Source organism: Gloeobacter violaceus PCC 7421 (assembly GCF_000011385.1).
Classification (GTDB): domain Bacteria; phylum Cyanobacteriota; class Cyanobacteriia; order Gloeobacterales; family Gloeobacteraceae; genus Gloeobacter; species Gloeobacter violaceus.
In genome coordinates this window covers 510,740-624,507 of the sequence record NC_005125.1, presented here as the reverse complement: position 1 = coordinate 624,507, position 113,768 = coordinate 510,740, and the positions used below count along the sequence as shown (strand labels likewise).

Annotated in this window: 108 protein-coding genes, 1 tRNA gene and 1 pseudogene (2 of these 110 running past the window's edge); 62 read left to right on the top strand and 48 right to left on the bottom strand. The window is 63.2% G+C overall.

The features are described from left to right. Positions 1-2,397: the 3' portion of a hypothetical protein gene (locus GLL_RS03025; protein ID WP_011140586.1), read on the top strand. It extends 111 nt beyond the left edge of the window; only the last 2,397 of its 2,508 coding nucleotides appear in the window; its start codon lies off the left edge, out of view; the stop codon is at positions 2,395-2,397. Positions 2,398-2,435: 38 nt separating this feature from the next. On the opposite strand, the gene GLL_RS03020 is transcribed toward GLL_RS03025, so the two are convergent. Further along, positions 2,436-2,999, bottom strand: a complete 564-nt coding sequence (locus tag GLL_RS03020; RefSeq protein WP_011140585.1) for a Uma2 family endonuclease — start codon at positions 2,997-2,999, stop codon at positions 2,436-2,438. 96 nt (positions 3,000-3,095) lie between these two features. Beyond that, positions 3,096-5,102 carry a S9 family peptidase gene (locus tag GLL_RS03015; RefSeq protein ID WP_011140584.1) on the bottom strand — a complete coding sequence of 669 codons (2,007 nt, stop codon included), beginning with the start codon at positions 5,100-5,102 and terminating at the stop codon, positions 3,096-3,098. A 263-nt stretch (positions 5,103-5,365) separates the two neighbouring features. Here GLL_RS03015 and GLL_RS03010 point away from each other — a divergent pair, with 263 nt between their 5' ends. Genes GLL_RS03010 through GLL_RS03000 form a run of 3 tightly spaced genes read left to right on the top strand, consistent with a single transcriptional unit; the run spans position 5,366 to position 8,147 of the window. After that, positions 5,366-6,256 (top strand): heme/hemin ABC transporter substrate-binding protein, encoded by an 891-nt coding sequence (locus GLL_RS03010; RefSeq protein WP_011140583.1) that lies wholly within the window; start codon positions 5,366-5,368, stop codon positions 6,254-6,256. Continuing rightward, positions 6,253-7,320 (top strand): FecCD family ABC transporter permease, encoded by a 1,068-nt coding sequence (locus GLL_RS03005; protein WP_011140582.1) that lies wholly within the window; start codon positions 6,253-6,255, stop codon positions 7,318-7,320. Before GLL_RS03010 ends, GLL_RS03005 begins: the two co-directional genes overlap by 4 nt. Beyond that, positions 7,320-8,147, top strand: coding sequence for a heme ABC transporter ATP-binding protein (locus tag GLL_RS03000; RefSeq protein ID WP_011140581.1), 828 nt, complete (start codon positions 7,320-7,322; stop codon positions 8,145-8,147). Before GLL_RS03005 ends, GLL_RS03000 begins: the two co-directional genes overlap by 1 nt. On the opposite strand, the gene GLL_RS02995 is transcribed toward GLL_RS03000, so the two are convergent. Genes GLL_RS02995 through kdpF form a run of 6 tightly spaced genes read right to left on the bottom strand, consistent with a single transcriptional unit; the run spans position 8,106 to position 13,537 of the window. Further along, on the bottom strand, positions 8,106-8,669 hold the full coding sequence (locus GLL_RS02995; RefSeq protein WP_011140580.1) for a Uma2 family endonuclease: 564 nt from the start codon (positions 8,667-8,669) through the stop codon (positions 8,106-8,108). The two genes, GLL_RS03000 and GLL_RS02995, sit on opposite strands and share 42 nt — an antisense overlap. 38 nt (positions 8,670-8,707) lie before the next feature. Then, positions 8,708-9,034: a hypothetical protein gene (locus GLL_RS02990; protein WP_011140579.1), complete on the bottom strand. Its 327-nt coding sequence runs from the start codon at positions 9,032-9,034 to the stop codon at positions 8,708-8,710. Next, the gene (kdpC, locus tag GLL_RS02985; RefSeq protein WP_011140578.1) at positions 9,031-9,597 is read right to left on the bottom strand and encodes a K(+)-transporting ATPase subunit C; all 567 of its coding nucleotides are present in this window, start codon (positions 9,595-9,597) and stop codon (positions 9,031-9,033) included. Before kdpC ends, GLL_RS02990 begins: the two co-directional genes overlap by 4 nt. A gap of 14 nt (positions 9,598-9,611) precedes the next feature. Continuing rightward, a complete protein-coding gene (gene kdpB / locus GLL_RS02980) occupies positions 9,612-11,696 on the bottom strand; it encodes a potassium-transporting ATPase subunit KdpB (RefSeq protein WP_011140577.1) in 2,085 nt (694 codons plus the stop codon). A 12-nt stretch (positions 11,697-11,708) separates the two neighbouring features. Then, positions 11,709-13,436: a potassium-transporting ATPase subunit KdpA gene (gene kdpA / locus GLL_RS02975; RefSeq protein ID WP_011140576.1), complete on the bottom strand. Its 1,728-nt coding sequence runs from the start codon at positions 13,434-13,436 to the stop codon at positions 11,709-11,711. Between the two features lie 11 nt (positions 13,437-13,447). Continuing rightward, a complete protein-coding gene (gene kdpF, locus GLL_RS23600; RefSeq protein WP_164928545.1) occupies positions 13,448-13,537 on the bottom strand; it encodes a K(+)-transporting ATPase subunit F in 90 nt (29 codons plus the stop codon). Between the two features lie 338 nt (positions 13,538-13,875). Between kdpF and GLL_RS02965 the strand changes: the two genes are divergently transcribed. The 4 genes from GLL_RS02965 (at position 13,876) to GLL_RS02950 (ending at position 18,283) form a co-directional block, all read left to right on the top strand. Beyond that, positions 13,876-14,964, top strand: coding sequence for a sensor histidine kinase (locus GLL_RS02965; protein ID WP_164928544.1), 1,089 nt, complete (start codon positions 13,876-13,878; stop codon positions 14,962-14,964). A 14-nt stretch (positions 14,965-14,978) separates the two neighbouring features. Beyond that, positions 14,979-15,614 (top strand): response regulator, encoded by a 636-nt coding sequence (locus GLL_RS02960; RefSeq protein WP_231848356.1) that lies wholly within the window; start codon positions 14,979-14,981, stop codon positions 15,612-15,614. Positions 15,615-15,632: 18 nt separating this feature from the next. Continuing rightward, positions 15,633-17,897 (top strand): universal stress protein, encoded by a 2,265-nt coding sequence (locus GLL_RS02955; RefSeq protein ID WP_011140573.1) that lies wholly within the window; start codon positions 15,633-15,635, stop codon positions 17,895-17,897. 101 nt (positions 17,898-17,998) lie between these two features. After that, entirely contained in the window at positions 17,999-18,283 is a 285-nt protein-coding gene (locus tag GLL_RS02950) for a YkvA family protein (RefSeq protein WP_011140572.1), read from the top strand. 47 nt (positions 18,284-18,330) lie between these two features. On the opposite strand, the gene GLL_RS02945 is transcribed toward GLL_RS02950, so the two are convergent. Continuing rightward, entirely contained in the window at positions 18,331-19,122 is a 792-nt protein-coding gene (locus tag GLL_RS02945) for a dienelactone hydrolase family protein (RefSeq protein WP_164928543.1), read from the bottom strand. Between the two features lie 313 nt (positions 19,123-19,435). On the opposite strand from GLL_RS02945, the gene GLL_RS02940 reads away from it, so the two are divergent. From GLL_RS02940 to GLL_RS02925, 4 genes are read left to right on the top strand one after another with little or no spacing between them, the layout of a single operon-like run. Next, positions 19,436-21,796 (top strand): alkaline phosphatase, encoded by a 2,361-nt coding sequence (locus GLL_RS02940; RefSeq protein ID WP_011140570.1) that lies wholly within the window; start codon positions 19,436-19,438, stop codon positions 21,794-21,796. Positions 21,797-21,801: 5 nt separating this feature from the next. Further along, positions 21,802-22,140 carry a carboxypeptidase-like regulatory domain-containing protein gene (locus tag GLL_RS02935; RefSeq protein ID WP_011140569.1) on the top strand — a complete coding sequence of 113 codons (339 nt, stop codon included), beginning with the start codon at positions 21,802-21,804 and terminating at the stop codon, positions 22,138-22,140. Positions 22,141-22,150: 10 nt separating this feature from the next. Further along, on the top strand, positions 22,151-23,422 hold the full coding sequence (gene chrA, locus GLL_RS02930; protein WP_011140568.1) for a chromate efflux transporter: 1,272 nt from the start codon (positions 22,151-22,153) through the stop codon (positions 23,420-23,422). 44 nt (positions 23,423-23,466) lie between these two features. Continuing rightward, positions 23,467-24,990, top strand: a complete 1,524-nt coding sequence (locus tag GLL_RS02925; protein ID WP_011140567.1) for a mercuric reductase — start codon at positions 23,467-23,469, stop codon at positions 24,988-24,990. Here GLL_RS02925 and GLL_RS02920 read toward each other — a convergent pair. Continuing rightward, positions 24,987-25,199, bottom strand: a complete 213-nt coding sequence (locus GLL_RS02920) for a DUF2283 domain-containing protein (protein WP_011140566.1) — start codon at positions 25,197-25,199, stop codon at positions 24,987-24,989. The two genes, GLL_RS02925 and GLL_RS02920, sit on opposite strands and share 4 nt — an antisense overlap. Beyond that, positions 25,196-25,453, bottom strand: coding sequence for a DUF4258 domain-containing protein (locus tag GLL_RS02915; protein WP_164928542.1), 258 nt, complete (start codon positions 25,451-25,453; stop codon positions 25,196-25,198). Before GLL_RS02915 ends, GLL_RS02920 begins: the two co-directional genes overlap by 4 nt. Before the next feature lie 89 nt (positions 25,454-25,542). Here GLL_RS02915 and GLL_RS02910 point away from each other — a divergent pair, with 89 nt between their 5' ends. Together GLL_RS02910 and GLL_RS02905 are read left to right on the top strand one after the other, a co-directional pair. Next, a complete protein-coding gene (locus tag GLL_RS02910) occupies positions 25,543-27,642 on the top strand; it encodes a PhoX family protein (RefSeq protein ID WP_011140564.1) in 2,100 nt (699 codons plus the stop codon). A gap of 30 nt (positions 27,643-27,672) precedes the next feature. Then, positions 27,673-28,527, top strand: coding sequence for a hypothetical protein (locus GLL_RS02905; RefSeq protein WP_011140563.1), 855 nt, complete (start codon positions 27,673-27,675; stop codon positions 28,525-28,527). A gap of 3 nt (positions 28,528-28,530) precedes the next feature. On the opposite strand, the gene purH is transcribed toward GLL_RS02905, so the two are convergent. Beyond that, positions 28,531-30,030, bottom strand: a complete 1,500-nt coding sequence (gene purH, locus GLL_RS02900; protein ID WP_011140562.1) for a bifunctional phosphoribosylaminoimidazolecarboxamide formyltransferase/IMP cyclohydrolase — start codon at positions 30,028-30,030, stop codon at positions 28,531-28,533. A 96-nt stretch (positions 30,031-30,126) separates the two neighbouring features. Between purH and GLL_RS02895 the strand changes: the two genes are divergently transcribed. From GLL_RS02895 to GLL_RS02885, 3 genes are all read left to right on the top strand, one after another. Beyond that, positions 30,127-30,297: a hypothetical protein gene (locus tag GLL_RS02895; protein WP_011140561.1), complete on the top strand. Its 171-nt coding sequence runs from the start codon at positions 30,127-30,129 to the stop codon at positions 30,295-30,297. Further along, the gene (locus tag GLL_RS02890) at positions 30,294-31,322 is read left to right on the top strand and encodes a DUF3326 domain-containing protein (protein WP_011140560.1); all 1,029 of its coding nucleotides are present in this window, start codon (positions 30,294-30,296) and stop codon (positions 31,320-31,322) included. Before GLL_RS02895 ends, GLL_RS02890 begins: the two co-directional genes overlap by 4 nt. 499 nt (positions 31,323-31,821) lie before the next feature. Next, on the top strand, positions 31,822-35,181 hold the full coding sequence (locus GLL_RS02885; RefSeq protein ID WP_164928541.1) for a PQQ-dependent sugar dehydrogenase: 3,360 nt from the start codon (positions 31,822-31,824) through the stop codon (positions 35,179-35,181). 19 nt (positions 35,182-35,200) lie between these two features. On the opposite strand, the gene GLL_RS02880 is transcribed toward GLL_RS02885, so the two are convergent. Then, positions 35,201-35,803, bottom strand: coding sequence for a DedA family protein (locus GLL_RS02880; protein WP_011140558.1), 603 nt, complete (start codon positions 35,801-35,803; stop codon positions 35,201-35,203). Between the two features lie 96 nt (positions 35,804-35,899). Here GLL_RS02880 and GLL_RS02875 point away from each other — a divergent pair, with 96 nt between their 5' ends. From GLL_RS02875 to GLL_RS02855, 5 genes are all read left to right on the top strand, one after another. Beyond that, positions 35,900-36,697, top strand: a complete 798-nt coding sequence (locus tag GLL_RS02875; protein ID WP_011140557.1) for a TrmH family RNA methyltransferase — start codon at positions 35,900-35,902, stop codon at positions 36,695-36,697. Between the two features lie 65 nt (positions 36,698-36,762). Next, positions 36,763-37,146 (top strand): hypothetical protein, encoded by a 384-nt coding sequence (locus GLL_RS02870; protein ID WP_011140556.1) that lies wholly within the window; start codon positions 36,763-36,765, stop codon positions 37,144-37,146. 127 nt (positions 37,147-37,273) lie between these two features. After that, on the top strand, positions 37,274-38,002 hold the full coding sequence (locus tag GLL_RS02865) for an anti-sigma factor domain-containing protein (RefSeq protein ID WP_011140555.1): 729 nt from the start codon (positions 37,274-37,276) through the stop codon (positions 38,000-38,002). A 95-nt stretch (positions 38,003-38,097) separates the two neighbouring features. Next, positions 38,098-39,171, top strand: coding sequence for a tRNA 2-thiouridine(34) synthase MnmA (gene mnmA / locus GLL_RS02860; RefSeq protein ID WP_011140554.1), 1,074 nt, complete (start codon positions 38,098-38,100; stop codon positions 39,169-39,171). Positions 39,172-39,218: 47 nt separating this feature from the next. Next, positions 39,219-39,647, top strand: a complete 429-nt coding sequence (locus tag GLL_RS02855; RefSeq protein ID WP_011140553.1) for a DUF29 domain-containing protein — start codon at positions 39,219-39,221, stop codon at positions 39,645-39,647. 87 nt (positions 39,648-39,734) lie between these two features. Here the strand turns inward: GLL_RS02855 and GLL_RS02850 are convergent, their stop codons facing one another. The 3 genes from GLL_RS02850 to GLL_RS02840 form a co-directional block, all read right to left on the bottom strand. After that, positions 39,735-40,487: a dienelactone hydrolase family protein gene (locus GLL_RS02850; RefSeq protein WP_164928540.1), complete on the bottom strand. Its 753-nt coding sequence runs from the start codon at positions 40,485-40,487 to the stop codon at positions 39,735-39,737. A gap of 91 nt (positions 40,488-40,578) precedes the next feature. Continuing rightward, a complete protein-coding gene (locus GLL_RS02845) occupies positions 40,579-41,403 on the bottom strand; it encodes a helix-turn-helix domain-containing protein (RefSeq protein WP_011140551.1) in 825 nt (274 codons plus the stop codon). Between the two features lie 39 nt (positions 41,404-41,442). Then, positions 41,443-42,645: an acetylornithine transaminase gene (locus tag GLL_RS02840; RefSeq protein ID WP_164928539.1), complete on the bottom strand. Its 1,203-nt coding sequence runs from the start codon at positions 42,643-42,645 to the stop codon at positions 41,443-41,445. Between the two features lie 167 nt (positions 42,646-42,812). Here GLL_RS02840 and GLL_RS02835 point away from each other — a divergent pair, with 167 nt between their 5' ends. From GLL_RS02835 to GLL_RS02825, 3 genes are read left to right on the top strand one after another with little or no spacing between them, the layout of a single operon-like run. Next, the gene (locus GLL_RS02835; protein WP_011140549.1) at positions 42,813-43,817 is read left to right on the top strand and encodes a DUF1517 domain-containing protein; all 1,005 of its coding nucleotides are present in this window, start codon (positions 42,813-42,815) and stop codon (positions 43,815-43,817) included. A 40-nt stretch (positions 43,818-43,857) separates the two neighbouring features. Then, positions 43,858-44,490 (top strand): hypothetical protein, encoded by a 633-nt coding sequence (locus tag GLL_RS02830; protein ID WP_011140548.1) that lies wholly within the window; start codon positions 43,858-43,860, stop codon positions 44,488-44,490. A gap of 6 nt (positions 44,491-44,496) precedes the next feature. Continuing rightward, complete coding sequence (locus tag GLL_RS02825) at positions 44,497-45,030, top strand: TIGR04376 family protein (protein WP_011140547.1); 534 nt, start codon at positions 44,497-44,499, stop codon at positions 45,028-45,030. A gap of 3 nt (positions 45,031-45,033) precedes the next feature. On the opposite strand, the gene GLL_RS02820 is transcribed toward GLL_RS02825, so the two are convergent. Beyond that, a complete protein-coding gene (locus tag GLL_RS02820; RefSeq protein ID WP_011140546.1) occupies positions 45,034-45,429 on the bottom strand; it encodes a hypothetical protein in 396 nt (131 codons plus the stop codon). A 175-nt stretch (positions 45,430-45,604) separates the two neighbouring features. On the opposite strand from GLL_RS02820, the gene larC reads away from it, so the two are divergent. Beyond that, the gene (gene larC, locus GLL_RS02815; protein WP_011140545.1) at positions 45,605-46,870 is read left to right on the top strand and encodes a nickel pincer cofactor biosynthesis protein LarC; all 1,266 of its coding nucleotides are present in this window, start codon (positions 45,605-45,607) and stop codon (positions 46,868-46,870) included. Positions 46,871-47,006: 136 nt separating this feature from the next. Beyond that, on the top strand, positions 47,007-47,900 hold the full coding sequence (locus GLL_RS02810; protein ID WP_011140544.1) for a PRC-barrel domain-containing protein: 894 nt from the start codon (positions 47,007-47,009) through the stop codon (positions 47,898-47,900). 53 nt (positions 47,901-47,953) lie between these two features. Here GLL_RS02810 and folP read toward each other — a convergent pair whose 3' ends face one another. Both folP and GLL_RS02800 read right to left on the bottom strand, forming a co-directional pair. Next, positions 47,954-48,760 (bottom strand): dihydropteroate synthase, encoded by an 807-nt coding sequence (folP, locus tag GLL_RS02805; RefSeq protein WP_011140543.1) that lies wholly within the window; start codon positions 48,758-48,760, stop codon positions 47,954-47,956. Beyond that, positions 48,760-49,113 carry a hypothetical protein gene (locus GLL_RS02800; RefSeq protein ID WP_011140542.1) on the bottom strand — a complete coding sequence of 118 codons (354 nt, stop codon included), beginning with the start codon at positions 49,111-49,113 and terminating at the stop codon, positions 48,760-48,762. The genes folP and GLL_RS02800 overlap by 1 nt, the downstream gene beginning before the upstream one ends. 98 nt (positions 49,114-49,211) lie before the next feature. On the opposite strand from GLL_RS02800, the gene pth reads away from it, so the two are divergent. Beyond that, the gene (gene pth / locus GLL_RS02795) at positions 49,212-49,808 is read left to right on the top strand and encodes an aminoacyl-tRNA hydrolase (protein WP_011140541.1); all 597 of its coding nucleotides are present in this window, start codon (positions 49,212-49,214) and stop codon (positions 49,806-49,808) included. A gap of 332 nt (positions 49,809-50,140) precedes the next feature. Beyond that, positions 50,141-50,353 carry a hypothetical protein gene (locus GLL_RS02790; RefSeq protein WP_011140540.1) on the top strand — a complete coding sequence of 71 codons (213 nt, stop codon included), beginning with the start codon at positions 50,141-50,143 and terminating at the stop codon, positions 50,351-50,353. A gap of 51 nt (positions 50,354-50,404) precedes the next feature. On the opposite strand, the gene GLL_RS02785 is transcribed toward GLL_RS02790, so the two are convergent. The 5 genes from GLL_RS02785 to rdgB form a co-directional block, all read right to left on the bottom strand. Next, positions 50,405-51,112 (bottom strand): class I SAM-dependent methyltransferase, encoded by a 708-nt coding sequence (locus tag GLL_RS02785; RefSeq protein ID WP_011140539.1) that lies wholly within the window; start codon positions 51,110-51,112, stop codon positions 50,405-50,407. 49 nt (positions 51,113-51,161) lie between these two features. Beyond that, positions 51,162-52,226, bottom strand: coding sequence for a WD40 repeat domain-containing protein (locus tag GLL_RS02780; protein ID WP_011140538.1), 1,065 nt, complete (start codon positions 52,224-52,226; stop codon positions 51,162-51,164). Next, positions 52,214-53,563, bottom strand: coding sequence for a CobW family GTP-binding protein (locus GLL_RS02775; RefSeq protein WP_011140537.1), 1,350 nt, complete (start codon positions 53,561-53,563; stop codon positions 52,214-52,216). The genes GLL_RS02780 and GLL_RS02775 overlap by 13 nt, the downstream gene beginning before the upstream one ends. A 20-nt stretch (positions 53,564-53,583) precedes the next feature. Beyond that, a complete protein-coding gene (locus tag GLL_RS02770) occupies positions 53,584-54,258 on the bottom strand; it encodes a hypothetical protein (protein ID WP_011140536.1) in 675 nt (224 codons plus the stop codon). A gap of 281 nt (positions 54,259-54,539) precedes the next feature. Then, positions 54,540-55,127 (bottom strand): RdgB/HAM1 family non-canonical purine NTP pyrophosphatase, encoded by a 588-nt coding sequence (gene rdgB / locus GLL_RS02760; protein ID WP_011140535.1) that lies wholly within the window; start codon positions 55,125-55,127, stop codon positions 54,540-54,542. Positions 55,128-55,323: 196 nt separating this feature from the next. On the opposite strand from rdgB, the gene GLL_RS02755 reads away from it, so the two are divergent. Further along, entirely contained in the window at positions 55,324-55,683 is a 360-nt protein-coding gene (locus GLL_RS02755) for a hypothetical protein (protein ID WP_164928538.1), read from the top strand. Positions 55,684-55,737: 54 nt separating this feature from the next. On the opposite strand, the gene GLL_RS02750 is transcribed toward GLL_RS02755, so the two are convergent. After that, positions 55,738-56,754: a type I glyceraldehyde-3-phosphate dehydrogenase gene (locus tag GLL_RS02750; RefSeq protein ID WP_011140533.1), complete on the bottom strand. Its 1,017-nt coding sequence runs from the start codon at positions 56,752-56,754 to the stop codon at positions 55,738-55,740. Positions 56,755-56,912: 158 nt separating this feature from the next. Between GLL_RS02750 and GLL_RS02745 the strand changes: the two genes are divergently transcribed. The 4 genes from GLL_RS02745 (at position 56,913) to GLL_RS02730 (ending at position 58,960) form a co-directional block, all read left to right on the top strand. Next, complete coding sequence (locus tag GLL_RS02745) at positions 56,913-57,539, top strand: flavin prenyltransferase UbiX (RefSeq protein ID WP_011140532.1); 627 nt, start codon at positions 56,913-56,915, stop codon at positions 57,537-57,539. Positions 57,540-57,626: 87 nt separating this feature from the next. Then, positions 57,627-58,613, top strand: coding sequence for a (S)-8-amino-7-oxononanoate synthase BioU (locus tag GLL_RS02740; RefSeq protein WP_164928537.1), 987 nt, complete (start codon positions 57,627-57,629; stop codon positions 58,611-58,613). A gap of 7 nt (positions 58,614-58,620) precedes the next feature. Next, positions 58,621-58,845: a hypothetical protein gene (locus GLL_RS02735; protein ID WP_011140530.1), complete on the top strand. Its 225-nt coding sequence runs from the start codon at positions 58,621-58,623 to the stop codon at positions 58,843-58,845. A 43-nt stretch (positions 58,846-58,888) separates the two neighbouring features. Next, positions 58,889-58,960, top strand: a tRNA-Gly gene (locus tag GLL_RS02730). A gap of 156 nt (positions 58,961-59,116) precedes the next feature. On the opposite strand, the gene GLL_RS02725 is transcribed toward GLL_RS02730, so the two are convergent. Beyond that, positions 59,117-59,371, bottom strand: a complete 255-nt coding sequence (locus GLL_RS02725) for a hypothetical protein (RefSeq protein ID WP_164928536.1) — start codon at positions 59,369-59,371, stop codon at positions 59,117-59,119. A gap of 245 nt (positions 59,372-59,616) precedes the next feature. Between GLL_RS02725 and GLL_RS02720 the strand changes: the two genes are divergently transcribed. Continuing rightward, a complete protein-coding gene (locus GLL_RS02720; RefSeq protein WP_011140528.1) occupies positions 59,617-60,825 on the top strand; it encodes an NAD(P)/FAD-dependent oxidoreductase in 1,209 nt (402 codons plus the stop codon). Between the two features lie 9 nt (positions 60,826-60,834). Beyond that, positions 60,835-61,668, top strand: coding sequence for a prephenate dehydratase (pheA, locus tag GLL_RS02715; protein ID WP_011140527.1), 834 nt, complete (start codon positions 60,835-60,837; stop codon positions 61,666-61,668). A 6-nt stretch (positions 61,669-61,674) separates the two neighbouring features. On the opposite strand, the gene GLL_RS02710 is transcribed toward pheA, so the two are convergent. Beyond that, positions 61,675-62,016 carry a hypothetical protein gene (locus GLL_RS02710; RefSeq protein WP_011140526.1) on the bottom strand — a complete coding sequence of 114 codons (342 nt, stop codon included), beginning with the start codon at positions 62,014-62,016 and terminating at the stop codon, positions 61,675-61,677. A gap of 106 nt (positions 62,017-62,122) precedes the next feature. Between GLL_RS02710 and GLL_RS02705 the strand changes: the two genes are divergently transcribed. Beyond that, on the top strand, positions 62,123-63,883 hold the full coding sequence (locus GLL_RS02705) for an N-acetylmuramoyl-L-alanine amidase (protein WP_011140525.1): 1,761 nt from the start codon (positions 62,123-62,125) through the stop codon (positions 63,881-63,883). A 5-nt stretch (positions 63,884-63,888) separates the two neighbouring features. After that, positions 63,889-65,883 (top strand): transglycosylase SLT domain-containing protein, encoded by a 1,995-nt coding sequence (locus tag GLL_RS02700; protein WP_164928535.1) that lies wholly within the window; start codon positions 63,889-63,891, stop codon positions 65,881-65,883. On the opposite strand, the gene GLL_RS23595 is transcribed toward GLL_RS02700, so the two are convergent. After that, on the bottom strand, positions 65,864-66,040 hold the full coding sequence (locus GLL_RS23595) for a DUF6887 family protein (RefSeq protein ID WP_407920009.1): 177 nt from the start codon (positions 66,038-66,040) through the stop codon (positions 65,864-65,866). The two genes, GLL_RS02700 and GLL_RS23595, sit on opposite strands and share 20 nt — an antisense overlap. Before the next feature lie 20 nt (positions 66,041-66,060). Then, positions 66,061-66,261 carry a DUF6888 family protein gene (locus GLL_RS23590; protein ID WP_011140523.1) on the bottom strand — a complete coding sequence of 67 codons (201 nt, stop codon included), beginning with the start codon at positions 66,259-66,261 and terminating at the stop codon, positions 66,061-66,063. 101 nt (positions 66,262-66,362) lie between these two features. Between GLL_RS23590 and GLL_RS02695 the strand changes: the two are divergent. Beyond that, positions 66,363-67,653 (top strand): annotated as a pseudogene (locus tag GLL_RS02695) (IS256 family transposase). Between the two features lie 36 nt (positions 67,654-67,689). On the opposite strand, the gene GLL_RS02690 reads toward GLL_RS02695, so the two are convergent. The 5 genes from GLL_RS02690 to GLL_RS02670 form a co-directional block, all read right to left on the bottom strand. Continuing rightward, complete coding sequence (locus tag GLL_RS02690) at positions 67,690-68,421, bottom strand: Uma2 family endonuclease (RefSeq protein ID WP_011140520.1); 732 nt, start codon at positions 68,419-68,421, stop codon at positions 67,690-67,692. Between the two features lie 367 nt (positions 68,422-68,788). Continuing rightward, the gene (locus GLL_RS02685; protein WP_011140519.1) at positions 68,789-69,520 is read right to left on the bottom strand and encodes a potassium channel family protein; all 732 of its coding nucleotides are present in this window, start codon (positions 69,518-69,520) and stop codon (positions 68,789-68,791) included. A 4-nt stretch (positions 69,521-69,524) separates the two neighbouring features. Then, positions 69,525-70,886 carry a TrkH family potassium uptake protein gene (locus GLL_RS02680; protein WP_011140518.1) on the bottom strand — a complete coding sequence of 454 codons (1,362 nt, stop codon included), beginning with the start codon at positions 70,884-70,886 and terminating at the stop codon, positions 69,525-69,527. 24 nt (positions 70,887-70,910) lie between these two features. Next, entirely contained in the window at positions 70,911-72,137 is a 1,227-nt protein-coding gene (locus GLL_RS02675; RefSeq protein WP_197530104.1) for a cation:proton antiporter, read from the bottom strand. Positions 72,138-72,310: 173 nt separating this feature from the next. Next, positions 72,311-73,669 carry a metallophosphoesterase family protein gene (locus tag GLL_RS02670; protein WP_011140516.1) on the bottom strand — a complete coding sequence of 453 codons (1,359 nt, stop codon included), beginning with the start codon at positions 73,667-73,669 and terminating at the stop codon, positions 72,311-72,313. On the opposite strand from GLL_RS02670, the gene cysC reads away from it, so the two are divergent. The 5 genes from cysC to GLL_RS02645 all read left to right on the top strand — a co-directional run bounded on the left by cysC (position 73,608) and on the right by GLL_RS02645 (position 77,604). Next, a complete protein-coding gene (gene cysC, locus GLL_RS02665) occupies positions 73,608-74,345 on the top strand; it encodes an adenylyl-sulfate kinase (RefSeq protein WP_331429349.1) in 738 nt (245 codons plus the stop codon). The two genes, GLL_RS02670 and cysC, sit on opposite strands and share 62 nt — an antisense overlap. 96 nt (positions 74,346-74,441) lie before the next feature. Continuing rightward, the gene (gene petG, locus GLL_RS02660) at positions 74,442-74,564 is read left to right on the top strand and encodes a cytochrome b6-f complex subunit V (RefSeq protein ID WP_011140514.1); all 123 of its coding nucleotides are present in this window, start codon (positions 74,442-74,444) and stop codon (positions 74,562-74,564) included. Positions 74,565-74,700: 136 nt separating this feature from the next. Then, entirely contained in the window at positions 74,701-76,365 is a 1,665-nt protein-coding gene (locus GLL_RS02655) for a Ppx/GppA phosphatase family protein (RefSeq protein ID WP_011140513.1), read from the top strand. A gap of 76 nt (positions 76,366-76,441) precedes the next feature. Beyond that, positions 76,442-76,837, top strand: a complete 396-nt coding sequence (locus tag GLL_RS02650) for a hypothetical protein (RefSeq protein WP_164928534.1) — start codon at positions 76,442-76,444, stop codon at positions 76,835-76,837. Further along, positions 76,834-77,604 (top strand): hypothetical protein, encoded by a 771-nt coding sequence (locus GLL_RS02645; protein ID WP_011140511.1) that lies wholly within the window; start codon positions 76,834-76,836, stop codon positions 77,602-77,604. The genes GLL_RS02650 and GLL_RS02645 overlap by 4 nt, the downstream gene beginning before the upstream one ends. A 33-nt stretch (positions 77,605-77,637) precedes the next feature. On the opposite strand, the gene GLL_RS02640 is transcribed toward GLL_RS02645, so the two are convergent. Beyond that, entirely contained in the window at positions 77,638-77,892 is a 255-nt protein-coding gene (locus GLL_RS02640) for a hypothetical protein (RefSeq protein ID WP_164928533.1), read from the bottom strand. A 73-nt stretch (positions 77,893-77,965) separates the two neighbouring features. Here GLL_RS02640 and GLL_RS02635 point away from each other — a divergent pair, with 73 nt between their 5' ends. Then, on the top strand, positions 77,966-78,412 hold the full coding sequence (locus GLL_RS02635; protein WP_011140509.1) for a peroxiredoxin: 447 nt from the start codon (positions 77,966-77,968) through the stop codon (positions 78,410-78,412). 251 nt (positions 78,413-78,663) lie between these two features. On the opposite strand, the gene GLL_RS02630 is transcribed toward GLL_RS02635, so the two are convergent. From GLL_RS02630 to GLL_RS02620, 3 genes are all read right to left on the bottom strand, one after another. Beyond that, positions 78,664-79,338 (bottom strand): Uma2 family endonuclease, encoded by a 675-nt coding sequence (locus tag GLL_RS02630; RefSeq protein ID WP_011140508.1) that lies wholly within the window; start codon positions 79,336-79,338, stop codon positions 78,664-78,666. 74 nt (positions 79,339-79,412) lie between these two features. Then, positions 79,413-80,651, bottom strand: a complete 1,239-nt coding sequence (locus GLL_RS02625) for a DUF445 domain-containing protein (protein WP_164928532.1) — start codon at positions 80,649-80,651, stop codon at positions 79,413-79,415. A 97-nt stretch (positions 80,652-80,748) separates the two neighbouring features. Beyond that, a complete protein-coding gene (locus GLL_RS02620) occupies positions 80,749-81,573 on the bottom strand; it encodes a class I SAM-dependent methyltransferase (RefSeq protein WP_011140506.1) in 825 nt (274 codons plus the stop codon). Here GLL_RS02620 and GLL_RS02615 point away from each other — a divergent pair. Together GLL_RS02615 and GLL_RS02610 are read left to right on the top strand one after the other, a co-directional pair. Then, positions 81,572-82,534 (top strand): carbohydrate kinase family protein, encoded by a 963-nt coding sequence (locus GLL_RS02615; protein ID WP_011140505.1) that lies wholly within the window; start codon positions 81,572-81,574, stop codon positions 82,532-82,534. The two genes, GLL_RS02620 and GLL_RS02615, sit on opposite strands and share 2 nt — an antisense overlap. A gap of 6 nt (positions 82,535-82,540) precedes the next feature. Continuing rightward, on the top strand, positions 82,541-83,476 hold the full coding sequence (locus GLL_RS02610) for a carbohydrate kinase family protein (RefSeq protein ID WP_011140504.1): 936 nt from the start codon (positions 82,541-82,543) through the stop codon (positions 83,474-83,476). On the opposite strand, the gene GLL_RS02605 is transcribed toward GLL_RS02610, so the two are convergent. Further along, positions 83,466-86,402: an endonuclease/exonuclease/phosphatase family protein gene (locus GLL_RS02605; RefSeq protein WP_164928531.1), complete on the bottom strand. Its 2,937-nt coding sequence runs from the start codon at positions 86,400-86,402 to the stop codon at positions 83,466-83,468. The genes GLL_RS02610 and GLL_RS02605 overlap by 11 nt on opposite strands. A gap of 193 nt (positions 86,403-86,595) precedes the next feature. Between GLL_RS02605 and GLL_RS02600 the strand changes: the two genes are divergently transcribed. Next, positions 86,596-87,297 (top strand): hypothetical protein, encoded by a 702-nt coding sequence (locus GLL_RS02600; protein WP_011140502.1) that lies wholly within the window; start codon positions 86,596-86,598, stop codon positions 87,295-87,297. A gap of 126 nt (positions 87,298-87,423) precedes the next feature. Beyond that, positions 87,424-87,612, top strand: coding sequence for a hypothetical protein (locus GLL_RS02595; RefSeq protein WP_164928530.1), 189 nt, complete (start codon positions 87,424-87,426; stop codon positions 87,610-87,612). Between the two features lie 15 nt (positions 87,613-87,627). Here the strand turns inward: GLL_RS02595 and gntT are convergent, their stop codons facing one another. Continuing rightward, positions 87,628-88,950 carry a guanitoxin biosynthesis MATE family efflux transporter GntT gene (gene gntT / locus GLL_RS02590; protein ID WP_011140501.1) on the bottom strand — a complete coding sequence of 441 codons (1,323 nt, stop codon included), beginning with the start codon at positions 88,948-88,950 and terminating at the stop codon, positions 87,628-87,630. Next, on the bottom strand, positions 88,947-90,128 hold the full coding sequence (locus GLL_RS02585; protein WP_011140500.1) for an AAA family ATPase: 1,182 nt from the start codon (positions 90,126-90,128) through the stop codon (positions 88,947-88,949). The genes gntT and GLL_RS02585 overlap by 4 nt, the downstream gene beginning before the upstream one ends. 157 nt (positions 90,129-90,285) lie before the next feature. Between GLL_RS02585 and GLL_RS02580 the strand changes: the two genes are divergently transcribed. From GLL_RS02580 to GLL_RS02560, 5 genes are all read left to right on the top strand, one after another. Continuing rightward, positions 90,286-91,158 carry a class I SAM-dependent methyltransferase gene (locus GLL_RS02580; RefSeq protein ID WP_011140499.1) on the top strand — a complete coding sequence of 291 codons (873 nt, stop codon included), beginning with the start codon at positions 90,286-90,288 and terminating at the stop codon, positions 91,156-91,158. 307 nt (positions 91,159-91,465) lie between these two features. Next, on the top strand, positions 91,466-92,776 hold the full coding sequence (locus tag GLL_RS02575) for an efflux RND transporter periplasmic adaptor subunit (protein WP_011140498.1): 1,311 nt from the start codon (positions 91,466-91,468) through the stop codon (positions 92,774-92,776). 29 nt (positions 92,777-92,805) lie between these two features. Then, positions 92,806-94,005, top strand: a complete 1,200-nt coding sequence (locus GLL_RS02570; protein WP_164928529.1) for an ABC transporter permease — start codon at positions 92,806-92,808, stop codon at positions 94,003-94,005. A gap of 21 nt (positions 94,006-94,026) precedes the next feature. Continuing rightward, the gene (locus GLL_RS02565) at positions 94,027-95,259 is read left to right on the top strand and encodes an ABC transporter permease (RefSeq protein WP_011140496.1); all 1,233 of its coding nucleotides are present in this window, start codon (positions 94,027-94,029) and stop codon (positions 95,257-95,259) included. A gap of 5 nt (positions 95,260-95,264) precedes the next feature. Beyond that, positions 95,265-95,957: an ABC transporter ATP-binding protein gene (locus GLL_RS02560; RefSeq protein WP_011140495.1), complete on the top strand. Its 693-nt coding sequence runs from the start codon at positions 95,265-95,267 to the stop codon at positions 95,955-95,957. Here the strand turns inward: GLL_RS02560 and GLL_RS02555 are convergent. Further along, complete coding sequence (locus GLL_RS02555; RefSeq protein WP_011140494.1) at positions 95,951-96,307, bottom strand: Lin0512 family protein; 357 nt, start codon at positions 96,305-96,307, stop codon at positions 95,951-95,953. The two genes, GLL_RS02560 and GLL_RS02555, sit on opposite strands and share 7 nt — an antisense overlap. Positions 96,308-96,396: 89 nt before the next feature. Here GLL_RS02555 and GLL_RS02550 point away from each other — a divergent pair, with 89 nt between their 5' ends. Next, the gene (locus GLL_RS02550) at positions 96,397-97,998 is read left to right on the top strand and encodes an alkaline phosphatase D family protein (protein ID WP_011140493.1); all 1,602 of its coding nucleotides are present in this window, start codon (positions 96,397-96,399) and stop codon (positions 97,996-97,998) included. A gap of 436 nt (positions 97,999-98,434) precedes the next feature. On the opposite strand, the gene GLL_RS02545 is transcribed toward GLL_RS02550, so the two are convergent. Next, positions 98,435-99,079, bottom strand: a complete 645-nt coding sequence (locus tag GLL_RS02545) for a DUF1257 domain-containing protein (RefSeq protein ID WP_011140492.1) — start codon at positions 99,077-99,079, stop codon at positions 98,435-98,437. A 175-nt stretch (positions 99,080-99,254) separates the two neighbouring features. Then, the gene (locus GLL_RS02540; protein WP_011140491.1) at positions 99,255-99,452 is read right to left on the bottom strand and encodes a cold-shock protein; all 198 of its coding nucleotides are present in this window, start codon (positions 99,450-99,452) and stop codon (positions 99,255-99,257) included. 341 nt (positions 99,453-99,793) lie between these two features. On the opposite strand from GLL_RS02540, the gene GLL_RS02535 reads away from it, so the two are divergent. The 4 genes from GLL_RS02535 to aac(3) all read left to right on the top strand — a co-directional run bounded on the left by GLL_RS02535 (position 99,794) and on the right by aac(3) (position 103,380). Continuing rightward, positions 99,794-100,726, top strand: a complete 933-nt coding sequence (locus tag GLL_RS02535; protein WP_197530103.1) for an HlyD family efflux transporter periplasmic adaptor subunit — start codon at positions 99,794-99,796, stop codon at positions 100,724-100,726. Then, on the top strand, positions 100,719-101,879 hold the full coding sequence (devC, locus tag GLL_RS02530; protein WP_011140489.1) for an ABC transporter permease DevC: 1,161 nt from the start codon (positions 100,719-100,721) through the stop codon (positions 101,877-101,879). The genes GLL_RS02535 and devC overlap by 8 nt, the downstream gene beginning before the upstream one ends. An 11-nt stretch (positions 101,880-101,890) precedes the next feature. Continuing rightward, entirely contained in the window at positions 101,891-102,547 is a 657-nt protein-coding gene (locus tag GLL_RS02525) for a TetR/AcrR family transcriptional regulator (protein WP_011140488.1), read from the top strand. A 65-nt stretch (positions 102,548-102,612) separates the two neighbouring features. After that, entirely contained in the window at positions 102,613-103,380 is a 768-nt protein-coding gene (gene aac(3), locus GLL_RS02520) for an aminoglycoside 3-N-acetyltransferase (RefSeq protein ID WP_011140487.1), read from the top strand. Positions 103,381-103,793: 413 nt separating this feature from the next. Here the strand turns inward: aac(3) and GLL_RS02515 are convergent, their stop codons facing one another. The 4 genes from GLL_RS02515 to GLL_RS02500 form a co-directional block, all read right to left on the bottom strand. Then, complete coding sequence (locus GLL_RS02515) at positions 103,794-104,264, bottom strand: DUF1772 domain-containing protein (protein ID WP_011140486.1); 471 nt, start codon at positions 104,262-104,264, stop codon at positions 103,794-103,796. Between the two features lie 31 nt (positions 104,265-104,295). Further along, a complete protein-coding gene (locus GLL_RS02510; RefSeq protein WP_011140485.1) occupies positions 104,296-105,168 on the bottom strand; it encodes an NAD-dependent epimerase/dehydratase family protein in 873 nt (290 codons plus the stop codon). Positions 105,169-105,260: 92 nt separating this feature from the next. Continuing rightward, complete coding sequence (locus GLL_RS02505) at positions 105,261-105,842, bottom strand: TetR/AcrR family transcriptional regulator (protein WP_011140484.1); 582 nt, start codon at positions 105,840-105,842, stop codon at positions 105,261-105,263. Between the two features lie 95 nt (positions 105,843-105,937). Continuing rightward, a complete protein-coding gene (locus tag GLL_RS02500; protein WP_011140483.1) occupies positions 105,938-107,605 on the bottom strand; it encodes an FAD-dependent oxidoreductase in 1,668 nt (555 codons plus the stop codon). A gap of 742 nt (positions 107,606-108,347) precedes the next feature. On the opposite strand from GLL_RS02500, the gene GLL_RS02495 reads away from it, so the two are divergent. The 3 genes from GLL_RS02495 to metH all read left to right on the top strand — a co-directional run. Further along, on the top strand, positions 108,348-109,436 hold the full coding sequence (locus GLL_RS02495) for an adenylate/guanylate cyclase domain-containing protein (protein ID WP_164928527.1): 1,089 nt from the start codon (positions 108,348-108,350) through the stop codon (positions 109,434-109,436). A gap of 34 nt (positions 109,437-109,470) precedes the next feature. Further along, complete coding sequence (locus tag GLL_RS02490; RefSeq protein ID WP_011140481.1) at positions 109,471-110,316, top strand: Rpn family recombination-promoting nuclease/putative transposase; 846 nt, start codon at positions 109,471-109,473, stop codon at positions 110,314-110,316. A gap of 183 nt (positions 110,317-110,499) precedes the next feature. Continuing rightward, on the top strand, positions 110,500-113,768 hold the 5' portion of the coding sequence (gene metH, locus GLL_RS02485; protein WP_011140480.1) for a methionine synthase. 322 nt of this gene lie beyond the right edge of the window; only the first 3,269 of its 3,591 coding nucleotides appear in the window; the start codon lies at positions 110,500-110,502; its stop codon lies off the right edge, out of view.

Genomic DNA, 113,768 nt, shown 5'->3' with positions numbered 1-113,768 from the left:
GTCGGGTTGATTGCAGGGGGCGTCCTGCTGGTGCTGCCTTTTTTTGTCGAGGACAAAAGCTTCGACGCGCTGGTGCAAAAGGAACTGTCCACCTGGACGCGGCGGGAGGCGATCCTCAGCCGGGTGCGGCTGCGCACCCTTGGCGGCTTCGGCGTCGTGGTGGACAATTTGCAACTGTTGGGCAGCGACGGCAATGTCGATCTCAAGGCCCGCCAGGCGTTTATCGAACTGGACTTTTTCGCGCTGATTCTGCAGGATCTCAAAGTTCGGCTTGTCGAACTCGACGAAGCGCGCATCGACCTCAAACGCAATCGGGACGGCCGCTGGAACTGGGCGGATCTGCAGCCGCCAGACAGGCCAAGCGGCACCTTGAAGGCGGATCTGACCCGCACGGGACTGCGGCTTATCGGGGCGAGTGTGGCGATAACCGACGCCCAACCGCGACCGGCCCAGCAATTTTTGATTGCGCCCTTGAGCCTCAAGCTCGACGACCTCGACGAGCGGACCTTGCTGGTGAGCGTGCAGGGGGCGGCAGCCGACTACCGGAGTAAGCGCATCGCGGATCTGAGCGCCGACGGCCGGCTGCTGCGGCCCGTCGATGGCGATTGGTTTTCTTCGCAAGGAGAATTAAAAATACTTTGTCGCAAGTTCCGTCCGCGTCTGTTGCGCGACTACACCCGGCAAATTGCGGGACTTTCGGGGCTGGCGGGCGTCTACGACTTCGACGGCGACTGGCGGCGGGATTCCGACAATCGGGTGTCCCTGAAGGGCAAGCTCTTCTCGCGGTTGCTCCACTGGCGGTGGCCCGAGGTGCTGGGCAAAAAAATCTGGCAGGTGCGCAACCTGGGCTTTGAAGGGGCCGTTTCGCTCACGGGTTCCACCGTGGCCGTTGAGCGGCTGCGGGTCAGCACCGAGGGCATCGACGTGCAGTTGGCGGGCAAAGTCGTCACTCCGGGCAACCCAAAGGGCAAAGCCGCGGTCGACTTAAAGCTCAACAGCGCCTATTTCGATCCATTTTCTATGCGCGACAAGTTGCCTGTGACTTTATTGCCTTACGAAGTGCGCGACTGGCTGCCCGGCAGCAGAGGGTCCGGCAAACTGCGGGCGGAAATACAGCTGAACGGCCCCTTCGATCGCTACCTGACCACCGGCACGATCGAGGCGGCCAACTTTGCCGTTTCCCACCCGAAGTTGCGCAGTGCCGTCGAGCGGCTCGACGGCAAATTGCTGCTGGCAAAGACGGCCATTTCGATGGGGGGCCTGCGGGTGGGAGCACCCGGTCTGGAGGCGACGCTCAGCGGCACGGTCAGCCGGCGGGCGGGCGGGCCGGTCAGGCTCAAGATCGTCTCCGGGCGCACCGAACTGGCGCCCTTTTCGGCCTTGCTCAGCGAACGGCTGGGGCTGGTGCGGGGTCGCGCCGGGCTGGATCTCGAAATCGCCGGTACGCTCAAAGCGCCCGAGTTGCGAGGGTGGGCCGAACTGGCGGGGGTTTCGATCAAGCAGTGGGGTTGGCCGCGGGCGATCGAAGGGCTGCGCGGCCGGTTGCTCTTTGAACCGGCCCGCCTCACCCTGGCCGGGTTGAGCGCCCGGGTGGGCGATTCGACCGTCGGCGTCGACGGGGTGCTCAACAGCTACAGCTTCGGCGATACTTTTTCCCGGTTCACCGCGCGCAGCCGCGATCTCGATTTGCGCGCCGCCGGTCCGATCCTTGCCTCCAACCTGTTGGGCGAAACCTTTGGCCGCAACTTTGCGGCGCGCTTTGGGGATTTGGGAGGCCGCGCCGGCATCGATCTTGAGGTCAGCGGCGGGACGACCAAGGGGCGCATTGCCCTGAAAGGGGCGCGCTTCGTGCTTGCGGAACTGGGTGCGCAGGTGGCTGACATGCGGGGGATGCTGATTTTGAGAAATGGGGATCTTACGACGGAGGATGGAATTGCAGCCCTGGTCAATGGCTCACCGGTCGGCTTTTTTGGCGAGTCCTCGATGCCCCTCAGCCGGGTGGGCGGCCCGAACTGCACCGAGCGCACCGTCGAACTCGAACGCGCTCAGAACCGGGAGCGCCGCCAGTGTCGAGCGTTCGCAGAGCAAAAGACCGAAACTTCCGGCGAAGAGGCGCTTACCCCGCGGCGCAGCGACTGCCCCTGCAGCCGCGGGGGTGGCTTGTCGTCCCGCTGCCGCACGCGCGCCGAAAACAACCTGCGCGACAGTTTGCAACTGGTCTTCACCGGCCGTCTGCCCGACAATATCTGCTCCCGGCGCGTGCCGCTGCGCGAGCGGCGCCCCGTGCCCACCCGGCGCCCGCCCCGCCCGGAGGTGCTTTTGCCCGCCGAGGCTCCCGTCGTCCCGGAACCGATCGACAACCCGGCCCCGGAAAGTCCCGCTTCTGTACCGCCGTAAATTCCCTTGACAAAGTTGTTTTTTCGAAGGTTTACCCTTCAATCGGAAAACAGCTCATGGAGGGGAATACTTCCACCGAGCAAAGGCAGGACATCCGTCTGCGAGTGCACCGAGGTGTCGGCGTAATTGCTTTCGATGGGTTCTGTGTGTCGGTGAACGCGGCGACCGCGCACATCCACCACCCAGTACTCGCCGATGCCGGCACGGGCGTAAGCCCCACGCTTTTCACCCAGATCGTAATCCAGGGTCGAATCGGAAACTTCAATCACCAGCAGGACGCGGTTTGCGCCCGGATGGCCACCGGCATAGAACCGATTTTCGGGGTCCGGCTCGACGACGGTAATGTCCGGGACGGGTTCGCCATTTTCGCCGAGGGTAATCGGCTGCTCGATGAGCAGGCGATCCATGCGCAATCCCAGGGCGAGCAGGGCATTCAGCAACCGGCGCACTGTGGAGGCGTGCAGTGGCCCTTGGGGAGGCATAGCAATGATCCGGCCTTCGAGCAATTCGACGTTTTCTTCCGGAGCGAACACACCGGCTTCGGCCATGCGGTGGTACTCGCCGACTGTAAACGGCCTCGGACCGACAGACACACCGGCCACGGCGGGTACCTCCGCAGAGTGACGGCTCCATTTTATCGAGAGTAAGGCGACCTGCTGCAGACAGGCAAGCGTGCCGGACTGTTGGTCCGGTCCGCTTTAGGGAGCGGCAGAAGAAGCTTTGGGGCCGATCTGCTTGACCACGGCGGTGGCTCCGGCGATTGGGTCGCTGGGCATCGGTTCGGAGCGGCCCCCCAAACAATCGGCCAGGAACTTCTCGGCGCGGGCGTTGAAGTCGATGCGGTTCTCGGGCCGGGCGAAACCGTGGCCCTCGTCGGGGTAGACGACGTAGGTGACCTGGCCGCCGTTTTTCTCGATCGCCTCGACGATCTGCTCCGATTCGGCCTGTTTGACGCGCGGGTCGTTGGCGCCCTGGCCAATCAACAGCGGCTTGCGGATTCGATCGGCTTTAAAGAGCGGCGAGGCGTTTTTGATCAGTTCCGCGTCTTTGGGATCGTCGATGTTGCCGACGCGCAGGTCAAATTCCGATCGAAACGGTTTCCAGTAGGGCGGAATCGAATTGATCAGGGTCTTGATATTGGAAGGACCGACGATATCGACGCCGCAGGCGAAGACTTCCGGGGTAAAAGCCAGACCCGCCAGGGCGGCGTAGCCGCCGTAGGAGCCGCCGTAGATCGCCACTTTTTTGGGGTCGGCGAGCCCCAGGGTACCGGCCGCCCAGTTGACCGCGTCGATCAGATCCTCGTGCATCTTCAGGCCCCACTGGCGGTTGCCGGCGTTGAGGAAGTTCTTGCCGTAGCCGGTGGAGCCGCGGAAGTTGACCTGCAGCACGGCGTAGCCCCGGTTGGCGAACCACTGCGCGTAAGGGTCGTACCCCCAGTCGTCGCGACTCCAGGGACCGCCGTGGACGAACAGCACCATCGGCAGTTTGCGCGCCGGCACGCCGACCGGGGTAGTGAGATAGGCGTTCAGTTTGAGGCCGTCGCGGGCGGTAATGGTCACCGGCTCCATCTTCGCCAGCGGCAATCCTTCGAGTTTGGGCTGCTGCACGAGCAGCAACGCCGCTTTTTGGGTCCTGCGGTTCCAGGTGTAGTAGCGCACCGAGCCCCGATCGGAGGTGTAGGCCACCAGCCACGTGCTGTCGTCGGCGCTGCGGTTGACGACGGTGAAGTCGCCGTCGAAGACTTTTTCGAGGGCGGCGAAATCGGCCTCGACCGACGGGGAAACCACCTTCCATTCGGTGCGGCCGGGGGCAAAGGAGACCGCCTGCACCAGGCGCGTCCTGGGCTGGATGAGCACACTCTCGGCATCGACGCGGGCATCGGCGGCGAGCACCTTGTCGTTTTTCTTGTTGATGCCTTTGAGTACAACGCGGACCGTGTCCGAACCCAGGGAAGAGCGCAAGACGGCAGATTCACCGTCGGCGGTGAAATCGACAAATTCGAGAATTTCTGTCGGCCCGGCTTTGAGCCGGCTTTTCCAGGGGGCTTTGGCACTGTCGCGGATGCGAATCTCGTTGCTGCCGTCCGCGTTCTTGACCTGGGCGGCGCGGACGGCCAGTTTCGCATCGGCGCCCCAGCCCAATACATCGCCGGGATTCTCGGTGTCGAGTTTCAACTCGCCGGTCTTCAGATCAAGGCGGTAGATGTCGAAAAGCTGCGGATTGCGCTTGTTGAGCGAGACGAGCACCCCATCCGGGTAGGCGGGATCAATCGCTGCAATCCCGGCGCGCACCCCCTTAAAAGGCGTAAAGTCGCGCACCTGAGCGGTGGGCAGGTCGACGCCGTAGAGGTGAAAATTCTCGTCGCCGTCGAGATCTTGCTGGTAGATGAGGGTGCGATTGTTGTAAGCCCAGGTGAAAAAGCGGATGCCGCGCTTTTTGTCGGCGGTGACCACTTTGTCGTCGTTCTGGCCGATGGTTTTGACCCACACCTGCAGAACGTTGTTCTTGTCGGGAGCCAACCAGGCGAGGCGCTTGCCGTCGGGGGAGAGTCTGGGACTGGTGCGCTCGGGGTTTCCAAAGAGCACCTCGCGCGGGATGAGCGGCGGCAATTCGGCCATCGCCGGGACAGCAAGCAGAGTGCCGGCGGCGGCAAAACCGCTCACAGCAGCGCACAGAAGGGACAGACCCCGCAAATGTTTCATGGCCCCTGGAACCTCGACGACAAAAGTAATTTTGCCCCAGGGTACCAAAATTCAAGGGGCGATTCCCAGGACCGCGCAAGGCAAGCAAATCGGAACGGTTGCAACGGTTTTCAGCTGTACAGCGGATCGTGCCGATTCTTCCTGGAAGTGCCCGCGCCTAAGCAAGGTGGTAAGGTCGCCCCCTAGTTGACATTGATTCCTGATAGGTTACGCTGCACGATAGCGACCCCTCGAAGCGGGTCGGCGCGGGTGGAGGTTACTCGATGGGGAAAATGCCGGCCTGGAAGGGGTTGAGCTTCGCGTTGCTGGCCCTGCTGGCTGTGGTTTGTGCTGGTCGGGCGGCTGAGAAGCCTTCCGCATCCCGGATCGTGGCCCTGGGTGGATCGATCACCGAGATCGTCTACGCGCTCGATGCCGGTGCACAGCTGGTGGGCGTGGACGCTTCGAGCACCTATCCTGCGGCGGCGGCCCGTTTGCCCCAGGTGGGCTATCAGCGCCAGGTGTCCGCCGAAGGGGTGCTTTCGCTCAAACCCACGCTGATTTTAGCGACTGAAGAAGCAGGCCCGCCCGCTGCCCTCGACCAGCTCAAAGCGGCGGGGGTCAAGCTTGCCGTCGTTCCCAGCAGTGAGCACACCCCGGCGGGTGTAGAGGCAAAGATTCGGGCGGTCGCAAAGGCGGTGGGCCGCACCGAGCGCGGCGAAGCGCTGGTTGCCGGATTGCGCAAAGACCTGGCTGCTGCCCGGGGTGAGGTCGCCCGGCAGCGCGTCCGGCCCAGAGTGCTCTTTTTGTACGCACGAGGGGCGAACACGCTGATGGTGGCCGGACAGGATAACGCTGCCGATGCGATGCTCAACCTGGCGGGGGCCACCAATGCTGTGGACGGCTACGAAGGCTACAAGCCCCTCACCGCCGAGGCGGCGGTGGCGGCGGCTCCCGATGTCGTGCTGGTCCCTGCGGCGGGATTGGCGAGCGTCGGGGGCATCGATGGTCTTGCCCAACTGCCGGGACTGGCGCTCACCCCTGCGCTCAAAAACAAGCGGGTGGTAGCGATGGACGATCTGTACCTATTGGGCTTCGGGCCGCGCCTCGCTCAGGCCGTGCGCGATCTGAGCCGACAGCTGCGATCCCCGGCCCCGGCGGGGGCGAAGGTGTGAGCAAGGCCGGGTTTTTGCCTGCCAAGGGCACCGGCCGGGCACTGCGCGTCGCTGCGCCGCGCCTGGGTCTGGTGGGGCTGCTCGTCGCTCTGGTGCTCTTTGCCGTCGGCAATGGGGCGGTAGCCATCGCCCCCACCCAGGTGGCGGCGATCCTGGCAGGGCAAATCGGTGTGGCACTGCCCTGGGCGTTCGAACCGCAGCAGGAGGCGGTGCTGCTCGCCGTGCGGCTGCCGCGGGTGTTGCTCGGGGCACTGGTGGGGGCGGCACTGGCCACGGCCGGGGCGGCGATGCAGGGCTTGTTTCGCAACCCCCTCGCCGATCCGGGCCTCATTGGCGTCTCGAGCGGTGCGGCGCTCGCGGCGGTGGGGGCGATTGTCCTGGGAACCGGAAGCCTTGCGGGGCCGTTTACCCTGCCGGTCGCCGCCTTCGCGGGGGGACTGGTCACGACGCTGCTGGTCTACCGGCTCGCGAGTGCAGAGGGGCGCACCAGCGTGGCCACGATGCTGCTGGCCGGGATTGCCGTCAACGCACTGGCGGGGGCGGGCACGGGGCTGTTGACCTTCGCGGCCACCGACGCCCAATTGCGCAGTATTACTTTCTGGAGCCTGGGCAGCCTCGGGGGGGCCACCTGGGAGGCACTGGCTGGGGTAGCCCCGCCGCTACTTGCCGCCATCGTGCTGCTGCCGACCCTCGCCCGGCCGCTCAACGCCTTTTTGCTCGGCGAAGCGGAAGCGGTTCACCTCGGAGTTGACATCGAGCGGGTGAAGGCGGCGGCGATCGTGCTTGCGGCCCTCGCGGTCGGCGCGGCGGTCTCTATCTCGGGGATCATCGGCTTTGTCGGTCTGGCCGTGCCGCATCTGCTGAGATTCTGGTCGGGACCGGACCACCGCCATTTGCTGATCGATGCGAGCTTGCTGGGGGCGGCGCTGCTCATCGCCGCGGACTGGTTGTGCCGGACCGTCGTCGCCCCGGCGGAGTTGCCCATCGGCATTCTGACTGCCGCTCTCGGAGCGCCCTTCTTTTTGTGGTTGCTGCTGCGGGAGCGCTCGCAGGGGTGGGGCTGATGCTCAAGGCCGCGGGAATCGGTGTGCGCCTCGCGGGGCGGTGGCTTCTTGAGCAGGTGAACCTGGAAGCTCTCCCCGGCGAGGTGCTCGCCGTCGTCGGTCCCAACGGCGCCGGCAAATCGACGTTGCTCAAGACCCTCGCGGGCGAAATCCGGCCCACCCGGGGCAGCGTCTCCATGGCGGGCAAAGCTCTCGCGGATTGGCCCGCCCGCGAGCGGGCCTGCGTGCGCGCCGTTTTGCCCCAGAATTCCACATTGGCTTTTGCCTTTCGGGTGTTCGAGGTGGTGCTGATGGGCCGCACACCCCACAGCCGCGGCCTCGAAGGGGAGCGCGACCGTCAAATCGCCCGCGAGGCGATGGCGGCGGCCGGGGTGGCTCACCTGGCCGAACGGCTTTACCCGACGCTCTCGGGCGGCGAAAAGCAACGGGTGCAACTGGCCCGCGTCCTGGCCCAGATCTGGGAAGCGCCCCCCGATTCGCCCCGCTACCTGCTGCTCGACGAACCGACCGCGAGCCTCGATCTCACTCACCAACACAGCACTCTGGCCGTGGCGCGCAACTTTGCCCACCGGGGAGCGGCCGTCGTGACCGTCCTCCACGATCTCAACCTGGCGGCCCAATACGCGGATCGCCTTGCGCTTCTAAAAGACGGAAAATTGCTCGTAGTCGGCGTGCCCGACATCGTCCTCACCCCAGAATGGATCGAGACGGGTTTCGGCTTGCAGACGCTGGTCATGCGCCACCCCCGGTTGGGTTGCCCACTGGTGATACCGCTTGGAAGCGCTTCAGTCTTGCAGCCAGGCGAACAGCTCGCCCACGGTAAGTGAAAGTTGCTCGGCAAAATCGGGCATGGGCAGACGCGCCTCGGGCTCCTCGAACGCCTCCGGCAGTTGACCCGGCCTGTAAACAAACACCGTTTGCTCGTCGGGGTCGATGAGCCAGCCCATCTGGGTGCCGTATTTCAGGCAATGCAGTATATTTTTCACCACCCGGGTCTGGCTTTGATCGGGAGAAAGGATCTCGACAGTCCAGTCGGGAGCACTCTGGAACAGGTTGGCAACGGCACCCTGGGTGTCGCGCGAAATGCGATCCCAGACATAAACCGCTACATCCGGTACAACGGACCGGCCGCCGAAGGTGCACCGCAGTTCCGGGAAAGCGCGCGCGATCCGTCTATGCCTGAAGACGGCGTTCACCGCGGCTGGCAGTTCGCCCTGGATGGCGCTGTGCTTGCCTTGAGGCATCGGTTTTTGGAAGATATGCCCGTCGATAAATTCACTGGCAGGTTCGGTTTCCGGCAACTGCAGAAACTCTTCCAATGTCAACGGGCGGGATGGTAGGCGAACCATGGAAACTCCTCCCGGACAGACGTTCCAGGAACTTGCCGCTATTCTAACGAGCATCTGCGGCGCTTCCGCCGCGACCAATCGCCCAGCGCAGCCTCCAGCATCGGCCCGTAGGCCGGCAAAGCAGCAACAGCCACTATCCAGTCTCCCGGTTCAAGCGGCAGCGACGATTCCGCTTCGATCACCTGCTGTTGGCGCAACACACATAACACCCGGCAGGTGGGAGGTAAAGGCAGAGTCTGCCAATCTGCAGCGCAAACAGGATGGAGAACCGAGACGCGCACCAGTGCCGGAGCCGGCTGCCGAAGGTTCAGCTCTCGCCGCAGGCTGTCAAAATCAGCGGTGGCATGCATTTCAAGGGATTTCATCGCCGAATTCCGTCGAGGGCGAGATTGAGGGCCAGCACGTTGACGCGCGGCTCGCCGAAGATGCCGAGGAAGCGGCCCTCCGTGTACTGCGACACGAGCTTTCGAACCTGCTCGGGAGCAAGGTTGCGGGCTCTGGAGACCCGTGCAGTCTGCACGGCCGCCCCGGCCGGGGTAATGTGCGGATCGAGACCGGAACCGGGAGTGGTCACCAGATCGATGGTTGGTTTGGTGCCGTTTTGGGCCTCAAACGCTGCGGCATCGGCCTTGACCCGCTCGATGAGGACTTTGTTGGTGGGAGCGAGTTGGCTCGCACCGCTCGCCTCCGCTTTGTAGTCGATACTGCTGGGCCGACCGTGGAAGTAGCGCTCGGAGGTGAACTTCTGGCCGATGAGCGACGAGCCGATCACCTGGTTCTGGGCGTTGCGCACCAGCGACCCGTTGGCCTGATCGGGAAAGGCCACCTGGGCGAAGCCCGTGAAGATGAGCGGGTAGGCCAGGCCGCAACCGATCCAGAAAATCGCCGTCATGCGCACGGCGGTGCCGATTTCTTGCAATGGGGACATGTGAGAACTCCCTGTTAAGCGAGCCCGACGGCGGTGATGACGACGTCGATGAGCTTGATGCCGATAAAGGGCACCACCAGCCCGCCCAGGCCGTAGATGAGCATATTGCGGGTGAGCAGCTGATCGGCGCTGAGCGGTTGAAACTGGACGCCCCGAAGGGCCAGGGGAATGAGCGCCGGAATGATCAGAGCGTTGAAGACGAGTGCCGAGAGGATGGCCGAGGTCGGGCTGGTGAGGGCCATGACGTTGAGAACGCCGATGCCCGCCGCGCTGAACATCGCCGGGATGATTGCGAAGTACTTGGCGACGTCGTTGGCGATGCTGAAGGTCGTGAGCGCCCCGCGGGTAATCAACAGCTGCTTGCCGATGGTCACCACGTCGATGAGCTTGGTGGGGTCCGAGTCAAGGTCCACCATGTTCGCCGCTTCCTTGGCGGCCTGGGTGCCCGAGTTCATGGCGACGCCCACGTCCGCCTGGGCGAGGGCCGGTGCGTCGTTGGTGCCGTCGCCGGTCATGGCGACGAGTTTGCCCTGCGCCTGATTCTCGCGGATCACCCGGATTTTGTCCTCGGGGGTCGCCTCGGCGATAAAATCGTCCACCCCGGCCTCGGCGGCGATTACCGAGGCGGTGATCCGGTTGTCGCCGGTGAGCATGACGGTCTTGATGCCCATGCGGCGCAGTTGCTCGAAGCGCTCGCGCATGCCGGGCTTGACGATGTCCTTGAGGTAGATGACTCCGTAGACGATGTTGCCCGCGCAGACGGCGAGCGGCGTGCCCCCCAGCCGGGAAATGCGCTCGGTGGCCGCGTCGAGATCTGCGGGAATCTGGCCGCCGTCCGCCTGTACGTAGCGCTTGATGGCATCGACGGCCCCCTTGCGCACGGCGCGGCCGTCGGCAAAATCGGTGCCGCTCATGCGCGTCTGGGCCGTAAATTCGATGCCCGTCGCCCCCTCCGGATCGTAACCGGCCGCCGCTCCCTGGCTCGCGGCCAGCTTCACCACCGACTTGCCCTCCGGGGTGGTGTCGAATACCGAGGCGGCCCAGGCGGCGGTAGCCACTTCCCGAACGCTATAGCCGCCCACCGGGATAAATTCGTCGGCCAGGCGGTTGCCCAGGGTGATGGTACCGGTCTTGTCGAGAATAAGCGTGCCGACATCCCCGGCCGCCTCCACGGCCTTGCCGCTGGTGGCGATCACGTTGAACTGTGCCACCCGGTCCATCCCGGCGATGCCGATGGCCGAGAGCAGACCGCCGATGGTGGTGGGGATCAAGGCGACCAGGAGCGAGACCAAAAGTGCAATGCTCACCGGCGCGCCGACGAAGGCGGCAATCGGAGGCAGTGTGGCCACGACAATCAAAAAGATGAGGGTGAGGACGGCCAGCAATACTGTGAGGGCGATTTCGTTGGGAGTTTTCTGCCGCTTTGCACCTTCGATCAGGGCAATCATCCGGTCGATGAAGCCCTCGCCGGGGTTCGAGCCGATGCGCAGCACCAGCGAATCCGAGAGGATGCGGGTGCCGCCGGTGACGGTGCTCGCCACATCCGAGCCGGGTTCTTTGATCACCGGGGCCGATTCGCCTGTGATCGCCGATTCGTCCACCGAGGCCACCCCTTCGACCACCTCGCCGTCGGCGGGGATCAAGTCGCCCGCCACCACCTGGACGATGTCGCCTTTGCGCAGTTGCGCAGCGTCCACCTCCTCGGTACGGCCGTCCGCCAGCACGCGCCGGGCGCGGGTGGCCTGCTTAGTGCTGCGCAGGGCGGCGGCCTGCGCCCTGCCCCGTCCCTCGGCGACCGCCTCGGCAAAGTTCCCAAAGAGCACCGTCACAAACAAGATGGCGGTGATCAGCCCGTTGAGCACGCGGGTACCCTCCGGCTGCTCGCCGAACAGACTTGGCTCGAAGGTGAGGGCCAGGGTGACCAGCGTGCCCACCAGCACCACGAACATCACCGGGTTCTTGTAGAGGGTGAGCGGGTTGAGCTTGACAAACGACTCGACGACGGCCCGCTGGAAGATGCCCGAATTGTCGATTTTGCGGCGGCGCAGATCCGGCGAGGCGGCGGCGGTATCGCGGACAGGTTTGTTTTTGAGTTGCATCGTGCCATTCCCCTACAGAGTTTTGCCCGCCAGATTGGCAATCCACTCGGCAATCGGTCCCAGGGCAAAGACCGGAAAGAAGGTGAGCGCTCCCAGGATGAGGATCGTTCCGGCGGTGACCGAGCCGAAGAGCACCGTGTCGGTGCGCAAAGTGCCCGGTGTCTCCGGCACCGGCTGCTTGCGCTGCAGTCCCCCGGCCAGGGCCAACAGGGCGACGATGGGCGCGTAGCGGCCCAACAGCAGGACCACCGAGGTGCTCAAGTTCCACCAGGGCGTGGCGTCCCCCAGGCCCTCGAAGCCGGAGCCGTTGTTGGCTGCGGCGCTTGCGTACTCGTAGACCACCTGGGTCAAGCCGTGAAAGCCGGGGTTGGAATTGCCTGCGAGGCCTGGAATGGCCAGGGCAATGGCCGTGGGCACCAGGATGATGACGGGGTGCACCAGAAAGATGATGCTCGCCAGCGCCACTTCCCGCTTTTCGAGCTTGCGGCCGAAAATTTCGGGCGTGCGCCCCACCATCAAACCGGTCAGAAACACCGCGATGATCAAAAACACGAGAATATAGGCGATCCCGGTGCCCTGGCCACCCCAGATCACCTGCAGGCACAGGTTAAAAAGGGTAACCAGCCCCGCAAGCGGTGTGAGCGAATCGTGCATGGCATTCACCGCGCCGGTCATCGTCCCGGTGGTGGCGGTGGCGAACAGCGCCGACTGCGCCCAGCCGAAGCGCACTTCCTGACCTTCGAAGTTGGGATTGGCGCTTCCCAGGAGGGCATTGACGGTTGGGTTGCCCCAGTACTCGCCCAGGGCAGCCACACCCACCAGACCGACAAAAAGTACAAAGATCGTCCCGAACAACACCCACCCCTGCTTTTTATTGTTCGCCAGCACTCCGAAGGTGTAAATCAGCGAAGTGGGCACAGCGAGCAGCAGCAGAATTTCGAGCAGGTTGGTGAAGGGGTTCGGGTTTTCGTAGGGATGGGCGGAGTTGATGCCGTAGGAGCCGCCGCCGTTCTCGCCCAGTTCTTTGATGCTCTCCATCGAGGCGAACGGACCGCTCACGAGCTTCTGAGCCGTCACCTGCTCACGCTTGCCGTCCTGCTCGGTCCGGTAAGGATCGACCAGTTGCGCCTCTGTGGTGCCGCCCAGGCTCTGGGGCACCCCCTGGGACAGCAACACCACCGCGAAGGCGATCGAGATGGGCATCAAGATGCGCGAGACAGAGCGGGTGAGATCGACGTAGAAATTGCCCAGGGGTTTGCCGAGCAGGCCCCGGATAAAGGCAATCCCGACCGCGAGTCCGGTGGCGGCCGAAGTGAACATGAGAAACTGAAAGCAGACCATCTGGGCCAGGTGGCTGGCGCCGGTTTCGCCGGAGTAGTGCTGCTGGTTGGTGTTGGTCAAAAACGAAATGGCGGTGTGCAGGGCCAGATCCCAGGACATGCCCGAGATGCCGTTTGGATTCAATGGTAGGCTGCCCTGCAACAGCAGCACGGCAAACACCGGCACGAACATCGCGGCGTTGCTCGCCAGCACGGCTCGGGCGTAGCTCCACCAATCCATCGTCAGCTCGGGCCGCACTCCTCCCAGCCGGTACACCAGGTTCTCGATCGGACCGAGCACCCGGTCGAGCCAGGTGGATTCGCCCTGGAAGACCCGGGCCATGTAGGTCCCAAAAAACGGAACAATCGCCACCATCAGGACGAGGGTGGCGACAATCTGCAAAACACCTTCGAAGGCCATTGTTTGATCCTTTAGAACCACTCAGGCTTGATCATGACCACTAGCAAATAGACTGCCAGCCCCATCGTGATCAACAGCAAAAGGCCCAGCGGACCGGTCATAACGCGTTCTCCAGTAAGATCAGTTTTCCGGTTCGCGAACTACCCAGTACAAGTAAGTCATCCACAAGGCGATGGCCCCAAAGACTGAGTACGCTTGGTCTGCGATCGATGTTTCCACGGCTGATTTTGACGCTTCGGATGTTTCTATTGAGGCCGCAGGAACCCGGATTTTCAAGGGAATAGGGCACAATCTGGATGGTCGGTATAGCTTCTTGAACCATGGGTATATAACGGTTGATATAGACCGGCCGCGGCGAGCGAATCCAACTGAATCATCGAACCGAGCATTTGTTAAGCTGAAGGCAATACCGGCGATGCCAGCCCGCGACAGGTACCAGATGCTCCGGCGCAGCTTTTCTTTTCGACCGATTGGCGCGTACATCGCCCTGATGTTTGCCGTCATCTTGGTGCTGGAGTTTTCGACGCCGCCGGAGTACATCTTCGGCTATCTTTACGTCGGGCCGATTTTGCTGGCCAACTGGTTTCTCGACCGGCGCAGCACCGTGTTCGTCACCAGCCTGGGGGTTGTGCTGACCCTGGCCAACCTGCTTTTTCCCCGCGACGCGCTGGCCAGCAGCGTCGCGGTGGTCGATCGGTCGATCACGGTGGCGGCCCTGCTCACCGTCGCCTACCTGGGGACTCAGTACCGGCGCATCCAGGAAGAGTCCGCCCGCCAGAAGGCGGCCCTGCAGGCCAGAGAAGAACTCTCCCGGGCACAATCGGATTTTGTGGCTACCCTCACCCACGATTTGAAGACCCCCCTGTTGGGCGCCCAGCAGACGCTGCAATTTTTTGGCCGCGGCCAGTTCGGCGAGGTCAGCCCCCAACAGCTGGGGGTGATCGAAATGCTGCAAAAAAGCAATCACAAGCTGCTCGCCCTGGTGGACACGCTGCTTGCTATCTATCGCAACAGCCTGTCGGGCCTGCCGCTCGCAAAGCAGCCGAGCGATCTCGACGAGTTGTGCGCCGAGCAGATCGTGGTGCTGCAAGATCTGGCCGTAAGCCGGCAGATCGAACTGGTGTACGAAGGCTCCGAAGGAGCACACCTGCCGGTGGACGCTCTGCAACTGGGCCGGGTGGTGGCCAATCTGGTGGGTAACGCCATCAACCACACTCCCCGGGGCGGCCGGGTGACGGTGCGATTGTTGCGGGCGCCGGACGAGTGGCGGCTTTTGGTCGAGGACACCGGCACGGGCATTCCGCCCACGGATATCCGGCGGGTCTTCGAGCGCTTCTACCAAGCCGAAAATACCCGCCACGTCCCTGGGACCGGCCTGGGGCTGTACCTGTCCCGGCAAATCGTCGAAGCCCACGGCGGCCGGATCTGGGCGGCGAACCGGCCGGGGGGCGGTTGTCTGTTTGGGGTGAGCCTGCCCGACTCGGTGCCGCCGGGTGCCGCAGCCCTCGCCCGGAGCGCTGCAAGATGAGCGGGAGGGTGCGTGTGCTACTCGTCGAGGATGACCCGCTTTTTCGGATGGGCCTCGCCATGGTCCTGCGCCACCAGCCGCAGATCGAGCTGGTGGCCGAGGCGGAGGACGGTGAGACCGCCCTTGCGCTGGCGAATCGCCACCGACCGCAATTGGTGCTGCTTGACATCGGCCTGCCGGGTCTGGACGGCCGGCAGACCCTCGTTCGCCTCAAGCAGGAGCACCCCGAAATCCGGGTACTGGTACTCACCTCGCGCGAGGAGGCCGGTTTGGTGCAGGCCATGCTGCAGGCGGGGGCGGACGGTTACTGCCTGAAGGGGATCGGCCCGGATCGGTTGCTCACGGTGATCCGCGAGGTGAGCGCCGGCAACGGCTGGTTCGACGCCAAGGTGCTCGCCCAGGTGCGCAGCGCCTTCGCCGTCGCCCCCTCCGAGCCGCCCGCCAACGCCGCCGCCCTCACCGAGCGCGAGCGGGAGGTACTGGGCTGGATCGCCCGGGGGGCGAGCAACCCCGAGATCGGCCGACAGCTCCATATCTCCAGCGGCACCGTGCGGGTGCACGTCCACGCCATCCTGCGCAAGCTCGGGGCGACCGATCGCACCCAGGCTGCCGTCCTTGCCCTCGAAAAGGGTTTGATCGCTCCTCCTTAACCGTAACTGTGGGTCGCCATGTTCCGCCCGAACGAAGACTGTCCTGATCCCCAGTCGTTGCTGCACGAGCTGATGCAGCTGTCGCGGGGTCGCCTGAAGCTTTACCTGGGCTACACGCCCGGGGTCGGAAAAACCGTGCGCATGCTCCAGGAGGCCCGCCGACTGCGCCGCCGCGGCGTCGATCTGGTGGTCGGCTGGGTGGAGACCCACGGCCGCCCCGACACCGAAGCGTTGCTCGCGGATCTCGAAGTGATGGCGCCGCGCCAGGTCGCCTACCAGGGTGTGATCATCCCGGAACTCGACTTGGAGGCGATTTTGCAGCGGCGGCCGGCCACGGTGCTCATCGATGAGCTGGCCCACACCAATGCCCCCGGCAGCCGCCACCGCAAGCGCTACGAAGATGTGGAGGTGCTGCTCGATGCCGGCGTGAGCGTGATGAGCGCCATGAACATCCAGCACCTCGAAAGCGTCGCCGAGGCCGCCGGACGTCTGATTGGGGCGGTTGTGCACGAGACGGTGCCCGACCGGCTGTTGCGCAGTGCCGAGGAGGTGCAACTGGTCGATGCGAGCCCGGAGGCGGTCCTGGAGCGGCTGCAGCGCGGCGATGCGGCCAGGTACATTCCTCCCGGCAGCCCTTTTTTGCGCCGCAGTACCCTGGTCTACCTGCGTGAACTGGCCCTGCGCGCAGTTGCCGAGGTGGTCGATGCCGACATCCTGTCGGGCAAGAACGGCGTGGCAGGTCCGGCGGGGGTGCGCGAACGGGTACTCGCGGCGGTAAGCACCAATCCGGCTTCCGCCCGGCTCATCCGCCGCGGGGCGCGCATTGCCGAGCGGCTCGACGCCGAATTGTTCGTGGCCTACGTCGAGACGGGTAGGCCGCTCGCTCCCCCCGAAGCGCAGACCTTGCAGGAGCACCGCGCGGCCACCGAGGCGGCGGCGGGCGAATTTGTGCAGCTGCAAAACCGCGATGTGGCCGGGGCTCTCATCGACTTTGCTCTGCAAAAAAATATCACCCAGGTGATCGTCGGCGAGTCGTTGCGCTCCCCCGCTGAAGAACTGGTGCGCGGTTCGGTGATCAACACGCTGCTGCGCACCACCAGCAACATCGACGTGTTGATTGTGGGAGAGGCCGAGTCGTCGATGGTCGGCCCACTGACTCCGGTCGCAGCCCAGCCGCCCTTCGCTGTCGGCTGTTTGCTCGTAGGCGCGGACTCTCGCCGTGCCCACGGTTGCGGACGGCACAAAATTTACCTGGGTGCCGCCCCCGGCGTCGGCAAAACCTTCGCAATGCTTCAAGAAGCCCACCACCTGCACGCCAGCGGCATCGACGTCGTCTGCGGGGTGATCGAGACCCACGGCCGTGCCGAGACGGCGGCCCTCATCGAGAACCTGGAGGTGGTGCCCAAGCGGGCGATTGGCTACCAGGGGCGCACATTTTTGGAGCTGGATGTCGAGGCGGTGCTGCGGCGGCGTCCGGCCGTCGTGCTCGTCGACGAGTTGGCCCACACCAACATCGCGGGTGCCGGCAACACCAAACGTTTCCAGGATGTAGAGGTACTGCTTGGCGCGGGCATCGATGTGGTCTCCACCCTCAACATCCAGCACCTCGAAAGCCTCAATACCCTCGTCGAGCGCACCACCGGCGTCAAAGTCCGCGAGACCCTGCCGGATCTGGTCGTCGAGGCGGCCGACGAAGTCGTGCTGGTGGATCTGCCCACGGGCGAACTCACCCAGCGGCTGCGCGAGGGCAAAATCTACGCCCAGGCCAAAGTCGAGCAGGCGCTGGCCAATTTCTTCCGCCCCGAAAATCTGTCGGCTCTACGCGAACTGGCCTTGCGGGAAGTGGCCGACGACTGCACCACGCGCAAACTCGAAGAGGCCGCGCATGGACCGGGCGGCCGTGTGCTTGTCTGCATCAATCTGCGCCCGAATGCCGAGCAACTCATCCGCCGGGGGGCGCGCATCGCCAGCCGGTTGAGCGCACCGCTGGTGGTCGCCCACATCGGCGCGCACGACGACGGGCCGACCGCCCGGGCCGTCGAGCGCCTGGGCGAACTGACGCGCCAGTTGGGCGGTGAATTTATCGAGCGTCCCGCCGCCGCCAATCAGGTTCCCGAGCAAATCGACGCGCTTGCTCACGAGCAGGGGGTGACGCTGCTGGTGATGGGTGAATCGCGCCGCTCGCGCTGGGAAAAACTGCTCCACGGCTGCGTCATTGAACAGGTGGTACGCCGGGTGCGCAACCTGGATGTGCTGATCGTGGGCGATCTTGAACACGAGTAGCAGCCGCGCACAAATCTCAATAGACTTGCCAGCTTGCGCATCAAGTGAATTAACAATTTTTGCTAAATTGGATTTAGTCTTTTTTGAGAGGGCACCTCCCCATGAAATACCTTCCGGCGACCCCGCGCGACTGGTGGCAGACGATTGGCCGCATCGGGCGGTTTTACCGCAGCAGCCAGATTCCGGCCCCGCTCAAGTTCGCACCCCTCGCCCTGAGCGCGGTCTATTTTCTGCTGCCGGTCGATTTCGTTCCCGACTTTGTGCCGCTGGTGGGACAGCTCGACGACGTGTCGGTGGTGTTTCTGATTCACATGCTGGTGGCGGGCTGGGCGCACCAGAAGTACTGGATCGACGCCGAGAAGACGCTGGATACTCCGGCCCGGTAGCGTCCGCATTGGAGCACCGATTTCACACCGGGGACACCCCGGCTTTTTTATGGTTGTTCTTGGGCGGCGAGGGTGCGCCTGAAAAACTGCACCGTCCGCTCCCAGGCGTCGCGGGAGGCCGCCGCTCCAGGTGGTCCGGCGAGCGCCGCGCCAAAAAAACCGGCGCGCACACCCGGGTAGATCTTGAAGTCGTAAGTTTTGCCCGCTTTGGTGAGGGCTGCCTCCAACTCGGCCAACTTGGGGGTGACCGCCTCGTCGAGGGCTGCGTAGTTTCCCAGCAACGGCATTTCCAGGTTGAGCACGCGGCCCACCGGTTCGGGGTTGGGAGCATAGAAGACCGCCACCGCCGCGATGTCGGGGTTCTCGGTGGCGTAGGTGAGGGCCTTGCTGCCCCCCCAGCCGAAACCGAGAATGGCGATCTTGCCCTGCGGACCGAGCAACTTTTCTAGGTACGCAAAGCTCAAGTCGAGGTCGCGGGCAATCAGGCTGTCGTTGAGTTTTTCGAGCGCTGCGGCCGGATTAGGACCGAGGGCGGCCGTGCCTCCCAGCCGCGAATAAAGATCCGGCACGAGCACCGCGAAACCCAGGGTGGCCAGTTCCGCGGCCACCCCGGCGATAAAGGCGTTCAATCCGGCCTCCTCGGGCACCAGCAACACAGCGGCCCAGGGCCGCCCCACCGGTAAAGCCCGATAGGCTTCGATGATCACCCCTTCGCCGGAAATGCGAATAGTGCTGGGGCTTGAAGCCGACGACAGATGAGCAGCCCCCCCCCACACCAGTGCGCTGCCTGCTGTCAACACCTGCACGATAAATCGCCGCCGTTTTACCAGCCTGGCCACCCACGAACTCCCACACACAAACTCACTTCTATTATCGGACCGACCGCTCAAAGTGCAGTATCGAGACCGGTTCTCATTCTAGGTTGAGCGCCAAATTAAGAAGTTTAAAAATCTTAATCATTCATTAATCTACCGCAATTACGATTAGGTTCGGATGAGAGTCACTCCGATATGGCTCCAATTGCATAGTTTTGATTCTGCGTTCTCTAAAGGCTGAAAGCGATTAGTATCTGTTAGTTTTTGCTCCAATCTTCGGAAGCAGCAATCTATTACTGTGCGCATCTGGCTTTGTTTTTCTTAGGAGTTTTGCGCGATGAAGCGTTTGAAATGGATACATGTCCTCGGTGCGCTGTCTGCGACAGTCGGTCTGGCATCTTCTTTGGGTGCCGGTCCCGCCTGGGCCGGGGGCGACGACGACACCCAGCAGAGCAACGTGCCGCCGGTGCTGGGCAACCCGCCTTTTTCCGACAACCCGACCAACGCCAGCCCAGGCGTGGGCCTGCGGATCCTGCCGCCCACCAATACAACGCTGATTGCCGATCAGCTGTTTGACTTGCGCGTCGAGACCCAGGTGCCGGGCACCAGCGGCCGGGCGCCCTTGCTCAAGAGCCTGACCGTCAACGGCACCGAGATTGCTCAGCCGTTCAACGACACGATCAAAAAGCAGGGTCTGGGCCTGGAGAGCGGTTCGCCGACGGTGCCGGGTCTTTACGGCGCGTCTGCGCGCAATTTTGCTTTCCCGCAGGCCGGTCGCTACCGGGTGCGCGCCGTCGTGAGCGTGGACGGTGCCGACTACACCATCCAGAACACTTATACCGTCGCCCCCTTCGCCCTCAAGCAAAACATCAACCACGTCGTCTTCTTTTTGGGTGACGCGATGGGACTACCGATCCGCTCCGCCGCCCGGATTGCAGGCAAGGGCGTCTTCGAAGGCCGCGCCAAAGGACAGCTCAATATGGACACCATGGATACCTACGGCCTGGTGTACACGGCTTCCTTCGACAGCATCATCACCGACTCGGCGCCGGGCATGGCCAGCTACATCACCGGCATGAAGCAGCCCAATAACGCCTTGAACGTTTCTGTGGACAACACCCCGGAAAATGCCCTGGACAATCCGCGCATCGAACCGCTGTGGGCGTACATGAAGCGTAAGTACGGCTGGGCGACCGGCGTGGTGAGCGACGCCTTTGTCACCGACGCCACCCCGGCTTCTGAGGTGGCCCACTCCCGGGCGCGCTCGGCCCGTACCGCCATCGCCCAGCAGTTTATCGACTACTACATCGACAACGGTCCTACCGGCACCGCTGCCCAACCGGTCACCGGCTACGCGTCCCTCAAGGCCCTCACCCAGCCGCTCGATGTGATCATTGGCGGCGGAGCGCGCGACTGGCTGCCAGTCAACGATCCGACGCTGCTCAATTTCTATCAGGCCAGTTCCGGCCAGGGCCGCCCCGACGGGATCAACCTCTTTACCGTTGCAGCCGGCCAGGGCTACTCAGTGGTCAAGGACAAGACCGAATTGGCAAGCGCCCCTAACAACAAACCAATCCTGGGCATCTTCGCAGGAGATTTCCGGCCGGGCAACGCTCTGGGAGCCGACAACATCCCCGGTACCCTTGACCGGTTGGTCGCCCGCGGCCAGGCGACCATCGGCGGCAAGACCGCGAGCGACCCCGAACTGGGGCAGAGCGTGCCGCCGCCGGTGGGCACCGGTTGTGGCGGGACGGTCCAGGCGTGTTTTGCCAATGTTCCTTCCAAGACCGAGATGGTGGCCAAGGCCATCGAGGTGCTCAACGCCAAAAACCCGAACGGCTGGATGCTGATGGTCGAGCAGTCGCAGACCGACAAACTGGCGCACCCGCTGGAGTACGAGCGGGTGATCTACGAGGCGCTGGAGCTGGATAACGCCCTGGGCTATGTGCTCAACGGCCAGGCCACGGACGGCAAAACCCTTGCCCTCATCACCGCTGACCATGCCCAGCCTGAAACGATCGTCGGCATCACCGTGCCGAGCGCCCTCGACAACCTGCCAGGCTACCTGGGCGACCCCTCGGGCACCGACCCGATCACCCCGGGCGGCTGCTTCACCAACTCGATCAGCTCCGACGGCACCAGCGGCTCGCTCTCGCTGACGATCGACGGGGCAGGGGCCGAAACCAAACCCTGTGCGCTGCAGGATGCCATCGGCACCTTCAACGACGGCACCTTCCCAACTTACGTCGATGCCAACAAAGACGGCTTCCCGGACGATCCGGATCCGACGGTCAAACTGGTGCTCGACAACGGCGGCAAACCGACCTACAGCCAGGACTATCTGACCAACTTCATTCCGCTCAACCCGAGCGGAATTACCGCCGCGGTACCGAACCCGGCGCGCGACCCGAACGGCATCCTGCTGACGGGTAACATGTCCACTGCCGACGTTTCGCCCATCAGCAAAGACTCCGGCAACATCGGAGTCGCCCCGCACTCCGGCGAGGACGTGCCCCTGAGCGCCAGCGGTCCGAACGCCTTTTTGTTCGGCGGCACCTACGAGAACTCGGACGTGTTCGTGCGTTTGGCCCGCGCCCTTTCTCTGGAAGGAGCTACGAGTCGTCAGGCGGCGCTGAAGCTGCCCGCCGGGTTCCCGAGCGTCTCGGCGGAACAACTGTTCCGCGGCAAACAGGAGTAGAAGCGATGCCACGCCACTGGTTCGTCGTCCTCGGGTTGGGGCTTGCCCTGGCAGCCCCGGCCCAGGCGGAGAGCGTCGTCTACGGCCGGGTATTCCAGACGATGGAGAACACGGTCTTTACCGACGCCAAGGTGACGCTCCTGAGCAATCCGCCCAAGCAGACCAGCACCGATCAGTACGGCCAGTACTGGTTGCGCGACGTCAAACCGGGCGCCTATTTGGTCCGGCTGCAGATTCCGGGGCGGCCGCTAATCACCGGTCGTGTGGTGGTCGGCAAAGGCACCACCGTCGCCAATCTCGACCTCAGCAAGATTGGCCACCCGGATCACGACGAGGAGTACTGAGTTCTGCGGGATGCGGACAATCCCAAGACCAGCGGCCCGGAGGCAGTCGGGCCGCTTTTCTGTATCGCACGAGCTTGTCGGAAACCGGGGTAAGCGGGCAACCTGGCAGGTGTACGCTTCCGAACTTGCTGTGAGCAACGTGCAGAAGACCTCCCTGAGCGAACTGGCCCTGCTGTTTTTGCGGCTGGGGGTGACCGCCTTCGGAGGACCCGCCGCCCACATCGCCATGATGGAGGACGAAGTCGTCCGGCGACGGCGCTGGCTTTCGCGCGAAGCATTTGTGGACTTGCTGGGGATCACAAACCTGCTGCCCGGTCCCAATTCGACGGAGATGGCCATCCATATCGGCCTCAAACAGGCCGGTTGGGCGGGATTGGTGGTGGCGGGGGTCTGCTTTATTCTGCCGGCGGCTTTGATGGTCGGGGTGCTCGCCTGGGTATACGTTCAGTTTGGCAGCCTGCCCCAGGTGGACGCAGCCTTTTACGGCATCAAACCGGTGATTATCGCCGTGGTCGGCCAGGCGCTCTGGCGGCTGGGGCGGACAGTGCTCAAAACGCCGCTTCTGATTGTTCTGGCGGTGGCGGCGACGGCGCTGAGCCTCGCCGGGGCGGACGAACTGGTGCTGCTGTTTTTCGCGGGTGCGCTGGTGACGCTAGCCCATAGGATGGGCGCACCGGGAAGGTTGTTGCAGCTTACCCCCTGGCCGCTGCTCGTTCCCCTGGCCGCTGCCCCCGCCGCCGGGGCTGTTGCCGTCGGGCTTTGGCCGCTTTTTCTGATTTTTCTGAAAATTGGCAGCGTCTTGTTCGGCAGCGGCTACGTACTGCTTGCTTTTTTGCGCACCGAACTGGTGGAGAAGACCGGCTGGCTGAGCGAGGTGCAACTGCTCGATGCGGTGGCGGTGGGCCAGTTTACCCCGGGGCCGGTATTCACCACCGCCACCTTCGTGGGCTACTTGCTGGGTGGGGTGCCCGGCGCGGCTGTGGCCACATTGGGGATCTTTCTGCCCGCGTTTATCTTCGTGGCCCTCGCCGGCTGGCTTGCGCCGCGCATCGGACGTTCCTCGGCAGCCCGGGCTTTCCTAGATGGCCTGAACGTCGCCTCATTGGCGCTGATGGCGGCGGTCACCTTCGAGCTTGCAGGGGCGGCGATCGTCGATGTCCCCACCGTCGTGCTCGCCGCCATCAGCGCCGTGTTGTTGGTGCGCTGGGGGTGGAACTCGGCGTGGCTGGTGCTCATCGGGGCGGTGGTGGGGCTGGTGACGACGGTCGTGCGGGGCTTGTAAGCAAACCTATTTCATAGAATGAAGTCAATCTTTCGGGTCAATCGATGAGCGAACAGCCAATCGGCATCGCCCCCATGGATGTCCACAACACGCGGCTTGTGGCCCACACCCATCCGCTGGACTGGGTCAACCCGAAGCCCGCCGGGCGCTACAACCTGGTGGTGATCGGAGGCGGCACGGCGGGGTTGGTGAGCGCGGGGGGTGCAGCGCTGTTGGGAGGCAAAGTCGCGTTGGTGGAGCGTCACCTGCTGGGGGGTGATTGTCTGGTGGCCGGATGCGTGCCCTCCAAGGCGCTTATCCGCTCCGCCCGGGCGATGGCCGATGTCAAGGACGCCCACCGCTACGGCATCCGGGTGCACGGTAATGTCGAAGCTGACTTCGGCGCGGTGATGGAGCGCCTCCGGCGGGTGCGCGCCGACATCAGTCCCCACGACGCAGCGGAGCGCTTCAAAAATTGGGGTGTTGACGTGTTTTTGGGGGCGGCGCGCTTCACCGGTCCGGACACGGTCCGGGTGGGCGAGGTGGAGTTGCGTTTCAAGCGCGCCATCGTCGCCACCGGCGGCCGGGCGGCCAGACCCGAGATTGCGGGCCTGGCGGAAGCGGGCTTCCTCACCAACGAGACGGTATTCTCCCTCACCGAGCGGCCGGAACGGCTGGTGGTGATCGGCGGCGGTCCAATCGGCTGCGAACTTGCCCAGAGCTTTGCCCGTCTCGGGTCGCAGGTGACGCTGCTGCACAAAAACGAGCGCGTGCTCGACCGCGAAGACCCCGAGACCTCTCGGATCGTAGGCTGTGCCCTGGAGCGCGACGGGGTGCGGGTGCTCACCAAGGCCCGCATCGAGAAGGTGAGCCGCGCGGGCAGCATCAAAACCGTACATCTAGCGGGGGGCGAGCAGGTCGCCTGCGAGGCGATTTTGCTCGCGGCCGGGCGCGTTCCCAACGTCGAGGGCCTCGGCCTCGAAGCGGCCGGGGTGCGCTATGGCAAAGGCGGCGTCGAGGTGGACGACCGGCTATGCACCAGCAATCCCCGCATTTACGCCTGCGGCGATATTTGCCTGCCCTGGAAATTCACCCACGCCGCCGAGGCTTCCGCCCGCATCGCCCTCGAAAACGCCCTGTTTGGGGGAACCCTCGTTCTGGGTCAAAAAAAAACGAGTGCCCTCACCATGCCCTGGTGCACCTACACCGACCCCGAGATAGCCCATGTCGGTCTAGGCGAGGACGAGGCGCGCAAGCGGGGCATCGCCTTCGACACTATCCGCCTGCCGCTTGCCGAGTCGGACCGTGCCCTGACCGACGGCGAAGAGGATGGCTTTATCGCGGTGCTGCTCAAGCAGGGCAGCGACAAGATCCTGGGGGCGACGCTGGTGGCCCGCCACGCGGGGGAGATGATTTCCGAAATCACCCTGGCGATGGTAGCGGGCAAGGGCCTCGCCACGCTTTCTCAAGTCATTCATCCCTACCCGACCCAGGCGGAAATCATCCGCAAAGTAGCCGACGCTTATGAGTCCCGCTCGCTTGAACGGCTCAGACCCTTTACCGAGAAGTGGCTCGCCTGGTTGCGTTAGCGCCCCTCGCGCTGGAGCACGGGTATGGAGTCGTGGTTGCGCAGGTTTTCGACTTGCCTGGAGGCGTTGAGGATCTCGACGCCGACCACCCGGCCGCTACCGTCGTAATCAAGGATGACTCCTGGTTGTAACTCGTCGCTTTGCTCGATGGGCGACTCGGACCAAACTATGCGGAGGATATCCACGTCCTGGTTGTAGTGAGCTTTCATCCCGGCCTCCAATACTTCTCGATCTTACTGGTCCGGTAGACGGTGACCACCCTGGCAGGCTCGACACTACTGTTGACGTAAGCCCGAAGTAAGTAAGTTTTGCCGTTGGTTGCTGCGTACCTTGCTTGAAACACACTCAAGTCATCCTCTTCGAGGATTTGCTCAGGAGCGGCAAGAACCACCTCAAGCACTTCTAGAGGGATGTCACGCCGTGCAAGTTCTTCCTTGGCATGGTTAGACAGTACAAAGTTCAAGGCTGATCCTGGTTTTACCCAGCAGGTGTTTTAGAAAACTTAACAGCACCGGCCTTTGTTGACTATCCTGAGAAGGCGTCAGGACTTTGATGGACAGTGTGATGCAACGCCGCGATTTTCTTGAGTTTCTCGCCGCCGCCGGAGCTGCCACCCTTCTGCCCGCTCCGGCCGAAGCCGCCCGCAAAGCGTTCGTGCCCGGCGCGGGCAAACTGCCGGGATTCACCCCCGTGGCGGTGCCGGCACCGATGGCGCCCACCTTTGGGGAATTGACCCGTTTCGAAGTCAAAGATGCCCTGGTGGTGCCGCGCGAGTACCGCTACGAGGTCGTGGTCGCCTGGGGCGATCGGGTGTTCGCCGATCCGGCCGACCACTTCGGCTACAACAACGACTTCACCGCCTTTTTACCCCTGGGTGCGGACGATAGCGAGGGCTTGCTGTGGGTCAACCACGAATACGTGAGCGAGAAGCCCTGGCTTGATACTTACAACAGTGTGATTGGCAAACCCTTGCCGGGCGAGGCGGTGCTGCGCACCCAGGCCGGCAGCCTCGATGACGAACAAAAACGCGCCCTGGCAAAAGCCGTGCTCTACGAGCAGGGGGGCTCCATCGTTCACCTGCGCCGTGACCCGTCCGGCCGTTACCAGGTCGTCAAAGGCAGCAAGTACAACCGTCGCGTCTCGGGCATCGAGGGACTCGACAAACCCGAGCGGCTCCTCGACGCGGATGGACCTGCTGCCACGGTGCTTGCAGCGGGCAAAGACGGCCTCGGTAAGCGGATCGTCGGCACCTTCGCCAACTGCTCCGGCGGGGTCACCCCCTGGGGAACGGTGCTCAGCTGCGAAGAAAATTTTCAATCCCAGGTGCCCGACGCCGTCGATAGCCGGGGCGTACCGGTGCCCGCCAAAGTCGGCTTCGACCCGGCCAGTTTCGGCGATTTTGCCGGGGCGGCCCTCGGGCTTGCGCCCAACAAGTACGGCTGGGTGGTCGAAATCGACCCGCGCCGCCCGGAAGCCGTCCCTGTCAAGCGCACCGCCCTGGGTCGTTTCCGCCACGAGAACGTCGCCGTCCGCGCCGTGGAGGGCAAGCCGCTTGCCTGCTATATGGGCGACGACCGCACCGGCGGTCATACCTGGAAGTTCGTCAGCCGCAATCCTTACCGCGCCGCCGCCGGTGCGGCGGGCAGCGCCTTACTGGCCGAGGGGACGCTCTACATCGCCCGCTACCGGCCCGACGGCACCGGCGAGTGGGTGCCCCTGGTGCTTGCCACCCCCGTCGATCCGGCCGACCCCACCCACGTCGCGGGGGGGCGTGTGCTCCTGCCCAACCGGCCCGCGGGCGGACCGGTGGCGGTGGATACTCCCGAGCAGGCGGCGGCTTTCAAAGAACGCTACAAAACCCTTGCCGATCTCTACGAGAGCGAAGGGGCCATGCTCATCGACGCCTTTTTGGCGGCCAACGCCGTGGGCGGCACCCCCACCGCCCGCCCGGAGGATCTCGAAATTCACCCCACCGACGGATCGGTCTTTATCGCCTACACCTCCGGGGCCGCGAGCCCCGAGGGCGGCCCCGACGATCGCATTTTTGTGACCGCCTTCAAAAGTGAAGACAAGCGCGACAAACCGCCCCACGGCGCTATTTACCGTCTGTTTGAGGAGGCGAACGATCCGGCGGCGTTGCGCTTTCGCTGGAAGACATTTGCGAATTCCGGCGAGATTGCCGCGGGCGGGGCGGGCTTCGCCTTTCCCGACAACCTCTGCTTCGACAGTCAGGCAAACCTCTGGATCTGCTCGGATATCGGCAATCAGAACCAGCCGGTCCCAAACCGGACCAACGCCCGCGCCAGTGCCACTAGTGGCCTCTTTGGCAGCAACACGCTGTGGTTTATGGCCACCGACGGGGCGAAGGCGGGCACGGCCTTGCCTTTTGCCACCGGTCCGGTGGAGTGCGAACTGACCGGTCCGACTTTCACTAACGATGGCCGAACGCTTTTTCTGGCGGTGCAGCACCCCGGCGAGGGGGGCGGCTGGCGCAAAAACGGCGCTACCCGGCCCGAGACGGAGTACGAACTGCTCAGCGCCGATGGCAAGCGCACCTTCGTGCAGACGCGCTCGATTCCGGCCGGCAGCAATTTCCCGAGTACCGACGGCGGTCCGCCCAAACCCTGTGTGGTGGCTATCCGGCGGCGCTAGTCTGCGCCTTTGCGGGTCTACAGTGGGAACATGCACACCCCGCGCTGGCTCATCGCCGCGGCGATCTGGATACTGATCGCCGCCCCTGCCCGTTCCGCCTGCCAGCCGCAGGCGATGGCCCAACTGCCCGTGCCCCTCCTGGCAGAAGTCTCCGGCATGGTACGCGGTGGTTCCGGCAATTTCTGGTGGTTCATCAACGATTCGGGGGACGGAGCGCATCTGTACGCCGTGGATGACTCAAGCAAGCTGAAAGGCAAAGTGAGCGTCGCCGGGGCCAATAATGTCGACTGGGAAGACCTGGCAGCGGGCCGCTGTCCAGACGGGAATGGCCGCTGTCTATTTATTGGCGATATCGGCAACAACGCCCTCAAGCGCCAGGATCTGACCATTTATGTCGTGCGCGAGCCGGAGCCCGCCAACAGCAAAGTTGAGGTACTGCTGGCTCTGCCGTTGCGCTATCCCGACCGGCCCGCCGACGCCGAAGCACTCGTCTACGATGAGCAGAATCGGCAACTGGTGCTCTTTACCAAAGAATTTTCCGGCCTCAGCCGCGTCTACGCCCGCAGCCTCGATCCGGCGGAGACGGCCCTGAAGCCCATTGCCCGTCTTGATTTGAGCGAGCGCGAAATCGGCGACAATTTGCTGAGCGGTGCGGCGATGAGCCCGGATGGCAAGATCTTGATGCTGCGCAGTTATTTGACGGCCTTTCGTTGGCAGCGCGGTGCGGCTGAGAACTGGGAGCAACTGTTGGCCCGGGCGCCGGAGGCCATTGCCCTCGAGAAAGAGCCCCAGGGCGAGGCGATCGGCATCGACGGCAACGAGGGCCATTTTTCCACCACCAGCGAAGTGAAGCCCGTTTTGATGCGCTATCCCTGCAAACCGTAGCGCTCAGTGCAAGAAGTGGCGCACACCGGTAAAAACCATCGCCACCCCAAGTTCGTTGCAGGCGCGGATCGAATCTTCGTCGCGCAGGCTGCCCCCGGGCTGAACGATAGCCCGGATACCGCGCTCGGCGGCGGCGCGCACGGTGTCGTCGAACGGAAAAAAGCCGTCGCTTGCAAGCACTGCCCCCCGGGCTTTCTCGCCTGCTTGGGCGAGAGCCAGTCGGGCTGAACCTACCCGGTTCATCTGACCGGCGCCGACCCCCAGCGTCTGGCGAAGATGGCTCACGACGATAGCGTTCGATTTGACGTGCTGGCAGACTTTCCAGGCGAACAGTAACTCCGCTCTTTGGTCTTCATCGGGCACCGCCTCGGTGACCACTTTCCAATCCTCAGCGCGCACCGGCGCGTCCACCTGCTGGATCAAAAAGCCACCGCTTATGGGCTTGACGTCAAACACCGGCGGGGTGGTCAGATCTGCCAGTTCCAGCAGGCGCAGGTTTTTCTTGCGTTCAAGCAAAGCCAACGCCCCCAGGGTGAAGGCGGGGGCGACGACGCACTCTAGAAAAGTCTGGCCCAGCAGGGCGGCTGTCGGTTCGTCGCAGGGCCGGTTGAGAGCAACGATTCCACCAAAGGCGGAGGCGCTGTCGGCATCGAAGGCACGGCGGTAGGCTGCGGCAATCGTGGCGTCTGCAGCCACCCCGCAGGGATTGGTGTGCTTGATGATCACTGCCGCCGGGGTGTCGTCGAATTCGGCCACCAGGCGGCGACTTGCCTCCAGGTCGATGAGGTTGTTGAAACTGAGGGCCTTGCCCTGGAGGATGCGACCCGTACTCCAACCCGCCGCCGGGCCGTGGCGGTACCAGGCGGCGGCCTGGTGAGGATTCTCGCCATAGCGCAAGGGCTGCACCCGCTCCAGTTCCAGGACTAGCCGCTCGCCCAGGACCGGTTCAGAACCGGCAAACCACGCGGCGATCGCCCGGTCGTAGGCGGCGGTGCGCGCAAAAGCCGCCGCTGCGCAAGCGGCGCGAAAGGGCAGCGTCGTCACACCGCGGTTGCGGCGCAACTCGGCCAGGCACCCCTCGTACTGACCCGGTGAGACCAGCACCGTCACAAAGGCGTGGTTTTTGGCGGCGGCACGCACCATCGTCGGGCCGCCCACGTCGATTTGCTCGATGCGCGGATCTTGCTCGAACGGGTAGAGATTGACCACCACCAGATCGATGGGTGCGATGCTGTGGGTCTCCAGGTCGCGCCGGTCCGATTCCTGGTCGCGGCGCGCCAGGATGCCGCCGTGGATCTTGGGATGCAGTGTCTTGACCCGCCCGCCCAGCATCTCGGCGGCACCGGTAAAATCGCCCACTTCCTGCACCGGAACACCCGCCTCGGCGAGCGCCCGGGCGGTGCCGCCGGAGCTGATGAGCTGATACTCAAATTCCGTCACCAGGGCACGGGCAAAGTCGACCAGACCGGTCTTGTCGGAAACGCTCAACAGGGCGATGGGCATCGCGGATGGATCTAAAGACTCCCGCAATTCTGCCACAGCCGTTGCCGGGGCCGATCGCCTCGCCGATAATGGCAACACCAGTGACCGGGAGCGTCTATGTGCGTCCAGTACATCGAAGCGGAAATCGAACTCGACCGCGGCAAGGCACTTTCGCCCCAGATCGAGCAGGCCCTGCAAGCCCATGGCGAACCCCTGCGCTGGGCGATCGTCGAGGCCGATGAGGCGGGCGGGCCGGTGCGCGTCGAGGCGGTCGTCGTCGGCGCGTGAAGCCGCTGGTGGTATTGTTGCTCGTGCCCACCGGTGTCGGCGCCGCGGTGGGCGGTTTTGCCGGCGACGCCATTCCGGTGGCCCGTTTGCTTGCAGGGGTAGCCGACTGTCTGATTACGCACCCGAACGTACTCAACGGGGCCCTGCTCAGCTACCCGCTCACCAACGCCCTCTACGTCGAAGGTTACGGTCTCGACCGCTTCTGCAAAGGCGAGTGGCGGCTGCGGCCCGTGCACCGCAACCGGGTGGGAGTGGTGCTGGATGCGGGTCTATCCGCATCCCAACACCAGCAGCACCTGCATGCCCTGGAGGCGGCCCGTTACACCCTGGGAGTCGACATCCTGGGCCACTGCACCACCGAGGGACCGCTCGGAGTTGAAATTTGCGGCGGTGCCGTCGGCACCGCCTGGGGTACCCTGCGCCACCCGCAGCGGCTGCTGGCAGCCGCCCAGCGGCTCGCGACGGCCGGAGCAGAGGCGATTGCCGTTGTCTCGCGCTGCCCCGAAAGCGACGATACTGCCTACCGCGCGGGGCGGGGTGTCGATCCGGTGGGCGGGGTGGAGGCGGTGATCAGCCATCTGGTGGTCCGCCACCTGCAGCTTCCCGCCGCCCACGCCCCCGCCTTCGACTACGATCCGCTCCCCGGTCCGGTACACCCGCGCGTGGCTGCCGAAGTGCTGGGCCCGACTTTTTTGCCCTGCGTGCTGGCCGGTCTTGCGCGCGCGCCGCGCTTTGTCAGCGGTCCCGGGGTACTGCCACAGGATCTCGCAGCGGCGGCGGTCGATGTTGTGGTCAGCCCCGTCGACTGCTGCGGTGGAGCGGGGCTGCTCGCCTTGATGGACAGCACGAACCGGCCGGTGCTGCTCGCCGTCGAGGAGAACACCACCCGCCTGAACGTCACCCCCGAGCGCCTCGGCCTCAAAGTGCGGCGGGTGCGCTCCTATCTAGAGGCGTGCGGCTGGTTGGTCGCCCTCAAACAAGGGGTGGCCTTCGCCGAGGGAACGGCCCCCGAGCTTCCGGTATAACCACTGCTATACCGCAGTGAGCGTTTTATCGAGAATCGTTGACATATTCCATGGACAAGGTTGACAGCTTGTATTGACCATGGTTTGCTAGCGAATGGAGGAGCGCGATCGTTTACTTCGCTAGATTTCTGGCGAAATATCAACCGAAGGAGAACGGACGGCAAAACGTCTTTTTGGACGACGGGACGATTTGAACTCCATCCTTTGCATCGAGATTCCAGGCCGAGTTAGATACGGCATCTATCGCCCAGTAGACGGGTAGCCTGAAGTGTTTCGGGTTACCGAATTTGAGTGTGGGTTGAAGTCTGGGGTCGGACAGGTTCGTCCTGCCCGACAGCTGCGCAAAGCGCTCCGGCATTTTGCGCGAATTTGAGTGTGTTTGGATGCGGTGGCGCCATCTGAATTTTGGCGATATCCGCTGTCCAATTTTGGGCCGTGCGCAATCGGTTTTCCCACGGTCCATGCTGTGCTGACCTGTTCGGTGAGAGAAGCCATGAATATGAACGTATTTTCCCTTCCATCGGTTCAAATCCGCCCGATTCACTTTATCGGAACGCTCACCACCCTGGTGTGGCTATTGTGCCTGTGGTTCGGCACCGCAGCCTGGGCGGACCCCACCCTGCCGGCGGGTTTTGTCAGCGAAACGGTGGTGACGGGCATTTCGAAGCCGACGACGATTGCCTGGACACCGGATGGCACGAAGATGTTCATCGCCATCAAGGATGGGCACGTCCGCGTTGTCGATAAGGGCGTCCTGCTGGGCACCGACTTTATCGACATTTCGGCCGAGGTCAACGATTACTACGACCGGGGGCTGCTTGGCATTGCCGTGCACCCCGAGTTTCCGGCCAAGCCTTACGTCTATTTGCTTTACACCTACGATCCGCCCGGTGTGGTATCCAATGGCACCGGGGCCAGAGTGAGCCGACTGCTGCGCGTCAGCGCCGATCCGAACAATCTCAACGTCGCTTTGCCCGGTTCTGCCGTGGTGCTGTTGGGCAAGAACAGCACCTTCGAGCACATCGGCGATCCGGCGAGCAACTTTGGGCCCTCGTCGTGTGAGCAAGCCGGTCTGTTCGTCGATGACTGTTTGCCTTCCGATCATTACTTCCACACGATCGGCACGGTCACCTTCGGCATCGACGGCTCGCTGTACGTCGGCAACGGCGACGGCTCCTCGCTGACGGTCGATACCCAAAAGCTGCGCGTACTAAACCTGGACAGTTTCGCGGGCAAAATCCTGCGCATCAACCCGCTCACCGGCGACGGCTACGCAGACAATCCATTTTTCGACGGCGATCCGACCCACAATCGCTCGAAAGTCTATAACTACGGGCTGCGCAATCCCTTTCGCTTCTCGATCCACCCCCAGACCAACGAACCGTTCATCGCCGATGTGGGCTGGACAAACTGGGAGGAAATCAACAGCGGCCGGGGCAAAAATTTTGGTTGGCCTTGCTACGAAGGGCGCGACGGCGGGGTGAGCGAGCCGCAGGCAAAATACCGTGACAGCACAGCCACCAAAGATGCCTGCTCGGCCCTTTATGCCCAGGAAGCCTCGGCGGTGCAGGCACCGCTTTACGCCTATCCCCACAACGGCAAGGGGGCGGCGGTTCTCGCCGGTCCTTTCTATCAGGGCATCGCCTACCCAGCCTCCTACCAGGGGGCGATGTTCATTGGCGATTACAACAACGACTGGATCAAGTACCTGGCGTTCGCTGCCGACGGCAGCGCGAGCGTACAGGACTTCGCAAGCGACCTGTCCCCCGCCGGTGGTCCCGTTCAGATCGTCCAGGGACCGGATACCAATCTGTACTTTGTCATCTTCAACGGTTCCGACAATTCCGAGATCCGCCGCATCCGCTACGTAGCCGGCGGCAACACCCCGCCTCTCGCCAGAGTGGGCGCCACCCCCACCTCGGGCCTGGCTCCCCTTGCGGTATCTTTCAGCAGCGGCGGCAGCAGCGACGCCGACGGCGGGCCGTTGCTCTACTCCTGGCAATTTGCCGATGGCACCTCCTCCACCGACCCCAACCCGGTGCACACCTACACCGCCGACGGCACCTACAGCGCCACCTTAACGGTGACCGATGCCCAGGGGAGCGCAGCGACAGCCACGATCGCCATCAGTGTCGGCAACCGCCCTCCTGCCGCGCGAATCACCACCCCGGCGAACGGTTCGACCTACGCGGATGGGCAGACTGTGTACTTCACAGGCGAAGCAAGCGACCCGGAGGAGGGCACCCTGACAGGTGATCGCCTCCAGTGGGAGCTTTACCAGCACCACAACGAGCATGTCCACTTCGATCTCTTGCCGCCCACCAGCGGCACGAGCGGCAGTTTTACCCCGGTTGTGCATGGCGAGGACGGGGATCCGGCCTATCTGGAGCTTTGCTTGAGAGCCGGCGACGCTTCCGGCTTGCAAGACAGCGATTGCCTCAACTTGTATCCTGCCGCCGCCGTGGACGGCTTGCGCCTGGACTTTGCCTCGGCGGCGGGGACGGTGGTGGACAAAGACGGCGAGGGCACAGGCTTCACCTCGGTGCAGCCGAACGCGGCCGCCAACCAGTACGACCCGGCCCGCATCGATCTCGACAGGGCGGCAGGCACGCTGGCGCTGACGGCCACCCGGGGAGGGCTTGCCGCCAACACTCTAAAAAACGGCCTGCAGGCGGTTCTTGACGCTACCCGGCCTTTCACCGTCAGCGCCCGATTGCGCGGTCCGTTCACGTCGCTGAGCGCCGCATTCCAGCAGGGCGGCGTGTTCTTCGGTCCCGACCAGAACAACCACGTCCGATTGGTCATCGTTCACAACGGTGCCGCCGGTCTCTCCCTGCTGTTGCAACAGGAGCAAAACGGCAAACTCCTCAATGTCGCCGAGGTCAAAAACCTCGACTGGGCCGGCATCCAGACGCTCGATCTATTTTTGCAGGGCGACCCGGACGGCGGCAAAATCGCCGCAAGCTACCGAATCAACAGCGATGCGACCGCGCCGACAGCGATGCCTGGGGTCTTCCAGCCCACCACGCCCGCGCCGTTTTTTGCCGACGACGCGTCCGCCCGCGCCGGCATTCTCGCTTTCACCGGCAGCGGGCCCGATACTGTCTTTCGCTTCGAGAGCTTTGCGATCGAGCACCCGCTGCCTGGTCAGCTGAACCTGGACTTTGCCTCGGCGGCGGTGGGGACGGTGGTGGACAAAGACGGCGAGGGCACAGGCTTCACCTCGGTGCAGCCGAACGCGGCCGCCAACCAGTACGACCCGGCCCGCATCAATCTCGACAGGGCGGCGGGCACACTGGTGCTGACGGCCACCCAGGGCGGCCCCGGCCCGAATACCCTCAAAAACGGCCTGCAGGCGGCCCTGGATGCCACCCGGCCTTTCACCGTCAGTGCCCGGCTTCAGGGACCGCCTACGAACCTGACCACCGCCTACCAGCAGGGAGGTATCTTCGTAGGTCGCGACCAGGACAACTACGTCAAACTGGTGGTCGTCAACTCCGCCTCCGGCACCGGCGGTTTAGGACTGCAGTTCTACCAGGAGCAAAACGGCGTCCGTACTAGCGTCGGCGGGGGACAGGCCTCCCAGATCAAGGGTCTCGACTGGGCAGGTATCCGCACGTTGGATCTATTCCTGCAGGGCGACCCGGCCACCGGCAAGATCACCGCCAGCTACCGGATCAACTCCGATACGGCGGCACCCATCCCCTTTGCCCAGGTGTTCCAGCCGACTAACCCCGGGGTGTTCTTCGCCGACGCCGCCACCGCCCGGGCCGGCATTCTTGCCCTGACCAGCAACGCCCCAGATGTGACCGTCGTCTTCGAGAGTTTTGCTCTGCAATCCGCAGCAGTCGGACCTTGAGCGAACGGTTCGCCCGATTTCAGGGGGCGGAGTTTTTGCGGCGAAACTTCCAGAGCACGATCAAAAAGAGAAGGCCCCCAAAGGCCACAGCGGAGAGGGGACCCAACTGCTGCTCCGCCAGCCGGTAGTTATTTTCAAGCAGCAGCCCTGTCCAGGCCAAAAGCGCCGTCCACAGCAGGGTTCCAAGGGCCGAACAGAGCAAGAACGGCACCAGGGACATCCCGGCGGCCCCGGCCGGCAGCGAGATCCAGGTACGAATGCCCGGCACCATACGGCACAAAAACACCGCTGCCGCTCCGTACCTGGCAAACCAGAGTTGGGCTGTGTCCACACTCCGGGCCGAGAGGCCGAACCAGCGGCCGTAGCGATCCGCCCATCTGCCAAGCCGCTTGGGACCAATCCGCCTGCCCAGGTAGTACCAGAGCAAATTACCCAACAACGCCCCAATCGTCCCAGAAACCACCACGCCGAGCAGGTTCAACTTGCCCTGCGCCGCGGCAACCCCGGCCAGGGGCATGATCGCCTCGGATGGAATGGGCGGTACGACGGTCTCCAGAAACATCAGCGCCGCGATGCCCAGATAGCCCAGCGTCCCGACGACCTCGATCACTCTTTCGAGCATGCGTCCCCCTTGCGCTCCCCACTTCCATCTTCGGCGGTGCGCGCACCGTTGCGCCTACACCGCCGGTACAGTGGAAGCGCCCTGCCCGCCGCTTCGATGCTCACGAGCCTGCAAAATCCTGTGATTAAACAACTGCGCAAGTTGCATGCCGCCAAAGAGCGTCAGGCGCAGGGGCTGTTTCTGGTCGAAGGCACCCACCCGGTGGCCGCGGCACTCGCGGGCGGCTGGGAGCTGGAGTTTGTCTGCGCTACCGAAGCCTGGGTCGGGGAGCACCCCGCAATGCACACCGCCCTGAGCGGCCGGGCCGGCCGCTACGAGACGGTCGCACCCGCCGTTATCGAAGCGCTTGCCGATACCGTCCATCCAAGCGGGGTCGTTGCCGCTGTGCGCCGCCGCGCTGATGCCTGGCGCCCGCTGCTGGAGCGTGACGTTTCACTGTTGGTTCTGGGCGAGCGGCTGCAAGATCCCGGCAACGTCGGCACGCTGGTGCGCAGTTGCGCGGCGGTGGGTGCCGACGGTTTGGTGCTAAGCGCCGACAGCGTCGACCCGGATCATCCGAAGGTGCTGCGCGCGAGCGCCGGGCTGTGGTTTCGCTCGCCGCCGCTGAGCGTCCCGGATTTGACCGCGTGCGTTGCGGATCTGGTGCGCCGGGGCGTACAGGTGCTCGCCGCCGACGCGGGGGCCGGCCGTTCGCTCTGGGAGTGCGACCTGCGTCGGCCCACAGCCTTTGTGTTGGGCAGCGAAGGGCAGGGCCTCAGCGAGCCGTTGCGCCGGTGCCTCCCCGAGCGCGTCGGCATTCCCCTCGCCCCCGGAGTCGAATCGCTCAATGTGGCTGTCAGCGGCGCATTGCTGTTATTTGAAGCGGCCCGTCAGCGCCGGGGCTCCTCGCACTGATTGGCCCGGGGTGTGGGGCGATGGCAAGATAACGGTGTCGTCAGCCCAGCAGTGCCCAAGCATTCATGGCCGCTATCCGTCCGATGTGCTTCGACGGAACCTTCGAACTGGATCCCGAAGCGAAGCAAACCCTGTTCACCCTGTTGCACGGCGAAGCTTTTCGCGGGCAGATTCGCCGGGCGGCCGACTGTGCGTCGGTGGCCTTTACCGAACTGGTCTTCCAGCCGGTGCCCTACAGCTTCGAGACGCCCCACGGCATGGCCCGCGCGTTTGAGCCATACTTTCACTCCAGCGACTACGTGCTCATCAACGTGCCGCCCAACTTCATGTTCAAAGCGCGTATCAGCAATCCCAGCCGCCTGTGCGCCATCTACCGCAAAGGGAATGGCAAAATGCCCGGCGCCCCGCCGCCGGACGATCCAACCTCCGGGCCGGGGCGTACAGAATGAGTACATGTCCTTCGAACCGTCTCGCCGCGCCGGGCACAGATACTCCGGCAAACGCCCCGGCTTCCGCCGTCACCCTGTGGCGGACCGGGCGGGCGACGGGCATCCCCTTAGCGAGTAGCCCCCTGTCATGAGTGGTCCACAACCGCCCGAAGAACACCAGGCTTTGCTGGTCGATTACGTCCTCGATCAGCTCAATCCCGAGCAGGCAAGCACTGTTCAGTCGCTCATCGCTCGCGATCCCGAAGCCGCCGCCGAGGTCGAAAGGTTGCGCCGCGTGCGCGATTTGCTCCCTTACGGTGTCGCGGCCGAGCCCCCCGCCGGGCTCGAATCGGCCATCCTCGCCGCCATGGATGCCGCCCCGTCCCAGGCGGCTCGCCCCCGCCCACGGTTGACCGTCGTGCCCTGGCGTCCCATCGCCGCCGCCGCTGCGGCGGGGCTGGTGCTGGCCCTGGGCCTCGACAGCCTGCGATTGCGCCAGGAGCTTTCCACCACTGCCGATCTGGTGCAGCTGCTGCAGCAGCCCAATACCCGTCTGTTTGCGCTGCGGGGCACCGGGGCCACCACCGCCGCCTCCGGCAGCATCGTCATGGATCTCGACCGGCGCACCGCCCTGGTCGCCATCCAGAACCTGCCCGCCTCGGCACCCGGCCAGACCTACCATCTCTGGGCGATCGTCGACGGCGAACCGCTCACCTGCGGCGAGTTCAAAACCGACGCCAAAGGCACCGCCGTCGCCCGCCTGGAGGTGCCGCCGGGACTTTATAGTTCTGTCGTTTCACAGCTGCTGGTCACCCGCGAAATGGCTGGATCGGCAGAAAAACCCGGCGAGGCCGAAGTGATGATTAGCGTCACCTGATGTCGTCAGGTGATCCTGCAACGTGTGGCGTCGCAGCCTTCAAGAGCCACTCGGTGCAATGACATACTGGAAGCTAATACCCGGATCTCCAATCCATGACTTCCAGTCCCAAGATTGTCGCTGCCCTGTCGGGAGGTGTCGATAGCTCCGTAGCCGCTGCCCTTGTGCGCAAGCAGGGTTACCGCGTCTGCGGCGTCACCCTCTGGTTGATGCGCGGCAAAGGTTCGTGCTGCTCGGACGGCATGAAAGATGCCGCGCGCGTGTGCGAACAGTTGGATATTCCCCACCACATCGTCGATATCCGCCAACAGTTCGAAGAGACGATCGTCGATTTTCTGGTGGAAGGCTATCGGGAAGGCATCACACCGCTTCCCTGTTCGCGCTGCAACAAAGAACTCAAATTCGGCCTGCTGCTCGAGTATGCCCGCCGCAAACTGGGGATCGGCACCGTGGCCACCGGCCACTACGCCCGCACGGGCTTCGATGGCCAGACGGGTCGCCATTGGCTGGCGCGCGCTGTCGATCGCACAAAAGATCAGTCTTACTTTCTCTACGACCTGAGCCAGGAGCAGCTGGCCAGTGCCGTCTTTCCTCTGGGCGAGATGACCAAGGACCAGACCCGCACGCTGGCTGCCGAATTGGGCCTCAGCGTCGCCCACAAGCCCGAGAGCATGGATCTGTGCCTGGTGGAGGCGGCCGGTTCGATGCGCAACTTCCTGAATGCCCACATCGATACCCGCCGCGGCGAGATCGTCGATACCAGCGGCAAGATTCTGGGCGAGCACGACGGCGCCCACCACTACACCGTCGGCCAGCGCCGGGGTCTTGGCGTCGCCGCTCCTTATCCGCTCTACGTGGTCGCCGTCGATGCCGCCAACAACCGCGTCGTAGTCGGAGCGCGCGAGGAGGCGACGGCCTGCGAGTGCACGGTGGGTCAGGTCAACTGGGTCTCGATGGCCGAACCCGAGGCGCCCATCCAGGCCGAAGTCCAGGTGCGCTACCGCTCCCAGCCCGTACAAGCGACAATTATTCCTCTGCCCGCTCGCGGAGCGCGTATCGCATTCGACGACGCGCCCCAGTTCGCCATCTCCCCCGGCCAGGCCGCCGTCTGGTACGCAGGCGAACGGGTGCTGGGCGGCGGGATCATTCTGGCGAGCGGCAGGAGCTAATTTGTGGCTTCGCCCTGTCACAATGGTCCCAGACGTGGAGCGCAACCGTGGCTTTCTTGTACGACAAGGACTTTGCCGCCTGGGCGACCCGGCAGGCCGAACTGCTGCGGCAGCGTCGGCTTGCGGAACTCGATCTTGACCATTTAAGCGAGGAGATTGAGGAATTGGCTGCTCGGGAGCGGCGCGCACTGATCAGTTCCCTCAAACTGATATTGCATCATCTGCTCAAATGGCAGTATCAGCCCGAGAAGCGCTCCACTTCCTGGGAGGAGACGATCATCCGGGAGCGGGGCAACGTCGAGGACGCCCTCGACGACATGCCGAGTCTGCGTCAGTTGCTTACCCCCGAATGGATCGACAAAGCTTATCGCCGCGCCTGCCGGGATGCCAATCGGGAGACGAAGCTACCGGACGACGCTTTCCCGGAACAATGCCCCTATGCGCTGGCGGATATTCTCGGCGATTGGTGGCCATGAGTCCATTTCCGAAAGTGTCGCCTGGAGAACTGGGTGTTCGGGCTCTCCTGCAAGCTGTGTTTCGGTGGCTGAACTCCTGAGTAGAACTTACGATACTACCGCCTTGAAAATCTCTTCAAGGAATTTCTGCAACGCGATCGTGGATCGCTTATGGGCAGAGGAATTGTACGCGATTCCGACCTCAGGCCTGTTTGCCAGAGGCCAGCTGAAGGAGTGCATGGCGTGACCGTAAGCATGGATTTGCCAATCCGCACCCGCTTCGGTCAACTCTTGCGCGACTGCGAGGACATCGGCGGGTGGCGCCATCGGGTCCTCCCAACCGTGCAAGATGAGCACCTTGGCTCGGATCGACGCCTGCACGCCGATCCGTGGCGGTTGAAGCACACCGTGGATGCTCACGACCCCCGGCACGTCCGGGGTGGCACTGCGCGCCACATCGAGGGCGCACAACCCGCCGAAACAGTAACCCACCACTGCGATGCGATCGGGGTCCACCAGGGGATGGCGTTTCGCCGCCGCAACCGCCGCGAGCAGGCGGCGGCGCAGCAGGGCTCGATCCTGCATCAATGGGGCCATCAGTGCGGAGTTGTCGTCGGTTTCACCGCCGCGCACGCCCTTTCCGTACACATCGAGGGCGAAGCCGAGGTATCCATAGGACACAAATTGTTCCGTCGCTGTGCGTATCGATGCGTTCTGTCCACTCCAATCGTGGGCAACGATGACGCAAGGGTGCTTTGAGCCGTCCGTGCCGTCATGGGCTACGTAAGCCTCACACAGGACCTCGTCGGCTGCATAGTCCAAAAATTCGGCGTAAATGCCTGCAGATGTCTGAACTGCCATGGTGGCCTGCCTTTCACTGTGCAATGCGACCAGCCTATGTGTACTTGGCCCGGACGTATTGAACGAATGCGACCCGCCTGCGGCCTCCACATCACAGATAGTGGGCAAGACCCACAGAAGCGAAGTGGGAATCTCCGGAAAAGTGCTGGGCGATCTCTGAGGTGGGTGTCTGGGTGTAGTGGCCGGGCGTCGTCCCCAGGTAGCGCCGCCAGGAGCGGATCTGGTGGGCCTGGTCGCTAAAACCTGCGAGCGGATCGCCTGTGCCCGTCTGGGTGGCGTGCAGGCTCGCAATCACCCGTTCCTGACAGATGAGCTGCTTCGGGGACTGGCCGATGTGCAGTTGAAACCACCGTTCAAGTTGGCGGGGCGACACCCCCACTGCCGCCGACGCTGCGTCGATACGCGCGGTGCGTCTGAGTGTGCGCCACGCCCCCTCGAACCGCTCGAACTCCGCCACCGGCCCCCTCGAAGCGAGACGGCCCAAAAGCCAGGCATCCAGGCGACGGGTGACTCTATCCGGCTGCCAGGCGCCGATGAGATCGTCGCTCAGGTAGTTCGTCACTCTCCCGCCCAGCAGCGCTCCGACATCCAGCCAGTTGTTGCGACTGTCCGTGCCGGTCTGAGGGAACAGGCGAGCGAGCCCTGGCACGCTCAGCATGACCATGACGAAATAGCAGCCCTCCCCCGAGTGCCAGGTCCGAGCGCGACTTTGCACTCCCAAAAGCGAGACCATGGGCACTGCCACCCCCGACTCATCGGCATTGGGCCGTCCGAAATGGACGGTCAACACGGCATTGGCGTGGGGTGTCGTGCGGATCGGTCGTCCCTGGTTTGCGTCGGCGAGATCCTCTACGAACCAGTAGCCGGTCACAAAGGGAGCAAGCGCCGGATGGGGAGAGAGCACCAGAGATTGCATGACGGCACCTCAGCGCATAGTGTACTTGGAGCCCGGCGTCTAAGCGGTGACCGTCACCGGCAGGCGGGCAAAGACGCCCTCCAAGATGGCGAGAGCTTCGTCTACTTCGATGGCGCTCACGATCAGCGGCGGCACGAAGCGGATCACCTCAGGCCCGGCGGAGACCAATAACAGCCCTTGCTCCATGGCCAGACGCACGATTTCGGCGGCGCGCGGCTCAGAGAGCACCAGCCCCTGCATCAGGCCACGGCCGCGCGCCGTGCGCACCAGCGGCTTGAAGCGCTCTACCAGCCGACCAAGACCGGCGGCAAGCTGGGCTCCGCGCTCGCGGGCGTTGTCCACCAGTTGCTCCGCTTCGAGTGTCTGGCAGACGGCAAGGGCCGCGGCGCAGGCGAGGGGATTGCCCCCGAAAGTGCTCGCGTGATCCCCCGGCTCGAAAATCGCAAAGGCTTCTTTGGCGCACAGCGCACCGATGGGCACGCCGCCGCCCAGGGCCTTGGCCAGGGTAAACACGTCGGGTTCAATGCCCAGGTGCTCGTAGCCGAACAGGCGACCGGTGCGGCCCATGCCGGTCTGCACTTCGTCGAGCATCAACAGAATGCGCCGCTCGGAGCAGAAGCGCCGCAGCTTCTGGAAAAATTCGACATCCCCCGGCACCACGCCGCCCTCGCCCTGAATCGGTTCGATGAGCACAGCGGCCGTCGCATCGGTGACCTGGGCGCGCAGCGCCTCAAAGTCGTTGTAGGGGACGTGCACGAAACCCGGCACCAGCGGATGGAAATGCTTTTGGTATTTGGGTTGACCGGTGGCGGTGACGGTGGCCATCGTGCGGCCGTGGAAGCTCTGGTGGGCGCAGATGATTTGTGGCTCGGCGATGCCCAGCACCGTGCGGCCGTACTTGCGCGCAAGCTTGATGGCACCCTCGTTGGCTTCGGCCCCCGAGTTGCAGAAGAACACTTGGTCGGCTGCCGAATGGGCGGTGAGCCATTCGGCCAGACAGGCCTGCTGGGGCGTGTAATACAGGTTGGAGACGTGGATGAGCGTGCGGGCCTGCTCGGCGACGGCCGCGCTCAGGACCGGATGGGCGTGTCCGAGGACGCAGGTGGCGATGCCGGCTACAAAATCCAGGTAGCGTCGGCCTTCGCTGTCCTCGAGGTAGCACCCTTCGCCGCGTTCGAAGACCACAGAGAAGCGCGCGTAAGTGTGCATCACATGCTGTTCAAAAGCTTGCTGGACTGTCATCACGGCTACCACTTCAAACCAAAACCACTCTACTCCATCCTTCCCGAACGCGCCTCGTTGCTGAACGGCATCTTCGCCGTCAGTTCCTGTCGGATGAGGTATACAGCAGCCCTGGGCCGGTCCGTATACTGAAGGCAAGGAAATACGGTTTATTTTGAGGATTTAAGATGGCTCCTCCCGCCAAGACCCTGTTGCGCCGCACCGCCTCCTGCAGTCTGGCTTTGGGCCTCGCCCTGGGCGCTGTGGCTTTCGACGGCGCCGAAGCCTGGGCCAGGCGCTCATCGGGAGGCCGCATCGGCGGCGGCTCCTTCCGCGCCCCAAGCCGCAGCTACACCCCGGCGCCTTCTCCGCGCACCTACTCACCTGCCCCCGGCGGCTACTACAGTCCGCCGCCGGTTATGCCGGTACCGGTGCCGATTCCGGGACCGGGCTATTATCCGCCGGTGGGCGGCGGTTATGCCGTGGGTGGCCCCGGTATCGGCCTCAGTTCAATTCTGTTGATTGTCGTAGTCGTCGGGGCCGGTTTTTACGTTCTGCGGGTGATTCGCCGGGGAGCTTCCGGCGCGGTGGGAGGCCAGGACGGTGCCTATGCCGCGGGCTTTGACCCGGATAAAGTCGAAATTTTCCGGCTGCAGGTGGCGCTACTCGCTTCGGCGAAGCAGCTGCAGCGCGATTTGACCCGGATCGCCGAGGAAGCCGACACCACTACTCCGGAGGGACTGGCCCGCCTCAACCAGGAGGTCTCCCTGGCGCTGTTGCGCAACCCCGAATTCTGGGTCTATGCCAAGAGCGACCAGCAGATCCTACCGCGTCTGACGGCCGAATCGCAGTTCAATCGCCTGGCGCTTACCGAGCGCACCAAGTACACCGACGAGACCGTCAGCCGCAGCGGCGAGCAGAGTGCCCTGGTCAAAAAGACCTTCGTCAACGACAACCCCGACGAGACGGCCGAGTACATCGTGGTCACGATCCTGGTAGCCAGCGAGTCGGGCGTGCCGACTCTCGAGGAAGTCCGCAGTTCCGACCAGTTGCGCCAGGCGCTCGCTACGATCGGCAGCCTCTCGGGCGAGCAGATTGTGGCACTCGAGATCATCTGGTCGCCTTCGGATGAAAAAGACACCCTCACCGCCGAGGAACTGCTCACCCAGTACACCGATTTGGTCCGCATCTAGGTGGGTATCCTACCCTCGAATCCATTTATCGAGGGCAGCCATGGGCGCACAACTGCAACCGCACCGCGCGGCGCTTGAATCGGAGGCGCAGGCGATGATCGAAGATCTCTTCTACCGGATAGAGGGGTTGCTCGCTGAGGCGCAAAGGGGCGATTGCGAACCGGCGCCCTTGCCGTCGGTTGCGCTCGCCGGTGCTGGAATCAGCCTGGCGACGACGGCGGGCTTTGCCGCAGCCCTGGTAGCTACTTTAGGAACGGCGCTATGGAGCGCTGCCAAACCAGCCGCTTCCCTCCCGATGGCCATCCCCGCACCTATTCCAGCAACGCGCGAGCCGGTGCCGGACCCGTTGACCCAGACCCAAGCGCTGGCCCACCGGTTGGCCAGACTGCCTGCGGCCACCAAAGACCCTTTTGAGCCGCCACGGATGCTCATCGCGCCGGTTCCCGCGGTTGCTGCAGCTTCCGAAACGCTGCACCCCCCCGCCAGGCTGGTGGGCGTGATAGAAACCGCGGGTAAGCCGGTGGCGGCGCTGCTGCAATTGGGAGAGCGGTTCGGCGAACATCTCCCCGGGGGGAAAGTCGGCAAAGGCTGGCGATTGGAGCGGATCGAGGCCGACCGCGTTATTCTGAAGCGAAAGGGGCACACGCACACCTTGACCATCGGAGGCGACTGAATTTCTATGGGCGTTTGGGAAGATTTCAGCCAGTTCCTCGAAGGTCGCCTGGAAGAATTCCTCGAAAAAAATCCGCGCCTCAAATTGCTGGTGCTGCTCGAAAATGTCCGTCAGCAGGAGGCGGAAGCCGAGCAACAACTGACCCAGTGCCAGGCCGACATGCGCCGCATTCAAGATGAGATCGTCGCGGTAGCCCGCGATGTGCAAAAGTGGCAGGATCGCATCGCCCAGGCCAAGGCGGGCGGGCGCGAGGATCTGGCCCAGGCTGCCAAGGAGCGCTCCGACGCCCTGCTGCGCCGCGGCAACGAACTGTGGGGCCAGATGAGCGTGCTCAAGGAGCAACAGCAGCAGACAGCGGCGATGCTGAGCCGCATTGCCCAAAAACGTCAGGAACTCGAAGCGCACATGGCTGCCCAGCAGGGTGAGACCGCCGCGCGCTCCGCCCGCAGTATGGGCTTTGAAGGCTCCGACGACCTCGATGCGCGCTTTCGCGATTGGGAACTGGAGCAGGAACTCGAACGGCTCAAGCGCCGCAAGTGAGCCTTAGTTGAACAGATCGCCAAAATTTTCTTCCAGGCTGCGGTGGAAGCTCGGGTTGGGCAGATAAGCCCAAAACAAACAAAGCACGATCCAGCAGATAATCCAGGGGCTCAAGTTGCCCAGGGTCAAAAACAGGGCACTGACCAGGCCAAAGAAAAACGAGGCGCTCGTGTGGACCAGCAGGCTGCCGCGGTTGATACGGCGGTAGACGGCCGGCACCAGAAAGCCCACCAGCAAAATGATGATGAACGCGACCAGGAGAGCCAGAAACGCCCGGCCCAGATCGTTGGCGACCGAAAAAGACAGCGCAAAGAACAGTACAAAAGTCAGAATTGGTGTGGCGAGTGTGAGTAGAGCAGTCGGAAATTCGAGGCGGGGCCGGACCGGGCCGTTAGTCATGGCAGTACTCCTCAAAAACTAGACATCAACCATAAAAGTGTCTCGGCGGGGTGAGGCCCTTTCCCGAGCGGGCGATGCCGCCTACGACTCGGGAACGCGCGTCTTGATTTTAGTGGGCGCAAACTGCGACAGCAAGCGCTTTAGACTGGCTTTAGGACGCTCTGGAGCTCTGGCGATGAAACTGGCTTATTTCGACTGCCCGGCGGGTATTTCGGGAGACATGTGCCTGGGGGCGCTCGTCGATGCCGGTGTGCCTGCCGACTACTTGATTGCGCAGCTGGCGAAACTGCCCATGCACGACGAGTACCGGCTGCACTTTGAACGGGTCGTCAAAAACGGCGTCGCCGCCACCAAGGCCCGCGTACCCCTGGGGGAGCGCGCCGGTCACACCCATCGCCACCTGCCCGAGATCCGCGCGCTGCTCGAGACGGCCAGTCTGCCGCCGCGGGCGGCCGAGTGGAGCGTGCGGGTCTTTGTCGCCCTTGCCCACGCCGAGGCCCTCGTGCACAATACCACCCCGGAGCGGGTGCACTTTCACGAAGTCGGAGCCACCGACGCCCTGGTCGATGTCGTAGGCACCTGCCTGGGTCTCGATTACCTGAATATCGAAGCGCTGCACTGCTCGGCGCTGCCGGTAGGCGGCGGACTGGTGCACGCCGCCCACGGGGTAATGCCTGTGCCCACCCCGGCGGTGGTGCGGCTGTGGGAGTCGCGCCGGGTACCGGTCTACAGCAACCGCATCCACCGCGAACTGGTCACCCCGACCGGGGCGGCCATCGCCTGTGCTCTGGCGGCAAGCTTCGGCGAAATGCCTTCGATGGCCGTCTTGCGGGTGGGATTGGGCGCCGGGGATATGGACCTGCCCATCCCGAACATCCTGCGGCTGTGGCTTGGAGAAGCAACCGAGCCCCTGCTTGCCGCGCGCGCGCGCACGGTCACCGACGTTCACGCCCATGCCCACCACGATCACTCCCACGAGGAGGTGGTGGCCTGCCTGGAGACCCAGACCGACGATCTCAATCCCCAGATAAGCGGCTACCTGTTCGAGCGGTTGCTCGCTGCCGGGGCGGCGGATGTCTTCACCGTCCCGGTGGGCATGAAAAAATCCCGCCCCGGAACGCTGATGACGGTTCTCTGTGCGCCCCATCTGCTTTCTACCTGCGAAGAGATTCTCTTGCGCGAGACGACCACCCTCGGTGTACGCAGACATTTTCAGGTGCGCTCGGTGCTTGAGCGCCACCACGAGCCGGTCGAAACCATCTTTGGAACCGTGCGCATCAAGGTGGGTAGCCGCGATCAGCAGGTGCTCAACGCCCAGCCCGAATTCGAGGACTGTCGGCGGCTATCCGAACAAACCGGCCAACCGCTCAAACTGGTGCAGCAGGTCGCCCTGGCCACCTGGCACCAGCGGCGGCCTACACAAAGTGAAAGACAGAACTAGATACTTCTTACCGCAGGGGGAGTCCAACAGTCCTTGATTTCTGATAGACGTGGAAAGTCAATCCAACACCATGTCAGCCCATGCTCGAACCGTTCATCTGGATCGAAGCAGCATCCACTACCACCGGGAGGACCGCATGAGTATTCAAGAAGGCGTTCTCAAGTACAGCGAACTCATCAACCGTCCCATCCTCGATTTGCGTACCACCGAGGAACTGGGCCGTGTCGACAACCTCTCGACGGTAGAGGACGCCCACCGCGTGGCGGGCATTATTTATAAGTCCGGTTTTTTGGGGGGCCAGAAGAAGACTTTGCTGCTCAGCCAGATCCGGGCCATTGGACCTGACGCCCTCATGGTCAACACCGATGGCGAAACCGACGAACAGATCAAATCCGGTGAGTCGCTGGTCGGTCACGAAGTCTGGACCGACGGCGGCAGCCGCATCGGCAAGATCACCGATTTTCTGTTCGACGGCCAGACCGGGGTAATCAGCCATTATCTGTTCGCGGCTTCCGGCTGGAGCGGCATCACCGACGGCACCTACCTGCTCGAAGCGTCCGCCATTACCACCCCCGGCAAGAAGCGGGTGATCGTGAACGAAGCGGTGGCCAAATCGAGCACGCTGTATTCCGAGGGACTCAAGCAACGCCTCGGTACTGCCCTGGAGCAGGCCAAGGAGCGCAGCCAATCGCTCACCGATCAGCTCAAAGAACGCACCGCCGCCCTGGGCGAGCAGGCCAAGGGATTGGTTGACCAGGCCAAAGAGCGCGGCCAGGTTCTCGGTGAACAGGCCAAAGAGCGCGCCGCCGCCCTGGGTGAGCAGGCCCGCGAACTGGCGGACCAAGCTATAGAGCGTGGTCAATCGCTGGTCGAATCGACCCAGGAGCGTCTGCATCCGCCGACTACCGATGTCGAGGCGACCGTCGTCGAGGAACCACAGCCGTTGCCGCCTGCGGAGCCGGTCGACAGCAGCGTCACCCCGAGCGAACCACTCGAACCACAGCCCAAAGATCCGCACACCCCGCATTAAGTTCGCATAGGTAGGTCTGGATAAAGCCGGGAAGTTTCCTGCTTCCCGGCCTTTCAGGCCAGCGCTTGCGCCCGAATTGCTGCAATCACTCGGATAGCGTCGCTGAGCGGAGCGACTGCGTGGGTGCGCAGGTAATCCACACCGGCCAGATACGCCCAGATTTCGGCGGCCAGGGTACCGTGGTCTCGCCCCCCGGCAGGGCGCCCCCCCAGTACGCTGCCGATAAACGACTTGCGCGAAACACTCAAGTACACCGGCAAGCCGAAGCGGCCCAGTCGGTCAACGTGGGCAAGCACCCTCAGACTCGGTTCGGGGTTGCTGCCCAAAAAAAAACCCATGCCGGGGTCAAGTATCAACTGTCGCTCCTGCAGACCGGCACCCAGCAACCGGTCGATCCGCCCCGAAAAAAACGCTTCGATTTCATTCCAGACCGTTTCGCAATCCCCGGGCCGCTGCTCGGCGCGGGCCTGCCGGTTGCGCGCAAACATCAGCACCACCGGCACCCGAAAAGTTTTGAGCACTTCGACACTGCGCGGATCTGCAAGGGCGGTGATGTCGTTGATCATCCGAGCGCCCAGTTCCAGACAACGAACCATCACCGAGCTTTTGCAAGTGTCGACCGCCACGGAGACCCCGTCCGCGCTCAGTGCGGCAACGACCGGGGCGAGGCGCTCTGCTTCTATTTCTGCTGTAACCTGTTCACCGTCAGGGTTGCTCGATTCTGCACCCAGGTCGATCCAGTGGGCGCCCTCACCGCGCAGCCGCCGTGCATGACCGATGGCCCGCTCAGCATCGAGAAACTGGCCTCCGTCCGAAAAGGAATCGGTAGTAATGTTGACGATGCCGACTATCTGGGTCATCAGCAGCAGGAGCAGGCAAAGGCCGGATCGGCATGATCGCGCGCCCACCGCCGAATCTCGTCGCCTTCAGGGCTGCGCAGCACAAAAGCATTGATGTCGCTTAAACTTTCGAACTTGCCCCGGGCGTGCAGCTTGAGGATGGTGTTTTTGTTGGGCACCCGCGGCCACTGTTGGGCAAGCCAGTAGCAACCGGGCAACTCCCGGGCGATCTTCATACGGGCTTCCACCGGCGAAGGCGCTTCACCGAGAAGCGAGTCATTCAACGTAGAAAGGCTCAACCGCCGGTACTCGCGGAAAAACCAGGTACTGAACTCTTTTTCAGGGTTGGGCGGGGCGCTGAAGCCTTTGCTCATACGTTAGCCACGGGGTGACTGCTCCATTATGGGCCGATTGCTCCGCCACCCACACCCAGCCGTTGCGGCGAGCCGCTGTGGGGCGATTGAATAAAGTCATGGAACTGCGCTTGTTCGTCGGGCTTGGCAATCCTGGCCTCCAGTACACCCAGACCCGCCACAACGCCGGGTTTCTTGCTGTGGACGCCCTCGCGAAACGTTGGCAATGCAGTTGGGTCGAAAAGAGCCGCTTCAAAGGCTATCTGGCCGAGGGGGCCGGCCCTGGGGGCCGGGCCATTCTGCTCAAGCCGACCACCTACATGAACCACTCCGGCCAATCGGTGCGCGCGGTGGCCGATTACTTTCGGCTGCCGCCGCAACAGCTGCTGGTGCTCTACGACGAGGTCGCCCTGCCCCTGGGCAAAATCCGCCTGCGCCCCGAAGGGTCCGCCGCCGGTCACAACGGCATCAAATCGCTTATCGAACATCTGGGCACCAACCAGTTTGCCCGGCTGCGCATCGGCATCGGCCGGGAGCCGCCTCCGCCGGTGCTCACCAACTACGTGCTGGGCAAATTCGCTCCCGAGGAGCAGGAGCAGTTGCCTGCCATCCTTGACGGCTGCGTGGAGGCAGTGGAGGCGGTGCTCGCCAAGGGGCTGGAAAAGGCGATGAGCATTTATAATGCGAGGAGTTTTGGATCCCCCCCAGACCCTTAGCGCGGGGGAGGTGATCTTTGTGGTACTGCCCGAGGCGAGCTTTTGACTCTTTGTCGGCTTCGAGCGTCGCCTGGCGCGCGGCGGCGATGAGTTCGAGGCGCGAGGGCATCGGGTCCGCGGCAGTGACGGCGACGTTGACCAGGGCGGGAATGACCAGGGCCATCACCAACCACAGTCCGACGAGGGCAAGGGCGTTGGTAGCGGAACTTTTGCCCAGTGCGCCGACGGCGATAGCCAGGGCAAACCAGAAGCCGCCGTAGGCCACAGAGGAGCGTTATCCAGAGTGCCAGACGAAGCCACAGCAGGGCGAGCCGCCCCTGCCCCGTTTCCAGGTGTCCCATGCCGCACCGGAGCGGCAAGGGGCTTGGACCGACGCCGTCGCGGCGCTTTCGGCGGCGGCAAAGCTGATTCCCCTGGCGGTGTCGGCTGTCGCCTGCGCGGCCGGTCAGTACGGCTACCGGGGCGAAATCCGCTTCGACCGCAAAGGCCCGCTGCCCTTCGACGATCACCTCGAAGTGCTGCTCCTGCCCACGAGCGAAGCCTGAAGGGCCAACGCGAGCCAGGGACTGGCCAGGGTAACTATAGATAGATAACTTCTAGCTCAGTGGTGTTCGCTTAGCATACCAGGCGTGAATGAGAAGGGTCTGGAAGAACAATACAGGCGCATCAAAGCCACTCGATTCAATGATTGATTCGACTTCAATTGGCGGTAGTACAGCAACATCCCGACCATAAGAAGCACAAAATTTTTCAACCTCCTCAGCAGGTACTTCGGAATACCTCAGCATGCGTATCCAAACCTCAAGAAGGCTTTGGTAGGCTGAAGTGGACATATCGGAAGCTAGATCAGAACTGACCAAATATCCATCAGGGGAAAGTCGTGAAGCAATTTGACTAAAAAAGTTGCGCCGCTCATCTTGCTGCGCAAAGAAGTGAGAAACTAGAAGGCAAGTTGCCGCATCGAAAGAGGGCGATGCAGGCAGTGAATCAAGATAACCTTCGTGAAAAGTGCAACGTGGCGCGATGCCACTTTCCTCGGCGCGCTGGCGACAGATGTCAAGCATCGGTGCCGCGGGCTCTACCGCAGTAAACTGCCACCGTGGAAATGTTTGGGCGAGGTCAATCAATTCCAAGCCGGTTCCCACGCCGACACAGAGAATCCGTGCATCGGTAGGAAGTTCGGACAATACCAGGCGGATAAGCAAATGAAGTGCGTCGCGCAGCGGGGCCAACTTAGCGAACCTTTTGTCGTAGGAAGCAGCGCGTTCCTGGTCAAAAACAATAGATGGCTCTTGATTTTGCATGATGAAAGCGAATGAGGTTGCAATCTGTATTTGGCCAGTCGCATTGTACTCAATGCCTGCCGAACCCCCGGCCCTCGGTGGGTACTCCCCAGGCGCTCACTTCGCCCGAGGCCAGGCCGCAGACAAAGCTCTGATCATCCGGGCGCCAGGCGAGGTTGTCCACCGGGGCGTTCCCCTGGGCAAAAGCAACCGGTTTGGTTTGCTTGAGGGGATTCCAGAGGCAGACGCTTCCGTCGCTGCTGCCGGAGGCAAGCAGGCCGCCTCGATGCTGGTAGGCAAGACCCGTGACACTGCCTTGATGGGCAGACAGTAGCCGCGGTCGGGTGTTGGCCGGACCGCGGCCAGAGAAGTCCCAGACGGTGATGATCATGCCGCTCGCCGTGGCCAGGTAGCGGCCGCCGGGCTCCCAGGACAAATTGCGCACTTTCGTCTCGAAGCCGCGCATCTGGAGATCTTCGCCGCTCGTTGTCTCCCAGATGTGCACCGTGGCGTCCTGACAGCCGCAGACGATCCATCGCCCGTCCGGGCTCCAGCTCAAAGCGATGAGCGACCCCTGGTACTCGAAGACGTCGGCGGGTTCGGGCTTCAGGGGCAGGTGGAGCCGGACGGCCCCGTAGCAACTGGTGGCGAAGCGCCTCTGCCCCGGATGCCACACCAGGCCGGAGATCGTGCTTGTGTGCGGGGGCTCGGCGGTGCGGATGAGTTGACCGTCCGCGCTCCAGAGGTTGAGGCGGCGGCCCGCGGCGGTGGCGAGGAGGTAGGGGGCGTCGGACCAGGCGAGGTGCTCGACCCAGGCGGCACCACCCTCGAGCGCTGCCATCTCGCGACCGGTGGTCGGATCCCAGAGCCGGGCTCTGCCATCCTGACCGCCCGTGGCCAGGTATCGGTCCCGGGGCGACCAGGCGAGGGTGAGGGTGCCGGAAGGATGGCCCGGCAGGGTGGCCGCCACCTCGCCGGTGTCGCCCGCCAGAAGGGCCACGGGCCCCGAAGCGGTTGCCGCCGCGAGCAACGTGCCATCCGCGGACCAGGCCGTGGCGGTGACGTAGTCTTCCAGACCCGTGCGCCAGCGCTCCGCCAGGGTGTGCGAGTTTCTGGAGCGCTTCAGACCAGACACGCTTTGAACTCCCGCACCAGCCGGTTGCGATCGAGGTTGCGGCCGATGAAGACCAGTTGATTGGTGCGGGGTTCGTCGCTGCCCCAGGGCCGATCGGCGCTGCTATCGAAGAGCATGTGCACGCCCTGAAACACATAGCGGCGGTTGTCGCCCTGCAGGTGGAGAATGCCCTTTGTCCGAAAGATATCGACCCCCTGTTCGCGCAACAGAACGCTCAGCCAGGCGCTCAACTTCTTTGGGTCGACCGCCCCTTGCACTTCGATACCCACCGAGGTCACCTCCTCGTCGTGGGTGTGCCCCGCCTCGAAAGTCCGTCCGATTCGGGGTGTACGGGTGGCACCGTCGGCGGCGTGCACCGTCAGGTCGAATTCTTCCGGGCGGTGCTGGGTGAAAAGGGAGTAGGTCCCCGCCATCTGGATTTCAAGGAAAAAGTCTTTCGCGCCCGCCTTCGCCAGGTTGAGGGCGACGGGTGCTGCCTGGGGCACCAGCGCGCCTTTGGGATGGACCGGCGGTGCCTGCTGCGAGAAGAGGGGCACCGCCTCTTGCTGGGCAGCTTCCAGGGCGGCCTCGTCGGTACCTTCGGCCGCGAAGAGGGCAAGCGTCATGCTCGAATCAGGACCATCCTGCAGGGCAAGCGTGTAGGTTCCGGCCGCCAGTTCGTAGATCCCACCCCACTCGAAGGGGTATTCCGGTTCCAGAAAAGTCGGCTTGACCGCGAGCGCCCGCTCCAGATCAAATCCGCCGATCTCAAGCACCCGGTCCATCTCCACCGCTGCATTTTGGGTGCGATGGACACGCGCCAGGGCGTTCATCGAGCGTACCCGTTGCTCCAGGGTGTCCAGCTCTTCGGGGGTGACGAGGTCGGTTTTGTTGAGCAGGATGACGTCGGCGAAGGCAATCTGCTCCTTGCACTGATCGCTCTGGTCGATGTGCTGCCAGATGTGCCGGGCATCCACCACCGTCACGATGCCGTCGAGCTTGAGTTGACTGCGCATCTCGTCGTCGACGAAGAACGTTTGGGCCACGGGCGAGGGGTCCGCGAGCCCCGTGGTCTCGACCAGGATGTGGTCGAACTTGTCCTTGCGGCGCATCAGGCTGCCGATGATCCGGATGAGGTCGCCGCGGACGGTGCAGCAGATGCAACCGTTGTTCATCTCGAAGATTTCTTCTTCGGCGTTGACGACCAGGGCCTGGTCGATGCCGATTTCGCCGAACTCGTTCTCGATGACGGCGATGCGCTTGCCGTGCTCCTCGGTGAGGATGCGGTTCAAGAGCGTCGTCTTCCCCGAACCCAAAAAACCGGTCAGAACTGTCACCGGTACACGGTTACTTTCCATTGGTCACTGTCTCCTAGAAGTCATTTCGATTCATCGAGCGCGGGCTTTTCGACACTCCAGAGCCTGAGCGCCACGAGCAAAGCAAACAGCCCACCCCCTGCGGCCAGGGAATAGGGTTCGAAATCGAAACCCAGCAATTGCGCACCGCCCAGTCCGAAGGAGAACACCACCACCGCAACGCCGAGCGCGCGACTGGCAATCCGGGTGCGTCGTCCGCCCGATGCAGAGGCGCGCTGCACCCGCGAAGCGAGGTAACCGTCAGTGCCGTCCACCAGGATCATCCCCAGGCTGAAAGCGGTTCCCAGAAGCAAGGGATCAGCCCGGTTACTCAGTGCCAGAGCGGACAACTGGCTTGCGGTTTCGAATCCGGCGGCAAGCAGGACACCGAGCAAAAGCGGGCCGGTGGTGACCAGGCGAGGAACCCGTACCGGATGGGGGTTGGCCAACCGCCAGAGATTGAGCGCCCCCAGGGCGATGAGCAACCAGGGCGACCACCCCCCCGCAACAGCAGCGACCGCCCCACCCACCCCCACCGCCAGCAGCGTGACGACCGCCCCGTGCCCGAGGGCGAAAAGCAACCCGTTCCAGGGACCCGGGTGCACCCGCGCCAGACCGTCGATCGCCGCCAGATGATCGGCGTCCATCCCGTGGCGCATCCCCAGCACCAGCGCCAGAAACAGGAACGACTCTTCCATGGAGAGTTTGGTTGAGAATAACAATGATAGTCGTTCTCAAACATAAGTCCGCTCGGTCCAGATTGCCAACCCCAGGGCAGCGATCGGCGAGAAGGACGGGAGGCCTCTTTTTGGGGCTGCCTTTGCTGCTTTCCGGCGCGCACTCCACTCTGATGTGCAAAGCCCCGCTGCCGTTGATGCTGCCGGCGTACACTTCCTCCCCCACCGCCTTTTCCACCGGCATCGATTCACCGGTGATCGGGGCCTGGTCGAGGGCGCTGTGCCCATCGACGATCCGCCCGCTAATGGTCAACAATGAACGTACCTCGGCTGCACCCCGAGAGCAACTTGCGCACTGCCCGGCCCCGGTGGCTGTGGCGCTCTTTCTCGACGATGTCGAGTTCGGCAAAGGTTTTGTCCAGTTCGGGCACCAGAAAAATCGGGTCGTAGCCAAAGCCGCCGTTGCCGCGCGGGGCGTGCAGGATGACGCCCCGGCATTCGGCTTCGACCTCTTTCAGTACCCGGCCGGGTTCGGCCAGGGCGATGGCGCAGATGAAGCGCGCACCCCGGTCGGCTTGCCCCGCCAGCGCAGCGAGCAGGCGGGAGATGCGCTCACCGTCGTTGCGGCCGTAGCGCGCCGAATACACTCCCGGCGCTCCGCCGAGGGCGTCGACCGCCAAACCCGAATCGTCCCCCACACTCCACTCCCCCGTGCGCTCCGCCGCCGCGAGGGCCTTGAGGCGAGCGTTCTCAGCAAAGGTCGTCCCGGTTTCCTCCACCGCAAAATCCGGCGGGGCCGCCTGCACCACCCAGCCCGTGCCAGCGAGTAAACGGCGCAGTTCCTGTAGCTTTCCTTGATTGTTTGTTGCCAATATTAGGAAACGCATCATTAGTTCAACGAACAAAAAGTAAACACTGACATCTTTGTATTATTGTCTCAAGGGGATTGCAACGAAGCTCAATGAAACAATGAGCGATATCAAGATGTGGAATAAATTTGTTGTGGAACAGATATTTAAAAGCTTTTTGGCCTAACCTGAATTTATCGCTCCTTCGTCTGTGGATCAATAGCAGTGGGTGTGTCCGATGGCAAATTTCTATGACCTGAAACACTACATCGCCCATTACATCAATAAAGGGCGTTGCCTGGTCAGCGAGAAGGGAAAAATCACGACCTTCTCTGAGCGGGTCTACGACCGCCGCGGCAATTATTCCGAGCAATTCAATCACTTTATCGACCGTCTGCTCGAAAGCGGCGAATTTTTCCATCTCTACGTCGAAGGGGATGGCTATGCTTTCTCCGACTTGATTCATTCGCGCTTCGATCTCGAATATTGCGTGCGCTGCCGTGAACCGATCCCGGTACCCACCAACGGTGCGCTCGGTCCACCGGCGTGCTATCTGTGTCCGGAGTTCGAGCCGCAACAAGAAGCCCAAGTCTCCTGAAGCAAAAAGCGGGTGCTGGAGCACCCGCTTTTTTTGTGTGGGCTGAGGCGTTACTTAAGCTGCCCACTTGCGGGCGACCAGTTCGGCCAAATCGACGACGCGCTGGGAGTAGCCCCACTCGTTGTCGTACCAGGAGATCACCTTTACCAGGTTGTCCTTGAGCACCATGGTGAGCTGGGCGTCCACGATCGACGAGACGTCGGTAATCCGGTAGTCGATCGACACTAGCGGAATTTCGCTAAAGGCGAGGATGCCTTTGAGTTCGTTCTCGGAGGCCTCTTTGAGGACGTGGTTGACCTGCTCGACAAGGGTGGGTTTTTCGACTTCGACCACCAGGTCCACCACCGAGACGTTGGGGGTGGGCACCCGGAAGGCCAGACCATCCAGCTTGCCCTTCAGTTCGGGCAGCACCAGGCCGATGGCCTTGGCCGCCCCGGTGCTGGTGGGCACGATGCTGAGGGCAGCAGCGCGGGCGCGGCGCCAGTCGCGGTGGCTCGCATCGAGCAGGCGCTGGTCGCCGGTGTAGCTGTGGATGGTGGTCATCGTGCCCTTGACGATCTTGAAGTTCTCGTGGAGCACCTTGGCCACCGGGGCCAGGCAGTTGGTGGTGCAAGAAGCATTGGAGATAATCGTGTGCTTCTCAGGGTCGTAGTTGTGATCGTTGACACCCATGACGAAGGTGCCGTCGTCATTCTTGCCCGGCGCGGTGATGAGCACTTTTTTGGCGCCGGCGGCAAGGTGCTTGGAGGCACCGTCGCGGCTGGTGAATACACCCGTCGATTCGATCACCAGATCGACACCCCAATCCTTCCAGGGTAGATTGAGCGGATTGCGGTCGGAAAAGCACTTGATGGTGTGACCGTTGGCGGTGAGCGAATTTTCGTCGGCGCTCACCTCGCCGCTGAACTGGCCCAGCATCGAATCGTACTTAAGCAGGTGTGCATTGGTGTTGGGGTCGGAGGTGTCGTTGATGGCAACGACTTCAAAATCCGACTGTTTGCGACCCAACCAGCAGCGCAAGAAGTTGCGCCCGATCCTCCCGAAGCCGTTGATTGCTACTTTAATCGTCATTATTGCGTCCCTGCTGAATGAACACCCATGGTGTGGGGTAAGCCCCAGCCATCTGAAGTTTACATTGAAAATTCTACCAGGGGGCTTGCCGGTTCTCTGAAGCATTCGACATAGGGGATCGCCTAGGCTGGAAGGCGTCGCTCGTCAAGATCCCGACCTTGCAGACCCAGGCTCCATCCTCCCGGCCGATCGTGCTGGGCGTGGCCGGCGCTTCCGGCTTGATCTATGCCGTGCGCACCGTGCGCTTTTTGCTGGCGGCCGGTCACGCAGTCGATCTGGTCGCTTCGCGGGCGAGCTTCATGGTCTGGCGCGAGGAAATGGGTACGGCGATGCCGGTGGAACCCGCCGAGCAGGAGCGCTTCTGGCGCGAACAGAGCGGCGAGAGCGGCGGCAAACTGCGCTGCCACGCCTTTGCCAATCTCGCCGCTTCGATCGCCAGCGGCTCCTACCGCACCCGGGGCATGCTCGTCATTCCCTGCAGCATGTCCACCGTCGGCAAACTGGCGGCGGGTCTCAGCTCGGACTTGCTGGAGCGGGCCGCCGATGTGCAACTGAAAGAAGGCCGGCCGCTGGTGCTGGTACCGCGCGAAACGCCCTTCAGCCTCATTCACCTGCGCAACCTGACGGCGCTTGCAGAGGCGGGGGCGCGCATCGTGCCAGCCATTCCCGCCTGGTATCAGCAGCCCAAAACCATCGAAGATCTCGTCGATTTTGTGATTGGCCGGGCGCTCGATCAGCTCGATATCGACCACAGCCTTTTTGAGCGCTGGCACCCAGACACTTGAAACACTCCGATTGAGCGATTCATCACAGTTTCATGCTTCGGTGCGTTTATAATTTGGGCGCAGGTCCACCATGGGAGCGGGTTGGTGATGGCAACGATTCGAGTGGGGCTTCTTGGGTACGGCGGTTTGGGCCAGGCTGCCGCCCGGATGCTCGCAGTCAAAAAACAGATGATTCTGGTTGCTGCCGCCGACAGTAAAGGGTACGCCTATCACCCCGAGGGGCTCGATGCGGCACGCCTTTCACTCGCCGTCTCCCGGCACGGGTCGGTAGGTTATGACCCGGCTGTCGGTGTACCGGCCGACGCCCCGATCCAGGCGTTGCTCGAACAACAAGTGCCGGCGGACGGCTATTTTCTTGCCCTTCCGAATTTGCCCAACACGTTTATGGCCTCGGTGGCCCGTACCTTTATCACCTCGGGCTGGCGAGGGGTACTCGTGGACGCCATCAAACGCACCAGCGCCGTCGAACAACTGCTTACCCTCGCTCCTGACTTGCAACGGGCCGGCATCACCTACGTCACCGGCTGTGGAGCCACCCCCGGCCTGCTCACCGCCGCCGCCGCCCTGGCCGCCCAAAGCTTCAGCGAGGTGCTGAGCGTACAGATCACCTTCGGCGTCGGCATCGCCAACTGGGAAGCCTACCGCTCGACGGTGCGCGAGGACATCGCCCACCTGGAAGGCTACTCGGTCGAGCGCGCCCGAGCGATGAGCGACGCGCAGGTCAGCGAACTGCTCGATCGCACCGGCGGCCTGCTCACACTCGAAAAGATGGAACATGCCGACGACATCCTGCTGGAGTTGGCCGGTATCTGCGGGCGCGAGCGGGTGAGCGTGGGCGGCGTGGTCGATACGCGCAACCCTCAAAAACCGCTAAGCACCAACGTTCGAGTCACCGGCCGCACCTTCGAAGGCAAAACCTCGACCCACACGTTCACCCTCGGCGACGAAACTTCTATGGCTGCCAATGTCTGCGGCCCGGCTCTGGGCTATCTCAAAGCAGGTATTGAAATGCACAGGCGCGGGCATCATGGGATTTGGAGTTCGGCCGAGTTGATGCCCCGCTTCGTTGGCTAAGACCGCTATGACCCGCATCTCCCGAGAACAGCTCAACCGCATCAGCAACTTCACCAACAGCAGCCACCGCATGCGCGCCCGCGTCGTCGTCAACCGCTTCTGGTGGGATAGCTTCGGGCGCACCTACCGCAACAGCGCCGATTTGCTGCTGCTCGACGAACCGCAGGCCGAGGCCCTGCTCGACCTGTTGACCCAGGAATGGGAAAGCGACCCGGCCCTGAGCGCCGGTTGACACCACGGCCTACCAGTAGCCATAATGATGTTCGCGCTGTAACGCGGGTGTAACTCAGTGGTAGAGTGCTTCCTTGCCAAGGAAGATGTCGAGAGTTCGAATCTCTTCACCCGCTTGTTGAAAATTTACTCACAACTACAGCAGAGGCAATAAGTGGCGTGGACGGTGTAACCACTTACTTCGCTATTCGCTGCATTGTAACAATTTCGCAACGCAGGATACTCCCGTTGGTGTTTGCTCCTTAACGCCGTCTCCTGTGATTCAGCCGCTCTCAAGCGTCGTCCGCCAGCCGCTGCAAAGCGGCGATCCCTATGCTCGAACCGTGCGGGCCAAAGCGGCCCTGCAAGTATGGCTTCAACAGCTCGATCGCTTTTTCCGGCCAGAGAATGTCGCTGACGGCCAAATGGGCGATGGCTTCGAGCACAGCGGTGTCGAAAGCCCTCGCTCCCATTGCCCTGATGGTGCGCTCGCGCTCGCGCAGAACGTCCCGCAGATCGATCTCCGGATCCGGACCTTGCGGATTCATAGAGTTATCTCCAAAATTGAAAACAAAGACCCGCAACTTTTGAAGCTGCCGCCTTGGAAAACTGGGTCCGTGAGCCACTATGTGTAGTGTCTAACACCCCTGCCCCAGATTCTATAACACTACATGTAGAACCTCAAGGATTTTTCATTGAAATAGAGTAGCTGTGCCGAATTTGTGGCGAGGTCGGTTCTTTGCCGCTTCTAGAATTGGATAAGCAGCGTTTTTATTCCCTTGCAGGACAACCCATGCAAACAATCGTGGTCGGTGGCGGGTATGCGGGTCTGCGGGCCGTCCAGCTGCTGGCCGGTCAGAATCTGCCGGTCATCCTCGTCGAACCGCGCCGCGAACACATTTTGCGTCCGCGGCTGGTGGCCGCCGCCGCCGGGCGCACCGCCCTAAAAGAAGTGAGTGTGCCGCTGGCGCGGGTTTTGCCCACGGGGGTGCGCCACCTGCAGGCGACGGCGCTGGGTTTCGACCCGGAGACGGCGGCGGTGGAGACCGACTACGAAATGCTCCAGGGCGACCGGTTGGTGATTGCCGTCGGTTCGGAGGCGAATCTGAGCGCCTCGGGCGCTCCGCGCTACACCCTGCCGCTCTATAGTCTCGAAGATCTGCAGCAGGCGCTCAGCCACTGGGCGCGGCTGGAGGACGCCCTGCAGCGCGAGCGCTGCGATCTGAGCCTGTTGCGCTGGGTGATCGTGGGCGGCGGCATCACCGGCGTCGAACTGGCGGCGGAACTGGTGCACCTGGCCAGGCGGTGGCGCAACCGCTACGGCGGTCTGGCCGAGGCGATCCAGATTCACCTGATCCAGCGCGGCTCCCGGTTGTTGCCCGATTGGCCCGTTCAGGCCTCCGACTGGGTGACCCGCTGGCTGAAGCGCCATCGGGTGATCGTGCAGACTGCCACCGCGGTGCGGCGGGTGCGCGCCGACGGCGTTGTGCTCGAAGGCCCCGCCGGACCCGAGGAACTGGCCACCCAAACAGTCTTCTGGACCGGCGGCAGCCGGCCGGTGCGCCTGGAGGAAGAACCCGCCGATCTGCGCGACAAAAGCCAGTTTCTGCGGGTGGATCCGTATTTGCGGCTGGTCGATTATCCGCGCACCTACGCGATTGGCGACAGCGTCCTACCGTTCAATCCGCAACTCAATCGGACGTTGCCCCCCTGCGGGCAACTGGCGGTGCGCTCGGCGGAGGTGGCCGCCGCCAACATCGTCGCCGAGAGCCGTGGGGAAGCACTGACCGCCTTTGTGCCCACCATCGAGCGCATCGCCCTGTCGCTCGGGGCCTTCGACGGCCTGGCCGTGGTCGACGGCCAGGTGCTTACCGGCACCGCCGGTTGGACGGTCGCCCAGGCGGCTGACCTGTTCTACTTCAATGCCATCCAGAATCCGCTGCTCGCGCGCATGGCCCCGGAGCTGTTCAGCGGCACCGGGTTACCGAGCGAGCGGCAGTAAGATGACTTCATGATTTTGCGCGTCGCCTTTTTGGGACCGAGCGGCACCTACGCCGAGGAAGCCACCCTGGCCCTGTTGGGGAACGAGTGCGAGCGGCTTGCCCACCCGAGCATCCAGGGCACATTGCGCGCCGCCGCCGCGGGTGAGGTCGACTGTGCCGTGGTGCCGGTGGAAAACGCCGTCGAGGGCACGGTGAGTGCCACCCTCGACACCCTCTGGCTCTATCCGCAACTGCGGGTGCGCCGGGCGCTGGTGCTGCCGGTGCGCCACTGCCTCATCGGCCCTGTGCAACACCTCACCGATATCCAGGCGGTCTACTCCCACCCCCAGGCCCTTGCCCAGTGCCAGGGATGGCTCGAAGAACATCTCGGAGCGGTTGAGCGCATCCCCACCGCTTCGACCAGCGAGGCGCTGCGCCACATCGGAGCGCACACCGCCGCCATCGCCTCCGAGCGCGCCGCCCGGCTGCACGGGCTCAGGGTCATCTTCCGGGCGATCAACGACCACCCCGACAACTGCACCCGCTTCTGGCTGGTGAGCGAAAAGCCGCTGACAGAAACGCTCCCCCCGCCGGGCGGCTGCACCTCGATCGCCTTTGCCCTGCGCCGCAACCAGCCGGGGGTGCTCCACGAGGTACTCTCGATCTTCGCGCGCCACCGCATCAACCTGGCCAAAATCGAATCGCGGCCGACCAAGAAGGTGATCGGCGAATACTTGTTCTTTGCAGATCTCGAAGGCGGAGTCGAGGCTGAACCGGTGAACACAGCCCTTCGGCAGGTGGCCGCAGTGGTGGCCGAACTCAATATCTTAGGAAGTTACGCAGTCGAGCAGAGCGGCGGTTGAATCGGCTCAGGCCAGACGCATCTTCAGGTACTCGGCCACATCGCTCTCGAGGCGGCGGCGGTAGACCGCATAAAGATCACACACCAGGCGCTCATCGAGGCGCTCGCCGCAGACGCCCTGCTCGACAAACTGGGTGTAGCTGCTGCCGAACACCTCGTAGGCCCGATGGGCGCTGCGCAGACTAAAGTGAAGCTTGGCATTCTCGATGGCCTCACCCAGAAGCTCGTCGCGGTTTTCGCTCGCGTCAAGGGAGTGGCAGAGGAAGCGGATAATCCGGTGGTTGAGATGGGCAAAGGGGGTAAAGTGCCCACCTTCCGAAAGACTCAGCACGCGCGCGTATGTCAGCATGGCATGGACCAGCTAGGAGTCGGAACCCTATGAAACGACTCACATCGTCCTTAGGTTCATGCTACCCCAAGTAACGTAAACAAACTCAATAATTTGTAAGAAGCAAATGAGCGCCATGCGGTTTGCCACTGCACTTTTCGTATCGGTCTGGCTGGGGGTGCCCCAGGCCGCGGCTGCCCTGCGACTGGTCTATCCTCCCGATGGGCACCGCACCGAAAGTGCCAGCATTTATTTCATCGGTACGGCCCCCGGGGCGGGCAGTCTGCAGGTCAACGGCCAAAAAGTAGCGCGCCACCCGGCGGGCCATTTTGCCTGGACGGTGCCGCTGCAGTCGGGGATCAACACTTTTCGCTGGACCTTCCGGGGGACGCATGGGGCGAGCGAAACCGTCGAGCGGCAGGTCATCCGCCAGAGTCCGAATCCGCCGGTACCCGGGGATCGGTTGTTTCTAGAAGCGCGCCTGCCGCGCGGGGAGCAGCGGGTGCTGCCTTTCGAGCCGGTTTGCTTTGAGGCGCGGGCGACTCCCGGCGGCCAATTGCAGGCGCGCGTCGGGGAACAGTCGATTGCCCTTGCGGAGGCCGCCCCGTTTCGGGAGCCGGGGGACGCGGCGGCGGTGCTGAGTGGCGGTGCGGCCGGCCGCTCCCTTGTCGGCTTCTATCGCGGCTGTCTGGCGGCGGCCGAATCGTGGCGCGATGTCGAGCCGCGCCTGGATTTTCGCCGGCGCGGCCAGGTACTCAGCTCCCCGGTGCCCGCCACGATTACCAGTCTCGATCCGCGCCAGCTGACCGTGATCGAAGTCACCGCCGCCGAAGCGATCGTCCGGGCCGGGCCGGGGGCCGAATTTGCGCGGCTTTCGCCCCTCACGCGCGGGGTGCGCTCGCGGGTCACCGCCGTGAGTGGCGACTGGCTGCGCCTGCAGGGCGAAGGTTGGATTGCCAGGGCGGATGGGATGGCATTGCCCGTGGGCACCGCGCTGCCGACCAGTGCGGTGGGGGCGCTGCGCACCCGGGTGACGACGGCGGGCAGCGAACTTATCGTGCCGCTGGAGATGCGTTTGCCGGCGAGTGTGCGCCAGGAGGAGCACCGGCTCATCGTCACCCTCTGGGGGGCACAGGCGCGCACGGATTTGATTCGTTTCGACGCGCCCGACCCGCTCATCCGCTCGGTGCAGTGGGAGACGGTCTCCCCGGAGGGCGTGCGCTTTTATATCGATCTGCGCGAGCGGCGGCAGTGGGGCTACCAGTTGCGCTACGAGGACAATGCGCTGGTGGTGGCCCTGCGCAAGGGGCCGCGGGTAGGCCGCGGGCTTGCCGGGGCGCGGGTGATGATTGATCCTGGCCATGGCGGCGCCCAGACGGGCTCGATCGGTCCCTCGGGCATCCCCGAAAAAACCGTCAATCTTGCGATCGCTTTGCGCCTGGGTGAACAGTTGCGCCGGGCCGGGGCAGAGGTACTTTTTACCCGCACCGCCGATGTGGACGTGCCGCTGGCCGAGCGCTCCCGGATGCTGGAGGCGAAGCAACCCACGGTGTTTTTGAGCCTGCACCACAACGCCCTGCCGGATGCGGGCGACCCGTTGCGCCAGTACGGCACTTCGGTGTACTGGTACCACATGCAAAGCCGTGAACTGGCGGAGGTGCTGCACCGTCAGTTGCTCCGGGACCTCGGGCGTCCCGATTACGGTCTCTATTGGGACAGTCTGGCGGTGATCCGCCCGACAGCCGCCCCGGCAGTACTGCTCGAACTCGGTTTTATGACCCACCCCGACGAATACACGCTCATCACTGCACCGGCTTACCAGGAGCGCATCGCCCGCGCGCTGACCCGCGGGCTGGAGCGTTGGCTGCACGCCGAGCGGCCGGAGTGACACCGATGCCGTTTCGCTTCAAGACCAGGACGCTGCTAATCGCCGCCAGTCTGGCGGGGGCTCTGGGTCTCGCCTGGGTCGCCTTTCCAAAGCCGCCGACGGAGGATAGTCCCCTGGTGGCCCTCTCCAGTCAGGATCGCTCCGGGCGCTACCGCCGGGGAAGCGCCGCTTTCGTGCGGGGCGATTACGCCGAGGCCCGCCGGCAACTGGCAGGATTGGCCGCGTCCTACCCGGCCCTGGCCGAACGCATCGGGTTGAAGCTTGCCGTTGCCAGCGGCGAGGGCCGCCGCTGGCTGGAGGCCCACCCCAAAAGCCCACTGGTTCCCGACGCGCTGGCCTTGCTGGCCCGCCAGGATCGTGCCGCTCTGCTCCCACTGCTGAACGGCTATCCGGATCACTATCGCACCCGCGAGGCGCTGGAGCGGGCGCTGGTGCGCGACCCCGACGATCACACCCTGGCTGGAGCGCTGCTCGCCCGTTTTCCCGAGAGCACCCTCGCCTACGCGATGGCGACCCGGCGCGAAAAAATCGGCGAACTCTCCCCGGCCGAATGGCAGTTGGTGGCTTCTATTTATCGGCGGGTCAACGCCAAACAGGCCCTCGCCGCCTACGAGCGCGCCCCCGCTACCCCCGAAAACCTGCTCGAGCGGGCCCGTCTCCAGCGCAAGTTGGGGGACAAACCGGCCGCCCGGGAACTCTACGAACTGGTGTTGCGGCGCTTCCCCGAATCGCCTCTGGTGCTCGATGCGGCCTTCGAGCGCGCCGAGTTGCTGGGGGCGGGCGAGGCTTTTGCTGCGCTCGAACCATGGGAGCGCGCCTCCGCCGAGCGCGGCGACGAAGTGCTCTGGGCGCGCAGCCAGATCGCCGCGCGTCGCCTGGACGCTCCCGAGATGGCCATTCCCTTATACCGGCGGTTGGTGGAGCGCTACCCCCAAAGCGCCAAAGCTCCCAACGCCGCCTGGGAACTGGCCGCCCAGAGCGCCGAGCGCGGCAATACGGGAGCGGCCCGCTCCTATGCCCGCTGGTTGGTGCGCAACCACCCGGCCGATCCGTTTGCGCCCAAGGCGGCTTTTTGGCTCGGCAAGTGGGCCGAGCAGGCCGGGGCCACCGCCGAGGCCCGCTCCCAATTTCGCGAAGTGCTCAAGCGCTATCCCCGCAGCTACTACGCCTGGCGCTCCGCCGCCCGGCTGGGTCTGGCCGACGGCAGTTATAACATCGACCAATCCGTCGTCTCGGTGCGCTGGTCGCAGCCTCCCCTGCCGCTGGCGGGTACCTCCGCCGCCCTGCGCGAACTGCTGGCCCTGGGCGAAATCTCCGAGGCCGAGCAACAGTGGCAGTCGGAGACCTACCGCTGCAAGCTCTCTCCCACCCAAAAGCTCGCCGAATCGCAACTGCGCGCCCGCCTCGGCCAGCACCTCAGATCGATCAACCAGGCGACCCTTACTTTGTTTGCCGAGCCGCCCGCCGACCCGCGCGCCTGGGAGCAGGCCTATCCGCTCTTCTATGCCCCCGGGCTGCGGCAGTGGTCCCAGGAGCGCAATCTCAATCCGCTGTTGGTCGCATCGCTGATTCGCCAGGAATCGCGCTTCGAGCCTGCCATTCGTTCGCGCTCCGGGGCGATGGGTCTGATGCAGATTATGCCCGCCACCGCCCGGTTCATCGCCGAGCGCGAACCGGGGCAATTCGAACTGACCAACCCCGTGGACAATCTGCGCCTGGGCACCTGGTATCTGCGCTATACCCACGAGCGCTTCGGCGGCAGCACGATGCTGGCGCTCGCCAGTTACAACGCCGGACCCGGCAACGTCTCCAAGTGGCTCAAGCGCAACCCCGTCACCGACGAAGAAGATTTTATCGAGCAGATCCCTTTTAAGGAGACGCGCTTCTACGTGGTCAACATCTACGAGAACTACTGGAACTATCTGCGGTTGTATACCAGCCAGGGCCGCAAAGCTCTAGCCGCAATCGACGGCCGGACGGCTATGGACGGCTCGAATTGATGTACTCAATCAGCGCACGGTCAAAGCCGGCCGGATCCTCAAGGGGGTTTGGGAGCGAAGTACCTTGACGGGCACGCAACCTGTCGGCGAACGCTTCGAACGCCTCCTGGTTCTCTGGATGCGAAACGACAGTCCTGCGCAGATCCTCAAGGGGCATTTCAAAATACTTGGATGGCATTACAGGTACCTCACGTAACCGGTAGCGCTGATGACAACCTGGAAACTTTCACCCGCCAGGATGTACACCTCGTTATAGCGCGTATCGAGTCGAACCAGTTGTACAGGCTGCAGCAGAAACGTCAAGCGACAGCAAATGACAAAGCAGGCCATGGCCTGCTCAGGAGTAGGCCATGGGTAAAGCGGCAGCAAGAAGGGCATGTCGTGAGACAGGCAACGACGGATTTACCGGGTCTGTAAACTAAATTGTGTAAGTGGTCGCAGCAAAGAAAGTACAATACTCTCTCAGGCAGGAGGAGCTGATGACCATCCGCAAAGAGATTCTTGACGAACTACTCAAAGATTACGACGGCACCGACCCGCAAACTATCCTCGGTGAGGGCGGCCTCCTCAAGCAACTGACCAAGGCCGTCATTGAACGCGCTCTCGAAGCCGAGATGGAAACTCACCTCGGTTACAAGAAGCACGAAGCCGCCGGCAAAGGTACCGGCAACTCCAGAAACGGCAAAAGTCAGAAGACCCTCCAGGCCGAATGCGGTCCAGTCGAACTCCACATCCCCCGCGACCGCAACGCCGAGTTCGAGCCGGTCGTTGTGCGCAAAGGTCACACCCGTTGGATCAACGGGTGGTCAGACACGCCTGGCGGGACTCGATGAGAAGATTCTGGCGCTGTATGCGCGCGGAATGACGACCCGTGATATTCAAGCCCAACTGCAGGAGATGTACGGGGTCGAAGTATCCCCAACGCTGATCTCGAACGTGACCGATGCGGTGATGGACGAGGTGCGGCAATGGCAGAATCGTCCACTCGAAACCGTCTACCCGATTGCTTATTTTGACTGCCTGCAGGTGAAGGTACGCGACAACGGTCGGGTGGTGAATAAAGCCGTCTACCTGGCTCTGGGCGTAGACCTGGAGGGACGCAAGGAGCTTTTAGGGCTCTGGCTTTCGGCCCATGAAGGGGCAAAGTTTTGGTTGGGGATCCTGACGGAACTGAACAACCGGGGCCTGAAGGATATTTTGATTGCCTGTGTGGATGGACTGACCGGTTTACCGGAGGCAATTGAATCGGTTTATCACGGTTGCTTGGTGCAGTTGTGCATGGTACACATGGTGCGCAATTCGTGCAAATATGTGTCGTGGAAAGACCGCAAATCATTGTGTGCAGACCTACGGTCTATCTACAGTGCCGCGACGGAAGAAGAGGCGGAGTTGCATCTGGGGGGCGTTGTCCCAACGCCCCTGGAACTTTTGAGTGAGAAGTGGGACAAGCAGTATTCAAGCGTCAGTCGGATGTGGCGAGAGAATTGGGGGTCGTTGCCCCAACGACCCTGGGTGCGGGTGATCCCGATATTCCGGTTTGGTGAGGACATTCGAAAGGTGATTTACACGACGAATGCGATAGAATCACTGAACATGACGATTCGGAAGGTGAGTCGCAACCACCACATCATGCCGAATGACGAGTCGGTAATGAAGATGGTGTATCTGGCGATCCAGAACCAGATGAAGAAATGGACGATGCCGATCCGGGATTGGCGTCCTGCACTAAACCGGCTGACGATTGAGTTCGAGGGAAGGCTAAAGGTATGACAAATTCACTTACACAAAATATTTGACAGATCCTGTTCAGAGGGTGTCTGGATCGATTTCCAGAGCCTGCAGTCGTTCAGCAAGGGCTTTCGCCTGGCGTTCGGCCTGTTCGGCCCGTGCCTCGGCCAGATCTGCACGATACCGCTGAAACTCCTCAGGCACCGGATAGCGTTCGCCCTCTTTGCTGAACCAGTACAGCCACTCCCGTGTCCAGCCATCCACCGTTCCTCTGGCCCGACCAAGCCCCAGTTCAATCTCGGGCAACCACACCGGCTCACCTTCCAGGCGCGCGTACGCACCATTCACCAACCGGTGAACTTCCAGGCGCGCGTGCTCTGGTTGAAAGCCTTCCGGGTCGTAGACCACGTAGTAGAGCACTTCCAGAGCCTGGTAGTCCTGAAGTTTGGTGTCGTACTCGCCCCCGTAGGTCTGGGAGACCACTTCCAGCACCAGGTAAGGCATAATGCCGTCCTCCTCCCACAGCACGTAGCTGGGCCGTCCCCGTTCACCGTACTGCGGTCGGAAGCGGGGAACGTTCAGACTCAAGAACCCATCGGGGACAATCGGGATTCTGGGCCGTTCGGTATCGGCAAAGATGCCCATGTTGACGCCAAAAAACCAGTCCTGTCGGTGCTGCCACAGGAGCGTCAGGATGGCGCGCAGCACCGCCGCCACCGGAATCTGGAGTTCGTTGTCCACAGGGATGTCGTCGGAATCGGGCAGTTCCAGGGCTGTCGGCAGTCGTAGTTGGGAGTCGAATTGCACCATCGCTGACTCCGGTGGAATGGTTGTCCACAAGTATAGCAAGCCCCACAATTGGGAGGCCATCAATTTTCAGGGGGTGCCTGCTGCATCCAGGTTGCTGAGCGCTTTCCAGCACGTGCCATTCCGGAAAAGCTACTCACCGCGGGCGAGGGTAGAGGGAACGATCGCTGTCGGTACCGGAGCTTGGCGAAAACGCATCTGCAGCATGTGATCACGGCGACGGCGGTAAACCTGGTGCGGGATGCAAGGTCGAAGTTACGAGATGAAATACGAACTGGGTGTGGCAGTGATCGAGGCGATAGACGGCCGCTACCGTCATAAGGGACACGCGTGCGAACGCTACCTTTTTAATTGACCCGTCTATTTAGAACTACGACTCGGCCCTGGTGCGGGCGGCGTGGTCGGGCATGGTCAGATCCGCTTTGGGCAATTGATCCAGATCGCGATTGGCGCCGATCATGACGATGATGTCCCCTGCGCCGATGCGATCATCCGGGTCGGGATTGACGTTGAAGCGGCCGTCGTGGCGCAAGGCGAGTACGTTCACCCGGAAGCGGCGGCGCAAATCGAGATCGCGCAGGGTCTGGCCTGTAAATTCGCGCGGGGCCACCACCTCGACGATGCTGTGCTCCGGGTCGAGTTGCAGCGATTCGAGCATGCCGCGCGAGGTGAGCGAAAGGGCGACGTTGCGGCCCATGTCGCTTTCGGGGTAGACCACCCGGTCGGCGCCGACTTTTTCGAGCACCGCGCCGTGGATGGGAGTGGTGGCCTTGGCCACTACGTAAGCGATCCCCATCTCCTTAGCGTTGAGGGTGGCAAGGATGCTCTCCTGCAAGAAGCTGCCGATGGCAACTACCGCCACCTGAAATTCGCCCGCCCCAATCTGTTTGAGTGCGTCCGGATCGGTGGCGTTGACCTGCAGGACCTGGGTGGCGATGTTCTCGCAGGCCGCCCGCCGCACGCGCTCCTCCTCCGCGTCGACTGCGAGCACGTCGTAGCCCAGGTTGTGCAGAGTGCGGGCCACCGAAGTGCCAAACCGGCCCAGGCCGATGATCAAAAACTGGTTGCGCCGCTCTTTTTTGAGCCATCCCATCAGGTTCATACCACTAACCTATCAGAATCTGTTCTTCCGGCTGGCGGTACGGGAAGGTCGGCTTCTGCGACAGCAGCGCCTCGGCGAGCAGCAGCACGCCCACCCGGCCCAGGTACATGCTGAAGACCAGGATGAGCTGTCCTACCACCGACAGCTTCGGGGTGATGCCGGTCGAAAGTCCCACGGTGCAGAAGGCGGAGACCGCCTCGAAGAGCACCTGCACAAAGCCGGGCTCCGGATCGCTGAGGGTGAGGCCCACCAGGGCGACGGCAATCGCGGCAATCGAGCCGAGCAGCACCGCGCTCGCCTTGCGCACCGCACCCACTCCGAGGCGCCGATCGAATAGCAGCACATCCTCCCGACCTTGAATCACGGCCAGCATGTTGCTGACGAGAATGGCGAAGGTGGTGGTCTTCAGGCCCCCCCCGGTGGAAGCAGGCGAGGCCCCGATGAGCATCAGCAAAATAATCCAGAATAGCCCTGCTTCCAGCAGGCCATCGAAAGGGACGGCGTTGAAGCCGGCGGTACGGGCGCTAATCGAATGGAAGATAGCACCCGCCACCTGCGCATCAAGGCTGAGCCTGCCCAGGGTGAGGGCATTGGTCCGCTCGATGAGAAAAAAACCGACCGAACCCACCACCACCAAAATTGCCGAGGTGAGCAGCACCACCCGCGTATGCAGCGATAGCGGCGCGGGCGGGGCGGGCTGCTTGCCGAAGATCTGCCGCACCAGCCGCAGCAAGATTTTTTCGTACAACTCGATCCACACCTGGTAGCCGAGCCCCCCCGCCAGGATCAAAAATCCCAGCCCCCCCAGAACCCAAAAATTGTTCTGCCAGGGAATCAGGTTGTCGCTTCTGAGCCCGAACCCGGCGTTATTGAAGGCGCTGACGCTGTGGAAAATCGCCGACCATAGCCCGGGGAGCAGTCCTTCCTGCCGAACCATGGTCGGGGCAATCACAAGCGCCCCCACCAGTTCGAAGCCGAGCGTCAGGATGGCGACGCGGGCCACCAGGCGCGGCACAGCCTTATCGCCAAGACTACCCAACGCCTCCTGCAGAGCAAGACGGTTTCTCAGGCTGATGCGACGCCCGACCAGCAACAACAAAAACGTGGTGGCGCTCATGTAGCCGAGGCCACCCACCTGAATGAGCAACAAGATGACCAGCTGGCCGAAAAACGAGTAGTAGCTGCCCGTATCGACCACCGCCAATCCGGTGACGCAGACGGCGGAAGTGCTGGTAAACAATGCTACCAACCAGGGGGTCCACTCGCCCGAGGCCGTCGACCAGGGCAACAGCAGCAGCGAGGTACCGATCGCGATAACCAGCAAAAACCCCAGGCAGATGGTGCGGGCGGGCGAGAGGGTGGGCATGCGTACTCCTGGGGTGGTGCCGCTTCAAGAACTGCCGGCGGTGAGCGCCACCGGTTCGCGGCGCAACAGCAGCCCCAACAGCAGCGGTCCAAAAAACGTGGTGAGAATCACCATGATCACCACGGCGGTGTGGTTGACGCCGGTGAGCACCCCGGACGCCAGGCCGACGCTGGCAAAGACCAGGCCGACTTCGCCGCGGGGCACCATCCCGGCGCCGATCGCCAATTTGTTGGCCTTGACACCGAATGCCGCCCAGCCGCACACCAGTTTGCCCAGCACGGCAGTGACGCTCAATCCCCCGGCCAGCAACAGCGCCTGCTGATTGCCCAGCAGCGCCAGATTCACCCCAGCGCCGACGGTGATAAAAAAAATCGGCAGAAAAAAGTCGGTGACCGGCCTGAGTTGCGCTTCGAGGTCGTGGCGCTTGTCGGTTTCAGCGAGCACCAATCCGGCGGCAAAGGCACCGATGATCGCGGCGGAGCCCAACAGTTCGGCCAGGTACGCAAGGGCGAAGGCAAAGACCAGCGAGGCGGTGAGCAACTCGCCGCGGGTGCGCAGCCGCCGCACGATCCCCAAAAAAACGGGCATAAAGCGGTTGCCAATCACGATCGCTCCCACCAAAAAGCCCAGCGACGAGAAGACGATGCGGGCCACCTCGCCCAGCTCAAGGCTACCCCCCTGGGCGATCCCCGCCACCACCGAGAGTATGATCACCCCCAAAATGTCGTCGAGCACCGCCGCTCCGAGAATAATCTGCCCCTCGGTGCGCTTGAGGTAGCCCAGATCCGAGAGCACCTTGGCGCTGATCCCGATGCTGGTGGCAGTGGAGGAGGCGCCCACGAAGATGGCGAGCAGTTCCCCCGCTCCGGCAAATTTCATCACGCCGTAACCCAGGGCGAAGGGTACCGCCATACCCACCGCCGCCACGGCCACCGCCTGGGGACCAAGCTTGAGCAATCCCCGCAGATCCGATTCCAGACCGATTTCAAACAGCAGCAGGGTGACGCCCACCTGGGCAAGCAGCAGCAGCACCGGCTGGGTCGGATCGATGAGCTTGAGTCCCGAGATGCCGACCGCCAGCCCCGCCACCAGTTCGCCCAAGACGGCGGGTTGCCTGAGACGCAGGGCCAGCTCGCCGCCGAGTTTGCTCGCGACATAGATGACGATGAGGCTCGCAAGCAACTGCCCCAAGCTCAAAAGGCCCTCGGGCAGGGCTCCGGGAGCCGATGCCGCGATGAGTGGATAGAACATGGCATAACTCCGTTGAGTTGCCCCGGTAGACATAGTGAGACAAACGACTCACCTGTCTGACAGACTCCACCACACCGGGAGAATTGATCCTCCTTAAGATACACCGGCTGACTGTGTGGCCGCGGTGAGTACAGCTACACGCACCCGGATCAACCGGTCCATACCGATATCTATCAAGCGTGAAATAGACCGAGTTGGCCGTTGGTGCCGCCGGCGGGTAGACCCTCCTCGCGCGCGAGAAGATCGAGGGCGGCGGTAGTGGTCACCTCCAGCACCTCGGCGTCGCTCTCGCACTCGTCGGTGTCGGCCAGACCGGGGCTGTCGCCCTTGATCAGCGCCTCGGCCGCTTCGACGAGGGCCAGGCGCAAATCGGCCAGTTCGGGGCGGCTCTCGAGGTACTGTCTGAGGGCGTCGATCGGATCGAGGGCGCAACTTTCGCCCAGCCCCGGCACCCGCGGCTGGCTGAGCTGGCTAATCAGCTCCGGCTGCAACTGGTAAGAAAACGCCCCCTCCAGCATCTGGCGCAAGCTGGCGGTGTCGATGCGCTCGATCTGGTGGGGATGCAAACGGTAGAGCACCCGCACGATCGCCCCTTCGATTTTGTGCTTGCGTAAGATCGCCGCCAGGTCGCCCTGCGGATCGCCGCTGTCGGCGAGGTTGGCCTGGATCGTCTTGAAGCTGCGGGCGGGCACGCTCACAAATTCGTAGCGGCAGCGGCCGCGCTCGACCTCAGCGAGGATAAAGCCTTTGGATTCTTTTTCTTCGCCAAAATCGACCCGCTCGATCGATCCCGGGTAGATGATGGGCGGATCTTCGCAGAGCACCTGATGGCGATGGACGTGGCCAAGGGCCACGTAGTCGAACTCGGAACGGGCGAGCATCGCAAGCGGAATGCTGAAGCTGCGGCCCACCGCCAGGTGGCGCTCGGCCCCAAAGACGGCGTTTTCGACCATCAGATGGCCGAGCAAGACCGTCGGTACCGCCGGGTCGAGGCGGCGCACCTGCGCTTCGAGGGCCAATTTCATCCGCTCGACCAGGGCGAGATCAACCTGCTCGAGGCTCTTGCCGCGCATCTCCTCGCGCGTCAGCAGCGTCGAGCGGTTCACCCAGGGCAAGCTCAACACCTGCACCGGCCCCGAGCGCGTGGCGATCGGATGAATCTGCAGCCGGGAGCCCACCACAAAGCCCGGCACCTGCAGCGCCGCATAAATATTGAGGCTCGCCCCCCCAACCCCCCGCCCGTGCAGGTCGTGGTTGCCCACCAGCAGCACCGTCGGAATGCCGGCGTCGGTGAGGCGCTTGAACTGGCGGGCAAACTCCTCCTGGTGGGTCGGCTCCGGGGTGGCGTTCGGAAATGCGTCTCCCCCGAACAGCGCCAGGTCAACCCCCTCGGCGAGGCCGCGGTCGATTGCCTGCGACAGACAATACAAAAAATCTTCAAAACGGGTATGCAACCCGGTGGCGGGGTTGATGCGCCCGTGGGATAGGCCGCTACCCAGGTGGATGTCCGAAATGTGCAGCAGACGAACCATAAGCCCTATAGACGCATGTCCTCAACGCATTGTACAGCCTGTGGCCGCCAGACGACAGAAAGCCCTTAAAAAAACTGCACAATCAGATACCATTTCGTTAAACTTCGCCTGTTATGCTCAGTCCCAATTTCTCGAAGAAGAGCAACATCCCATGGGTAAAGGTGTAACACTCTGGTTCACCGGCCTGTCCGGCGCAGGCAAAAGCACAATCTCCGGCATTGTAGCCAAAAAACTCCAGGAGATTGGCAGAAACGTCGAAGTGCTCGACGGCGACGAGGTGCGGCTCAATTTGAGCGCCGGGTTGAGCTTCAGCAAAGCCGACCGCGACACCAACGTCCGCCGCATCGGCTATGTGTGCCGCCTGCTTTCGCGCAACGGCGTCATCGCCATCAGCGCCGCCATCAGCCCCTACCGCAATACCCGCGAAGAGCTGCGCGCCAATATCATCGATTTTCTAGAAATCTTCGTCGACTGTCCGCTCGATGTGTGCATCGAACGCGACGTCAAGGGCCTGTACGCCAAGGCCCTCAAAGGGGAGATCCCGGCCTTTACCGGTGTGTCGGACCCCTACGAAGCCCCAGCCAACCCGGATCTGACCATCCTGACCAACACCGAGTCGAAGGACGAATCTGCCAACCGTGTCGTCCAATTGCTGTACGAGCGCGGCTACCTCTAGATACCGTCCGCGCTTTACATAACCACACAAATAGTTATGGAGGCGCAAATTCTGGGATATCCTGTTAACGTTTTGCAGCATGGGAGCGAAAGCGCCGTGATCGAACCGATTCTGTTGGGCATGGTCCTCGGCTTTGTGCCGGTCACCATTGCCGGACTGCTCGTGGCAGCCTGGCTGCAGTACAAGCAGGGCAATCCCTCCGGCCTGGGCGAGAAGTAAAACTGTTGACCCGTTCGAGAATCCGTGCGAGAAGCCCCGCCTGTGCGGGGTTTTTTGCAGGTGGGTGCGCGGCGATTCCGCCGCGTTGGGGTGTATCTTCTCCGTTACAATTGGAGCAAACTTTGCATGAAACCCCATGCCCGAACCCGCGGCTGACGCAGAGAAGACCCTGGCTGCCATCGACATCGGCACCAACTCCATCCACATGGTGGTGGTTCATATCCAGCCCCGGCTGGCCAGCTACACGATCGTCGCCCGCGAGAAGCAGATGGTGCGCCTGGGTGAGTACTGCCAGAAGACCGGCTGGCTGACGCCGGAGGCGATGGTGCGCGCCCTCGACGCGCTGCGTCACTGCAAAGCCTTTGCTGAGGGCCTGGGAGCGCAGGAAATGATCGCCGTCGCCACCAGTGCCGTGCGCGAGGCACCGAACGGGCCGGAATTCTTGCTGCAGATCCAGCGGGTGGTCGGGCTCAAAGTCGACTTGATTTCGGGGGAGGAGGAGGCGCGGCGCATCTACCTCGGGGTGCTCTCCGCCATCGAGTTCGACAACCGTACCCACGCCGTCATCGACATCGGCGGCGGTTCGACGGAGCTAATTCTGGGCGACGGCCGCGAGCCGCGCTATCTGGCGAGCGTCAAGGCGGGGGCGGTGCGCCTCAGCGAACAGTTCGTGCAGAGCGACCCGATCTCGGGCCGCGACTACGGCCGCCTGCGCAACCAGGTGCGCAATTTGATCGAGCCTGCCGTGGACAAACTGCTGGCCCTAGGGCCGTTCGAGCGCTTGGTCGGCACCTCCGGGACGATCATGACCTTAGCTGAGATCGATGCGCGCCGGGGGGGCAGCTTTCCTACCTCGCTGCAGGGCTACGAGTTGACGCTTGCCAGTCTTGAGCAGATCGCAGCGCAGTTGCGCGAACTCGATCTCGAAGCGCGCCGCCGTCTACCCGGAGTCTCCGAGCGCCGCGCCGACATCATCGTCGCCGGGGCGACCATTCTGCTCGAAGCGATGCAGATGCTGGGGGTGGGCTCGATCACCGTCTGTGAGGCGGCGTTGCGCGAGGGGCTCATCGTCGACTGGATGATCGGCCGGGGACTGATTGCCGATCGGTTGCGCTACCAGGGTTCGGTGCGCGAGCGCAGTGTGCTGCAGCTGGCCGACAAATTCAACCTCGACACCACCCACGCCGAGCAGGTGACGCGTCTGTCCTTAAGCCTTTTTGATCAGTCCCGGGGCCGGTTGCACCGCTGGAGCGACGCCGATCGCGAGCTACTGTGGGCGGCGGCGATGTTGCACAACTGCGGCCACTTCATCAACCATTCCAGTCACCACAAGCATTCGTACTACCTGATCCGCCACGGCGGCATGCTCGGTTTTACCGAAGAAGAGATCGAGGTGATCGCCAACGTCGCCCGCTACCACCGCAAGAGCACCCCCAAAAGCAAGCACCGCGAATTCCAGCACCTTGTCAAAGAACACAAGCGCCTGGTGCGCCAGATGAGCGTGTTTTTGCGGCTCGCCTCCGCCCTCGATCGCCGCCACAAAGGGGCCGTACGGGGCGTCCGGCTCGCCTTTGCTCCTGGAGAAGTCGAGCTTTTTGTCCAACCGCACGACCCGGCCGACCCGTGCGAGATGGAGCTGTGGAACGCCGAATTCAAAAAAGCCGAGTTCGAACAGGAGTTCGGCCGCACCCTGGCCATTGCCCTGGAGTCGGCTGTGGCCGAACCGCTCGCGGTCCTGGGCGCCAAGGCCGAAACGCAACCCGACGCGGTGAGAGTGCCGCAGGGTAGTTGGGTATCCTAAGACCACGTTCGCCCCGGACTGCAGCGCAATGGACCGCAAGCTGGAACCAGCAACCGACGCGTGGCCCCTACCGCCTTTGACCCGCGGTACTCTCCTGGACCAACTGGCCGCCGAATTGGCCGCGTGCCGGCGGCACCACCGCACCCTGGCCGACCAGTTGGAGGCCGCCCGCGCCGAGGCCGACGAGCGCGAGGCGGTTGTGCGGGAGCTCACGGAGCAGGTCCGTGTCCTGGGCGAAGAGAATCGCCGTCTCGAGGCGCTGCTGCGGGAAGTGCCCGATGTGTACCGGCGCAAATTTTCCGAGCGGCTGGAGGCGGTGGCGGAGCGCATCGAAAGGCTGCTGGCTGAGAATGCCCACCTGCGGCGGACCGCCGCGGCCGATGCCCGCCGATGGGCCGCCCTTGAGGCGTTGATGGCCGCGCAGCCGCAATCTCCGCCCCGGCTCGCCCCCCCGCCGGTGGGCGGGCGATGATTCCCCCTCTATGGGTAGCCGGCCCGGCGGAGCTGACCGGAGCCCTCGCACAGAGCTGCCGCCGCTGGGGGGGCGAAGTCCGGGTCCTTGAAAGCTCGTCGTTACAGGCTCTCGACCCGGCCGGTCGGATCATTTGGCTGGCGCGGCCGGATAGTACTTCACCCGCCACCGCTCTCTTCGAGCGCTGCGCCGACCTGGCGCCGACCGAAGTGCCCCTCGCCTTGCCCGACAGCACGGCTTCTCTTCTGGTTCTGCCGCTGGTGATCACGGCGCGGGGGGTGCTCTACGCCGAGGCGATCGGCATGGCAGGGGAATATCTTTGGCAGCCCGAGCCGCTCTCCGACAAAGCGCGCCAGATTCTCTACCGTTTCGCCCGCGGCCTGATCGATCTGTCGGAGCCTCTTCCCCCAGGCGTTTACATGGTCTACTTCACGGTGATCTGCGGCGCTGTGCGCTTTGAGAAACTAATTCCCCATCCCGATCGAACGGCCCTGGTGACCCTGACCAGCCAGCGGCCGGATCTGTTTTGCTGCCACTGGCGCTGCGCCCTCGGCCTACCGGTGGTTGACCTGCAGGTGCACCGTCCGACCGCTGCGGCCTTTGTCGGCGACTGGCCGGACGATTTGCCGCTGCGCGCGGCCCTGGAGCCCGAAGCGTCGCTCGATGCCGCCGCGGGCCTGGTGCTGGTGCAGGCTCCCACCCTCCAGCAGGCGCGCAGCAAAGTGCAGACCCTCCTGGGCGAGACGGATGCGGATGCCGGCCGGTAGAATCGGCAGGTTTCGTCGAGCGATTGAGGCGATTTACTTCGCGCCGTTCGCCACGTACACCCAGCCGTTAAGAGCGAGCCCCAGGCAGATAAAGCCCAGGGTCGTCAGCGGCGGGCTGAATTTGCCCGTCTGGAAGGCGCGAAAGGGTAGCGCCAAGAAGACCACCGACCCGACAACGGCCGCGATCATCTGCCAGCTCGCCCCGTGGTGGACCATCGTCATCGGAGCCACCGGCAACATCAACCCGATCGAGACGGCCAGAAAAAAGGTCAGCAGCGAGTAGAACACCCAGAGCACCGAAACGCTTTTACCAGTCTAGAGGGCGGCGGTTATGGTGGGTGAAGCAGCACTGGAGGTCATCATGGCAATCGAAGTCGGCCGTCCGGCACCCGATTTTACCCTCGACGGTTCCCAGGGACCGGTCACCCTCTCGCAGTACCGGGGCAAAAACAACGTCCTGCTTGCTTTCTACCCCGGCGATTTTACGCCCGTGTGCACCAAGGAGCTGACCTGTTTTGTCGAGGACTGGTCGAAGTTCCAGGGCAAGGACACGGTGATTCTGGGCATCAGCAGCGGCTCGGTCGACTCGAAGAGCAAGTTTGCCCAATCGCTGGGAGCGCAGTTTCCCCTACTCAGCGACGGCGAGAAGCGCGTGGCGGGCCTTTACGACGTCTCGGGCTTTTTGGGAGTCGCCCGCGCCTACTTCATCGTCGACAAGCAAGGCGTGCTGCGCTACAAGCATGTGGAAGCGCTCCCATTTTTCAAGCGCGAGGACGAGGAGTTGTTGGGCGTGCTGGCAGAGTTGTAATGCTCCCGAGATTGCCGGATCCTGGTGAACTTAAAGATTTATAGAAAAGAGTCCGATGGAAAAGCGCCTCGACCGGACCTGCAGTCATATCCTGCTGTCCGACTCCTCTTCAATCCAGCAAGACAAAGACTGGTGCTGAGTCATCTCAGTCCATTCCTGTGGTCTTGTGAAGAAGGTCATCATGGCTGTCGAATTCGCTCAGCAGGCACCCGATTTTACTCTCGAGAGCTCCTAAGGCGGCACGGGGAAAGTCAAGTTTCCTCGGAAGAGATTCTTCCTGTACAGCCGTAGTTTCCAGCGCTTAACCTTTGACGAAGTCTCTGAATTGCTGAACCGGAATTACGGCTGTAGGCAAGTTGCAGGGCGTCCTCTACAATCGATCGCAGATTAAATTCAGGAAAATAAAGGCTTGTATCCTGAAGCTGATATTTGTCAACTCGCAGTTGGTATATCTCCAATAACTTCTCTTTGAGTAGCCAGACTTCTGGAACAAAATAGGGCAGATAACTGTTGATGTTAGTGTAGCTTGTGACATCGACCTCCAAAGCTAGATCCGGCGGCGGATCCGTTTGCCAGTTAATCCGATCTTTTCCAGCGACGGCCCGCCAATGATCGATGTAAAAACAGTAGTCCGGCTCGATGCCAGTTTCTTGTGGAAGCTGCATTGTGACTGGGGTGTAGGCATCGTAATCTCTACCCAGGTGGTCGAGCAGCGCCTTGACGACATCCGCCATGAGGTTGGCATCTCTGCCGTGTTTGGGAAGTGGTGACATCAGCAAAACTTCACCAGCACAATATCTGATGCGGGGAGTGGCCTTGTCTCCTCGCCGTTCGGTCAAACTTTGATACTCTTGCCAGGTCGCTGGCATACGGACCACAGCGCCCGGGGGTAGTTCGATTCTCTCCGGCGAAATCAGCGCAAACATGAGATTCCTTTCGCTGCTGCTTTATCCAACGACGATCCGACGTTGCCTCGCAGTCGGCAACGTCGCATCAGGGGCTAACCCACGGGAATGACCACGGTGATTAAGAAGACCTCAAAAAGGCCCACGCAAAATCCCAAAACCATACCGACATAAGGAATCGCCCGCAGTTCGTTGCGGGCCACCTGCTCGATGGCCGCTTCCAATTCTTGCGGGGAGGTGTTGCAGATCTTGGTGATCACCATCTGCTCCAGACCCAGAGCGGGCAGGAACTTCATGACCAGCGGCTCCAACTCGCGGGTCAAGTAGCGATCCAATAGACGGCTGCTGCCCTCGGCGATGCGGTCGATCCACCCCAGGGTCTTCTCGGAGGTGACCACCCGGTCGAGCACCTCCGCCGCCCAGCGGCTCCAGTCGATCGATTCGCCGAGACGCTGGCTGAGCCCCGGTCCCTGGGCGCTCAGCGCCGCGGTGAGGCTGGTCACGAACTGCCGCTTGAGATCCTGGACGGTGGCCATCGAAAGCGTCTGCACACTCAGACCGTTGAGCGCCCCCGTCAGCCGCTCGCGCACCTCCGCCTCCGCCAGAAAACGGGTAAATAGTTCGTTGGCCGCCTCGGGCTGCTCGACACAGAAGGACTTGAAGCGCGAGAGGGGACCTTTGATGCCCACGACGTTGGCCACCAGCCACAAGCCGCCCTGGGCGCGCTCGCGGGCTTCTTTATCGAGCGTGTCGATGGTCTGATTGGTGAGCAAGTTGATCAGGGCGAGCCTCAGCCGGTCGGGGGTAAAGACGTTCTTCTCGATCCACTCCGCAAGGCGCACCGCCTGCGCCTCCTCGATGCGCAGCGAACCGGCCACCTGATCAAAAATTTGCTCGAAAATCTTGTTGGAGGCGGAGGAGCGGCTGAGCGCGTCGATCCACTTGGGCAGCGACTCGCTGAAGACTTCCTGAAGGATATCTCCCAGGGCGACCGCCAGCCGCGCCCGCTTGCGCCCGTCGCTGTATTCGCCCAGGGCGTAGAGCAGGGCGAAGCGCAAGCCTTCTTCGAGGCGCTCGGGGGTGAGCAGGCGCTGGGCGATGCGGTGTACCTCGTCGGGGGTGAGCAATTTGTCGGTGAGCATCTGGGCCACCTTGCGGGCGAAGCGCTCCTGGCCCTTGGGAAACAGCCCCGGCGTCAGCGGGATCTGACGGCCCAAAAAATATTTCGGTTTGTAGGGCCGGAACAGCATCTTGATCGCCAGCGTATCGGAGGTAAATCCGATCAGCGCTCCGACAATCGGCGGCAAAACGTAATGAACGATCGTGAGGGCCAACTTCCATCCTCCAGTCCCGGCAGGCTTAATAGATGTTGCCGCAACTTGCATTTTTCCATCCTAGCTTTGCTGTGATCCCCAGTGGACGGCAGATCGCTTACCGACGGCGCAGCACGTAGAGTGTGTGGTCTCCACAGCGGTTGAAAGGCCACAGACCGCCCACCGCCCGATCGACCCGTTGGCCGAAAGCAAGCAGGCGCGGCCGGGCGCGCACAAAGCCGTCCCAGTAGGTGGGGGGCACGGCAAAGCCCACCGCCGCCGTCGCCTCGAGGCGGAACCAGGGTGAAAAAGCCCGCCGCACTTGAGTAGGACTGTAGTAGCGCAAGGCCACCTCCCTGCCGCTGCCGATCGAAGCGCGCACCACCCCGGGGCGCAGGCGGCGGGTCGCCTCGGGCCAGCGCCCCCGCAGGCCGTAACCCGCCATCTCCCACCAGCAAAGGCGGCCGAACAACACCAGAGCCGCCGCCCCTCCCGGTCGCAGGCGGGCGGCGAGGGCGGCGGCAAAGGCATTTAGATCGAGCACGCAGTTGAGGGCGGCAAAGTTGGAGAAGACGCCCTCGAAAGTGTCTTCGAGGGTGCCGATCTGCTCGGCGGCCAGCACCCGCACCGCAACCGCGGGCAACTCCCGGCAGCGCCGGGCGGCCAAGGCGGCCATCGCCGGGGAAAGATCGGTGGCGAGCACCTGCACTCCAAGCCCCGCCAGGTACTCCGCATCCAGACCGGTGCCGCAGCCCAATTCCAAAATCCGACCGCCGGGTAGGAACAATCCGGCGATGCGCCTCCAAACCTGTCGGCGCTGCAGACAACCCACGGCGCTCAGCGCGTATCGTTCGTCGTACTCGGCCGAAAGACTGTCGAAGGCCGCTTCATTCGGGTCGATCTCGTGTGGTAGCCTCAGTCTGCCTTGACCTTGTTCATCCATGTCGACCCACGTACTGTGCCTCGGTGAAATGCTCCTGGACTGCCTGGCGGACCAGCCGGACCGGCCCGAAGCGCAAGTCGCTTCCTGGACATCTTATCCGGGAGGGGCACCCGCCAACGTCGCCTGCGCCCTGGCGGCCATAGGCGGCAAGAGCTGCTTTGTCGGCTGTCTGGGCGCAGATCCGGAGGGCGAAAGGTTGCTGGCCGTGCTGGAGCGTAGCGGTGTCAATACTGCCGGTGTGCAGCGTGCTCCGTGGCCGACGCGCAAAGTCTACGTCACCCGCACCGCCGCGGGCGAGCGCACCTTCGCAAGCTTCGGCGGCCATCCGCCCGATGCCTTCGCCGATACCCACCTGCAGGCCGAAAAAATAACGCCGGACCTGTTCGACGGGGCGGCGTTTTTGACCCTGGGCACGCTGATGATGGCTTTCCCCGATTCGGCCCGGGCCGTCGAGGGCGCCCTGGATCTGGCGGATGAGCGATTCGTCAAGATTTGCCTCGATGTCAACTGGCGCCCGGTCTTCTGGGAGCAACCCGAACAGGCGCCTGCGGTGGTGCGCGGCCTCATCGAGCGCTGCGACGTACTGAAGGTGAGCGAGGAGGAAGCCGAGTGGCTGGGGATGCCTTCTATAGAGGCGATTACTGCGGCTTTTGATCACCTCGAAGGGATCTTGCTCACCCGGGGCGAGAACGGCTGCCTCTGGCAGGTGGGCGAACGGCGGGGCGAACATTTGGGCTATCGGGTGCCCACCGTGGACACCACCGGGGCCGGGGACGCCTTTGTGGCCGCCCTGCTGCACCGGCTGAGCCGCGCACCGCTACGCGCCTGGGAGAGCGAAGCGGCGGCCGTGGTCGATTACGCCTGCGCCGCGGGTGCTCTGAGCACGATGATCCCCGGCGGCATCGGCAGCACCCCGGACGAAGCGGCGGTGCAGGCTTTTCTGCGCGCTCAGGCGCTCTGAGCCCCCGTGGTCGTCCTGGTCACCGGCGCTGCCGTCGTCGACATCCTGGTGAGCGCCCCGCAGGAGCTGCCCGCCCCCGGCGCCAGCCGACTCACCGACACGATTGCCCTCGCCGCCGGGGGGTGCGGTGTCAATACGGCGATTGGGCTGGCCCGGCTCGGGGTGCCGGTCGAATTTGCCGCCCACCTGGGAGCCGACGGCGCCGGGGAGTGGATTAAAGCCGAATTGAGCAGGGCCGGGGTGGGCCTCGCCCACTTTCGGCAGTCGGCGGAGGTTGCCACCAAAAGTGCGGTCGTGCTGTTGTCCGCTGCCGGCGAGCGCTCGTTTTTGCGCACCAGGGGCGGCGGCAACGCCATCGCCCGGGCGGATCTGGAACATTTGGACTGGTCGGGGATAGGCCACCTGCACATCGGCGGCTGCTACTCGCTGCGGCGGCTTCTGGGTGAAGATCTGGCCGCCGTCTTGCGCTCGGCGCGGCGGGCCGGGGTAGTCACCTGCCTGGATACCGTCTGGAGCAGCGACGGGAACTGGGAAGCGCTGCTGCCCGCCCTCGGGCAAATCGATCACCTGCTGCCGAGCTTGGCGGAGGCCCGGGCGATCACGGGCGAATCGACGCCCCAGGCGATGGCCCGCTGGTTGATAGCGCACGGCAGCACCCGCGTGATTATCAAGCTGGGCGAGCGGGGCGCCTACGCCTGCGGCCCGGACATCGATGCGGTGGTGCCGGCCCTGCCGGTCCCCGGCGGCCGGGTGATCGACACCACTGGAGCCGGGGACGCTTTTTGCGCCGGCTATCTGGCTGCGCTGGCGGAGGGGCTTACCGCCCCCCGGGCGGTGCGCTGGGCCAACGCCTGGGGGGCAGTTGCCGTGAGCGGCCTGGGAGCCACCGCGGCGCTTCGAGATCGCTCCCAGTTGGAAGCGCTGGTCGTCCCTACGGAGTGACCACGAAGCGGCCGGGGGTGAGGACAGCGCGGCCGCCGGTGCGCACCGCGATCCGGCCGGATCGCGCTCCCGCAGGTACCGTGACCGTCAGTTGGGTGCCGTCGCCGTTGACCGCCACCGCGGACGCTTCGACCCCGCCCCGGAAGCGCACCGTCGTACCGCCCGCGACGAAGCCCGTGCCCGCAATCGTGATCTGGGTGCCCACCGGACCGCTGGTGGGACTGACGCCCGTGACCGAAAGCGGTGCGAGCACCAGATCGAGGCGGGCCAGGGGCGGGTCGTGATCGCTCAGTGCATCGGCGAATTCCGAATCGAGGTGGACGATGTCGATCTCCGCCCCCGCCGCCAGACTGCCGCTCAACAAGATGTGGTCGAGCACCTGGGAGTTGCCCTGGAAGTTGAAGGTGTAGGCGTCGGCGGGGCTGACCGCGTCGATCAAGTTGGAGAGGATACCGCCCTGCTGGAGGGTGGCCAGGGGCGGCGAGAACTGGAAGTCGTTGAGATCGCCCAGGACGATGACGCTCGCCTTGGCATCGAGAGCGAGCAACGACTGGACGAAGCTATTGACTGCCGTGGCCTGGCCGAGGCGCTGGGGCTCGGAGTTGAGCACCGGCGGCTGGGCGGCGCCAAATAGCGGCGTGTCGCCGCCTTTGGAGTTGAAGTGGTTGCCCACCACAAAGAGCTTGCGGCCGTTAAAGAGAAATTCGCCCACCAAGGGCTTGCGGCTGTCGTCAAAAGCCGGGTTGGCCGGGTCGATGCGGCCGGGGCTGAAGGTGAGTTCCAGACCCGAAGGACCGTCTACGGCACCGACGGCTGTCGTGGAAAGATCCGTACCGTCCGGGGCAGGCCGGTCGATAAAGCTGACCCGGGCCGGGTTGAACAGGAAGACGACACGGATATTGCCGCCCGGCTCGCCGCCGTCCTGGTTGTTGACGGGGTTGATGAAGCGGAAGTTGTAGGCGGGACCGCCCACGCCCGCGATCGCCGCCGCCAGATCCGCGAGGGTGGTGGTCGAATCGACCGTGCCGTCGTCGGTGGGGCCGTTATTGTCCTGGACCTCCTGCAATACCAGGATGTCCGGGGATTTGAGGTTGCCGGTGACCGCGGCGGCAAGACCGGCGATGCGTTCGGTGTCGCCGGGATCCAGGTTCTCGACGTTAAAGCTGGCAATTGTCAACTGGCTGCCGCCTGCCGCCAGGGTGGTCTGCTCGGGAGTGAGCCCTGCACTGGCCGTTCCGGGCAGGGTCTCGGTCACCAGCAGCTTGAAGTTGCCGAAGCTGTAGTCGAGCACGCCCACCACCGGGCCGCTGAAGCTGTCGCCGACGTTGAGCTTGGGCAGAATCTGGCCGGGGCGGGCGATCGCATCGCCCAGGAAGATCCGCTCCGGGTTGAAGTCGCCGGGGCGGATGACGATGCCGCCGCGGGTGGTGCGCAACGCAGCGCCTGCACCGCCATCGGCCAGGACGATAATTTCGCTGTTTTCGTCGGACTCACCTTCGTTAAAAGTCAGCGTCGGGCTGGTGGCCACAGCACCGTTGACCTGCACACGCATCGCTTCGAAGCTCTCGTAAAAATCGATGCCGTCGCCGGCCGGGTCGAAGCTCGTCAGTCCGTCGTCGTCGATCACCTGGGTCGGAGGCACCCGGCCGCCCACACCGATCACCATCGGCGCCGGCAGGGGGTTGCCGGAGGAGATGACCGTAATCGCCGGGCTGGTGATCTCTGTGATCGACAGATTGCCAGTGCTTGCCCCGCCGGGAATAAATTCGGTGACTGTGCCGCTTACCGTCAGCGAGTCGCCCACCGCCACGGTGGGAGCGGAACTGGTGAAGACGAAGATCGCTTCGGAGGTGCCCTCGTCGCTGTCGGGAGCCGGATCTTGCAGGTAGAAGCCGTTGGAGCGCTTCGCCGTCACAATCCCCGGCACATTGGAGACAAATTGGCCGTTCTTGGGCGAAATCTGTGCCTTGCCCTGGATCTCGCGGATGGGCGTGACGCTCACCGGCTCGTCGTCGGTGACGGTGAGCCCGGTGGTGCCGGTGGCAAAGCCCGGGGCGGCAGCGGTAATCGTCACCGCCTGGGAGCCGTCGCTTATCGCATCGTCCACGGCATCGACGGCAAAGGCAGCGGAACTGGCCCCCGCCGCAATCGTGACGGTAGCCGGCACGACCGCCTCCGAGCCGTCGGAGCTGCTGAGATTGACGCTCACTGCCGCTTCGGCGCTGCCGGAGCGGGTAACGGTACCGGTAGCGGCAGCGGCCCCGGCCGCCTCCGAGAAACTAGCCGGGCTCACCGCCACGCTCAAAGTCGGCAGCGGACCGCCCCCGAAGCCCTGGCTGCCGTTAATCTGACCGAACGAATCGTCGGCGGGTGCCGCCCAGGCAAAATCTTGATAGACCGTACCGCTGCCGGTGAGTTGCAGCGAGAGGCCCAGGGGCTCCGAACCGGTCTCGGCCACCCCGATATCCGTCGAAGTCAGACCGCTTGCCGGGCCGTCGGTGGCGGCGAAGCTGCCTTCGTAGCTCAAAAACTGGACCACCGTGCCGCCGGGAGAGACCAGGGCGATGCCGTCGGGCGAACCGTTCTGGATACCGTTGCTCGGATAGGAGACCGCCACCGTCCCAAAGCCGTTTTGTTGGTCGGCGATCGTACCGCCAAGCGCGGTGGTCGTATAGACGGCGCCGCCGCTGCCGTTGTAGAGCACGATCGACCAGCCGCTGAGGTCGGTACCGGCGGGTCCGGCGATCTCGACCGCCTCACCCGCGTCGGTGCCGGTGTTGTCGTAGTGAATTTCGTTGATAAATACCGTCGCCGGGTTCTGGGTAAAAGCCCGGGCCATCGACAGGGAGCCCAACAGCAGACTGCCTGCAAGCAGGCCGGCGGCGGCGATCCGCGCCGGGGTGGGGAAGTCTTGACGACGAATCACAGCGTCTCTCCAAAGCAGGCCCCGCATTACCCGGGGCAAGACCACCCAGAACGGTACCGCCCCTGCCTGCGCTTTGCGTGTATTGCTCCAAACACGGACCCTGCGTGCCGCCTCCAAGTGCACTTGTAAAGTAAGTAACCGAATTTAGATTTCGTTTTGTTAAGATACAGGCAGTAGTTACTCCAGAAGGTAGATGACGTTCTTCAACTTCTCCGAGCCGGTCCTCCGTCGCAAGCAGCATGAACTTGACGTTCAGGATCAGCGGGGGCTTTTGAAGATCCGCTGGCAGATCGGCCGCCGGGCGCTGATCAGCACTGTGTTTACCCGCCTCGACCAGGTGTTTTGGGGGTGGGGGCTGGTCTGCGCGCTCATCTTCGCCACTGCGCAGTTCGTACCCATCGACTGGAACGTGCAGGCGGTGGGATGGACGTTGTTGAGCCTGGCCGCCACCACCTGGATGGGGGTGTGCACGTGGTTTTGGGCCAAAGTCGAACGGGCCACCTCCCTGGTGCTGGGTTGGGGTGGCTTGATGCTGTTCGGCTTGGTGCTCACCGACTTCAGCATCGCCGTGGGTTGGGCGGAGGTGATGGTGCACCTCGGGGTGCTGTGGCTGGTGCTCAGCGCCGTCGGCTACGGGATGAGCGGATTTGCGCTGCGCTCTCGAGCCCTGCTGATGGCAGGAGCGGTTCATTTGGCTGCCGCCGCCGCGGCCCTGCTGTTGGCAGAGTGGCAGTTTCTGATTGCCGGGGGAGTCCTGTCGGGTTGTCTTGCCCTGCTCGGCTCCGCCCAGTGGGACATGCGGCTACCCATCGATTACGAACTGCCCCAGGAGGCGCTCGCCCTCAACCGCACCCAGCACGAGCGGCGGTTGGCAGGTAGCGGCGCAAGCCGCTAGGTACCGCGCCTGCGTGCGCTCAAGGTGCCGAGACCGGGCGGCACTCCGAAAGGCATACGACGATGGTCGTATCGACAGAAATCTGCCTGGGTCTATTCTGGATATGGACCTCTCTGGTGTCGAACCATGGACTACAAAGGCTGGGAGATTCTCATTCGAGAGGAGTGGAATGGTATAGCAGTTGATTGCATCGATCCCAACGGCCGGGTCCACCCGAGCTGCTTCTGTTTCGCAAACGAAGAGGCGGCCGTGGATCACGCCCGCGACTGCATCGACTCGAAAGTCCGGGTAGTGGCTGAAGCGATCGCTTCCTGAGCCAAGCCTGCGGACCTACCGATCGCCCACCGTTCCCACCCGCAAAGTGAGCGGGATCAGACGGCCGACCATATAGGTGGTGACGGCCAGCCACAACAATGGCTCCGACTGCTGCTGCCAGGCAAGCGCGGCGAGGGGCACAAAGCCCACGGCGGCTCCGATGGCCGAGGTGCGCAGGATTTTGCTTTCGGTGAGGCCCAGAAAGTAGCCGTCCAGCATCCAGGTGAGCGAACCGACCGCGAGCACCGGCAACAGCCAGATGGCATGGCGGGCAAGCCGTTCGATCAGCTCCGCGCGGTCGGTGAGCAGGCCGAACAGCGGCCCGGGAAAGGCAATGAACACCAGGGCAAAAGCTACGCCCAAAGTAAAGCTTACCGCGCCTGCCAGATAGAGCAGTGAGCGCAGTTGCCGGAAGTTGCCCCCACCTTTGAAGTAGCCCGCCAGGCTCTCGGTGGCAAAGGCCACCCCGTCGATAAAATAGGCGGCGAGCGACACCACCTGCATCAGCACGGCATTGGCGGCGAGTACATCGGTTCCCATCGCCGCGCCCAGGTTGGTGAAAGTTCCGAGGATCGTCACCAGCACGAACGTGCGCACCACCAGATCGCGGTTGAGCGAAAAGATGGCCTGCAGCTCGACCAGATCAAAAATCCGGTGCGCCACCTTGGCTACTGCCCCCGGTCGGACTTCGACGGCCACGAAGGCCAGGCCCGCCGCCAGGGCGAGGTACTGGCTTATGGCGGTGGCGGCTCCGGCCCCGGCGCTCTGCCAGCCCCATTGCACGATAAACAAATAATCGAGCGCGACGTTCGCAAAGGCGGTAATCGCCGTGAGCACCAGCACCCGGCCGCTCTGTTCGCGCCCCAGAAACCAGCCGACCAGCACAAAGTTGATGAGGGTTGCGGGTGCGCCCCAGATGAGCGCGTCGTAGAAGCGATAGGCAGCCTCTTTAACGTCCGGAGCGGCGCTCAGGAGAGCAAAACCCACCGTGCGCAGGGGGGCCTGCAACAGCACGATGGCGATCCCCAAAGCGAGCGCCAGCAGCCAGTGCCGCACCGCCACCAGCAACACCCGGTCGTGGTCGCCCTGCCCGGCCGCCTGGGCGGTGAGCCCCGTGGTGCCCATGCGCAAAAAGCCGAAGGTCCAGTAGATGTAGTTGAACAGCACCGTGGCCAGGGCCACCCCCGCCAGGGAACTCACCTGCGGGAGGTGCCCCAGAAAAGCCGTGCTGATCAGCCCCGCCAGGGGCACCATCAGGTTGGAGAGGACATTGACGACGGACAACCGCCAGAAGCGGCCGACCAGCGGCGGGGCGGCAGGAACGGGTTGGGTGCTCACACAAAGCGATAGGTAAATTGCGAGATGAGATCGATGCGCCCCTTGCGCAGCACCGCCGGGTCGAGGCGCTCGGTGGTGTTGCAGGTGAGGATGACCACCAGCTTCTGCTGGGCGTGCAGACCCGACTCGTCGATGACACTCCTGTAGAGCGTGCCGTCGAGCAAACCCAGGATGTGTTCGGTCTTGCCGCTGGCCTGGGCGACTTCGCTCGCACGGTTCTGGGCGAGGTTGTCCGCTTCGTTGACAATCAGGCAGACGCGCTCCAGATAGGCGGGCGGAGCGAAGTTTTCGACCGCGTCGTGATCGAGGATAAACGTCACAAACCCGAGCGGCTGCAGAATTTCTTTGGACACCGCCTGCGCCCAGGCGGTTTTGCCGGTCCCGGGTTCGCCGTGCACCAGCACCGCCAGATGATCCCCGTCCAACACCGCCTGCTGCACCGCGTCGGTAAACGCCTGTACCTCCTGCGGAAACGAGCGGATCGCATAGGGGCTGGCCAGCTGGCCGATGCGGCTCTGATAACCGCTCAGCATCACCGCCAGGTTGTAGGCGGTCTTGTTGATCAGCGGCAAAAGCTCGATGGCGATGAGGCTGTACTGCTGCTTGCCCTGCTGCTGCGAGAGGCAAATTTTGAGCCACACCTGGTGCGCGCTCCAGTAGGCAAACAGCGTCCCCGGCACCAACATCCGGTCCCAGTCGACAAATTGCTCTACCGGAAACTCGAAGTGGCGATCGAGATAGTACTGGGTGATCGAATCGGGGCGGCCCAGCAAAGCGAGAATGCGCAGAATAACCGTCTCCTGCAGCCGATTGAGCACATAGTCGATCGGAATGCTATCGCGGCCCACCGCCTGCACCACCGGCCGATCGATGCTCAGAGTGTCTTTGAAGCGGTAGTCGGGCGCGGCGGGCTCCGGCGTGATGTAGTCCCAATATTCGTCCAATTCGTACTGCATGTTCTCGGAGAACGCATTCAGCAGGTTAGCCCACCAGGGATGCTCGCGGCGGCTGAGGGCATCGGCCAGATCGCTTGCGATATCGAGGGTCTTCTGGCTGAGCTTCCAGGTATCGCGCAGGGCCAGATGCCCCAGGTACTCCCAGTCCAGCGAGCGGCCCAGTGGACGCCAGCCGGCCCCGAGCAAACCCTTCGCCAGCGGGTTGTTCGCGTTACTGCTCACTCGGGCGAGGTTCCGAAAGAAGACATTCTGCTCATACTACGAATATGTTACAAGCTTGTCAACTCTATCGTCCACCCGCAGGAGCGACCGCGGCGGGAACCGCGTTCGGTATAATTTCTTCTTGAAGAAGCGGACATACACCACAGGATTTTTTTCCATGGCCGATATTAGGTTCCGTCCGTTGTGGCCCGGCCTCGTGGCCGGCGCGCTGCTGGTCACCGGTGCCGCCGGGCTTGCCGTCTATCGCCCGGCGGCGGTGGGCGCCGAGCAGGTGGCAACCGCCGCCATCGAGCAACAGATCCGCTCAGCGATGGCAAACCCCGTACGCACCGAGCAGCAGCGCGCCCGCGACGCCTATCGCCATCCCCTGGAGACACTCACGTTTTTTGGGCTGCGCCCGGAGATGACCGTGGTCGAATTGTGGCCCGGCGGCGGCTGGTACACGACGCTCCTCGCCCCGGTGGTCGCCGAGCGCGGCAAGCTGGTGGTGAGCACCTTCGATGCCAACGGCCCCAAAGAGTCGGGCATGACCCGCGGCGCCCGTGCCCTCAACGAAAGACTCGCCTCCGACCCCAAGACCTACGGCAAAGTGCAGACAGTCCTCATCGCTCCCCCCGACAGCCTCACCCTCGGCCCCGACAACTCGGCGGACCTGGTGCTCACCTTCCGCAACATCCACAACTGGGCGGCGGCGGGCTACGAGGATAAAGTCTACGCTGCCGCCTTCAAAGTGCTCAAAAAAGGCGGCACCTTCGGCGTCGAGGAGCACCGTGCCCGGCCGGGGGTGAGCGTCGCTGAAAGCATCAAGACCGGCTATATGCCCGAAGACTATGTGATCAAAAAGATCGAAGCCGCCGGTTTCAAGCTGACCTCCAAGTCCGAGATCAATGCCAACCCCAGGGACACCCGCGACCACGTCGGCGGCGTCTGGACCTTGCCGCCCACCCTCAGCCAGGGCGAGAAGGACCGCGAAAAATACCTGGCCATCGGGGAGAGCGACCGGATGACCCTCAAGTTCACCAAGCCTTGAGTGTGTTTGCATCAGTTCTTATGAGTCGGGAATTGTTACATTTTCTGACGCGTTCCAGGCAGGTCATTGGACGTTTCGCGCGCGGGAGTCGTGGGACTCCCGCGCGTTTGACTGGGCCAGGATGTAGATCCGGCGGGGGTTGAGCGGAGTTGCTCGTCTAGGTGTACGCTGGATGGGCCTTGAGAAGCCAGTTCAAATAGTGTCCACTTTTTGTTCACTGGTTGGAGAGGACCGGGATTATCGCTAGCAGCGCCTGCCGGGCGCCTGTTAGCCTGGCTATGGTGGCAACGAGTGGGAGAAGACCAGAATGGCGACATCCCAGCTGAACGCTGAGTTCAAATGGCCGGCGCTGTGGCGCTGGTTGCTTGTGGGCGTTGGTGTGGTCGGGGTAGCGGTGGCGATCTTTACGTTTGCCATTCCCCGACCCGATCCGGCAGCCAAGTTCGAGAAATTTTTGACCGCCGCGGAGCGCATCAGCACCGACGTGCGCATCACCTCCGCGGGCCAGGTGGCTCCCAACCGCAAGGTCAACGTCGGCCCCAAGGAGGCGGGCTTGTTGACGAAGCTCTACGTCGATCAAGGCGACGCGGTCCGCGAGGGACAAGTGCTCGCCCAGATGGATGCCAGTCGAATCGTCAGCGAAGTGGCGGCGGCCAAAGCGGCGCGCGATCTGGCCGCGGCGCAGTACCAGGAGGCGCGCAACGGTTTTCGGCCCCAGGAGATCGACCAGGTGCGCGCGGATCTGCGCGCCGCCCAGGCCAACGTCGACATCGCCGGCAACAACCTGGTGCGCGAGGAGCGGCTTTTCACCGAGCGGGCGATCGCCGAGACCCAGGTGATCAACCGCCGCCTGGAATTCTCCCGCGCCCAGGACGCCCTCAAGGCGGCCCAGGAAAAATTCAGTCTCTACAAAGCCGGCACCCGCAACGAACAGGTGCTCGCAGCCAAGGCCCGGCTCGACCAGGCCGAGGCGACCTACCGCAACAACCGGACGCGCCTCGCGGATCTGACCATCCGCGCACCCTTCTCGGGTATCATCTCCCAGCGCTATGCCCAGCCGGGGGCGTTCGTCTCGCCAACGGTCAACACCTCGGGCGATTCGGCCAACTCCAGTTCGATCTTGCTGCTGATTGATCGGCTGGAGGTGCTCGCCACCGTGGCCGAGTCGGACATCGCCCGCATCAAGGTGGGCCAGCCGGTGCAAATCACCACCTCGGCCTACCCGGGCACCGTCTTCAAGGGCACCGTGCGGCTGGTGGCCCCCGAGGCGGTCACCGAAAGCGGCATCACCCAGTTTCAGGTGCGCGTGCGCCTGGATGACGAAGCGGCCCGCACCCTCAAGTCGCGCCTGAATGTGACGGTCAACTTCGTCGCGGGCCGGGTGAACGGCGTGCTGGTGGTGCCGACGACGGCACTGATCACCCGCGACGGCAAAACCGGTGTGCTGGTCCCCGACGCCAAAAAAGGCCCGACCTACCGCGAGGTGGGTACCGGTGTGAGCCTGGGGGACAAAACCCAGATCCTGAGCGGCCTGAGCGATGGCGAGAAACTCTTTGCCAAGTTGCCTCCCGATGTCAACATCGAGGAAGTCCTGGGCAAGAGCAACGACTTTAGATAAGCTCTCCCGCACTACTCGGAGATCCGGCCTTGGACTGGTACGAGAATCTCAAACTGGCCGCCGCGACCCTCTGGGCCAGCCGACTGCGGACCATTCTGACGATGGTGGGCCTGATTATCGGCGTCGGGGCGGTGATCCTGGTGATCGCCCTCGGGGTGGGGGCTCAGAACTTCGTCAAAGATCAGTTTCGAGGACTGGGTACCAATGTCGTGGGGGTCTACGACGGTGGTCCGCGCACTAAGGGCCGTCGCCCCCTCACCCTCGCCGATGTCGAGGCGGTGCGCACCCAGGCGCCCGCGGTGGAAGCGGTGGCGCCACTGGCTCTGGGCAACGCCTCGGTCTCCTGGGGATCGCGCAAGTCCCAGGCGCAGTTGACCGGAGTACCCCCCAATCTAGAGCGCGTTACGCGCCTCGGTTACTCTAAAGGCCGCTTCTTCAGCCTGGGTGAGGTCGAAAGCCGTGCCCGGGTGGCCATCCTAGGCGAGACCCTCGCCAAGAAGCTCTTTAGCTTTGAAGATCCGATCGGCAAGACGATCGTCGTCAACAATCGCCAGCTCACCGTCGTGGGCGTCACCCGCCCGAGTTTCGGCGGCTGGATCGATGTGGATCGCGGGGTGCTGGTGCCGTTACCCCTGGCGCTGGAGAGTCTGATTGCAAGCGATTCGCCCTTCGGTAAAAAAGTGGGCGGCTTTCTGGCGGCGACCAAGGCCGACTCGACCATCGACCAAGTCACCTTCGAGCTCAAAAACCTGCTCCGCTTGCGCCACAACGTCACCGACAAAGACGATTTTTTGATCGGCAACATCCAGGAGACGCTCGATCTGTTCAACAACATCGCCCTCGGGGTGACGGTGGTGCTGGGGCTCACGGCGGCCATCTCGCTGGTGGTGAGCGGCATCGGGATTATGAACATCATGCTCGTTTCGGTGACCGAGCGCACCCGCGAGATTGGCCTCAGAAAAGCCCTCGGCGCCAGCGAAGAAGTGATCCTCGCCCAGTTTGTCACCGAGGCGGTGCTGCTTTCGGTGCTGGGCGGTCTTCTCGGCATGGCCTGGGGTCTGGCGGCGGCGGTGGCCGTCGGCCAGTTCTCGCCTTTTAAGCCCGAGATCACCCCCTGGTCGGTGGTGCTTGCTCTCGGGGTCTCGGTGGCGACGGGCTTGTTTTTTGGAGTCTTCCCGGCCCGCCGCGCTGCCCGGCTCGACCCGATCGTCGCTTTGAGAAGCGAATAGCGACCCACAAGGAGTTTGCCGATGTCGTGGCTTGAGAATCTGAAAATCGCGGCGGTGGCTCTGTGGGCCAACTGGTTGCGCTCGGTGCTCACGATGCTGGGGCTGATCATCGGCGTTGGTTCGGTGGTGCTCATCGTGGCCATTGGCGTGGGCACCCAAAAATTCGTCAAAGACCAGTTTCGCAGCTTCGGCACCAACGTGGTGGTGGTGGGCGAGGACCGGCCGCCCGACGGCCTCACCCAGAATACCGACCGCCGCATCAGGCCCCTCACAATCGAGGATATGGAGGCTTTGCGTACCCAGATTGGCGCCATCAGCCGGGCATCGGGCATCTTGTCTGAGAACGGGCGCGTCGTCTGGAACAACAAAGACGCCGACGGCCGCATCTACGGCATGGAGCCCGAACTGGCGCGCATCCTCAACTGGTCGGTACGCAAGGGACGATTTTTTACCGATAAAGAGGTACAGCAGCGCGCCCGGGTGGCGGTCCTGGGCGAGGAGATTGCCGATGAGCTGTTTGGCACCGAGCAGCCGGTGGGCAAGCAAATCCTGGTCAACGGCCGCACGATGACGGTAATTGGCGTGCTGGAAAAGCGCTCGGGTGCTTTTAGGGGCTATCTGCAATTTCTGGAGCGCGGCGCCATCATGCCCTTCACGGTGGTGCAGGAGTCGCTCATCAGCAATGTTACGCCCTTCGGGCGGCGGGTAAGGATTATTTTTCTGGAGACCAAACCGGCCGAAACTATTGAGGCTGTGACCTTTCAGGTGACCAATCTGTTGCGCGCCCGCCACCAGATCACCGCCGAGGACGACTTTTTTGTCGGCAACGCCCAGGAAATTCTCAACGTGTTCAATGCCATTGCCGCCGGGCTCACGGTCATGCTGGGGCTGATTGCTGCGATTGCCCTGCTGGTGGGCGGCATCAACATCATGAACATCATGCTCGTTTCGGTGACCGAGCGCACCCGCGAGATTGGCCTCAGAAAAGCCCTCGGCGCCAGCGAAGGCGTGATCCTCGCCCAGTTTGTGATCGAAGCGGTGCTCATCTCGGTGTTAGGCGGCCTGATCGGTCTGGGTCTCGGTTGGGGCGCCGCCGCCCTGGTGGGCGCGCTGAGCCCCATCAAGCCCGAGGTGACACCCATGGCGGTCTTTTTGGCCGTGGGTGTGGCCACTGGCATCGGTCTATTTTTTGGAGTCTTCCCGGCCCGCCGGGCTGCCCGGCTCGACCCGATCGTCGCCCTTCGCACGGAGTAACCCGCATGCTTATCCGCCTCGAAAACATCCGCAAGTCCTACAAATTGGGCAACAACGAGGTGCCCGTGCTGCGGGGCATCGACCTCGACATCGACCGCGGCGAGTACGTGGCGATCATGGGTCCGTCCGGCTCGGGCAAATCGACGTTGATGAACATCATCGGCTGCCTGGACCGGCCTACCTCCGGCAACTATTTTCTAAACGGCAGCAACGTCGCCACCCTCGATCGCAAGGCCCTCGCCCAGATCCGCAACCGCGAAATCGGCTTTGTGTTTCAACAGTTCAATTTGATGGCCCGCTCCGACGCTCTTGAAAACGTGATGCTGCCGGCTCTTTATGCCGGGACGCCCGCGAAGGAGCGCAAAGTGCGCGCGACGGAACTGCTGGAGCGCGTTGGTATCGGCGCCCAGATCCACCAGCGGCCCAATCAGCTTTCCGGCGGCCAACAGCAGCGCGTCGCCGTCGCCCGCGCCCTGATGAACAGACCCAGCATTCTGCTGGCGGACGAACCGACCGGCGCCCTCGACACGCGCACCGGCGAGGAGGTGCTGGCGCTATTCGAAGAGCTGAACGCCGAGGGGATCACCGTGCTGGTGATCACCCACGATCAAGAAGTGGGCGACCGCGCCCGCCGTATGGTGCGTCTGCGCGACGGTCAACTGGAGAGCGAGGCGAGCCAGGTGATGAGCGCTCAGTAACCCACCTCGACCGCCGCGTTGACGATGATCACCAGATCCTCGCTGTCGCCGTGCTCCGTCAGCACGATACCGCTGGTGCAGAGCATGCCGCCCGGGGTAATTTCCACCGAGACCTGGCCGTAGGGAAAGACCTGCTTGACCCGTTCGACATCGACCCGCTCCGCCGCCACGGGCACGGCAAGTTTGACGTGCACCTGCATGCGGCCGAGATCCCCGTCCGGCAGCACCAAGCGCATCCCAGGGAGCGAACTGCGGCCAATGGCGTCGCGGGCCGCGCGCACCGCCGCGACCGTCGCGTCCTGGCCGTGCAGGTCGAGACCCATGCCGTATTCGATAAACATCACGTGCATCGCTTAACCAGGAAATAAAGGGGCATTAACGGTCGGCCTCTACAATCGGCTCGCCTTGTATTCTCGCGAATCGCAAGAGGATTGAACAGATGCGCAACTCCCGGCCTCCTCTAGAAAGCTTTGCCCGCAAGTCTTTGAACCGTCGCCAGTTTCTGGCGGTTTCGGGCACCCTCGCCGGTGCATTCGCCCTGGCCCTCGCAAGCGGCGAGGACGCCCGCTCCGCCCCCAGCCTGGGGGCTACCCCCTTCACCCTCGGGGTAGCTTCCGGCGATCCGCTGCCCACCAGCATCGTGCTCTGGACGCGGCTGGCCCCCGATCCGCTGGTGGCCGACGGCGGCATGCCGGCCCGCCGGGTGAGCGTCGAGTGGTTCGTGGCCACCGACGCCGGGATGCGCCGCATCGTCCGGCGCGGCACGGCCCTCGCTTCGCCCGAGTTGGTCCACTCGGTGCACGTGGAAGTTTTTGGTCTGGAACCCAGTCGGGAGTACTATTATCAGTTCCGCTACCGCAGCGAATACAGCCCCATCGGCCGCACCAAAACGGCTCCGGCCGCGGGTTCGCCCCTCAACAGCCTCGCCTTCGCCATCGCCACCTGCCAGAAGTGGGATGACGGCTTCTATTCGCCCTACCGGCGCATGGTCGAAGAAGATCTCGACCTGGTGGTGCACCTGGGCGATTATACCTACGAGTACGGCATCGCCTCCGGCGGGGTGCGGGGCGCGACTCTGCCCGACACCTTCGCTCCCGAGACGGTCACCCTCGATCGCTACCGCCTCCAGCACGCTCTCTACAAGACCGACCCGGACCTACAGGCGGCCCACGCCCGCTTCCCCTGGGTGGTCACCTGGGACGATCACGAAGTCGAAAACGACTACACCGACGCCATCTCCGAAAATTTCGAGCCGGTGGAGACGTTCTTGGCGCGCCGGGCCGCTGCCTACAAGGCTTACTACGAACACCTGCCCCTGCGCCGTCTTTCGATTCCCGACGGACCGAACCTGCGCCTTTACCGCCGCCTCGCCTTCGGGGATCTGGCCGAATTTAATGTGCTCGATACCCGCCAGTACCGAAGCGACCAGCCCTGCGGCGACGGCGAATCGGACCGCTGCGAGGCGGCCCTGGACCCCACCAAGACGATGGCCGGCTTCGATCAGGAGCGCTGGCTGCGCCAGGGGCTCGAAGGCTCCGGGGCGCTCTGGAATGTACTTGCCCAGCAGGTGCTGATGGCCGAACTCAACCACGACCTGGAGGGTGGCACTCGCTACTGGAACGACGGCTGGGACGGCTATCCGGTGGCCCGCCAGCGCCTGCTGCGCCACATCGCCACCCAGCGCATCGCCAACCCGGTGGTGATCACCGGCGACTGGCACTCGACTTTTGTCAGCGATCTGAAGCTCGACTTTAAGAACCCCGATTCTCTGGTGGTCGCTGCTGAATTTGTCACTCCGTCGATCACTACCAACGGCGACGCCATCGTCTATGGACCCTACTACGGCCCGATGATCCCACAGAACCCCCACATCAAGTTCTTCGACGGCGACCGCCGCGGCTACATCCGCTGCCACCTCGACCGCGAGCGCTGGCTGGCGGACATCCGCTACGTTGAGTCGGTGAGCACCCCGGATTCGCCCATCGAGACGTTCGCCTCGTTCGTCATCGAAAACGGCCAACCAGGCGTCCAACCCGCCTAGCCGTCGGCTCGGAGTCCTCCCATCCGCGTTGAGGGGTGTCAGGTGTCAGGGGATATCCCTTGGCACCCGATGCCGAACCCGTGTGGATGTCTACGGCAGCCGCCACCCAAAATCTGTCCATCAAGCCGCGCGCTGCCCCCACTTGCAAACTCTCGTGCACCGCCTATCCCTGTTCCGGGGGGGTGTCGGGGGGGCGGCGCGCCCCCCGACGCGGGGAGGTTGGAGAGCGCGAGAGGGGAACCCGAAGGGGGTTCCGCCTCTCGCTCCCACAGATCGTCGTGCAAAACGAACCCACCCGCCCTCGGGCAAAGCCAAAAAACCAAAAAGCCCCCACAAAGGCCGCCACGCCGACCGTTCCCCTTCCCTTCAGATTCGATAAGACACCTTCCCCCGGCCAGACTGTTCAAACGGAATGGATTCTATGCGAGCAGCAACTTCAGCTTTCGTGTGGGACAAAGCCAAGCTCGTTGAACAGCTCCGCAAGCACACTGCGGTTCTGCCAACCGCAGGTGATGTTCAAGTCCAGGGAACCTTGCTCATTGCGTACCCAAAGCAAGCGAATCGAGCGGTCCACCAAAAATTCCACCGGTGTGCGACGCTCCACGGCAAGCTCCGCTCTGACTGGAGCTTCCAGGTATGGCACCGTTCTGTGTGTCCCGAGCAGCGAAAAACCCATGGCTTGAAAACGTTGCGCCAGAAGATGGGTGTCTGTATATCCGGTTCGAAACCAGGTGTCGTAATTGGCCGCAAGCAATCTTTGCGGTCGATTGTCGCGGGGCTTTATCAGACCGACGAGCCAATAGCGCTTAAAAATTCCGTTGATTAGCTCGGTCTGATTGTATTTGATCGCTATTCCCCACAGATCGGCGATCAAATCGTAGCTGCCGTTCTCGTTTGGCAGAAATCCCAGGTCGTAGTTGCCGTTCAAGGCACAGACCACTTCAGCGTGGGTGCGCTGGCCTGCGTATCCGCGCACATAGGCATACTCGCCGGTCAGCACTTCAAAGCCCATATCCCGGCAAGTTCTGGCAATAAGCTTCCCGTCGGCAAGCTTTGTGCTGAGCGTGCTGAAGTGACCCACCGCAGTTGCTGCCCCATGGAGACGGGTTTCTTTGTTGTAGCACCTGCCCAGCCGGGTGCATGAAAGGCGCCAATGCCCACCAACTCACCGCGCCCGCCTCCAACCAGACGGGAATCGCGACCAATGCATTCTTGCGGCCAAGCGTGCGCGGTGGCACGGCCTGCTCCCCCGTCCGCTACGGTTCGCTTTTTTGCACGTTGCGGGCAACCGGACCGGATGGACCCTGGGCAAGCTCGAAGTGCACGGCGGTGCTGGGGGCGATAGTCCGGTAGCCCTCGCCCGGAATGGCGGTGAAAAGCAGGAAGACTTCTTCGCCTGTGTCGTCCCTGGCGATGGCGCCGTAGCCGGCCTGCAGGTCGAACCAGCGCACCACGCCCGAGACGACGGGCAGACCGTTCGCTCCTATTTATAAGCCGCTGGGACTCAGACTCTTCGTTTTTCCTGTTTAAATACGAACGTTCGTGCTATTTTAAGTTTGTGGACGTGCACAGCCCGGACATTGCTCCTTCAGCGATTGAGACCGCTTCTATGCAAACGCAAAAACCGCTCATCGACGCTCCCGAAGTGCCACAAGCTCCCGCTCCAAAACGACAGCCATCGCGGCGCAAAGCCATCTGGCTTGTCGGGATACCGCTGACCCTGCTGGCAATCGGAGGCGCAATCGGCATTCGACAATCCCTCCAGCCCGAGCCAGCCCCGGCGATTCGCCCACAGGTGCCTACTCCCCCGCAAGCGGTGACTTCCCTGGGCAGGCTGGAACCTGAAGGGGAGGTGATTTCCCTCTCGGCGCCGACCTTTCTGGAGGGGGCGCGCGTAGCGCAGGTGCGGGTTGAGGAGGGGCAGCCGGTGCGCCGGGGCCAGGTGGTGGCCGTGCTCGACCGGCGCGATCGGCTCGCGGCGGCCCTTGCCCAGGCCTCCCGGCAGGTGGAAGTGGCCGAGACCCGCCTTGCCCAGGTGCAGGCCGGGGCCAAAGCGGGAGATCTGGGCGCGCAGCGCTCGGCGATCGCCCGGTTGGCAGCAGAAATGCGCATCGCCCAAAGGGAATTGCAGCGCTTCGAGGCGCTCTACGACACCGGGGCGATTTCCGCTTCGCAGCTCGACGACAAACGCCTGGTGGTCGAGACCCTGAACGGGCAACTGCAGCAGGCCCGCTCGGCCCTGGTTGCCATCGCCGAGGTGCGCCCGACGGATCTGCGCGCCGCCGCCGCCGAAATTGCGGCGGCGCGGGCGGCTGAGGCGCGGGCGCGCGCCGAGCTGGATACTGCCTACGTGCGGGCCTTGCAGGAGGGCCGCATCCTCAAAATCCGCACCCGCGCCGGCGAAATGGTGAGCGGCGAACCGATCGCCGAGATGGGGCGCACCGAGCGGATGGAAGCAGTAGCCGAGGTCTACGAGGACGATCTCTCGCGCCTGCGGGTCGGCCAAAAGGCGACCGTCCGCAGCCTGAACGGCGCCTTTTCCGGCCGATTGCGGGGGACGGTCTACCGAATCGTGCCGCTGATCGGCAAAAAAGACGTCCTCGACACTGACCCGGCCGCCGATGTCGACGCGCGGGTGGCGGAGGTGCGCATTCGCCTGGATGCGGCCGACAGCCGCCGGGTGGCGGATCTGACCAACCTGAAAGTCGAGGTGGCGATCGATGGTTAGGATCCGGATGCCTCTGGCCTGGCTGCAACTGCGGCGCGAGCGCACCCGTCTGCTGGTGGGCGTCTCGGGGATCACCTTCGCCGTGGTGTTGATCTTTATGCAGATGGGCTTTCGCTCCGCCCTGTTCGACTCGGCGGTCGGCATGCACAGCGGCCTGCAGGGCGAAATCGTCCTCATCAGCCCGCGCTCGGTGGCGCTGATTGCCATGGAGCAATTTTCGGAGCGCACGCTCTACCAGGCTTTGGGTACCGAGGGGGTGGCGTCCGTCAGTCCCGTCTACGTCGAATCCGCTCTCTGGCGCAATCCCGAAACGCGCGTCACCCGCAATATCCGGGTCTACGGCTTCAACCCGAACGAGCACGTCTTTGCCCTGCCCGGTGTGGCCGAGCAGCGCGCCTTGCTCAAAGAACCGGACACCGTCCTCTTTGATCGCGGATCGCGCTCGGAATACGGGCCGGTTCCCCGGCTTATCGAGCGCCAGGGCGAAGTGGTGACCGAAGTGGACGAGCGGCGGGTGCGCGTGCGCGGCCTGGTCACCCTCGGGGTCAGTTTCGGCTCCGACGGCCACCTGATCACCAGCGACCAAAATTTCCTGCGCATCTTCGGCAAGCGCCGCACCAAGGGGCTCGTCGACATCGGCCTCATCCGGCTGGTGCCGGGTACTGATACCGCCCGGGTACTCGCGGATCTGCGCGGGCGCCTGCCGCAGAACGTGCGGGTGCTCACCAAGCAAGAGTACAAAGACTTCGAGGTCAACTACTGGAACACCAGCACGCCCATCGGCTTCACCTTCACCCTGGGAGCGATTATGGGTTTCGTGGTGGGCTCGATCATCGTCTATCAGGTGCTCTACACCGATGTGGCCGAACATCTGGCCGAGTACGCCACCCTCAAGGCGATCGGCTACGGCGACCGCTACTTTCTGGGGGTGGTCTTTCAGTCGGCTTTGATCCTGGCGGCGCTTGGCTTTGTGCCGGGGCTCGCCATCGCCTGGGGGCTTTACGAACTGACCCGCAGCGCCACGCTGCTGCCGTTGTTTATGGTGGTGGACAGAAGCCTGCTGGTCCTGGGGCTCACCTTCGCGATGTGTTTGCTATCCGGAGTGATCGCCGTGCGCAAGTTGCGCGACGCCGATCCGGCCGATATTTTCTAGGAGCAACGCCCGTGGCAGCCGCTAGAGCGAACCCATCTGCTTCCGCCAGGCGATCGACGGCCCGCGGGGCGAGGACGCGCGAAGAAATTTTGCACACTGCGGCGCAGCTTGCTTCGGTCGAGGGACTGGAAAATCTTTCCCTGGGCCGCCTTGCCGCCGAACTGGGCCGCAGCAAGAGTGGACTGTTTGCCCACTTCGGCTCGCTCACCGAACTGCAACTGGCCATTGTCGAGCAGGCGCGGGCGATCTTCTCAGCCGAAGTGCTGGAGCGCCTCTCGCCCCAAAGCCGGGGCCTAGTCGCCCTGGAGCAACTGTGCGACGCCTGGCTGGGTTATATCGAGCGGGGGGTGTTTGCGGGGGGCTGCTTTTTTATGGCGATCTCGACTGAGTTCGACAGCCGCCCCGGCCCCGTGCGCGAGAAGCTGGCGCTGATTATGGGCTACTGGCTTAGGAATTTGGAGCGGCGGATCCGCGAAGCGCAGGAGCTGGGCGAACTGCCTACCGACATCGAACCGGCGCAACTGGCCTTTGAGATCCACGCCCTCGGCATGGGCGCCAACTGGGCCTTTCAGCTGTTTGATGATCCACAAGCTCTGCAAAGAGCCAGGCTCGCCATCCGGGAGCGCGTGGCGCAGCTTGCCGGCGGACCAATCGGGCTCCAGCGCTGAATCCAAATATCCTCTGGGCAGATCGCGGTGTTCGGTTTGTCCTCAACCGCCGGTATCATCAACTCGTGGTTACAACCCGCAGCGCGCTGCTTGAAGATCTTGTCCGCCTGGACGTCGGACGGGGGGATTTGCTGATGGTGCACGCGAGCATTCGCTCCGTGGGCAGAATCGTCGGCGGCGTCAACGTCCTGGCGCAGGCGATGTTCGATGCGATCGGCCCCGAGGGGACACTGAGCGCCTATGTGGATTTCGAACCTTTTTATGAGGACGACGACGATCCTGCTGAGATCCCGGTATTCGACAAGCGCATCGCCCACGCCGCCCGCGACCACGGTATTCTGCACGAGACGCTGCGCAACTGGCCCGGCGCCCTGCGCAGCGATCACCCCGACGCCGGGGTGGTGGCGATTGGCCCTCAGGCCGGCTGGATCACTGGGGAGCACCCGTTCCAGTACGGCTACGGTGAGGGGTCGCCCTTCGAGAAAATTGTCCAGGCGCAAGGGCGGGTATTGCTGATCGGGGCGCCGCTCGATACGATCACCCTGCTGCACTACGCCGAGCACAAAGCAAACATCCCGAATAAGCGCATTGTCCGGTACCGGCGGCGCGTGCCTGGTGAGGGTGGGCATCGGTGGGTGGATTTCGAGGAATTCGACACGGCGGAGCCGGTGAGCGACGCACTGCCTGCGAACTGTTTCGAACGCATCGCCTCCGACTTTCTGGCTTGTGGGTTCGGGCGTCGGGGTCGCGTCGGGGCGGCGGAGTCGTTCCTGTTCGAAGCGCCGGAATTGATCGGTTTTGGCATCCAGTGGCTGGAACGCTTTTTCCCGTAGATTGCGGGGCTGCTGCAGCTTGTGGGGGTTTTTTTCCCTGCCGGACTGTCTGGTCTCGGGTTTGCTCCTGACACTTGGTTTTGCACGGCAGTTTGTGGGATTCGTTTTGCACGAGGATCTGTGGGGTGCGAGAGGGGGAACCCCCTTCGGGTTCCCCTCTCGCGCTCTCCCTTCCCCGCGTCGGGGGGGTGCCACCCCCCCGACACCCCCCGGACTTCACGGCAAGGTGGGCGGGAGACGCTGTGGGCGGGCTCGGTATACACTCTCGGTGCGTGCACGCTTTGCGTGTCGACTGCGGCGAGAAGTGTGGCTCGCAGTGGGCGGGAGACCCGGTGGGCTGCCTGGCAGGTGTTTCGAGGGCTCGCACGCTTTGCGTGGTGGGCGCGTTGCCTGAATCGGAAAAGAGCTCCGACTTAGCGAAGGACGCCCGCGGCGAGGAGGGTTACCAGGGCCAGGGTCAGGCTCAGGGCGCGTGCGACGATGACGCTGTCCCATCGCGCTTGCAGGGCGCGGGCGTCGGGGAGTGCCTGGCCCGTCTGCACCGCCTGGACCATCCGCCGGTTCACCGGTCTGGCGACGGCGAGGTACAGGCCCAATTGGGAGAGCAGGGCCGCAAGGGTAACCAGGACCAGTAGACCCGAGGCGGTCGGCAGGCCCAGGCTCAGCCCAAAGGCGAAGGTGCTCGCCAACGCCGTGGCGCCGAACACGGGCATCCGTTCGTCTGCGACCTCGTGCAGGCGGGCGACCACGTCGGCCAGGCAAGCGGTGCTGCTCTTGGCGAGCGCGTCGCGGCCAACCACGGCAAAAAACACGTCCGTGCCGTAGAGCACTGCCGTGCTCAGCACCGACACCAGCCACAGCGCGGTGGGTAGGGGATCGTTCATCGAAAGTACTCCTGAGAGGGAATGGGCCGTGTCAAGCCCGGGCAAGTTCGTCGGGGAGGGAGGGGGCCTGGGATTGCCACCCGAGCAGACGGGTCGCTTTTGCCGCCGTGACCTGCTGATCGAGGGCGAGGGCGTCCGCAAAAGCCCCAAGCGTCTGCCGAGCCGCCTCTAGCGGCCAGGATTCGACCCGGCCCGGGATGCCCGCGGCCCGGCTTGCCGCGAGGGCGATATCCTTCAGGCGCAACGACGGACCGGCGGCGGCGATGAACACCGTGTTCGAGAGCCCCGATTCGATTGCCGCTGCGTACAGGCGGGCAAGATCGTCCACGTGCACCAGGGGCCAGCGGTTCTCGCCGTCGCCCACGTAACGCACGACCCCTGCCTCGCGCCCCGAATCGACCAGCCCACCCACCAAGCCGCCGCCCCGGCCGTAGACCACGGCGGGTCGGACGACAACGGCGCGTACTCCGGATTCGGCCAGCAGCTTCGCCTCCAGTTCGGCGCGCCAGGCGATGAGCGGTGTCGGGTCGAGGGGAGCGGCTTCATCCAGGACCTGACCGCCCGTGTTGCCCATGATCCAGACGCCGCTCGTGTAGAGGAAGGGTTTTGCCGTGCCGCGCAAGGCCTCCAGCAGGGCAAAAGTCGCGCGTCTATCCACCTCGGCGCCGTCGGACCCGCCGGTGGCACCGGCATGGACGACGGCGTCGACCTCCCGGGCTGCCTGGGCCAGCGCCGCCGTGTCGGCCAGATCGGCGACGAGCGGAAGCAGTCGTGGGTCCTCCGGCAATTTGCGGGCGGAATCCTCGTTGCGCACAAGACCCACCACCCGGTGGCCCCGCCCTAGAAGCTCGCGGGCCACCGCGCCGCCGATGTACCCCGTGGCGCCGGTTAGAAAAATTTCCATCGATCGAGTCCTCGCGGTAGGTTTATGGCTGGTTGACCAACCAATCGTGGGCCGTAAAAACTGCCTTTGGGGCAGAGCGTTGGGGGGGTGGATTACCCGGACAGTTGCGAGCGGAACATCTCGGCTAGAACCCGGTAGGCCGCTTCGAGATCGAAGTCGGGGTCTGCGAGTTTTTGAGTGGCCAACCCGTCGAAGGTGGCAAGCAGCACCGCCGCCACCGCCTCGGGGGGGTGGGCAAGCTTGTGGCGGGCAATCTTTTCGATCGTGCCGCCGATGCATTCGCGGCCGGCGGCGAGCATGGCCGCCGCCGCCGGCTTGAAGTGGGGATGGTGCAGCCCGAGGGCGAACAACTCGCTCCTCAGGCGATACCACTCGGGTTCGCGCTCCACCCGCTCGCGGGGCTCAGCCAAGGTGACCTGCTCCAGCGCTTCGCCGCTGTACTGCTCGGCAAAGCGCTGCATCTGCTGGATGTAGCGTCTGCCTGCCTCGCTCAAAACCTCCTGCAACAGCTCGTCTTTGCTCTTGAAGTAGTAGTGGATGAGGCCCGGAGCGACACCGGCGGCGTGGGCGATCTCCTTCATCGTCGCCGCCTCGTAGCCTTTTTCGGCCAACAGACGGTAGGCGGCGGCGGTGATCTGCGAACGGGGCGCCGACGGGTTTTTGCTGGCTTTCACGGTCGAAACGATGTTGGTTGGTCGCACAACCAAAATCTAGCGCATCCGGAGGCAGGGCGCAAGGGGGGCGGCAAAGCCCGGCCGAGTTCCCCCGCTTATGTCCCCACTTTGCTCAGGTACTGGTGAATGAACTGCACGGCGATCGAGCCTTCGCCCACCCCGGAAGCCACCCGTTTGACCGATTTGCAGCGCACGTCGCCCGCCACGAAGATGCCCGGCACGCTGGTCTCAAGCAAGAATGGGTCGCGATCGAGCGTCCAACCGCGCGGGCGGCGCCGGTCGCGCATCAAGTCGGGACCGGCCAGGATAAATCCGCGCTCGTCGCGCTCGACCACGCCTGCGAGCCAGTCGGTGTTGGGGGCCGCCCCGATCAAGATAAACAGCGAATTGGCAGGGAGCGTCTGGGTCTCGCCGGTGGCGTCGTCGTGGACGGTAATCGCCTCCAGGTTGCTCTCGCCTTTGACGGCTGTGACGCTGGTGCGGGTGCGTACGACAATGTTTTCAGTCTGGGCGATTTGCTCGATGAGGTATTGCGACATGCTTGCCGTGAGCGATTCGCCGCGCACCAGCATCGTCACCTGCTTCGCGTAGCGCGCAAAGTAGACGGCGGCTTGGCCGGCGGAGTTGGCGCCCCCCACGATAAAAACTGCTTCGTTGCTGCAGGCGAGCGCCTCGGACTGGGCGGCACCGTAGTAGACTCCCGCCCCGGTGAGCGCCTCCGCCCCCGCCACCTCCAGTTTGCGGTAGGAGACGCCGGTGGCGATGAGCAGCGCGTGGCAGCTCACCTCGCTGCCGTCCGCCAGAGTGACTACCCGGTAGGGCGGTTCGATGCGGATGCCGGTCACTTCCTGTGGGGAGAGAATCTCGACGCCGAAGCGGCGAGCCTGCGCCACCGCCCGCCGGGCCAGATCCGCGCCGCTCAGGCCCACCGGAAAGCCCAGATAATTTTCGATGCGCGAGCTGGATCCCGCCTGGCCCCCCGGAGCCTGGCGCTCGACCATCACGGTGCTGAGTCCCTCCGAGGCGCCGTAGACCGCTGCCGCGAGACCCGCCGGGCCGCCTCCCACGATTATCAGGTCGTAAAAAGGCCGCTCCGCCCGAGTGCGCAGCCCCAGCTTCTCGGCAATTTCGGCGTTGGTGGGCTGTGCCAGGCGCGAGCCGTCCGCAAAGACCACCAGCGGCAGGTGCGCCTGGTCGTCACCGGCAGCATTCAAAAGATGCTGCGCCTCCGGTTGGATTTCGAGATCGAGCCACTGGTAGGGCACCTGCTGGCGGGCCAGAAAATCTTTGACCCGGTGGGACTGGGGCGACCAGCGGTTGCCCACCACCCGGATGCCTTCAAAGGGCGGCTTGTGGTTGGCAAGCCAGTCATCCAGCAGATCGTCGAGCACCGGGTACAGCCTCTCTTCAGGCGGATCCCAGGGTTTGAGCAGATAGTAGTCGGTGCGCACGCTGTTGATGGCGCGGATGGCGGCATCTGTGTCGGCGTAGGCGGTGAGCAGCACCCGCTTGGCCTCCGGGAACAACGGCAACGCCTGTTCGAGAAATTCGACGCCGCTCATCTGGGGCATGCGCTGGTCGACCAGGAACAGCGCCACCGGCTGGTTGCGCAGTTGCAGTTGTTTGAGCGCGGCAAGAGCCGAGGCGCCCGAATCGGCCCTCAATACCCGAAACCGGCCGCCGTATTTGCTTTGCAGGTCGCGCCCCACCGCCTGCAACACCTCGGGATCGTCGTCGACCGTCAGTAACGCCGGTTTGGCCATAAACTCCTCGCGCCCCCCGAAAGTTGTCAAAGTGGATCTGGACTCTCATTTTAAGAGCTGAGACCCCGAACCTCCGGCAAAGTCGAGGGAGCGGGTGCCCATGCGGCGTCAACTTTCGGTTCCTGTCTGTTGGTCAAGGAAATGCACGTCACCCGGTACTTCTGGGGCGATGTCGAGTAGGTGGCTTTCCCGGCTCCGTGGCAAAAACCGGATGTTCCGAAGTTATGAGGGACTCACCAGGACAAAGTCAGTCAATTCGAACACCCTCGAAACGGTCGGGTGCCAGGCGGCACCAGGCTAGAATACGGATATGGACAGAGTGCGTTTGGATGAACAGGGAAGACTCCTCCTCCCGAAGCAGGTGCGAGACAGGCTCCGGGGCGAGGGAGCCACGGGGTTGTACGTCATTGCACTCGACTCGGGTCGGGCCGGGGGCGAATTTGTCACTGTTACCCTATGCTCTGGTATCGTAGATGACCCGCAAGTCCAAAACCCCGACTAGATCCACACGACGCCGTAAGTCCCGCATCGAACTGCTGCTAGAGCGGGTCAATAAACCTGTGCGCTTCGAAGGTAGGGAGATTCAAGCTCCGGCCCGGCTGAGAGTTGAAAATGGACTGCCTATCTTCGACGCTGGCGCTCCTGAAGATGTTGTTGCAAGCATCGACTTCTGCGCGGCGAGTGAGGCTGCTGCTGAATGCAAATGTTCGGTTTTGCTGAGACATGAGGGACAATAAACAGTATGTCAACTGAGAAAAATGAACGCCAAGAGAGCGAAAAATTGCTTGCAGGAAACAAGCATGCAGCTACTTCATCTAGCTTTGAGGAGGCTTTGAAGCAACAGAGTGTATTATCGTCTAGATTTGAGGCTTCGAAGCGACAGAGTGAGTTATTTGATAGAGTGAAAGGAGGAGCTGGGTTTCAGTTGTCGAGCTCGCTCTCGAGCTTATTAGAAGACTCAACCCTACAAAGTCAATCAAACAAAACTAGAATAATTGAATTGGAAAAAGAAATCAGGGAACTCAAAAGTGAAATTCTTAAGAAAAATCTCGCAAATGAAGAAACTGAAAGAGAGTTCTACAAACTAAGAGAAACCGTTGAAGAATTGCAGAAGAAGCAGGAGCTACAAGATCTTGAAAGTCGTGTTAACGAACAGGCCGCGAAAGCTCTTTTTGAACATGAAAACTTTCTAAATGAGTTCTTGAAAAACCAAGAACATGAAACATTTGTTATGTCCATTGATATTAGAAGATCAACTGAATTAATGTTAAAGGCTCGCTCGCCAGAAATGTTTGCTCAATTTATTAGTAGTCTATGTAAAGACTTGAAAGAGGTAATTACCAAAAATTACGGTATTTTTGACAAATTTACAGGCGACGGAATCTTGGCCTTTTTTCCTGAGTTTTACAGCGGTCCTGATGCAGGGATACATGCTGTTCAGTCCGCAATTGAATGCCATTCCATCTTTCAAAGAAAGTACAAGGATCATAGAAGAAATTTCACCACTGTTTTGAATAATACTGGTTTGAGCATTGGCATTGATTACGGACCTGCAAACATGCAAACGATTGCTGGAGGACTAACGGTTGTTGGTGCTCCAGTGGTTTATGCATGTCGATTAAGCGGGGGACCTCCTGGCAAAACATTGCTAAATCAATGGGCATACAACAAAATTCAGGAAGTATCTACAAGCTTTTTGTATTTCTCAGAAGAAACCTTGAAAATTAAGCACGAAGAAGAAATTCTCGTATATAGCATTCAGCCAAATGGAACAGAGGTACAAGCAAGAGATCCTGAGTGGAAGTTGAAATTCTCCACTTCAATATCCTAATAAGTTGCACTACTGGCATTCCTCTTTATGAGCAGTGAAGACAGACACGCTCTTCTATCGCCTCTTCCAGACCTTCCCGGCAACACTGTTCGAGTTGCTTGGAGCGGACCCCGCCCTCGCCTTCGACTACGAGTTTCGCTCCGTCGAACTCAAGCAAACCGCCTTCCGTCTCGACGGCGTCTTCGTGCCCACCACTCCCGACCGGCCGCTGTACTTCGTGGAGGTGCAGTTCCAGCCCGACCGCCGGTTCTATTCGCGCCTTTTCACGGAAATCTTCCTTTATATCCACCAGTTGGCTCCCGCAAGTGATTGGCGGGTACTGGTGCTGTTTCCCGGGCGTAGCGCCGACCCGGCTGACCAGCCCGCCTTCGCGGATTTGCTTTCGGGCAGTCGGGTGCAGCGGTTGTACCTCGACGAGCTCGAACCGGGCTTGTCTCCTTCGCTGGGGGTGGGTCTGGTGCGACTGGTGGTCGAAGACGAGCGCAGTGCGGTGGCGCGGGCCAGACAGTTGCTGGTGCAGGCCGTGCGCGAGCCGATGGACGAAGCGGCGCGTCGTCAGGCCCTAGAATTGATAGAGACGTTCATCGTCTACAAGCTGCCACAGATGAGCCGCCAGGAGATCGAGGCCATGTTCGGGTTGGACGAGCTGAAGCAGACGCGTTACTTTCAGGATGTGCAGGCGGAAGCCAGGCAGGAGGAAGCGCTCGCGCTGGTCACCCGATTGCTGACTAAGCGGTTCGGACCCCCCGATGCAACGGTGCAGCAGCGGTTGCGGGAGTTGAGTCTGGAGCAGATAGAGGCGTTGGGCGAAGCGCTACTGGACTTCAAGGAAGAAGCAGATTTGCGCGCCTGGCTTGCAGCGCTGTCTAAACGGGGCTGAGGCGGCGACCAGCCCGCAGCCTACCAGACGGTGCCGGCGCTGCAGTATGGGGCGGGACCGCGTCGTGCTGTAGCCGCCATCCAGACCCTGTCCATGCGCGCAGCAAACAAAAATCTGTATCGCGCCTGGACCGGTAAAATGATCTGACGGCCGCGAAACGCCAATTTTGGACGGTATCCCACCATGACCCACCCGTTTCTGGAACTGTTGCGCCACAAGATCGTTGTCTTCGACGGGGCGATGGGCACCTCGATCCAAAAAATGGGCCTGGGACCGGAGGACTTTGGCGGCGCCCACCTCGAAGGGTGCAACGAATATCTGGTGTTCTCCAAACCGGAGGCCATCGAGCAGGTGCACGCGAGCTTTCTGGAGGCCGGGGCCGATGTGATCGAGACCGATACGTTCGGCTGTAGCACAATCGTCCTGGCCGAATACGGCATCGAAGCGATGGCTTATGAGCTGTCGAAGGTGGCGGCGGCCCTGGCCCGGCAGGTGGCGGCTCGCTACTCTACCCTGGATAAGCCGCGCTTCGTCGCAGGCTCGATCGGTCCCGGCACCAAGATTGCCACCCTCGGCCAGACCGATTACGACGCGCTCAAAGAAGCTTACCTGGACAACGTGCGCGGCCTCATCGACGGTGGGGCGGACGTGCTGATGATCGAGACCTGCCAGGATCTGCTGCAGATCAAGGCCGTGCTCGCGGCGGCGGAGATTGCCTTTGACGAGCGGGGGGTGCGCCTGCCGGTGATCACCTCGGTGACCCTGGAGCGCGACGACCGCAACGTGGCGGACAAGATGCTGGTGGGTTCGGACATCGCCACGGTGGTGAGCGCCCTGCAGCCCTACACCATCGACGTACTGGGCCTCAACTGCGCTACCGGCCCCGACTTGATGAGCGAGAATATCCGCTATCTGTCGCACAACTCGCCTTTTTATATTTCGGTGATCCCCAACGCCGGCTTGCCGGAGAATATCGGCGGCCACGCCCACTATCACCTCACCCCCGGAGAACTGGTGCGCTACGTGCGCCACTACGTGGACGAACTGGGGATCAATATCGTGGGCGGCTGCTGCGGCACCACCCCAGACCACATCCGGGCATTGGCGACGGCGGTTTCGGGCGTCAAACCCCGCAATCGCTCCGTGGAAGTGGTGCCCCAGGTCAGTTCGCTCTACAGCGCAGTGCCGATGCACATGGATCCGGCGCCGTTGCTGGTGGGCGAGCGTCTCAACTCCAACGGCTCCAAAAAATTCCGCGAATTGCTGCTGGCCGAAGATTGGGACGGCATCGCCGGGATGGCCCGCGAGCAGGAGCGCGAGGGGGCGCATGTGCTCGATGTGTGCGTCGATTACGTGGGGCGCGACGGCGTGCGCGACATGGGCGAGGTGGTCTCCCGCCTCAAGACCCGCTCGACGCTGCCCCTGATGATCGATTCGACCGAGGTGCCGGTCATCCATACCGCCCTCAAGCAACTGGGCGGACGGGCCATCGTCAATTCGATCAACCTCGAAGACGGCGAGGTGCGTCTGCAAAAACTGCTGCCTTTGTGCCGTGAATTCGGTTCGGCGGTAGTAGCGCTCACCATCGACGAAGGGGAGGGCATGGCCCGCACGGCGGAGCGCAAGCTGGAGGTGGCCCGGCGCATCCACGATCTGACCGTGCACAAGTACGGGATGAAAAGCGAAGATCTGATCTTCGACCCGCTCACCTTTACGCTCGGATCCGGCGATGCCGACTCGCGCCGCCTCGGCATCGAGACCCTCGAAGGCATTCGCCTAATTAAAGAAAACCTGCCCGGTGTGCGCACGATCCTGGGCCTGTCGAACATTTCCTTTGGCCTCAACCCGGGTGCCCGCCAGGCGCTCAATTCGGTCTATCTCTACTATGCGGTCCAAAACGGCCTGGATATGGCCATCGTGCACGCCTCCAAGATTCTGCCCCTCAACCGCATCGACGCAGAGGAGCGCGAATTGCACCGCAAGTTGATCTTTGACGAGCACGACAACGGCGATCCGCTGCAAAATCTGCTCGCCTTCTACGCCAAGCAAGAGGGCGGCGGCAAGGCGCGCAAAACAGCGGTGGTCGATGCCTCCGCCCCGATCGAGGAGCGTCTGCGGCGGCGGATCATCGACGGCAACCGCGTCGGGCTCGACAAAGATCTCACTGAAGCGCTCCGGATCTACGCACCCCTCGACATCATCAATCAGCACCTGCTGGACGGCATGCGGGTGGTGGGCGAACTGTTCGGCAGCGGCCAGATGCAGTTGCCCTTCGTGTTGCAGTCAGCCGAGACGATGAAGGCGGCGGTGGGTTATCTCGAGCCGTTCATGGAAAAAAGCGATCATTCCGCCAAGGGCACGGTGGTGATCGCCACGGTCAAAGGCGACGTGCACGACATCGGCAAAAACCTGGTCGATATTATTCTTTCCAACAACGGATACCGGGTCGTCAACCTCGGTATCCGCCAGCCGGTCGAGAACATTATTGCTGCCTTCGGGGAGCACCAGGCCGACTGCATCGCCATGAGCGGTCTGCTGGTCAAATCGACCGCCTTCATGAAAGAAAACCTCGAAATCTTCAACGAGCGCGGCATCACCGCCCCGGTGATTTTGGGCGGCGCGGCCCTGACGCGCCGGTTTGTCGAATCCGACTGCCAGCAGGTCTACCGGGGCAAAGTGATCTACGGCAAGGACGCCTTTGCGGATCTGCACTTTCTGGACGCGCTGGTGGAGGCCAAGGCCAAAAGCGCCTGGAAGGACGGCGAGGGCTTCGTAGACGGCTTCGCGCCTGTGGGCGAAGAACTGAAGCGCCTGATGGCAAGCTCCGAGGGTGGCGCCCCGCCCGCCCCGGCCAGTTTTCGCTCCAGCGAAGCGCTCGTCCAGCCTCCGGAGGACGGCCCCATTGTTCGCTCTCGGGTGGCTATTGGTGTGCCGCGCCCGCGCCCGCCCTTTTGGGGCACCCGCGTCCTGGGAGGTTCGGACGGACCGGATCTAAGCGAAGTGTTCCGGTATCTAGATCTCAACGCCCTGTTCGCCGGGCAGTGGAATTACCGCAAAAGCCCGGATCAAAGCCGCGCCGAGTACGAAGCGAAGCGCGACACCGAGATGGGACCGGTGCTCGAACGGCTCAAGTGCGAGGTGATCGACCAGCAACTGTTGCACCCGCAGGTGGCCTACGGCTACTTCCCCTGCCAGGCGGAGAGCAACAGTCTGCGCATCTACAGTCTCGAATCGTTCGAGAGGTTCCAACAAAGCGGCGACCCGGCAGATCTGTTGGTGTGCGCCCGCCTCGCCTTCCCGCGCCAGAAGGGGCAGGACCACCTGTGCATTGCCGATTACTTCGCCGATGCGGCAAGCGGACAGATCGACGCCCTTGCCCTACAGGCGGTGACCGTGGGCCACGTCGCGAGCGAACATGGCCAGAAGCTCTTTAAAGCCGACCGCTACAGCGA

Coding starts and splice junctions, on each gene's coding strand:
- GLL_RS03015 (WP_011140584.1), bottom strand. CDS start 5,102: ATGAAACATTTGCGGGGTCTGTCCCTTCTGTGCGCTGCTGTGAGCGGT.
- GLL_RS03010 (WP_011140583.1), top strand. CDS start 5,366: ATGGGGAAAATGCCGGCCTGGAAGGGGTTGAGCTTCGCGTTGCTGGCC.
- GLL_RS03000 (WP_011140581.1), top strand. CDS start 7,320: ATGCTCAAGGCCGCGGGAATCGGTGTGCGCCTCGCGGGGCGGTGGCTT.
- GLL_RS02995 (WP_011140580.1), bottom strand. CDS start 8,669: ATGGTTCGCCTACCATCCCGCCCGTTGACATTGGAAGAGTTTCTGCAG.
- GLL_RS02990 (WP_011140579.1), bottom strand. CDS start 9,034: ATGAAATCCCTTGAAATGCATGCCACCGCTGATTTTGACAGCCTGCGG.
- kdpC (WP_011140578.1), bottom strand. CDS start 9,597: ATGTCCCCATTGCAAGAAATCGGCACCGCCGTGCGCATGACGGCGATT.
- kdpB (WP_011140577.1), bottom strand. CDS start 11,696: ATGCAACTCAAAAACAAACCTGTCCGCGATACCGCCGCCGCCTCGCCG.
- kdpA (WP_011140576.1), bottom strand. CDS start 13,436: ATGGCCTTCGAAGGTGTTTTGCAGATTGTCGCCACCCTCGTCCTGATG.
- kdpF (WP_164928545.1), bottom strand. CDS start 13,537: ATGACCGGTCCGCTGGGCCTTTTGCTGTTGATCACGATGGGGCTGGCA.
- GLL_RS02965 (WP_164928544.1), top strand. CDS start 13,876: ATGCTCCGGCGCAGCTTTTCTTTTCGACCGATTGGCGCGTACATCGCC.
- GLL_RS02955 (WP_011140573.1), top strand. CDS start 15,633: ATGTTCCGCCCGAACGAAGACTGTCCTGATCCCCAGTCGTTGCTGCAC.
- GLL_RS02950 (WP_011140572.1), top strand. CDS start 17,999: ATGAAATACCTTCCGGCGACCCCGCGCGACTGGTGGCAGACGATTGGC.
- GLL_RS02940 (WP_011140570.1), top strand. CDS start 19,436: ATGAAGCGTTTGAAATGGATACATGTCCTCGGTGCGCTGTCTGCGACA.
- GLL_RS02935 (WP_011140569.1), top strand. CDS start 21,802: ATGCCACGCCACTGGTTCGTCGTCCTCGGGTTGGGGCTTGCCCTGGCA.
- chrA (WP_011140568.1), top strand. CDS start 22,151: ATGCGGACAATCCCAAGACCAGCGGCCCGGAGGCAGTCGGGCCGCTTT.
- GLL_RS02925 (WP_011140567.1), top strand. CDS start 23,467: ATGAGCGAACAGCCAATCGGCATCGCCCCCATGGATGTCCACAACACG.
- GLL_RS02920 (WP_011140566.1), bottom strand. CDS start 25,199: ATGAAAGCTCACTACAACCAGGACGTGGATATCCTCCGCATAGTTTGG.
- GLL_RS02910 (WP_011140564.1), top strand. CDS start 25,543: ATGGACAGTGTGATGCAACGCCGCGATTTTCTTGAGTTTCTCGCCGCC.
- GLL_RS02905 (WP_011140563.1), top strand. CDS start 27,673: ATGCACACCCCGCGCTGGCTCATCGCCGCGGCGATCTGGATACTGATC.
- purH (WP_011140562.1), bottom strand. CDS start 30,030: ATGCCCATCGCCCTGTTGAGCGTTTCCGACAAGACCGGTCTGGTCGAC.
- GLL_RS02895 (WP_011140561.1), top strand. CDS start 30,127: ATGTGCGTCCAGTACATCGAAGCGGAAATCGAACTCGACCGCGGCAAG.
- GLL_RS02885 (WP_164928541.1), top strand. CDS start 31,822: ATGAACGTATTTTCCCTTCCATCGGTTCAAATCCGCCCGATTCACTTT.
- GLL_RS02880 (WP_011140558.1), bottom strand. CDS start 35,803: ATGCTCGAAAGAGTGATCGAGGTCGTCGGGACGCTGGGCTATCTGGGC.
- GLL_RS02875 (WP_011140557.1), top strand. CDS start 35,900: ATGCTCACGAGCCTGCAAAATCCTGTGATTAAACAACTGCGCAAGTTG.
- GLL_RS02870 (WP_011140556.1), top strand. CDS start 36,763: ATGGCCGCTATCCGTCCGATGTGCTTCGACGGAACCTTCGAACTGGAT.
- GLL_RS02865 (WP_011140555.1), top strand. CDS start 37,274: ATGAGTGGTCCACAACCGCCCGAAGAACACCAGGCTTTGCTGGTCGAT.
- mnmA (WP_011140554.1), top strand. CDS start 38,098: ATGACTTCCAGTCCCAAGATTGTCGCTGCCCTGTCGGGAGGTGTCGAT.
- GLL_RS02850 (WP_164928540.1), bottom strand. CDS start 40,487: ATGGCAGTTCAGACATCTGCAGGCATTTACGCCGAATTTTTGGACTAT.
- GLL_RS02845 (WP_011140551.1), bottom strand. CDS start 41,403: ATGCAATCTCTGGTGCTCTCTCCCCATCCGGCGCTTGCTCCCTTTGTG.
- GLL_RS02840 (WP_164928539.1), bottom strand. CDS start 42,645: ATGACAGTCCAGCAAGCTTTTGAACAGCATGTGATGCACACTTACGCG.
- GLL_RS02835 (WP_011140549.1), top strand. CDS start 42,813: ATGGCTCCTCCCGCCAAGACCCTGTTGCGCCGCACCGCCTCCTGCAGT.
- GLL_RS02830 (WP_011140548.1), top strand. CDS start 43,858: ATGGGCGCACAACTGCAACCGCACCGCGCGGCGCTTGAATCGGAGGCG.
- GLL_RS02825 (WP_011140547.1), top strand. CDS start 44,497: ATGGGCGTTTGGGAAGATTTCAGCCAGTTCCTCGAAGGTCGCCTGGAA.
- GLL_RS02820 (WP_011140546.1), bottom strand. CDS start 45,429: ATGACTAACGGCCCGGTCCGGCCCCGCCTCGAATTTCCGACTGCTCTA.
- larC (WP_011140545.1), top strand. CDS start 45,605: ATGAAACTGGCTTATTTCGACTGCCCGGCGGGTATTTCGGGAGACATG.
- GLL_RS02810 (WP_011140544.1), top strand. CDS start 47,007: ATGAGTATTCAAGAAGGCGTTCTCAAGTACAGCGAACTCATCAACCGT.
- folP (WP_011140543.1), bottom strand. CDS start 48,760: ATGACCCAGATAGTCGGCATCGTCAACATTACTACCGATTCCTTTTCG.
- GLL_RS02800 (WP_011140542.1), bottom strand. CDS start 49,113: ATGAGCAAAGGCTTCAGCGCCCCGCCCAACCCTGAAAAAGAGTTCAGT.
- pth (WP_011140541.1), top strand. CDS start 49,212: ATGGAACTGCGCTTGTTCGTCGGGCTTGGCAATCCTGGCCTCCAGTAC.
- GLL_RS02785 (WP_011140539.1), bottom strand. CDS start 51,112: ATGCAAAATCAAGAGCCATCTATTGTTTTTGACCAGGAACGCGCTGCT.
- GLL_RS02775 (WP_011140537.1), bottom strand. CDS start 53,563: ATGGAAAGTAACCGTGTACCGGTGACAGTTCTGACCGGTTTTTTGGGT.
- GLL_RS02770 (WP_011140536.1), bottom strand. CDS start 54,258: ATGGAAGAGTCGTTCCTGTTTCTGGCGCTGGTGCTGGGGATGCGCCAC.
- rdgB (WP_011140535.1), bottom strand. CDS start 55,127: ATGATGCGTTTCCTAATATTGGCAACAAACAATCAAGGAAAGCTACAG.
- GLL_RS02755 (WP_164928538.1), top strand. CDS start 55,324: ATGGCAAATTTCTATGACCTGAAACACTACATCGCCCATTACATCAAT.
- GLL_RS02750 (WP_011140533.1), bottom strand. CDS start 56,754: ATGACGATTAAAGTAGCAATCAACGGCTTCGGGAGGATCGGGCGCAAC.
- GLL_RS02740 (WP_164928537.1), top strand. CDS start 57,627: ATGGCAACGATTCGAGTGGGGCTTCTTGGGTACGGCGGTTTGGGCCAG.
- GLL_RS02735 (WP_011140530.1), top strand. CDS start 58,621: ATGACCCGCATCTCCCGAGAACAGCTCAACCGCATCAGCAACTTCACC.
- GLL_RS02725 (WP_164928536.1), bottom strand. CDS start 59,371: ATGAATCCGCAAGGTCCGGATCCGGAGATCGATCTGCGGGACGTTCTG.
- GLL_RS02720 (WP_011140528.1), top strand. CDS start 59,617: ATGCAAACAATCGTGGTCGGTGGCGGGTATGCGGGTCTGCGGGCCGTC.
- pheA (WP_011140527.1), top strand. CDS start 60,835: ATGATTTTGCGCGTCGCCTTTTTGGGACCGAGCGGCACCTACGCCGAG.
- GLL_RS02710 (WP_011140526.1), bottom strand. CDS start 62,016: ATGCTGACATACGCGCGCGTGCTGAGTCTTTCGGAAGGTGGGCACTTT.
- GLL_RS02705 (WP_011140525.1), top strand. CDS start 62,123: ATGAGCGCCATGCGGTTTGCCACTGCACTTTTCGTATCGGTCTGGCTG.
- GLL_RS02700 (WP_164928535.1), top strand. CDS start 63,889: ATGCCGTTTCGCTTCAAGACCAGGACGCTGCTAATCGCCGCCAGTCTG.
- GLL_RS23595 (WP_407920009.1), bottom strand. CDS start 66,040: ATGCCCCTTGAGGATCTGCGCAGGACTGTCGTTTCGCATCCAGAGAAC.
- GLL_RS23590 (WP_011140523.1), bottom strand. CDS start 66,261: ATGCCCTTCTTGCTGCCGCTTTACCCATGGCCTACTCCTGAGCAGGCC.
- GLL_RS02690 (WP_011140520.1), bottom strand. CDS start 68,421: ATGGTGCAATTCGACTCCCAACTACGACTGCCGACAGCCCTGGAACTG.
- GLL_RS02685 (WP_011140519.1), bottom strand. CDS start 69,520: ATGAACCTGATGGGATGGCTCAAAAAAGAGCGGCGCAACCAGTTTTTG.
- GLL_RS02680 (WP_011140518.1), bottom strand. CDS start 70,886: ATGCCCACCCTCTCGCCCGCCCGCACCATCTGCCTGGGGTTTTTGCTG.
- GLL_RS02675 (WP_197530104.1), bottom strand. CDS start 72,137: ATGTTCTATCCACTCATCGCGGCATCGGCTCCCGGAGCCCTGCCCGAG.
- cysC (WP_331429349.1), top strand. CDS start 73,608: ATGCGCCCGTGGGATAGGCCGCTACCCAGGTGGATGTCCGAAATGTGC.
- GLL_RS02670 (WP_011140516.1), bottom strand. CDS start 73,669: ATGGTTCGTCTGCTGCACATTTCGGACATCCACCTGGGTAGCGGCCTA.
- GLL_RS02655 (WP_011140513.1), top strand. CDS start 74,701: ATGCCCGAACCCGCGGCTGACGCAGAGAAGACCCTGGCTGCCATCGAC.
- GLL_RS02645 (WP_011140511.1), top strand. CDS start 76,834: ATGATTCCCCCTCTATGGGTAGCCGGCCCGGCGGAGCTGACCGGAGCC.
- GLL_RS02635 (WP_011140509.1), top strand. CDS start 77,966: ATGGCAATCGAAGTCGGCCGTCCGGCACCCGATTTTACCCTCGACGGT.
- GLL_RS02630 (WP_011140508.1), bottom strand. CDS start 79,338: ATGTTTGCGCTGATTTCGCCGGAGAGAATCGAACTACCCCCGGGCGCT.
- GLL_RS02615 (WP_011140505.1), top strand. CDS start 81,572: ATGTCGACCCACGTACTGTGCCTCGGTGAAATGCTCCTGGACTGCCTG.
- GLL_RS02620 (WP_011140506.1), bottom strand. CDS start 81,573: ATGGATGAACAAGGTCAAGGCAGACTGAGGCTACCACACGAGATCGAC.
- GLL_RS02600 (WP_011140502.1), top strand. CDS start 86,596: ATGACGTTCTTCAACTTCTCCGAGCCGGTCCTCCGTCGCAAGCAGCAT.
- GLL_RS02595 (WP_164928530.1), top strand. CDS start 87,424: ATGGACTACAAAGGCTGGGAGATTCTCATTCGAGAGGAGTGGAATGGT.
- GLL_RS02580 (WP_011140499.1), top strand. CDS start 90,286: ATGGCCGATATTAGGTTCCGTCCGTTGTGGCCCGGCCTCGTGGCCGGC.
- GLL_RS02575 (WP_011140498.1), top strand. CDS start 91,466: ATGGCGACATCCCAGCTGAACGCTGAGTTCAAATGGCCGGCGCTGTGG.
- GLL_RS02565 (WP_011140496.1), top strand. CDS start 94,027: ATGTCGTGGCTTGAGAATCTGAAAATCGCGGCGGTGGCTCTGTGGGCC.
- GLL_RS02560 (WP_011140495.1), top strand. CDS start 95,265: ATGCTTATCCGCCTCGAAAACATCCGCAAGTCCTACAAATTGGGCAAC.
- GLL_RS02555 (WP_011140494.1), bottom strand. CDS start 96,307: ATGCACGTGATGTTTATCGAATACGGCATGGGTCTCGACCTGCACGGC.
- GLL_RS02550 (WP_011140493.1), top strand. CDS start 96,397: ATGCGCAACTCCCGGCCTCCTCTAGAAAGCTTTGCCCGCAAGTCTTTG.
- devC (WP_011140489.1), top strand. CDS start 100,719: ATGGTTAGGATCCGGATGCCTCTGGCCTGGCTGCAACTGCGGCGCGAG.
- GLL_RS02515 (WP_011140486.1), bottom strand. CDS start 104,264: ATGAACGATCCCCTACCCACCGCGCTGTGGCTGGTGTCGGTGCTGAGC.
- GLL_RS02510 (WP_011140485.1), bottom strand. CDS start 105,168: ATGGAAATTTTTCTAACCGGCGCCACGGGGTACATCGGCGGCGCGGTG.
- GLL_RS02500 (WP_011140483.1), bottom strand. CDS start 107,605: ATGGCCAAACCGGCGTTACTGACGGTCGACGACGATCCCGAGGTGTTG.
- GLL_RS02495 (WP_164928527.1), top strand. CDS start 108,348: ATGTCAACTGAGAAAAATGAACGCCAAGAGAGCGAAAAATTGCTTGCA.